Origin of the sequence: Bradyrhizobium manausense, from assembly GCF_018129685.1 — a bacterium.
Classification (GTDB): Bacteria; Pseudomonadota; Alphaproteobacteria; order Rhizobiales; family Xanthobacteraceae; genus Bradyrhizobium; species Bradyrhizobium manausense_D.
This window is the reverse complement of record NZ_JAFCLG010000002.1, coordinates 219,306-331,631: the sequence shown is the minus strand read 5'-3', so window position 1 is coordinate 331,631 and position 112,326 is coordinate 219,306. Positions and strand designations below refer to the sequence as shown.

General features: G+C 61.9%; 111 protein-coding genes, 1 tRNA gene and 5 pseudogenes (2 of these 117 running past the window's edge). 64 read left to right on the top strand and 53 right to left on the bottom strand.

Annotated features, from left to right (window positions below):
• The 3 genes in view from JQ621_RS09235 to JQ621_RS09225 are tightly spaced (at most 27 nt apart) and all read right to left on the bottom strand, a layout consistent with a single transcriptional unit that may run on beyond the window.
• Positions 1–496: the 5' end (the start) of an acetyl-CoA hydrolase/transferase family protein gene (locus tag JQ621_RS09235; RefSeq protein ID WP_312015399.1), read on the bottom strand. The gene continues 758 nt to the left of window position 1, outside the view; only the first 496 of its 1,254 coding nucleotides appear in the window; its start codon is at positions 494–496; its stop codon lies off the left edge, out of view.
• A gap of 11 nt (positions 497–507) precedes the next feature.
• Positions 508–2,025 (bottom strand): aldehyde dehydrogenase family protein, encoded by a 1,518-nt coding sequence (locus JQ621_RS09230; RefSeq protein ID WP_212234124.1) that lies wholly within the window; start codon positions 2,023–2,025, stop codon positions 508–510.
• 27 nt (positions 2,026–2,052) lie between these two features.
• Entirely contained in the window at positions 2,053–3,129 is a 1,077-nt protein-coding gene (locus tag JQ621_RS09225) for an SDR family NAD(P)-dependent oxidoreductase (protein ID WP_212234123.1), read from the bottom strand.
• A gap of 174 nt (positions 3,130–3,303) precedes the next feature.
• On the opposite strand from JQ621_RS09225, the gene JQ621_RS09220 reads away from it, so the two are divergent.
• Genes JQ621_RS09220 through meaB (JQ621_RS09185) form a run of 8 tightly spaced genes read left to right on the top strand, consistent with a single transcriptional unit; the run spans position 3,304 to position 10,570 of the window.
• The gene (locus JQ621_RS09220; protein ID WP_212234122.1) at positions 3,304–4,176 is read left to right on the top strand and encodes a branched-chain amino acid ABC transporter permease; all 873 of its coding nucleotides are present in this window, start codon (positions 3,304–3,306) and stop codon (positions 4,174–4,176) included.
• 3 nt (positions 4,177–4,179) lie between these two features.
• A complete protein-coding gene (locus JQ621_RS09215) occupies positions 4,180–5,256 on the top strand; it encodes a branched-chain amino acid ABC transporter permease (RefSeq protein ID WP_212234121.1) in 1,077 nt (358 codons plus the stop codon).
• On the top strand, positions 5,253–6,011 hold the full coding sequence (locus JQ621_RS09210; protein WP_212234120.1) for an ABC transporter ATP-binding protein: 759 nt from the start codon (positions 5,253–5,255) through the stop codon (positions 6,009–6,011). The genes JQ621_RS09215 and JQ621_RS09210 overlap by 4 nt, the downstream gene beginning before the upstream one ends.
• 5 nt (positions 6,012–6,016) lie before the next feature.
• Positions 6,017–6,787 (top strand): ABC transporter ATP-binding protein, encoded by a 771-nt coding sequence (locus JQ621_RS09205; protein WP_409334207.1) that lies wholly within the window; start codon positions 6,017–6,019, stop codon positions 6,785–6,787.
• A gap of 40 nt (positions 6,788–6,827) precedes the next feature.
• Complete coding sequence (locus JQ621_RS09200) at positions 6,828–7,601, top strand: enoyl-CoA hydratase/isomerase family protein (protein ID WP_212234118.1); 774 nt, start codon at positions 6,828–6,830, stop codon at positions 7,599–7,601.
• A gap of 12 nt (positions 7,602–7,613) precedes the next feature.
• Positions 7,614–9,242, top strand: coding sequence for an acyl-CoA mutase large subunit family protein (locus JQ621_RS09195; RefSeq protein WP_212234117.1), 1,629 nt, complete (start codon positions 7,614–7,616; stop codon positions 9,240–9,242).
• A complete protein-coding gene (locus JQ621_RS09190; RefSeq protein WP_212234116.1) occupies positions 9,239–9,652 on the top strand; it encodes a cobalamin B12-binding domain-containing protein in 414 nt (137 codons plus the stop codon). Before JQ621_RS09195 ends, JQ621_RS09190 begins: the two co-directional genes overlap by 4 nt.
• Before the next feature lie 6 nt (positions 9,653–9,658).
• Positions 9,659–10,570: a methylmalonyl Co-A mutase-associated GTPase MeaB gene (meaB, locus tag JQ621_RS09185; RefSeq protein WP_212234115.1), complete on the top strand. Its 912-nt coding sequence runs from the start codon at positions 9,659–9,661 to the stop codon at positions 10,568–10,570.
• A 5-nt stretch (positions 10,571–10,575) separates the two neighbouring features.
• Here the strand turns inward: meaB (JQ621_RS09185) and JQ621_RS09180 are convergent, their stop codons facing one another.
• The 4 genes from JQ621_RS09180 to JQ621_RS09165 form a co-directional block, all read right to left on the bottom strand.
• Positions 10,576–11,655: an IS630 family transposase gene (locus JQ621_RS09180; RefSeq protein WP_212234114.1), complete on the bottom strand. Its 1,080-nt coding sequence runs from the start codon at positions 11,653–11,655 to the stop codon at positions 10,576–10,578.
• Entirely contained in the window at positions 11,612–12,994 is a 1,383-nt protein-coding gene (locus tag JQ621_RS09175) for an anthranilate synthase component I family protein (protein WP_212234113.1), read from the bottom strand. The genes JQ621_RS09180 and JQ621_RS09175 overlap by 44 nt, the downstream gene beginning before the upstream one ends.
• Before the next feature lie 128 nt (positions 12,995–13,122).
• Positions 13,123–13,416 (bottom strand): Dabb family protein, encoded by a 294-nt coding sequence (locus tag JQ621_RS09170; protein ID WP_212234112.1) that lies wholly within the window; start codon positions 13,414–13,416, stop codon positions 13,123–13,125.
• Between the two features lie 120 nt (positions 13,417–13,536).
• Positions 13,537–14,175: a GntR family transcriptional regulator gene (locus JQ621_RS09165; protein WP_212234111.1), complete on the bottom strand. Its 639-nt coding sequence runs from the start codon at positions 14,173–14,175 to the stop codon at positions 13,537–13,539.
• Between the two features lie 117 nt (positions 14,176–14,292).
• Between JQ621_RS09165 and bioB the strand changes: the two genes are divergently transcribed.
• The 6 genes from bioB (at position 14,293) to panB (ending at position 19,835) form a co-directional block, all read left to right on the top strand.
• Positions 14,293–15,354 carry a biotin synthase BioB gene (bioB, locus tag JQ621_RS09160; RefSeq protein WP_212234110.1) on the top strand — a complete coding sequence of 354 codons (1,062 nt, stop codon included), beginning with the start codon at positions 14,293–14,295 and terminating at the stop codon, positions 15,352–15,354.
• A complete protein-coding gene (panD, locus tag JQ621_RS09155; RefSeq protein WP_212234109.1) occupies positions 15,339–15,692 on the top strand; it encodes an aspartate 1-decarboxylase in 354 nt (117 codons plus the stop codon). Before bioB ends, panD begins: the two co-directional genes overlap by 16 nt.
• An 84-nt stretch (positions 15,693–15,776) precedes the next feature.
• A complete protein-coding gene (locus JQ621_RS09150) occupies positions 15,777–16,931 on the top strand; it encodes an 8-amino-7-oxononanoate synthase (protein WP_212234108.1) in 1,155 nt (384 codons plus the stop codon).
• Positions 16,928–17,560 carry a dethiobiotin synthase gene (bioD, locus tag JQ621_RS09145; protein ID WP_212234107.1) on the top strand — a complete coding sequence of 211 codons (633 nt, stop codon included), beginning with the start codon at positions 16,928–16,930 and terminating at the stop codon, positions 17,558–17,560. The genes JQ621_RS09150 and bioD overlap by 4 nt, the downstream gene beginning before the upstream one ends.
• Entirely contained in the window at positions 17,557–18,822 is a 1,266-nt protein-coding gene (locus JQ621_RS09140) for an adenosylmethionine--8-amino-7-oxononanoate transaminase (RefSeq protein WP_212234106.1), read from the top strand. The genes bioD and JQ621_RS09140 overlap by 4 nt, the downstream gene beginning before the upstream one ends.
• Before the next feature lie 209 nt (positions 18,823–19,031).
• The gene (gene panB / locus JQ621_RS09135; protein ID WP_212234307.1) at positions 19,032–19,835 is read left to right on the top strand and encodes a 3-methyl-2-oxobutanoate hydroxymethyltransferase; all 804 of its coding nucleotides are present in this window, start codon (positions 19,032–19,034) and stop codon (positions 19,833–19,835) included.
• A gap of 927 nt (positions 19,836–20,762) precedes the next feature.
• Here the strand turns inward: panB and JQ621_RS09130 are convergent.
• Entirely contained in the window at positions 20,763–20,915 is a 153-nt protein-coding gene (locus tag JQ621_RS09130) for a hypothetical protein (RefSeq protein WP_212234105.1), read from the bottom strand.
• 215 nt (positions 20,916–21,130) lie between these two features.
• Between JQ621_RS09130 and JQ621_RS09125 the strand changes: the two genes are divergently transcribed.
• Positions 21,131–21,346 carry a hypothetical protein gene (locus JQ621_RS09125; RefSeq protein ID WP_212234104.1) on the top strand — a complete coding sequence of 72 codons (216 nt, stop codon included), beginning with the start codon at positions 21,131–21,133 and terminating at the stop codon, positions 21,344–21,346.
• A gap of 69 nt (positions 21,347–21,415) precedes the next feature.
• Here JQ621_RS09125 and JQ621_RS09120 read toward each other — a convergent pair.
• From JQ621_RS09120 to JQ621_RS09100, 5 genes and pseudogenes are all read right to left on the bottom strand, one after another.
• Positions 21,416–22,027, bottom strand: a pseudogene (locus JQ621_RS09120) (tyrosine-type recombinase/integrase); the annotation flags it as partial.
• Between the two features lie 345 nt (positions 22,028–22,372).
• The gene (locus JQ621_RS09115; RefSeq protein WP_212234102.1) at positions 22,373–23,140 is read right to left on the bottom strand and encodes a TetR/AcrR family transcriptional regulator; all 768 of its coding nucleotides are present in this window, start codon (positions 23,138–23,140) and stop codon (positions 22,373–22,375) included.
• Positions 23,088–23,579, bottom strand: a complete 492-nt coding sequence (locus JQ621_RS09110; RefSeq protein ID WP_212234101.1) for a MaoC/PaaZ C-terminal domain-containing protein — start codon at positions 23,577–23,579, stop codon at positions 23,088–23,090. Before JQ621_RS09110 ends, JQ621_RS09115 begins: the two co-directional genes overlap by 53 nt.
• Complete coding sequence (locus JQ621_RS09105) at positions 23,579–24,388, bottom strand: enoyl-CoA hydratase/isomerase family protein (protein ID WP_212234100.1); 810 nt, start codon at positions 24,386–24,388, stop codon at positions 23,579–23,581. Before JQ621_RS09105 ends, JQ621_RS09110 begins: the two co-directional genes overlap by 1 nt.
• Positions 24,385–26,013, bottom strand: coding sequence for an acyl-CoA synthetase (locus tag JQ621_RS09100; protein WP_212234099.1), 1,629 nt, complete (start codon positions 26,011–26,013; stop codon positions 24,385–24,387). The genes JQ621_RS09105 and JQ621_RS09100 overlap by 4 nt, the downstream gene beginning before the upstream one ends.
• Before the next feature lie 96 nt (positions 26,014–26,109).
• On the opposite strand from JQ621_RS09100, the gene JQ621_RS09095 reads away from it, so the two are divergent.
• The 7 genes from JQ621_RS09095 to JQ621_RS09065 all read left to right on the top strand — a co-directional run bounded on the left by JQ621_RS09095 (position 26,110) and on the right by JQ621_RS09065 (position 34,600).
• Positions 26,110–27,315 (top strand): ABC transporter substrate-binding protein, encoded by a 1,206-nt coding sequence (locus JQ621_RS09095; RefSeq protein ID WP_212234098.1) that lies wholly within the window; start codon positions 26,110–26,112, stop codon positions 27,313–27,315.
• Between the two features lie 34 nt (positions 27,316–27,349).
• The gene (locus tag JQ621_RS09090; RefSeq protein WP_312015397.1) at positions 27,350–28,945 is read left to right on the top strand and encodes an acyl-CoA carboxylase subunit beta; all 1,596 of its coding nucleotides are present in this window, start codon (positions 27,350–27,352) and stop codon (positions 28,943–28,945) included.
• A complete protein-coding gene (locus JQ621_RS09085; protein ID WP_312015409.1) occupies positions 28,836–30,935 on the top strand; it encodes an ATP-binding protein in 2,100 nt (699 codons plus the stop codon). The genes JQ621_RS09090 and JQ621_RS09085 overlap by 110 nt, the downstream gene beginning before the upstream one ends.
• 12 nt (positions 30,936–30,947) lie before the next feature.
• The gene (locus JQ621_RS09080) at positions 30,948–31,700 is read left to right on the top strand and encodes an SDR family NAD(P)-dependent oxidoreductase (protein ID WP_212234096.1); all 753 of its coding nucleotides are present in this window, start codon (positions 30,948–30,950) and stop codon (positions 31,698–31,700) included.
• A 15-nt stretch (positions 31,701–31,715) separates the two neighbouring features.
• Positions 31,716–32,168 carry a MaoC family dehydratase gene (locus JQ621_RS09075; protein ID WP_212234095.1) on the top strand — a complete coding sequence of 151 codons (453 nt, stop codon included), beginning with the start codon at positions 31,716–31,718 and terminating at the stop codon, positions 32,166–32,168.
• The gene (locus JQ621_RS09070) at positions 32,168–33,019 is read left to right on the top strand and encodes an HpcH/HpaI aldolase/citrate lyase family protein (protein WP_212234094.1); all 852 of its coding nucleotides are present in this window, start codon (positions 32,168–32,170) and stop codon (positions 33,017–33,019) included. The genes JQ621_RS09075 and JQ621_RS09070 overlap by 1 nt, the downstream gene beginning before the upstream one ends.
• Positions 33,020–33,214: 195 nt before the next feature.
• Positions 33,215–34,600 carry a transposase gene (locus tag JQ621_RS09065; protein WP_212234093.1) on the top strand — a complete coding sequence of 462 codons (1,386 nt, stop codon included), beginning with the start codon at positions 33,215–33,217 and terminating at the stop codon, positions 34,598–34,600.
• Between the two features lie 148 nt (positions 34,601–34,748).
• On the opposite strand, the pseudogene JQ621_RS09060 reads toward JQ621_RS09065, so the two are convergent.
• The 3 genes and pseudogenes from JQ621_RS09060 to JQ621_RS09050 all read right to left on the bottom strand — a co-directional run.
• Positions 34,749–35,300, bottom strand: a pseudogene (locus JQ621_RS09060) (class I SAM-dependent methyltransferase); the annotation flags it as partial.
• Between the two features lie 206 nt (positions 35,301–35,506).
• Positions 35,507–35,920, bottom strand: coding sequence for a YbhB/YbcL family Raf kinase inhibitor-like protein (locus JQ621_RS09055; RefSeq protein WP_249124988.1), 414 nt, complete (start codon positions 35,918–35,920; stop codon positions 35,507–35,509).
• Between the two features lie 198 nt (positions 35,921–36,118).
• Positions 36,119–37,222, bottom strand: a pseudogene (locus JQ621_RS09050) (MFS transporter); the annotation flags it as partial.
• 158 nt (positions 37,223–37,380) lie between these two features.
• On the opposite strand from JQ621_RS09050, the gene JQ621_RS09045 reads away from it, so the two are divergent.
• The 11 genes and pseudogenes from JQ621_RS09045 to JQ621_RS35980 all read left to right on the top strand — a co-directional run bounded on the left by JQ621_RS09045 (position 37,381) and on the right by JQ621_RS35980 (position 48,160).
• A complete protein-coding gene (locus JQ621_RS09045) occupies positions 37,381–38,274 on the top strand; it encodes an IclR family transcriptional regulator (protein ID WP_212234092.1) in 894 nt (297 codons plus the stop codon).
• A complete protein-coding gene (locus JQ621_RS09040) occupies positions 38,271–39,038 on the top strand; it encodes an enoyl-CoA hydratase/isomerase family protein (protein ID WP_212234091.1) in 768 nt (255 codons plus the stop codon). The genes JQ621_RS09045 and JQ621_RS09040 overlap by 4 nt, the downstream gene beginning before the upstream one ends.
• 18 nt (positions 39,039–39,056) lie before the next feature.
• A complete protein-coding gene (locus tag JQ621_RS09035; protein WP_212234090.1) occupies positions 39,057–40,676 on the top strand; it encodes an acyl-CoA mutase large subunit family protein in 1,620 nt (539 codons plus the stop codon).
• The gene (locus tag JQ621_RS09030; protein WP_212234089.1) at positions 40,673–41,089 is read left to right on the top strand and encodes a cobalamin B12-binding domain-containing protein; all 417 of its coding nucleotides are present in this window, start codon (positions 40,673–40,675) and stop codon (positions 41,087–41,089) included. Before JQ621_RS09035 ends, JQ621_RS09030 begins: the two co-directional genes overlap by 4 nt.
• The gene (locus JQ621_RS09025; protein ID WP_212234088.1) at positions 41,086–42,210 is read left to right on the top strand and encodes a CaiB/BaiF CoA transferase family protein; all 1,125 of its coding nucleotides are present in this window, start codon (positions 41,086–41,088) and stop codon (positions 42,208–42,210) included. The genes JQ621_RS09030 and JQ621_RS09025 overlap by 4 nt, the downstream gene beginning before the upstream one ends.
• Entirely contained in the window at positions 42,207–43,142 is a 936-nt protein-coding gene (gene meaB / locus JQ621_RS09020) for a methylmalonyl Co-A mutase-associated GTPase MeaB (RefSeq protein WP_212234087.1), read from the top strand. Before JQ621_RS09025 ends, meaB (JQ621_RS09020) begins: the two co-directional genes overlap by 4 nt.
• An 86-nt stretch (positions 43,143–43,228) precedes the next feature.
• Positions 43,229–44,251, top strand: coding sequence for a TRAP transporter substrate-binding protein DctP (gene dctP, locus JQ621_RS09015; protein ID WP_212234086.1), 1,023 nt, complete (start codon positions 43,229–43,231; stop codon positions 44,249–44,251).
• The gene (locus JQ621_RS09010) at positions 44,185–44,790 is read left to right on the top strand and encodes a TRAP transporter small permease (RefSeq protein ID WP_212234085.1); all 606 of its coding nucleotides are present in this window, start codon (positions 44,185–44,187) and stop codon (positions 44,788–44,790) included. The genes dctP and JQ621_RS09010 overlap by 67 nt, the downstream gene beginning before the upstream one ends.
• Positions 44,787–46,118 (top strand): TRAP transporter large permease, encoded by a 1,332-nt coding sequence (locus JQ621_RS09005; protein WP_212234084.1) that lies wholly within the window; start codon positions 44,787–44,789, stop codon positions 46,116–46,118. Before JQ621_RS09010 ends, JQ621_RS09005 begins: the two co-directional genes overlap by 4 nt.
• Positions 46,119–46,158: 40 nt before the next feature.
• Complete coding sequence (locus JQ621_RS09000) at positions 46,159–47,352, top strand: CaiB/BaiF CoA transferase family protein (protein WP_249125081.1); 1,194 nt, start codon at positions 46,159–46,161, stop codon at positions 47,350–47,352.
• An 11-nt stretch (positions 47,353–47,363) separates the two neighbouring features.
• Positions 47,364–48,160: pseudogene (locus JQ621_RS35980) on the top strand (enoyl-CoA hydratase/isomerase family protein).
• A 181-nt stretch (positions 48,161–48,341) separates the two neighbouring features.
• On the opposite strand, the pseudogene JQ621_RS35360 reads toward JQ621_RS35980, so the two are convergent.
• From JQ621_RS35360 to JQ621_RS08970, 3 genes and pseudogenes are all read right to left on the bottom strand, one after another.
• Positions 48,342–48,813, bottom strand: a pseudogene (locus JQ621_RS35360) (IS3 family transposase); the annotation flags it as partial.
• 230 nt (positions 48,814–49,043) lie between these two features.
• The gene (ltrA, locus tag JQ621_RS08975) at positions 49,044–50,390 is read right to left on the bottom strand and encodes a group II intron reverse transcriptase/maturase (protein WP_249124986.1); all 1,347 of its coding nucleotides are present in this window, start codon (positions 50,388–50,390) and stop codon (positions 49,044–49,046) included.
• A gap of 697 nt (positions 50,391–51,087) precedes the next feature.
• Positions 51,088–52,335, bottom strand: a complete 1,248-nt coding sequence (locus tag JQ621_RS08970; RefSeq protein ID WP_212234079.1) for a tyrosine-type recombinase/integrase — start codon at positions 52,333–52,335, stop codon at positions 51,088–51,090.
• Positions 52,336–52,768: 433 nt separating this feature from the next.
• Between JQ621_RS08970 and JQ621_RS08965 the strand changes: the two genes are divergently transcribed.
• From JQ621_RS08965 to JQ621_RS08955, 3 genes are all read left to right on the top strand, one after another.
• A complete protein-coding gene (locus tag JQ621_RS08965) occupies positions 52,769–53,080 on the top strand; it encodes a nucleotidyltransferase family protein (RefSeq protein WP_212234078.1) in 312 nt (103 codons plus the stop codon).
• 81 nt (positions 53,081–53,161) lie between these two features.
• A complete protein-coding gene (locus JQ621_RS35975) occupies positions 53,162–53,398 on the top strand; it encodes a HepT-like ribonuclease domain-containing protein (protein WP_409334213.1) in 237 nt (78 codons plus the stop codon).
• A 152-nt stretch (positions 53,399–53,550) separates the two neighbouring features.
• A tRNA-Met gene (locus JQ621_RS08955) sits at positions 53,551–53,627 on the top strand.
• A 184-nt stretch (positions 53,628–53,811) separates the two neighbouring features.
• On the opposite strand, the gene JQ621_RS08950 is transcribed toward JQ621_RS08955, so the two are convergent.
• Positions 53,812–54,759, bottom strand: coding sequence for a thioesterase domain-containing protein (locus tag JQ621_RS08950; protein ID WP_212234076.1), 948 nt, complete (start codon positions 54,757–54,759; stop codon positions 53,812–53,814).
• 423 nt (positions 54,760–55,182) lie between these two features.
• Between JQ621_RS08950 and JQ621_RS08945 the strand changes: the two genes are divergently transcribed.
• Positions 55,183–55,959 carry a cyclase family protein gene (locus JQ621_RS08945; RefSeq protein WP_212234075.1) on the top strand — a complete coding sequence of 259 codons (777 nt, stop codon included), beginning with the start codon at positions 55,183–55,185 and terminating at the stop codon, positions 55,957–55,959.
• Between the two features lie 163 nt (positions 55,960–56,122).
• Positions 56,123–56,665 carry a DUF6985 domain-containing protein gene (locus JQ621_RS08940; protein WP_212234074.1) on the top strand — a complete coding sequence of 181 codons (543 nt, stop codon included), beginning with the start codon at positions 56,123–56,125 and terminating at the stop codon, positions 56,663–56,665.
• A gap of 206 nt (positions 56,666–56,871) precedes the next feature.
• Here the strand turns inward: JQ621_RS08940 and JQ621_RS08935 are convergent, their stop codons facing one another.
• Positions 56,872–57,183 carry an ArsR/SmtB family transcription factor gene (locus JQ621_RS08935; RefSeq protein ID WP_212234073.1) on the bottom strand — a complete coding sequence of 104 codons (312 nt, stop codon included), beginning with the start codon at positions 57,181–57,183 and terminating at the stop codon, positions 56,872–56,874.
• A gap of 96 nt (positions 57,184–57,279) precedes the next feature.
• Between JQ621_RS08935 and JQ621_RS08930 the strand changes: the two genes are divergently transcribed.
• The 3 genes from JQ621_RS08930 (at position 57,280) to JQ621_RS08920 (ending at position 60,249) form a co-directional block, all read left to right on the top strand.
• Complete coding sequence (locus tag JQ621_RS08930) at positions 57,280–58,032, top strand: SDR family NAD(P)-dependent oxidoreductase (protein ID WP_212234072.1); 753 nt, start codon at positions 57,280–57,282, stop codon at positions 58,030–58,032.
• Between the two features lie 469 nt (positions 58,033–58,501).
• Positions 58,502–59,716 carry an OpgC domain-containing protein gene (locus JQ621_RS08925; RefSeq protein WP_212234071.1) on the top strand — a complete coding sequence of 405 codons (1,215 nt, stop codon included), beginning with the start codon at positions 58,502–58,504 and terminating at the stop codon, positions 59,714–59,716.
• A gap of 41 nt (positions 59,717–59,757) precedes the next feature.
• Positions 59,758–60,249, top strand: a complete 492-nt coding sequence (locus JQ621_RS08920) for a DUF2059 domain-containing protein (RefSeq protein WP_212234070.1) — start codon at positions 59,758–59,760, stop codon at positions 60,247–60,249.
• Positions 60,250–60,359: 110 nt separating this feature from the next.
• Here the strand turns inward: JQ621_RS08920 and JQ621_RS08915 are convergent, their stop codons facing one another.
• The 6 genes from JQ621_RS08915 to JQ621_RS08890 all read right to left on the bottom strand — a co-directional run bounded on the left by JQ621_RS08915 (position 60,360) and on the right by JQ621_RS08890 (position 67,948).
• A complete protein-coding gene (locus tag JQ621_RS08915) occupies positions 60,360–61,856 on the bottom strand; it encodes a sugar ABC transporter ATP-binding protein (RefSeq protein ID WP_212234069.1) in 1,497 nt (498 codons plus the stop codon).
• Positions 61,853–62,950: an SMP-30/gluconolactonase/LRE family protein gene (locus tag JQ621_RS08910; RefSeq protein ID WP_212234068.1), complete on the bottom strand. Its 1,098-nt coding sequence runs from the start codon at positions 62,948–62,950 to the stop codon at positions 61,853–61,855. Before JQ621_RS08910 ends, JQ621_RS08915 begins: the two co-directional genes overlap by 4 nt.
• On the bottom strand, positions 62,947–65,070 hold the full coding sequence (locus JQ621_RS08905; protein ID WP_212234067.1) for an ABC transporter permease: 2,124 nt from the start codon (positions 65,068–65,070) through the stop codon (positions 62,947–62,949). The genes JQ621_RS08910 and JQ621_RS08905 overlap by 4 nt, the downstream gene beginning before the upstream one ends.
• 76 nt (positions 65,071–65,146) lie before the next feature.
• Positions 65,147–66,163, bottom strand: coding sequence for a sugar ABC transporter substrate-binding protein (locus JQ621_RS08900; RefSeq protein ID WP_212234066.1), 1,017 nt, complete (start codon positions 66,161–66,163; stop codon positions 65,147–65,149).
• A gap of 40 nt (positions 66,164–66,203) precedes the next feature.
• Positions 66,204–67,175 carry an ABC transporter permease gene (locus JQ621_RS08895; protein WP_212234065.1) on the bottom strand — a complete coding sequence of 324 codons (972 nt, stop codon included), beginning with the start codon at positions 67,173–67,175 and terminating at the stop codon, positions 66,204–66,206.
• A 20-nt stretch (positions 67,176–67,195) separates the two neighbouring features.
• Positions 67,196–67,948 carry a TetR/AcrR family transcriptional regulator gene (locus JQ621_RS08890; protein WP_212234064.1) on the bottom strand — a complete coding sequence of 251 codons (753 nt, stop codon included), beginning with the start codon at positions 67,946–67,948 and terminating at the stop codon, positions 67,196–67,198.
• Between the two features lie 297 nt (positions 67,949–68,245).
• Between JQ621_RS08890 and JQ621_RS08885 the strand changes: the two genes are divergently transcribed.
• The 8 genes from JQ621_RS08885 (at position 68,246) to JQ621_RS08850 (ending at position 78,022) form a co-directional block, all read left to right on the top strand.
• Complete coding sequence (locus JQ621_RS08885; RefSeq protein WP_212234063.1) at positions 68,246–69,859, top strand: acyl-CoA synthetase; 1,614 nt, start codon at positions 68,246–68,248, stop codon at positions 69,857–69,859.
• Positions 69,860–69,874: 15 nt separating this feature from the next.
• Positions 69,875–70,882, top strand: coding sequence for a zinc-dependent alcohol dehydrogenase family protein (locus JQ621_RS08880; RefSeq protein WP_212234062.1), 1,008 nt, complete (start codon positions 69,875–69,877; stop codon positions 70,880–70,882).
• Between the two features lie 89 nt (positions 70,883–70,971).
• Positions 70,972–71,775, top strand: coding sequence for an MBL fold metallo-hydrolase (locus JQ621_RS08875; protein ID WP_212234061.1), 804 nt, complete (start codon positions 70,972–70,974; stop codon positions 71,773–71,775).
• A 135-nt stretch (positions 71,776–71,910) separates the two neighbouring features.
• Entirely contained in the window at positions 71,911–72,930 is a 1,020-nt protein-coding gene (locus JQ621_RS08870; RefSeq protein WP_212234060.1) for an alpha/beta fold hydrolase, read from the top strand.
• Positions 72,931–72,945: 15 nt separating this feature from the next.
• Positions 72,946–73,893, top strand: coding sequence for a fatty acid desaturase (locus JQ621_RS08865; RefSeq protein ID WP_212234059.1), 948 nt, complete (start codon positions 72,946–72,948; stop codon positions 73,891–73,893).
• Between the two features lie 321 nt (positions 73,894–74,214).
• Positions 74,215–76,374 (top strand): hybrid sensor histidine kinase/response regulator, encoded by a 2,160-nt coding sequence (locus JQ621_RS08860; protein WP_212234058.1) that lies wholly within the window; start codon positions 74,215–74,217, stop codon positions 76,372–76,374.
• A complete protein-coding gene (locus JQ621_RS08855) occupies positions 76,371–76,733 on the top strand; it encodes an Hpt domain-containing protein (RefSeq protein ID WP_212234057.1) in 363 nt (120 codons plus the stop codon). Before JQ621_RS08860 ends, JQ621_RS08855 begins: the two co-directional genes overlap by 4 nt.
• Positions 76,733–78,022 (top strand): EAL domain-containing response regulator, encoded by a 1,290-nt coding sequence (locus JQ621_RS08850; RefSeq protein ID WP_212234056.1) that lies wholly within the window; start codon positions 76,733–76,735, stop codon positions 78,020–78,022. Before JQ621_RS08855 ends, JQ621_RS08850 begins: the two co-directional genes overlap by 1 nt.
• Before the next feature lie 275 nt (positions 78,023–78,297).
• Here the strand turns inward: JQ621_RS08850 and JQ621_RS08845 are convergent, their stop codons facing one another.
• Both JQ621_RS08845 and JQ621_RS08840 read right to left on the bottom strand, forming a co-directional pair.
• Positions 78,298–78,531, bottom strand: coding sequence for a hypothetical protein (locus JQ621_RS08845; RefSeq protein WP_212234055.1), 234 nt, complete (start codon positions 78,529–78,531; stop codon positions 78,298–78,300).
• Positions 78,532–78,665: 134 nt separating this feature from the next.
• Positions 78,666–79,649, bottom strand: a complete 984-nt coding sequence (locus tag JQ621_RS08840) for a helix-turn-helix transcriptional regulator (protein WP_212234054.1) — start codon at positions 79,647–79,649, stop codon at positions 78,666–78,668.
• 87 nt (positions 79,650–79,736) lie between these two features.
• Here JQ621_RS08840 and JQ621_RS08835 point away from each other — a divergent pair, with 87 nt between their 5' ends.
• Positions 79,737–80,381 (top strand): glutathione S-transferase family protein, encoded by a 645-nt coding sequence (locus JQ621_RS08835; protein ID WP_212234053.1) that lies wholly within the window; start codon positions 79,737–79,739, stop codon positions 80,379–80,381.
• A 41-nt stretch (positions 80,382–80,422) separates the two neighbouring features.
• Here the strand turns inward: JQ621_RS08835 and JQ621_RS08830 are convergent, their stop codons facing one another.
• The 4 genes from JQ621_RS08830 to JQ621_RS08815 all read right to left on the bottom strand — a co-directional run bounded on the left by JQ621_RS08830 (position 80,423) and on the right by JQ621_RS08815 (position 84,246).
• Positions 80,423–81,208 carry an enoyl-CoA hydratase/isomerase family protein gene (locus tag JQ621_RS08830; protein ID WP_212234052.1) on the bottom strand — a complete coding sequence of 262 codons (786 nt, stop codon included), beginning with the start codon at positions 81,206–81,208 and terminating at the stop codon, positions 80,423–80,425.
• 12 nt (positions 81,209–81,220) lie between these two features.
• Positions 81,221–82,330 carry a cyclic nucleotide-gated ion channel gene (locus JQ621_RS08825; protein WP_212234051.1) on the bottom strand — a complete coding sequence of 370 codons (1,110 nt, stop codon included), beginning with the start codon at positions 82,328–82,330 and terminating at the stop codon, positions 81,221–81,223.
• Between the two features lie 159 nt (positions 82,331–82,489).
• The gene (locus tag JQ621_RS08820) at positions 82,490–82,687 is read right to left on the bottom strand and encodes a hypothetical protein (protein WP_249124977.1); all 198 of its coding nucleotides are present in this window, start codon (positions 82,685–82,687) and stop codon (positions 82,490–82,492) included.
• A 122-nt stretch (positions 82,688–82,809) separates the two neighbouring features.
• Entirely contained in the window at positions 82,810–84,246 is a 1,437-nt protein-coding gene (locus tag JQ621_RS08815; protein WP_212234050.1) for a TAXI family TRAP transporter solute-binding subunit, read from the bottom strand.
• 405 nt (positions 84,247–84,651) lie between these two features.
• Here JQ621_RS08815 and JQ621_RS08810 point away from each other — a divergent pair, with 405 nt between their 5' ends.
• Positions 84,652–84,999 (top strand): DUF3307 domain-containing protein, encoded by a 348-nt coding sequence (locus JQ621_RS08810; RefSeq protein WP_212234303.1) that lies wholly within the window; start codon positions 84,652–84,654, stop codon positions 84,997–84,999.
• 268 nt (positions 85,000–85,267) lie between these two features.
• A complete protein-coding gene (locus JQ621_RS08805; protein WP_212234049.1) occupies positions 85,268–85,666 on the top strand; it encodes a hypothetical protein in 399 nt (132 codons plus the stop codon).
• Between the two features lie 97 nt (positions 85,667–85,763).
• On the opposite strand, the gene JQ621_RS08800 is transcribed toward JQ621_RS08805, so the two are convergent.
• Together JQ621_RS08800 and JQ621_RS08795 are read right to left on the bottom strand one after the other, a co-directional pair.
• Entirely contained in the window at positions 85,764–86,078 is a 315-nt protein-coding gene (locus tag JQ621_RS08800; protein WP_212234048.1) for a YkgJ family cysteine cluster protein, read from the bottom strand.
• 16 nt (positions 86,079–86,094) lie between these two features.
• Positions 86,095–86,793: a helix-turn-helix transcriptional regulator gene (locus JQ621_RS08795; protein ID WP_212234047.1), complete on the bottom strand. Its 699-nt coding sequence runs from the start codon at positions 86,791–86,793 to the stop codon at positions 86,095–86,097.
• Positions 86,794–86,905: 112 nt separating this feature from the next.
• On the opposite strand from JQ621_RS08795, the gene JQ621_RS08790 reads away from it, so the two are divergent.
• Positions 86,906–87,169, top strand: coding sequence for a hypothetical protein (locus JQ621_RS08790; RefSeq protein ID WP_212234046.1), 264 nt, complete (start codon positions 86,906–86,908; stop codon positions 87,167–87,169).
• A 38-nt stretch (positions 87,170–87,207) separates the two neighbouring features.
• On the top strand, positions 87,208–87,936 hold the full coding sequence (locus JQ621_RS08785; RefSeq protein WP_212234045.1) for a glutathione S-transferase family protein: 729 nt from the start codon (positions 87,208–87,210) through the stop codon (positions 87,934–87,936).
• Between the two features lie 69 nt (positions 87,937–88,005).
• Here JQ621_RS08785 and JQ621_RS08780 read toward each other — a convergent pair whose 3' ends face one another.
• The 11 genes from JQ621_RS08780 to JQ621_RS08730 all read right to left on the bottom strand — a co-directional run bounded on the left by JQ621_RS08780 (position 88,006) and on the right by JQ621_RS08730 (position 97,496).
• On the bottom strand, positions 88,006–89,157 hold the full coding sequence (locus JQ621_RS08780; protein WP_212234044.1) for an ABC transporter substrate-binding protein: 1,152 nt from the start codon (positions 89,155–89,157) through the stop codon (positions 88,006–88,008).
• 94 nt (positions 89,158–89,251) lie between these two features.
• On the bottom strand, positions 89,252–89,683 hold the full coding sequence (locus tag JQ621_RS08775; protein ID WP_212234043.1) for an acyl-CoA thioesterase: 432 nt from the start codon (positions 89,681–89,683) through the stop codon (positions 89,252–89,254).
• Positions 89,684–89,721: 38 nt separating this feature from the next.
• Positions 89,722–90,483 carry an SDR family NAD(P)-dependent oxidoreductase gene (locus tag JQ621_RS08770; protein WP_212234042.1) on the bottom strand — a complete coding sequence of 254 codons (762 nt, stop codon included), beginning with the start codon at positions 90,481–90,483 and terminating at the stop codon, positions 89,722–89,724.
• A gap of 19 nt (positions 90,484–90,502) precedes the next feature.
• Entirely contained in the window at positions 90,503–92,386 is a 1,884-nt protein-coding gene (locus tag JQ621_RS08765; RefSeq protein WP_212234041.1) for a feruloyl-CoA synthase, read from the bottom strand.
• Positions 92,383–93,192, bottom strand: coding sequence for a crotonase/enoyl-CoA hydratase family protein (locus JQ621_RS08760; RefSeq protein WP_212234040.1), 810 nt, complete (start codon positions 93,190–93,192; stop codon positions 92,383–92,385). Before JQ621_RS08760 ends, JQ621_RS08765 begins: the two co-directional genes overlap by 4 nt.
• Positions 93,193–93,315: 123 nt before the next feature.
• Positions 93,316–93,714, bottom strand: a complete 399-nt coding sequence (locus JQ621_RS08755) for a type II toxin-antitoxin system HicB family antitoxin (RefSeq protein WP_212234039.1) — start codon at positions 93,712–93,714, stop codon at positions 93,316–93,318.
• 6 nt (positions 93,715–93,720) lie between these two features.
• Complete coding sequence (locus JQ621_RS08750; protein WP_312015396.1) at positions 93,721–93,858, bottom strand: type II toxin-antitoxin system HicA family toxin; 138 nt, start codon at positions 93,856–93,858, stop codon at positions 93,721–93,723.
• Between the two features lie 95 nt (positions 93,859–93,953).
• Positions 93,954–94,415 (bottom strand): DUF3237 domain-containing protein, encoded by a 462-nt coding sequence (locus JQ621_RS08745; RefSeq protein WP_212234038.1) that lies wholly within the window; start codon positions 94,413–94,415, stop codon positions 93,954–93,956.
• 12 nt (positions 94,416–94,427) lie between these two features.
• The gene (locus JQ621_RS08740; protein WP_212234037.1) at positions 94,428–95,747 is read right to left on the bottom strand and encodes a TRAP transporter large permease; all 1,320 of its coding nucleotides are present in this window, start codon (positions 95,745–95,747) and stop codon (positions 94,428–94,430) included.
• 2 nt (positions 95,748–95,749) lie between these two features.
• Entirely contained in the window at positions 95,750–96,259 is a 510-nt protein-coding gene (locus tag JQ621_RS08735; protein WP_212234036.1) for a TRAP transporter small permease, read from the bottom strand.
• A 220-nt stretch (positions 96,260–96,479) separates the two neighbouring features.
• The gene (locus JQ621_RS08730) at positions 96,480–97,496 is read right to left on the bottom strand and encodes a TRAP transporter substrate-binding protein (RefSeq protein ID WP_212234035.1); all 1,017 of its coding nucleotides are present in this window, start codon (positions 97,494–97,496) and stop codon (positions 96,480–96,482) included.
• Between the two features lie 252 nt (positions 97,497–97,748).
• On the opposite strand from JQ621_RS08730, the gene pobA reads away from it, so the two are divergent.
• Both pobA and JQ621_RS08720 read left to right on the top strand, forming a co-directional pair.
• Positions 97,749–98,918: a 4-hydroxybenzoate 3-monooxygenase gene (pobA, locus tag JQ621_RS08725; protein WP_212234034.1), complete on the top strand. Its 1,170-nt coding sequence runs from the start codon at positions 97,749–97,751 to the stop codon at positions 98,916–98,918.
• Positions 98,919–99,153: 235 nt separating this feature from the next.
• Positions 99,154–99,573: a PaaI family thioesterase gene (locus tag JQ621_RS08720; protein ID WP_212234033.1), complete on the top strand. Its 420-nt coding sequence runs from the start codon at positions 99,154–99,156 to the stop codon at positions 99,571–99,573.
• 65 nt (positions 99,574–99,638) lie between these two features.
• Here the strand turns inward: JQ621_RS08720 and JQ621_RS08715 are convergent, their stop codons facing one another.
• On the bottom strand, positions 99,639–100,523 hold the full coding sequence (locus JQ621_RS08715) for a LysR family transcriptional regulator (RefSeq protein ID WP_212234032.1): 885 nt from the start codon (positions 100,521–100,523) through the stop codon (positions 99,639–99,641).
• A 123-nt stretch (positions 100,524–100,646) separates the two neighbouring features.
• Here JQ621_RS08715 and JQ621_RS08710 point away from each other — a divergent pair, with 123 nt between their 5' ends.
• On the top strand, positions 100,647–101,276 hold the full coding sequence (locus JQ621_RS08710) for a pyridoxamine 5'-phosphate oxidase family protein (protein WP_212234031.1): 630 nt from the start codon (positions 100,647–100,649) through the stop codon (positions 101,274–101,276).
• Positions 101,277–101,380: 104 nt separating this feature from the next.
• Here JQ621_RS08710 and JQ621_RS08705 read toward each other — a convergent pair whose 3' ends face one another.
• On the bottom strand, positions 101,381–102,466 hold the full coding sequence (locus JQ621_RS08705; protein WP_212234030.1) for an AbrB family transcriptional regulator: 1,086 nt from the start codon (positions 102,464–102,466) through the stop codon (positions 101,381–101,383).
• Positions 102,467–102,566: 100 nt separating this feature from the next.
• Positions 102,567–102,845, bottom strand: coding sequence for a PsiF family protein (locus tag JQ621_RS08700; RefSeq protein ID WP_212234029.1), 279 nt, complete (start codon positions 102,843–102,845; stop codon positions 102,567–102,569).
• A 188-nt stretch (positions 102,846–103,033) separates the two neighbouring features.
• Between JQ621_RS08700 and JQ621_RS08695 the strand changes: the two genes are divergently transcribed.
• Positions 103,034–103,534: a hypothetical protein gene (locus JQ621_RS08695; RefSeq protein ID WP_212234028.1), complete on the top strand. Its 501-nt coding sequence runs from the start codon at positions 103,034–103,036 to the stop codon at positions 103,532–103,534.
• A 47-nt stretch (positions 103,535–103,581) separates the two neighbouring features.
• Here the strand turns inward: JQ621_RS08695 and JQ621_RS08690 are convergent, their stop codons facing one another.
• A complete protein-coding gene (locus JQ621_RS08690) occupies positions 103,582–104,130 on the bottom strand; it encodes a TetR/AcrR family transcriptional regulator (RefSeq protein WP_212234027.1) in 549 nt (182 codons plus the stop codon).
• A 109-nt stretch (positions 104,131–104,239) separates the two neighbouring features.
• Between JQ621_RS08690 and JQ621_RS08685 the strand changes: the two genes are divergently transcribed.
• The 3 genes from JQ621_RS08685 to JQ621_RS08675 all read left to right on the top strand — a co-directional run bounded on the left by JQ621_RS08685 (position 104,240) and on the right by JQ621_RS08675 (position 105,998).
• Complete coding sequence (locus tag JQ621_RS08685; protein ID WP_212234026.1) at positions 104,240–104,668, top strand: acyl-CoA thioesterase; 429 nt, start codon at positions 104,240–104,242, stop codon at positions 104,666–104,668.
• Positions 104,669–104,671: 3 nt separating this feature from the next.
• Positions 104,672–105,148 carry a PaaI family thioesterase gene (locus tag JQ621_RS08680; protein WP_212234025.1) on the top strand — a complete coding sequence of 159 codons (477 nt, stop codon included), beginning with the start codon at positions 104,672–104,674 and terminating at the stop codon, positions 105,146–105,148.
• Between the two features lie 190 nt (positions 105,149–105,338).
• Positions 105,339–105,998, top strand: a complete 660-nt coding sequence (locus JQ621_RS08675; protein ID WP_212234024.1) for a DsbA family protein — start codon at positions 105,339–105,341, stop codon at positions 105,996–105,998.
• A gap of 85 nt (positions 105,999–106,083) precedes the next feature.
• On the opposite strand, the gene JQ621_RS08670 is transcribed toward JQ621_RS08675, so the two are convergent.
• The 3 genes from JQ621_RS08670 to JQ621_RS08660 form a co-directional block, all read right to left on the bottom strand.
• Positions 106,084–106,290 carry a hypothetical protein gene (locus JQ621_RS08670; RefSeq protein ID WP_212234023.1) on the bottom strand — a complete coding sequence of 69 codons (207 nt, stop codon included), beginning with the start codon at positions 106,288–106,290 and terminating at the stop codon, positions 106,084–106,086.
• An 84-nt stretch (positions 106,291–106,374) separates the two neighbouring features.
• Entirely contained in the window at positions 106,375–107,445 is a 1,071-nt protein-coding gene (locus tag JQ621_RS08665; RefSeq protein WP_212234022.1) for a carboxylesterase family protein, read from the bottom strand.
• Between the two features lie 20 nt (positions 107,446–107,465).
• Positions 107,466–108,455: a S1C family serine protease gene (locus JQ621_RS08660; protein WP_212234021.1), complete on the bottom strand. Its 990-nt coding sequence runs from the start codon at positions 108,453–108,455 to the stop codon at positions 107,466–107,468.
• A 285-nt stretch (positions 108,456–108,740) separates the two neighbouring features.
• Here JQ621_RS08660 and JQ621_RS08655 point away from each other — a divergent pair, with 285 nt between their 5' ends.
• From JQ621_RS08655 to JQ621_RS08645, 3 genes are all read left to right on the top strand, one after another.
• A complete protein-coding gene (locus JQ621_RS08655) occupies positions 108,741–110,159 on the top strand; it encodes a M20 family metallopeptidase (protein ID WP_212234020.1) in 1,419 nt (472 codons plus the stop codon).
• A 261-nt stretch (positions 110,160–110,420) separates the two neighbouring features.
• A complete protein-coding gene (locus tag JQ621_RS08650; RefSeq protein WP_212234019.1) occupies positions 110,421–112,211 on the top strand; it encodes a peptide ABC transporter substrate-binding protein in 1,791 nt (596 codons plus the stop codon).
• Between the two features lie 29 nt (positions 112,212–112,240).
• Positions 112,241–112,326: the beginning of an ABC transporter permease gene (locus tag JQ621_RS08645; RefSeq protein WP_212234018.1), read on the top strand. The gene runs 874 nt beyond the window's last position; the window shows 86 of its 960 coding nt (coding positions 1–86); its start codon is at positions 112,241–112,243; the stop codon falls past the right edge of the window.

Genomic DNA, 112,326 nt, shown 5'->3' with positions numbered 1-112,326 from the left:
CAAGGTTGGACGGCAGCTCAGCGCCGTGCGTCCAGGGAGCATCTGGATTGACCTCCGCGATGATGACACGCGCATGAACAGCAGCCTGGGCCGCGATATCGTTCGCGAGGGAAAGGCTGTAGCCGCTCCCGCTTTTTGGTTGGGGCGCAAGCTGGAGCAGCGCGACATCGGCTCGTCGTTCGCCCCGAGAGAAGGCCTGCGACAGCGATCCATAGTGCGAGGGTATGACATTGAGCCGGCCTGCCTTGGCCAGGGCTGCGGCCTTCCCAATGGCGCCATAACTTGAAAAGCTTATTCCGGCGGTGCGCTCGGGATGGAAGGTTTCCGAGAACTGTACGCCGAGAAAGATCTCAAACGGCGGCAAGGCATCCTTCTGCGCAACCAGACGCTCGGTCAAGGTGCGCGGCTCGCCGGTGCCTTGACTAAAGATCACGCGGTCTCCCGGGCGAATGACGCCCGCGAGATCGAGTTCGTCGATGGTCAGAAGGCGCTGCACGCCGCCTCCGATCAGACTGCCATGCACACGGACTTGTTCTCCGTGTAGAGGTCCAGCACGGAGCGGCCCATCTCCCGGCCCACGCCGGACTGCTTGTAACCGCCAAACGGAAGCGCCGGATCGATCAAGTTGTGGCAGTTGACCCAGACCGTGCCGGCCTTGATCTTCGGGATCAGGCGATGAACCTTGCTGAGGTCGCGTGACCAGATACTGGCGCCGAGGCCGAACGGGGTATCGTTCGCCTTGCGGGCGATCTCATCGAGATCGTCAAAAGGCATGGCGACCAGCACAGGTCCGAAAATCTCCTCCTGGACGATGCTCATGCTGTTGTCCGCGTCGACGAATACGGTCGGCCTGACGAAGTAACCGGGCTGTTCGGGACGAGTAGCGCCGGCCACCGCGCGGGCACCCTGCGCCTTGCCGGCCTCGATGTAGCCCCAAACGCGATCGCGATGCCGCGCGGACACCAGCGGCGCAATCTGCGTCGTCGGATCAAGACCGGAGCCGAGCTTCATCTTCTCGGCACTGCCAGCGATGCCGTCCACCACCTGGTCGAACAGCTTCTTCTGCACGTAGAGGCGCGAGCCGGCGGTGCAGACCTGGCCCTGGTTGAAGAAGATGGCGCTGGCCGCGCCGCCGATCACGGCAGCGGGATCGGCGTCGTCGAGCACGATGACGGGGGACTTGCCGCCGAGTTCGAGCGAGGCGCGCGTCATGTTTTCCATCGCGGCCTTGCCAATGAGCTTGCCGACCTCGGTCGACCCCGTGAATGCGACCTTATCGATCCCCGGATGAGAGGCCAGCGCGGCGCCGGCGTCGGGACCTTCACCAGTAATGATGTTCACGACGCCCTTCGGGCAGCCAACCTTCAACAGCAATTCGCCGAGGCGCAGCGCGGTGAGTGACGTCTCCTCGGCGGGTTTGAGTACGACGGTGCAGCCGGTCGCCAGTGCGGGACCGATCTTCCATGCCGCCATCATCAGCGGAAAATTCCATGGGATGATCGCGCCTACAACGCCAACCGGTTCCTTGCGCGTGTAGGCGAAGTAATCACCGTCGCGCGGACGCGGAAACGAGACGTCGACTGTTGATCCCTCAATCTTGGTCGCCCAACCCGCGATATAGCGCAGGAATTCGATGGTGTTCTTCAGGTCGACGCGGCGCGCGAGGGCGAGGCTCTTGCCGTTGTCAAGGCATTCGAGTTCGGCCAGTTCGTCGCCGTGGGCCTCTACCTCATCGGCCAGGCGCAGCAACAGCCGTTCGCGATCGACGGGCCGGAACTTCCGCCATTCGCCGCCCTCGAAGGCGCGACGCGCGGCGGCCACCGCGTCGTCCACGTCCGGAGAGGAACCCGCGGGCACCGACGTCAGCCATTGGCCATTCGATGGATCCATCACGGGCAGCGTGCGTCCCGATCGGGCCTGCCTCCATTCGCCATCGATCAGCATCGTGCGAGGTGAGGCGATAAAGTCCCGCGTGGCTTGCGAAATGGTTGCGAGCTTCGGTTCGGTGGCGGCGGTTGTCGACATGGCTGTTTCTCCAAAAGGACCGTTTGCTCAGTTCATCACCGTGCCGCCATCGACCGAGATCGTCTGCCCGGTGACGAATGCCGAGGTGTCGGCCACCAGCCAGAGAATCGTTCCAGACAGGTCGCTCGGCTGAAGGTTTCGCTGGATCGCCTGTCCGGACTTCACCACGTCGAGCGCCTTGTCGAGCTTGTTGGCGAAGAACTCGCGGGTGCCTTCGGTAATCACGGCGCTCGGGGCGACGGCGTTGACGCGAATATTGTCGCGTCCGAGTTCACGGGCGAGTCCCCGCGTCATGCCGATCACGGCAGCCTTCGAGGTCGTGTAGTGCAGAACGAACGGCGTCCCGAACGTTGCGGCCAATGATGCGATGTTGATGATGCTGCCTCCGCCGGCCGCGCGCAACGCCGGCACCGCGGACTTGCAGCAGTTCCAGATACCCTTGACGTTGATGGTCATGGCGGCGTCCCAGTCCGCCTCGGTGATTGTTTCAAAACGACCGCCCCGGAGGCCGCCGTAGAGAGCTGCGTTGTTGATCAGTGCGTCAACGCGGCCAAAGGCCTTCAGTGCCGCGGCCACCATAGCGTCGGTCGACGATGCATCCGCGACGTCGCATTTGACGCCCAAGGCTTTGCCACCGGCGGATTTCGCGAGATCGATCGTCTCGGAGCAATCACTCACGTCGGCCGCCACCGGCCGGGCGCCTGCGGCGGCAAGCGCGCGAACGTATTCCTGCCCGATGCCGCGTGCGGCTCCGGTGACGATGACAACCTTTCCTTCGACGCTCATTGCTTCTCTCCCTGTCCTGGCTTTTGGCGAACGATACCAGCGGTCGACAAAAGAATCTACAAAAATGACTGAAGGATCATTTTTCGCGGAAGCGTGATGAAGATGTGTTGTAATCCTGGATGGTCTCCACCGAAACTGTCGTCGATGGAAATGGCTGCGATAGAATAGCGTTTTCATGGGGCTAGATGAGATCTTGCGGCGCAGCAACGCGCGCTCGATGACGCCGGCATGGCTGGCGATGGCGCGCGAAATGTCGCGCGTCGCGCGGTGGAGCGCCTGTCGTTTGCAATAAAAATTGACTTGGCAGTCATAATTCAACTAGCATCATTGTACGTACCGTCCTTCTCCAGAAGGGGCGCGCAAGCGCGGCCTGAAAAAAATAGGCGGACGTTGGGAGGCTCATGGGCGGAATTTATCTCCTGAGCATTGGGTTGCGGGCGAATGCGGTCGTCCAGCCGTGCGCAAGTTCCGACTTTGCGCGGGGGCGGGGCGATGGCTGAGTTCTTGCAGCTCTTTGTCAACGGGTTGGCGGTCGGCTGCATTTACGGCCTGGTCGCGTTGGGATTCGTCCTCATTTACAAGGCCGGAGAGGTCGTGAACTTCGCGCAGGGCGAGTTGGTCATGCTTGGCGCCTTTGTCGCGTTCACGTTTGTGGTTCAGTTTGGTCTGAACTACTGGGTTGGGCTCGCCCTTGCGATGGTGACGATGGCCATCTTTGGCGGACTTCTCGACATGATCGTGGTGCGCCGGATCATTGGGCAGCCGCAATTCTCGACCGTGATGCTGACGATCGGAATCGGCGTCGTGATGCGGAGCGCGGCTGCGATGGTCTGGGGGCCGGAGACGCGCAGCCTGCCTACGCCGTTCGACGCTGCGACGTTTCGCTTCGGAGGCGTCGTGTTGTCGGCCGTCTATCTCTCGATCCTGGCGACGACAGCACTTCTTGGCCTGATCCTGTTCGGCTTTTTCCGCTTCAGCCGTGTCGGCACGGCGATGCAGGCGGCTTCGCAGAACCAGCTTGCTGCCTATTGCATGGGTATCCCCGTCAAGCGGATGCTCTCCGGCGTCTGGGCGCTATCGGCGGCGGTTGCGACAATCGCCGGCGTCTTGCTGGCCCCGATCAACCTGATCGACACCAATCTCGGTGCGGTCGGCCTGAAAGCGTTCGCGGCCGCGGTAATCGGGGGTTTTGGCTCCATACCTGGGGCGGTGCTCGGTGGAATCCTGATCGGTCTGATCGATCTGTTCTCGGGTGTCTACCTGCCGCAGGGGTTCAAGGACATCGCGAGCTACATCGTACTGCTCGTCGTGCTTGTCGTGTGCCCGCAGGGACTGTTCGGCGCCGTCGGACGCAAGAAGGTGTAAGAAATGCGCTTCATATTCAAAACGCGGTACGACCAGGACATCGGCCTGTTCCCTCATCGCGGGACAGTGTTCTGGTATTCGCTGCTGTCCGTCGCGCTGGTTGCCGCGCCGTTCCTGATCGCCCCGTATTATCTCGGCGAACTCAGTTTCCTGTTTATCTGGTCGCTGGCGGGCCTCTCGCTGATGGTGCTTGCGGGCTATGCCGGACTGATTTCGATTGGGCACGCCGCCTTCCTCGGGATCGGCGCCTATGTGCATGTCTACCTGATCCACCGAGGCGTGCCGTTACTGCCATCGATGCTCTCGGCGGGTGCCGCCGCCGCCGCCGCCGGGGTCGTCATCGGAGTTCCGGCGATCCGGATGCGCGGCATCTATCTCGCTATCGCGACGCTTGCCTTCAGCGCCATCGCGCAGGAGGTGTTCGTACGATGGGAAGCGCTTACCGGAGGGTCTCGCGGCGTTGCCGTGCCCAAGGCGCAGTTCTTCGGATGGAGCCTCGAGGGTGAAGTCGGCTTCTACTATCTCTGCCTGTCGGTCCTGGTGGTGTGCATTCTGGCGATCCTGAATTTGTTGCGCGCGCCGACGGGGCGTGCCTGGATTGCCATTCGCGACAGCGAGATTGCGGCGCAGAGCATGGGCGTCAACCTCGCCGGATACAAGACGCTGGCCTTTGCGGTCAGCGCCTTTCTGGCCGGACTGGCCGGCGCGCTATTCGCCCACAAGGTCGGATATCTTACGCCCGACATCTTTACGCCGGTTCTGTCTATCCAGCTCCTGATGCTCGTGATGGTCGGGGGGGTGGGGTCGATCCACGGCGCGATCTTCGGCGCAATCTTTCTCGTTCTGCTTCCGACGGTCATCGCGCTGCTGCGGGACTACCTGCCGGCAGGGATTGCCCAGCAGCCTGCGCTGGAGCCCGGCATCTATGGCGTGATCCTCGTGCTGGTGGTGCTGCTCGAACCGCTCGGCCTCAACGGCCTGTGGCGCAAGATCAAGTTCTTCTTCTGGCAATTTCCGATGTACAAGAGTGAGACCTTCAAGCGCCAGAAAACCTATATGCGGACGGAGCGCTTGCAGTGAGCATCCTCCAGGCGCGCGATCTCGCGATCAGGTTTGGCGGCATCAAGGCGGTCGACGGCATTACGTTCGATGTGGCGCAGGGAGAGATCTTCACGATCATCGGGCCCAACGGCGCCGGCAAGACGACCATCTTCAACCTGATCAGCCGAATCTACAATGCGTCCGGCGGCCGGCTGCTGTTCGAGGGCAGCGACATCACGCGCGTTCCGCCGCACGAGATAGCGGGTCGGGGCATTGCCCGGACCTTTCAGAATGTCGAGCTGTTCGAGCAGGCGACGTTGCTGCAGAACCTGCTGTTGGGCCAGCATGCGCACCGGCAGACCCGGTTTTGGGAGGAACTGCTGTTCCTGCCAAAAGTCCGCGCTTCCGAGCGGAAGATTCGCCGCCGTGTCGAGGAAGTGATCGATTTTCTCGATCTGCAGCGCTACCGCGACGCGACGGTGCATGACTTGCCCTATGGCGTACGCAAGATCATCGAACTCGCGCGCGCCCTCTGCGCCCGGCCCAAGCTGATCCTTCTCGACGAGCCGTCATCCGGCTTGAACGTCGAGGAGACCGAGGATCTGTCGTTCTGGATTCGCGACATCCGCGACGATCTCGGCATTACGGTCGTGATGGTCGAGCATGACCTTTCGTTGGTGAACGACGTGTCGGACCGCGTGATGGCGGTCAACGCCGGACGCTTGCTGACGATCGGATCGCCGGCCGCGGTACAGAGCCATCCCGATGTCGTCAAAGCATATCTCGGAGGATGACGTCCATGGGGAATTTGATGGAGGTGCGCAATATCGAGACCTACTACGGTCCGACGATGGCGATTCGAGGCGCCAGCTTCGACGTGCCCCAGGGGGAGATCGTGACGATCCTGGGAGCCAATGGCGCCGGAAAGACCACGATCCTGAAGACGATCAGCGGGATCATGGACCCGCAGAAGGGCTCGGTGTCGTACCAAGGCCGGGAAATCCAGAAGATGGATCCCGACCGCGTCGTCGGGCTTGGCATCAGCCTCGTGCCGGAGGGCCGCGAGTTGTTTCCCTTCCTCAGCGTAAGGGACAACCTGAAGGTCGGCGCTTACACGCGACGCGACCATGCGGCGGTCGCCTCCGACATCGAACGCATTTTCGAGTATTTCCCTTCGCTGAGGGAGCGGGCGGGGCGTCCGGCCGGCATGCTTTCCGGCGGAGAGCAGCAGATGGTGGCGATCGGGCGCGCGCTCATGGCGCGGCCGAAGATGATCCTGCTCGATGAGCCTTCGCTCGGACTGTCGCCAAAGCTCGTGAAGGAGATTTTCGAGATCATCGTCCGGATCAACCGTGAGAACGGGACCACGATTGTGCTGGTCGAGCAGAATGCCAACGTGGCGCTGCAGGTTGCGCACCGTGGATACATCCTGGAACTCGGACGCATCGTGATGGCCGATACGGGAGCGGCCTTGCTGCAGAAGGACGATGTCAGGGAATTCTACCTGGGCATCAAGGACCAGGGCGTGCGTGGGGTGCGCCGATGGAAGAAGCGGAAGACCTGGCGATGACGAGGGCGACTGCATTGACCAGAGCATCCGGGAGGCGTGCGTGACTAGTGGCGAGGTTCTGGTCCAGCTGGATGACGACGTGCTGCGCGTCACGATCAACCGTCCGGAGAAGCGTAATCCACTTAGCCGGCCCGTCCTGGCGGCGATCGGGGAAGCATTTCGCGTCCACCGAGACCGCCGGGAACTGCGGCTTGGTCTTGTTACGGCCGTCGGAACCAAGAGCTTTGCCGCGGGCGGCGACCTGCGGGAAGTCGAATCGATTCGCGAGATCGAGGCGTCCAGGCAATTCTCCAATGAAGCCTACGCTGCGCTCGACGAGATTCGCCGTTTCCCGCTACCCGTGATCGCGGCGCTGAACGGCGATGCGCTCGGCGGAGGAGCGGAGCTCGCCGTCGCTTGTGACATTCGCCTGATGGCCGCGCATGCGCGGATTGGCTTTATCCAGGGGCGCATCAACATTTCGACATCCTGGGGCGGCGGTGTGGACCTGATGCGACTTGTAGGCCATGCACGCGCGCTGTCGCTGCTGAGCCGGTCAGCCGTCATCGGCGGTACCGAAGCGGTCTCGATTGGACTTGCGGACGCCGTCGCCGATACGGATCAGGATTTCACGGCATTCGTCGATGAGTTCGCGGCCCCGCTGCGCCGGCAGACGCCGCGTGTGCTCCGTGGGTTCAAGGCGGTGACGCTCGCGCAACGGCTTGGTCTGCCCCACGCGGAGTGCCGGGCAGCGGAGCTCGAACACTTCGTCACCAGCTGGGTGCATGACGATCACTGGGTCGCCGCGGCAAAAGTGCTCGCACCTGCACGATAGGAAGGAAACAGCATGACAACGGTGGCCAAATCAGCAGCCCTCGACGAACTCGCGATTCCGCCTCCCGCGCCCCGAACGCCCTCGGGCATCGATGTACCGTTGTTGGCGACGCCTGACATGGTGCGCGAGCCGGACCCCGGCCTGCCGGCGCAGTTTCCATTCACGCGCGGGATCTTTCCTGATGGTTTCCGCGGACGTTTGTGGACGATCCGGCAATACTCCGGCTTCGGTACTGCCGAGGACTCCAACGCCCGCTACCGGTTTCTGCTCGATCAGGGACAGACGGGACTTTCGGTCGCTTTGGATCTGCCCACGCAGTGCGGTTACGATCCCAATGATCCTATGGCGAGGGCCGAGGTCGGCAAGGTCGGCGTATCGATCTCAAATCTCTCAGAGATGGAGATCCTTTTCGACGGCATCGATCTTTCGAAAATTTCAACGTCTTTCACCATCAACGGTACCGCTGCAATCATCTATGCGATGTACTGCGCCTGCGCCGACAAGAAGGGGGTGCCGCGCGCCAAGCTAACCGGCACCATCCAGAACGATATCCTGAAGGAATATGTCGCGCGCGGGACCTGGATCTTCCCGGTGCGCCCCTCGATGCGCCTGATCGCCGACACCATCCTGTTCTCCAACGATGCCACGCCCCGCTTCAATCCGATATCGATCGCAGGTGCGCATGTGCGCGATGCGGGATCGACCGCGGTCGAGGAGATGGCCTACACTCTCGCGAACGGTCTTGCCTATGTGGACGAACTGCTGCGCCGCGGAGGCGATGCCACGAAGTTCGCCAAGCGGCTGAGCTTCTTCTTCTACGTGCATATGGATTTCTTCGAGGAAGTTGCAAAGTTCCGCGCCGGGCGGCGCGTCTGGGCAAAGCTCCTGCGGGCCCGCTACGGCATCGTTGACGACAAGGCATTGCATTTCCGCTTCGGCGTCGTTTGCGGTGGCTCCTCGCTGAGCGCAGCGCAGCCCTACAACAACATCGTTCGCGTCGGAATTGAAACCATGGCCGCCGTACTCGGCGGCGCGCAATCGATCTTCACCTGCGCCTATGACGAAGCGTTCCAGATCCCCACCGAGTTCTCGGCTGAAATCGCGTTGAGAACGCAGCAGATCGTTGCGTATGAGAGCGGTATTTCGAAAACCGTCGACCCGCTCGGCGGAGGTTTCTATGTCGAGCACCTGACGGATCGCATGGAAGAGGAGATTCTGAAAGTGATGGATGACATCGACGCTTATGGCGGTGTCGTCAAGGCAATCGAGGACGGCTGGCTGCAGATGCGGCTGGCGGAGAGGGCGACGGAACGGCGTCGCAAGATCGACTCGCTCGATACCATTATTGTCGGCCAGAACGCATTTCGGCGCGAAAACCAGACCGACGACTTTGGCGAGGTGTTCAAGCTCGATCCGAAGGGGGCGGCGCGCGTGCTTGAGAAGTTCGAGGCGATCCGCGCCCGTCGCGACAATGCCGCGGTCCAGAAGAGTCTCGACGATCTGGCGGCGGCAGCCGCGAACGACGGTGAGAATCTTATGCCGTATCTGATCGATTGCTGCCACGCCTACGCCACCGTGGGAGAGATTGTCACGTGCCTGAAGGCGGGTTGGGGCGAATTCCAGGAGCCTGTCCGACTATGAGCAATCTCAAGGGAAAGAGAATTTTGATCGCAAAGCCCGGTCTTGACGGTCACGACATCGGAGCGAAGATCATCGCGCTGGCGCTGCGCGACGCCGGCGCCGAGGTCATCTATACGGGTCTGCGTAAGACACCGGGCTTTATCGCGCGTGTCGCAGTCGACGAAGACGTAGATGCGGTTGGCCTGTCCCTTCTGTCCGGGAGCCACAAGGAACTGGTGGCCGAAACGATGCAGGAGCTTCGGAAACTCGATGCTGGCGACATTCCCGTGTTTGTCGGCGGCACCATTCCGGCGGTTGATCGGGCAGAGTTGATGGACGCGGGCGTGATGGCAATCTTCACCGCCGAAATGCGGCTTGACGACGTGGTTGCCGAGGTCGCGCGTGCCTTGACGCCTGTGCAGGCTGCGTAGGTCGGCGTGGCGGCCGCTTCGAGTAAACAGGCTGAACGGCTCGATCGGCGAGCGCTCGGGCGGGCGCTTTCGCGTATCGCCAACGCGTCCGTTGCCGACGCGCTTGCCGGCATGCGCGATAGTCCGAACGGCGCTCGACGGATCGGGATAACCGGACCGCCCGGCGCAGGGAAGAGCACCCTGATCGGCCGTCTGGCGCGACAGCGTCTCGACAATGGCGCGGCGGTGGCCGTTGTGGCGATCGATCCGTCGAGCCCCCATACGCACGGCGCAATCCTTGGCGATCGCATCCGGATGGACGCCATCGCGGACGACCCCCGGCTCTTTATTCGATCTCTGGCAAGCCGCGGCGCAAACGATGGCCTTGCCGACAATATCGCCGACGTGCTGGCGACGCTGGACGGCCATCCGTTCGACGAGGTGATCCTGGAAACGGTCGGCGTAGGTCAAGCCGAATATGCCGTACGATCACTGACCGACACGCTGGTCCTGGTGCTCGTCCCGGAATCCGGTGATCAGATCCAGGCAATGAAGGCCGGGATGCTCGAGATGGCCGACATCTACGTCGTCAACAAGGCGGATCTCCCCGGAGCGCAGAAGGTTGCGAGCGAACTTAAGGCGGTCGTCAAATTGCGCCAGCGGCTCGCCGCGGATTGGGAGCCGCCGGTGATCATGACGGGCTCGCCGGGGACCAATGATGTCGCGACCCTGAACGAGGCGATCTCTCGCCATCTTGCCTTTGTGCAGAGGACGAGGAACGAAGACGACGTTCGCCGCGTGCGCAGGGAGTATCACCTCAAGAGTCTTCTCACGCGGAGCGTCGCCGATATCCTGGCGAAAGATCCGAAGGGAATGGATTGCTCGCTGCGCGAGGCCTTTGCTCGTGTTGTGGAGAGCTTGAAGGCGCGCCAACTTTAAGGCATCTAGTGGATCGAATCTAACACTTGGTGCCCCCGTTTGACAGCGGCGATGATTTTGTTTGGGTCCTTGGTCCAGGTAAAGGGTTTTGGGTTTGCATTGGTGTCGTCGAGGAAGCGGTGGATGGCATCTTTGAGTTCCCGCAAGGATCGGAAAACGCCGCGCTTGAGACGCTTATTTGTGAGCCTGGCAAAGAAGCCCTCAATGGCGTTGAGCCAGGAAGCGGATGTCGGAGTGAAGTGGAAGACAAACCGCCGATGTTTTTCGAGCCACAGCATGACGTCGGGATGCTTGTGGGTGGCATAGTTGTCGACGATGATGTGGATCGTCTTTTTCTTCGGTGCTCTTGCCTCGATGACGTTCAGAAACCGGATGAACTCCTGATGGCGATGGCGCTTCATGCACTGGCCGATAACCTTGCCCTCAAGGACATCGAGCGCCGCGAACAAGGTAGTGACACCATGGCGCTCGTAGTCATGTGTCATGGTTCCAGCGCGCCCCTTCTTCATCGGCAGCCCCGGCTGGGTGCGATCGAGGGCCTGAATTTGGCTCTTCTCATCGACCGACAAGACAATGGCATGGTCGGGCGGATCGATGTAGAGGCCGACAATCTCGTGCAGTTTAGCGGCAAACTGCGGATCGTTGGACAGCTTGAACTGGCGGACCCTGTGCGGTTGGAGGCCATGAGCACGCCATATCCGCTGCACCGAGCTGACGCTGATCCCGACTGCCTTCGCCATCGCCGAACCGGTCCAGTGACTGGCCGCCGGCGGCGGGCCTGCCAACGTCAGGGCGACCACACGTTTAGCCACCTCGGGGTTCAGCGGCGGAATGCGCGACCGCCGCGTCTTGTCCCGCCAAAGGCCCGCGGCTCCTTCGTCGCGGAAACGTTCCTGCCAGCGCCAGATCACCGTCTTGGCCTTACCGGTGGCTTGCATGATCTCAGCCGTGCCGCGACCATCGGCCGTCAGAAGGACGATCTTGGCCCGCCAAACGTGCTTCTGCGGGCTATTGCGGTTGGCGACCACGGCTTTAAGCTTGCTACGGTCGGCTCGGCTCAACTGGATATTCGTTCGCTTGTGCATACCCCAGACTCGCACACGCGAGTTCTTCAGGGAATCCCCAAGCGAATCGAAGTGTCAGATTTGGACCACTAGCTGCACGACGCCTGCGTTCCCGTCGGCAGATGTCTTCGGAGTCCATGCACCCGTTAAATCCCATGAAGCCGATCGCCCCGCAATAGGCCTCTCGCGCGATGCGTTCAATTTCGGCGATGATTTCCATCGATCGTACCTTCGGCGCGCCGGTCACGGAGCCGCCGGGAAAGCAAGCTCGTAGCAGGGTAACGGCGTCGTGTTCTCCCACGAGTTTCCCTGTAATGACTGACACGAGGTGATGCACCGAGGCATAGGATTCGAGGTCACACAGCGCGGGGACCTCGACCGAATGCGCAGTGCAAACGCGCGACAGATCATTACGGAGGAGGTCGACGATCATAATGTTCTCAGCACGGTCTTTCTCGGACGCAAATAGGAATTCAGTGCGGCGCTGTTCTTCCTTCGGGTCGGCAGAGCGTGCAATCGTGCCCTTGATTGGTCGCGTCTCAACCCGACGCCCATCGAGCTTCAGGAATCGCTCAGGCGAGCTAGATGCAATGGTCAGCTTGCCATTGAGCAGGAGGGCTGCAAAGGGTGCGGGGTTCACCGATCGCAGCTGACAGTAGAAGGCGAGTGGGTCGAACGAGGTCGACAGCCTGGCGGTGAAGCGCTGCGCGATGTTGGTCTGGAAGACGTCTCCCGCCAGAATCAAGTCGATGACGCTCTGTACTGCTGCGATGTAATGCTCGCGGCTGAAGTTCGAACGCCATGCGCTTTCTGTGTTGCAGGAGTCATTCTGCAGCGGCTTGGGGCAGGCCAGCAGCGCCGCAAACTCGTCGGCTCGACGGTGCGCGCGCTCGCTGCGACGTGCGGGATCTTGCTCTGGCCATCCGGTAGAAACAATCCAGCATCTCTCGTCACGATGGTCGTAGGCGATTACCACGTCATAGAAATGCAGGATCGATTGGGGCAATCCCTGACCGGCAATTGCTGGGGCCGGCAATCGCTCCAATGTCCTGTTCAGATCGTAAGCAAAAAACCCGGCCGCGCCCCCCTGAAACGGGGGAAGATCGGGGCGATGCTCTTGTGGATACGCAGCGAGAAGAGTGCGAAGAGCTTTCCATGGATCGCCTTCGAGCGCTTCTCCGCCGCAACTCGCCTGTCCGTTGGCAACCGTGTAGATGCTGAACGGGTCGCAGGCCATGTATGAATACCGCCCGAGCGCCTCGTGCCTGGCTGCGCTATCCAAAAACGTGAGGTTCGGCCGATGTGCGAGACGCTGCATCGCCGTGACAGGATCAATCCAATGTACCTCACGAACGCGCATCGAGCTTACGTCACCAACGATGGCGGCTGTGCGGAGGGAGATTCCTCGAGTTGTGCTTGCCCTTCCAACGAAGGCAGCTCTCCGCTGGGACCAGTGCACTCGTGACTTCGACCGTCAGAATTTACCTCCTACTCAGCCGACGCATTGTAGCCGGCTGCGAATCGCAATTCCCGAAGTGGTCGCACCCGCTTGATCGATTCTTGATATAGATCGTGCGCCTTATACGCTGCGAGTTCCGTCTCGTTCTCGAACTCACCATAAACGACGACGTCGATGTCGTTGCCGAGCTGGTCGGTTTTTCTGTTGCGAGCGACCTCAAGCCGGCGCGCATTTGGGATCGTGGTGAGAACCGATAGGCCGTCCATCATTTGATCGATGTCGGCCTTGTCTTTAGCGGTGAATAAGACGATATGACGAATCATGGCTAGCCGTAGAGTAGGGTGTGATCCAGGTCGCATGCCTATATTGCGATCAAGTCTGACGCAACGCCAACGTCACTGACGCCTTCGTGCCGGCAGCAAGACAGATCAGCCCTTCCCGCATCACGACGCGGGAATGGCGAGGCGCTCAATGGTTTGAATGTGACGCGCGAGCAGGCTGCAGGCTTGATCGACGTTGCGCATTCGTAATGCTTGTAGAATCAAGCGGTGATCCTGATTGGACCGCGGTCGCCAGCCGACATTGCGCGCCATCGCGAACACTAATCGAGAATTTGCAAGCTGCAATTCATCCAGGCTGGCCAGCAGTCGCGGCATCGCGCAGGGCGCCACCAGCGCGTGGTGAAAGGCGCGGTTGGCTGCCTCAAATTCCTGAATCGTCTCGGCACTGTCTGCTTCAATCAGAGCCAGCTCGATCCGTGCCAAATGGGATGACGTCAGCTTCGGTGCGGCATTCCTCAACGCGACCACTTCCAGCGCTGCTCGCATCTCGGCGATGTCCTTCACCGAATTGGTATCGAGCGGCGCAACCCGTACGCCGCGACGGGGCACGCCGACAACAAGATGTTGAGCTTCTAGCTGCCGAAATGCCTCACGCACCGGGACGTGGCTTGAACTGAATTCCCGCGCGATATGGTCCTGCCGCAGCGGCGCATCGGGGTGCAGGGTGCCGCTGATAATGCGCTCGCCGATTATCTGCGCAATGCGGCCCGCTGTGGTCGCATTCTCATCGCCGGCTATCATAGATTATCTACCATAAAAAGGAGTGCGTTCGTGTATTGCCTAGGATAGCATCGATTCGGATCAAGAATTATAGATAATATGTTATATTATCTATAAAAATCTAGAAAGGCAAATCTCATGATTCATGCCGGGGGAGCTAGGCAGAACGGCAGCAACGAGCCAGAACTTGTCCGCCACGACTGGACGCGCTCCCAGGCCGAGGCGCTCTATGGATTACCGTTCGCCGACCTGATCTTTGAAGCCCAAAGCATTCATCGCTGTAATTTCGATCCGAACCACGTCGAGACTGCAAGCCTGCTCAGCATCAAGACCGGCGGGTGTCCGGAGGATTGCGGTTACTGCTCGCAGAGCGCGCATTACGACACCGGCCTGAAGGCGACGCGGCTGATGGATCGGGCCGATGTGGTCGCCACCGCGCAGCGCGCCAAGGATGCCGGCGCCAGCCGCTTCTGCATGGCAGCCGCCTGGCGCAATCCAAAAGACCGCGACCTCGACCATGTCTGCGAGATGGTGCGCGCGGTCAAAGGTCTCGGCATGGAAACCTGCGTCACGCTCGGCATGCTGACGACTGCTCAGGCCGCGCGGCTCTCCGACGCCGGCCTCGATTTCTACAACCACAACGTCGATACATCGCCCGAGTTCTACGACAAGATCATCACCACGCGCACCTTGCAGGACCGCATCGATACGCTCGCGCATGTGCGCGACGCCGGCATCAAGGTTTGCTGCGGCGGCATCGTCGGCATGGGTGAGCGCGTCGAGGACCGGCTAGGCATGCTCGTGCTGCTCGCCAATCTCCCCAGCCATCCGGAGAGCGTGCCGATCAACCTGTGGAACGAGGTCAAGGGCGTGCCGGTCAACGACATCGCGGAGCGTCCCGATCCGATCGCGCTGGTGCGCCTGGTGGCGATCGCCCGCATCATGATGCCGCAGAGCGTCGTGCGGTTGTCCGCCGGCCGGCAATACATGACGGATGAACTGCAGGCGCTGTGCTTCCTGGCCGGCGCGAATTCGATCTTCATCGGCGATGTGCTCCTGACCACCAAGAACCCGCAGCGCGATCGTGATGCGGATTTGCTGGATCGGCTCGGGATCAAATCCTGTCTCAACCAAGTGAAACAGGTCAACGCGCAGCCAGCGCACAACTTCAGTGTAGGTAACAAATGCAAATTACTTTGATGAAAGGCAAAATCCATCGCGCCTCGGTGACCCAAGCCGATCTGCATTATGAGGGCTCGATATCGATTGATCGTACGCTATTGGACGCTGCGGGATTTCTGATCAATGAGCGCGTCGAAATCTACAACATCGACACTGGCGCGCGCTTTGCCACCTACGTGATAGAGGCGCCTAGAGGATCAGGCATGATAGGCCTCAATGGTGCGGCTGCGAGACTAGCGATGATTGGAGATAAGGTGATTATCGTTGCATATGCCTCATGTGAGGAGGTCGAAGCGAGAGCATTCAGGCCGCGCGTCGTGCTGGTCGACGAACAAAATCGCATCCTACCAAGTTGAAATCGACGAGGCCGATGCTGAGAACTTTTGCATTTTGCGGCCGTCATGCTTTTGCGCAACTGAGCGCGTGTCTGGAGCTGTACAATGAACCCAGTCCATGCGGACAAGATTGCCACATACGTCACGGCCCTCCATGCCCTGAAAGCCGAGGACCGGCTGCGCGGCCTCAAGCCACGAGCGGGTATCGATTTCGCATCGAACGATTATCTCGCGCTGGCGCGCGCGCCGCGTATGAAAAAGGCTGTCTCGGCTGCGCTCGAGGCCGGCACGCCGATCGGAGCCAGCGGGTCGCGGCTTCTGCGCGGAAACTGCGAGGAGCACGAAAGCCTTGAAGCAGAAGCCGCTAGGTTCTTCGGAGCAGAGACGGCGCTTTTTTTCGGCTCTGGATATGTCGCAAACTTTGCCGTCCTGACAACGCTGCCGCAGCGGGGTGACCTGCTCGTTCTCGATTCTCTCCTGCACGCGAGTATTCATGAAGGCGCACGGGCCGGCCGCGCCGAATTTCGCGAAAGCGCACACAACGACTCCCAGTTGGTCGAAAACACAATTCGCGACTGGCGAGCGGAAGGCGGAAAGGGGCGCGTCTGGATCGTGGTGGAAAGTCTCTACAGCATGGATGGAGATTTCGCGCCGCTAGAAGAACTCGTCGGAATCGCGGACCGGTATGATGCGTTCCTGATGGTGGATGAGGCTCATGCCACGGGTGTCTATGGTGAGCGTGGACGAGGGCTGACTGCCCCTTATGAGGGGCGCGAAAATCTGGTGGTCGTCCATACCTGCGGCAAGGCGCTAGGCGCCGCCGGTGCGCTCATCACCGCGACCCGCGTGCTGCGCGACTTCATGGTCAATCGCTGCCGCCCGTTTATTTTCGCTACCGCGCCGTCACCCTTGACAGCCGTCGCAGTGCGTGAGGCGCTAGCAATCCTGCAGCAGGAACCCGACCGGCAGCAGCGTCTGGCCAATCTCGTTGCGTTCACGCATCGGGAGATCGGCCTGCGCGGTGGCCGGAGCCGTTCGGATTCGCAGATTGTGCCGTATATCGTTGGCGACAATGCGCGTGCGATGGCGCTGGCGTCTGCCCTGCAGGCTCGCGGGTTCGACATCCGTGGAATCCGGCCCCCGACCGTGCCGGCGGGCACGGCACGGTTGCGAATTTCCCTGACACTGAACGTCGACGAGAACGACGTGCGGGCAATGCTCGATGCCCTGATGGAAGAGACGAGAGGCGACGCCAGATGAGCCGCCGGATCGTGGTGACTGGCACCGACACCGGGGTCGGGAAGACGGTCTTCTCTGCAGGGCTCGCCGATTTCCTCGGCGCGAATTATTGGAAACCGATTCAAGCCGGCCTCGAAGGAGAGACCGATTCCCAGTTCGTCGTGCGGCTGGGCGGTCTCTCGGACGATCGCATTGTGCCCGAGCGTTACCGCCTGGAAACGCCCGCTTCTCCCTATCATGCCGCGGAAATTGACGGAGTTCGCATCGACGCGGAGTCGCTCGATGTGCCGGATACCGGCGATCGCCCGCTTGTGATTGAGGGTGCGGGTGGGCTGATGGTGCCGCTCAGTCGTAGCACACTTTATATTGACATCTTTGCGCGCTGGCATCTTCCGGTTGTGCTTTGCGCGCGCACTGCGCTGGGCACCATCAATCATTCGCTCTTGTCGATCGAAGCGCTGCGCAATCGTAAGATCGAAATTCTCGGAATTGCCTTCATCGGCGAAAGAAATTCCGACAGTGAGTGCGCTATTTGCGAGATTGGGCGGGTCTGGAGGCTGGGACGGTTGCCGCGGGTCTCTCCTCTCACGACAAGCACGCTGCAGGCCGCATTCACAACCGCATTCAACCGCGATGATTTCAGCCGATGAGGCCAAAGAAGAAGTCGTCGATCTGGCATCCGTTCACGCAGCACGCGCTTCAAGACGAGATGACCGAGATTGTGCGCGGAGAAGGTGCGTATCTCCATACCAGGGATGGCCGCCGCCTCATTGATGCGATCTCATCCTGGTGGGTCGTGACCCATGGCCATTGCCATCCATATATCGTGAGCGCGATTCAGAAACAGGCAGAAAAGCTCAACCAGACTATCTTTGCCGGCTATACTCACGAACCGGCCGAAGAGGTTGCCGCGCTTCTTCTGAAAATTGCACCCCCTGGTCTCGACCACGTCTTCTTTTCCGACAGCGGCTCGACCAGCGTGGAAGTAGCGCTGAAAATGGCGCTCGGCTACTGGCACAACATCGGCAAGCAGCGAACACGCATTGTTGTGATGCAGCACTCCTACCACGGCGAAACGGTGGGGACGATGTCGGTCGGCGCGCGAGGCATCTTCAACGCGGCGTACGGGCCGCTGCTGTTTGACGTTACCTCAGTCCCATTTCCGGCGAGCGGTCATGAACAGGCGACCCTCCATGCGCTCGAAGTTGCGTGCCGGAAAGACAATCCAGCAGCCTTTATCGTGGAGCCGCTGATCTTGGGTGCGGGCGGGATGCTGATGTATCCCGCCTGGGTGCTGAAAGCGATGAAGCGGATCTGCGAGATGTCGAACGTTCTGTTCATTGCCGACGAGGTCATGACCGGCTGGGGCCGCACGGGGACCTTGTTCGCTTGCGAGCAGGCGCATGTGTCGCCAGATATCGCCTGCTATTCCAAAGGTCTCACGGGCGGATCGCTTCCGCTCGCGGTGACGCTCTGCCGCGCCGACATTTTTGACGCACATTATTCGAAAGACCGTACGCGCACGTTTTTCCATTCGAGTTCATACACGGCAAACCCAGTGGCCTGCGCTGCCGCAAAGGCGAACCTGGATCTTTGGCAAAATCGGGAAGTTCGACAGCGCATCGCTTCCGTCGCTGCGATGCAGGAGCAGGGAATTGAGCCATTCCGCGCCGACGCACGCTTTAAGAACGTCCGCCGGACCGGTACCATCACGGCACTCGAGCTGAAAGCACGCGATGGCGGTTATCTCGCTGGCATCGGTCAGAACCTTCAGGCTTTCTTTAACAGTCGTAATCTTTTGCTGCGCCCGCTCGGCAACACGATCTATGTCATGCCGCCTTATTGCGTCACAGCGGCAGATCTCGATGAAATCTACGCCGCCATCAGCGATGCAGCCGATGCGCTGGTTTGAAAGAGAATTAGGGGAGCTTAACTTATCGCAACGCAGCTGCCACGTTTTTGCGGCGAACTCAGTCGTCGTCGATGGACGCAGAACAACCTGATTTATAGTGAGAGTATTGCTGCGATGAGTTCAAGTTCGCGCAATCGTCTCACAAACGGATATGAAACCGAGGACATGGAGGAGAGAACGTGAGTTCAGAGTTTCCAAAAAAAGCGCTGATGCCGCCGGATATCTTGGCGAGAAAGGGCGAGCTGCCGATCGTCTGCTTAACCGCCTATACCACACCAATCGCTTCGTTAGTTGATCGGCATTGTGACGTGGTTCTGGTGGGCGATAGCGTGGGAATGGCTCTTCACGGCCTTCCATCGACGCTCGGCGTTACTCTCGACATGATGATCTTGCATGGGCAGGCGGTCCGCCGCGGAATTAATCGAGCTCTCATGGTCGTTGATTTGCCCTTTGGAGCATATGAGGAAAGCAGAGAACAAGCATTCCGGAGTGCCGCGCGAGTGATGGCTGAAACCGGGTGTGCGGCTGTTAAGCTTGAGGGCGGTGAAAACATGGCGGGAACGGTTCGTTTCCTAACGGCACGTGGCATTCCGGTGATGGCTCATATTGGCCTTACTCCGCAGAGCGTGAATGCATTCGGTGGTTACAAGGTGCAAGGTCGAGGCCGCGACGGCGAGAGAATCATGCGAGATGCGGTCGCTATCTCGGAGGCCGGCGCGTTTGCCGTCGTTCTTGAAAAGGTTGCCGAATCATTGGCTCGCCAGATTACGGGAAAGATCCCCATTCCGACTATTGGGATTGGCGCATCTGGTGCGTGCGACGGTCAGATTCTGGTCACGGACGACCTGCTTGGGATTTTCACGGATTTCCGCCCGAAGTTCGTTAAGCGTTACTCCGAACTCGGGCGTGATGCCGACCACGCGATCGCCACGTACGCGGCTGAGGTGCGCACCAAGCAATTTCCGACATCAGAGCATGTCTTCGGTGATGCGCCTCATAAATCCGCGAAATAGCCGATACCGCAGCTCTGGAGCCTTTCCGCCGGTCCTTTCCGGCAGACGATCGGAGAAAATATCGTAGGTTCGGCCGATGCGGGCAAAAGCGGTAGCGCTTCCGCGCTTTCAACCTACCGTTCGACAAGTTTCTGAGTTTAGGCGGACGATCGGAGAAAATATCTTAGATTTGACTGATGTGGGGGAAAGGCGGTAGCGCTCTCCCGACTTGAACACCTGACGGCGTTCATTAGGAAGATGGCGGCCGACAAATAAGCTTCCGCTCGTAACCTGCGACGCCGCCCACAAAGGCCTTCCTAACCTTCTGCCTGTCGCCGGTTGAAACCGATTCGGGCGGGGGGCAATCCCGCGCCCGACGTCGGCAGTCCCTGAGTCGTAAACGAGCTCTAATTTGGGGCGAAATAAGCTTGAGGCGGCGGGGTTGCGACTCGGATTATAGCTCAGAGTGTTCTTTGACGGGATCAGGGGCGGAGAGGGGCGATGCCGAATTCATTCGAGATCATCGTTGACAGCAACGCGGTTGCGAAGCGTTGTTTCGTGCTGTTCGTTGTCGGAGCCTCGGCGTTTTTGGGAACTTTGGTTCTATTGACCCAGGCCTGCTGCGGTTGGCTATCCCTGAGCAACGCTGCGCCAGGGAGATGGTCGCTTCCTGGTTCGCGTTACCTCTACGCATTCTCATGGTCTTCGCTGGGCAAAAGCGCGGAAGGCAACTGGACATCGACTTGAGGGTCTGCTGACCGGTTCGGACTATGGGGCAAGTTCAAACAAAAACCGGACCTTCGAGCAGCAGTCGCCTGCGCAAAGGTCCGGCTTTGCTATCTGTTGCCGCGACACTTGGATGGCCGCAACCCGGATTTCAGATCCTTTGAAGAGGTCTCGCTTGCCTCGGGGGACCCGGGGGCGGCAATCTGTTCGTCGTGGACGAGATTACTTCTTTTTCTTGGAAGTCTTCTTTGCCACCTTCTTGGTGGCTGCCTTCGCGGTTTTCTTTGCCTTCTTTGCTTTCTTGGCCATGTCGTCCTCTGTCGAAAAAATTCGCTCGATGAGCATGCGCACGCCGTGAATCGACATGCACAGCATTGAGACCATACCTTAATTGCAAGATTGATACCAGTCCGTCGGGAAGCCACTGCCATTGACGATGATCGCCCGCCGTTCGTGTCCAAGTGAGCGCGGTGATCGCGTGTCTGCGCGCGAGCACAACAGCGAAGCGGCTGTCGAAGTGACGCGCCACGTTCCTCGCGTTCGCGAGCGACGCGCGAGGTTGAGAGGTCATCACTAGCGTCGAGCGTGCATTGGATTTGCTTGCCGCTTCCACGCCGGCGTTCCTATGGATATCCATCGGTCTTGTCGTCGAATTAGCGCAATACCTGATTAGCCGGGGATACAATCTTCATACCATCTACGACGAGATTGGTATTCTGGAGGGCGATGACAGACGTCCAGAGTACGTTGTCGATCGGCGCGGTCTCGACTGGGTGGACCTGATTAAGTCTTATGTTCCCGAGTGAAAGGCACACGTCGAGGAAAATCGAAAAAACACATCGCGCTGGGTTTCATTCAGGAGCGCCCCGAAAGCCTCACGTCACGAGCGGAAGCCACTTCCAATTTGCGTATTTATCGCCGGTCTGGCGAAGGTGCGTGTAGCGCTTGAGGCTGGTCCACGAGCGATGACCGGACACTGACGCCACGCGCGGTATGTTGAGACCGATTTCAAACAGGCGAGAAACGCCATCATGGCGCAGGTCATGAAAATGAAGATCGTCGATTTCCAGGAGTTGTACTGCTCGGGTAAAGGCCGCTCCGATCGCGTCAGTGCTATATGGAAATATCTCGTCAGAGGCTCTTGGCATCGACAGGATAATTTGAAGCGCCTCCGGTGGCAGATCGCACCAAGTGTCGTTTCCAATCTTTTCACCCGGATTCTTCATGTCACGGACCAGCACCCGACTTCCTTCCGTGTCGAGATTGACCCAGCCGATGCGCGTCATTTCCTCCTGCCGTCGCGTTGGGAAAATCGCGAACGCGATAATCTTCTGCATGGGAAGGGACGAGGGGCGCCGCTTTAACCGGGCCCCGAAATGCTCCATGAGTTTGTCGAGTTCGTCGAGGGTCGGCCTTCGGTCGCGCTCGCGGCTCTTCGACGAAACGCCGAGGCGATTGGTGACGACGAAGGCATCCTTCATCGCGCTCTGAAAATAGGCGAAAATGAAGGAAAATAGCGCATAATCGGGACAGCGTAAAACACGCAAAACAGGCTAAAATGACCTCAAATGTAAGCAATATCAAAGGATTACGCTTTTCTGTCGCGCCGAATGATGGATTGGACCTGCTGGCATTGCCGTGCCTCTTACCGCCCTGGCGAAGTGCCGCACCGGAACGACTCTCCACCTCAGATGACCACCATCAACGAATGTCGGTATCGGTGGTTGCGCGCAACGTGTGGGGAGTGACCTTGCCCGCCGGTTCGGCCAGCCCCACGGCGCTTTTGAAGCCTTCTTCACCGATGCAACCGATAGAGTGGATAGCCGTTGCCGCTACGCGCGATGGTTCCGCCTGGTGGATACCGTTCGCTGAGAAGCAGGCTGACCTTTGGGCGCCGGGCCCTTGGCCGGCCTCGGTTCATATCCGCGATCGGGACCGAAGGTCAGCCTGGCAAAGCTGGCCGAAATCTGGTCGATGGGTACGCGATTTGGGCGATACCATTCGCCGGCCCAGTTGACGGCGCCGAGCAACATCAATCGTGCCGCGTCAAGATTGACATCCTCAGGGATATAACCGGCTTTCGCTGCGTCGACGACGATATCCCGCCAGATATCTTCATAGCGCCGGCGTTCCAGGCGGCATGTCTTTCGAAGTTCAGCAGGCAGGAACGCAAATGCGCGAATGCACGCGGACGTATAGTCGCTGTGTTCGAGCGATGATCGCAGGTGCGCCGTGATCGCCGCCTGGAGTCGACTGCGCGGATCGGCCCTGGCGGGCAGCGCGTTGAGCGCGGCCGTGACGGATTCGTGAACGACGCGAACGCCCTCGTTGACGACTTGCTCGACAATCGTATCTTTGGACGAAAAATGATGATAGATACTTCCTGCCTTTATCCCGACCCTCTCGGCGATGGCCCGGGTCGTCGTAGCTTCATAGCCCCGATGCCGCAGGAGCCATGCGGCGGCATCCAAAATCTGCCGTGCGCCTCCGGGCTGCTCGATGTTTTTTGGCGCGCCCGCGGGCTTCGCGCGGCGTCCGGCCGGGTGGCTAACGATCTGGGCTGTCTGTGCTTTCAACGGGGCCCCATCTGGCTTTTTCATGCTGTTTTCGGCGCATCAAAAGGCGCGCCGAACCCTCCTGCAAGGTCTTACCGGTTTCGTCGACGATTATGAAGGTTAATCCAACCAGGCCGTGATCCGGCTGTTTCACGTCGCGCGTTTCCACCACCTCGATCAGCGCCCGAATCGTATCTCCAGGCCGCATGGGAACCCTAAAGTCCCAAGTGACCCCTAGCAGGGCGACCACTGTTCCATCGATGAGGTCGAGGCGCGATGCCAACCCAAAGGCGATACCGATCCCCATCGGGCCGTGTGCGATGCGGCTGCCGAATCCGGTTGCCCTGGCAAACGTCTCGTCGGTATGAACCGGATTGTAGTCGCCGGTGATGCCGGCGAAACCCGCGATGTCGGCCTCGGTAATGGTCCGGCCCGGCGTCTCGAAGCGTTGGCCCAGTTTGAACTCACCGAACACGCGTCCCATCAAGACTTCCTTTCATGCGGCCCAAACGCCGGCGCGCGCTTCTCGACGAAGGCACTCATGCCTTCCAGCCAGTCGGCGCTGCCGACGAGGGCCGAAAGCGCCTCGACGCCGAAACGCCTGGCGCTGCGAAGATCCACATCTCCGCTGAGATGGATCGACGTCTTGCACTGTGCGAGCGCCTGCGGGCTGAGGCTCATTAATTCGCGCGCGAGCTCGAGGGTAGCGGCCTCGAGTGTCTCCGGCGCGACAACCCTGGTGGCAAGACCCGCGGCATTGGCTTCGGCGGCATCGACATGGCGCGCCAGCATGATCCACTCGAGCGCCTTGCCGCGACCGATATGGCGGGCGAGCTTCTGGACGCCGCCGGCGCCGGGGGTGGCGCCGAGCTTCGCTTCGGGCAGGCCAACCTTCGCGGTGGTCGCAAGGATGCGGAAGTCGCACGCCAGGGCAAGCTCGAAGCCGCCGCCCATCGCGTAACCGTTGACAGCTGCGATCACGGGGATGCCGATCGCCTCGACCTTGTCGAACAGACGGGCGATGCGTTCGAAATAGCGGTCGCGCGTATCGAAACGCTCGGTGAAGATCCGGTCCTTGCCGGCGAAATATTTCAGATGCGCGCCGGCGCAAAATGCACGGTCGGTCCCGGTCACGACGAGGACGCGCGTTCGCGCCGCAACTGCGGCATCGATCGCGCGGTCGAATTCGTCGAGGAATTCCAGGCTGAGCGTGTTCATTTCGTCCGGTCGGCTCATGCGCAAGCGCGTGACGCCAAGCGCGGGTGTATCGGCGATGAGAGTGGTGTAAGTCACGATGTTTTCCCGGTGATTTCGTCGCGGAGATCCTTGCGCCGGATCTTTCCGGTGATGGTCATTGGCAACGTGTCGCGAAACTCGATCTGGCGCGGATATTCGTGGGCGGACAATCGCGCCTTGACGAAATTCTGCACGTCGGCCTGCAGCGCGGTATCGACTGCCGTTCCGTCGCGAGGGACGATGAAGGCTTTCACGACTTCGCCGCGGACGCTGTCGGGCACGCCGATGACCGCCACCATGGCAACCGCCGGATGCTGCATCAGGCAGTCCTCGATCTCGGTAGGGCCAATTCGGTAACCGCCGGAAATGATAACGTCGTCGTTACGGCCGTGGAACCAGAAATATCCTTCCTGGTCCCGGTGCCCGGTGTCGCCGGTCAGCAGCCAGCCGTTGCAGAATTTTTCTTCCGTCGCATCCGGCTTGTTCCAGTAGCGCAGAAAGAACACCGGGTCCGGCGCCTTCACGGCAATCGTGCCGGTTTCGCCGGACCTGACCGGATGGCCTTCGTCGTCGACGACCTCGAGGCAGTGGCCGGGAATAGCCTTGCCCATGGACCCTTCCTTGAGCGGCATGATGGAGGCGCAGTTGCCGACGGTGAGGTTGGCTTCGGTCTGGCCATAAAACTCGTTCATCGTCAGGCCGAACACGTCGCGTCCCCAGTCCAGCATCTCTTCGCCGAGCCTTTCCCCGCCGCTCGCGATCGAGCGCATGGAATAGCTGAACCGCGTCTGCGGCTTTGCGACCTGACGCATCATCTTCAGCGCGGTCGGCGGCATGAAGGCGTTGCGAATACCGTGTCGCCCGATCAGCGCGAACGCTTCCTCGGGATCGAATTTCCTCAGGCGTTTTGCCAGCACCGGGATGCCGTGGAACAGAGAGGGCAGCAGCACGTCCATCAGGCCGCCGGCCCAGGCCCAGTCGGCGGGCGTCCACATGCGATCGCCCGGCTGCGGGAAGAAGTCGTGGGGGAATTCAACGCCCGGCAAATGGCCGAGCAAGGTGCGGTGCGCATACAACACGCCTTTGGGGTTGCCCGTGGTGCCCGACGTGTAAACGATGATGGCGGGGTCTTCGGCCGACGTCTCGACAGGGACATGATCGGGCGCCGCGGCCTCGAGCAGCGAGGAAAATCCCAGCACGGAGCCGTCGAGACGATCCTCTATGCCGATCAGCAGCGGCCGCGCCACGAGACGGTCGCGCAGCAACAGCAGCTTTTCGATGCCCTCCGCATTCGAGACGACGGCCTTCGCGCCGCTGTCATTGAGGCGGTATTCGATCGCGTCAGGCCCAAAGAGCGTGAACAGCGGCAAGGCGACTGCGCCGAGCCGATACGCGGCGAGATGGACGATCAGTGCCTCCGGACACTGCGGCAGCAGAATGCCGATGCGGTCGCCGCGCGCAATACCCTGCGCAGTCAGAGCATTGGCAAGTCGCCGCGAACGCTCCTGAAGGTGCTCGAAAGTGAATTCGGTGGAGCGTCCTTCCGCTGTTTCATAGATCAAGGCCGTTCGACCCGCGCCGACATGGCGGTCGCATATCGCGTGGGCGATGTTGAAGGTGGCTGGTATGGACCAGGAAAAGTTGTCGCAAACTTCCCTGTACGACCGTCCGGCTAGCGCCATGCAATAAATCCTTGTGTCTCTCCCTAACGGTTGGTAGGTATAGCGGATCGCAAAGGTGGCAGCAAGCCGAGAACCGCCGAGAAGGAGAAAACGACAATGAGGTGCCCGAAAATTCTAGCCGTGGTTGGCGCAATGTTTCTGGCGACACCGCTTGCCGCCCAATCGAACGGCACGCCGGTCCGTATTGGCGTACTGAACGACCAGTCGGGAATCTACGCCGATCTTTCGGGGCAGGGCTCCGTCATCGCGGCCCGCATGGCGGTCGAGGATTTCGGTGGCACCGTGCTGGGCCGGCCGATCGATGTCATCTTCGCCGACCACCAGAACAAACCGGATATCGGTTCCGCCATTGCTGCAAGATGGTACGATACCGAAGGCGTCGATGCGATCGTCGACGTGCCGGTGTCGTCCGTGGCGCTCGCCGTTCAGGAGATCGCCCGCGAACGCAAACGCATTGTGCTGTTCTCGGCGGCTGGAAGCTCGGATCTGACCGGCAAGGCCTGTTCGCCGATGGGAACGCAATGGACCTTTGACAGCATTGCGCTCGCGAAGGGCACGGCCAGCGCGGTGACGAAATCCGGCGGGACTACCTGGTTCTTCCTCACTGCCAATTATGCGTTTGGCACCGCGATGGAAGCGGATGCCCGGCGCTATATCGCTGAAGCCGGAGGCCAGGTCCTCGGCAGCGTTCGCCATCCGCAGGGAACAACGGATTTCTCGTCCTTCTTGCTGCAGGCGCAGGCCTCGAAGGCGAAGGTGATCGGTCTTGCGAACGCCGGCAGCGATACCATCAACGCGCTGAAGGGCGCATCCGAGTTCGGGATCGTGGCGGGCGGCCAGAAGCTCGCGGCCATGCTGACCTTTCTGTCCGACGTGCACTCACTGGGTCTCCAGGCTGCGCAAGGCCTTCAACTGACCGAAAGCTTCTACTGGGACCTGAACGACGCAACCCGGGCGTGGTCGAAGCGTTTCGGTGAGCGCATGGGTGGTCGCATGCCGACAATGGTCCATGCCGGCGTCTATAGCGCGGTGACGCATTACCTGAAGGCGATCAAGCTGGCGGGGACGGATGATTCGGAGAAAGTGGCGGCCGCGATGCATGAGATGAAAATCTCAGATGCGATCCTTCCTTCGGCGACCCTTCGGGAGGATGGCCGGGTACTGCGGCCCTTCTATCTCTTCGAGGTCAAGAAGCCCGCGGAATCGAAGGGCCCCTATGACTATTACAAGCTGGTGAGGGAGATTCCCGCGGAGGAAGCCGTCCGTCCGCTGAAGGAAGGCAATTGTCCGCTCGTTCACTGACAAAGCGCTTCGCGGGCGGCCTGAAGAGGAAAAAGTGCCACTCATTGAAAATACCATACGGGCTGGGTCGGAGTTCGATCGAAAGGCCTCCGACTTTTCGGTGTTGCTCGAAATGCTGCGGGATCGCCATGGCCGGGTACTTGCCGGCGGCGGCGAAAAGCTGCGTGCGCGACATATTGAACGCGGCAAGATTCCGGTCCGCGAACGCATCGACCACCTCGTCGATCCACTCTCGCCCTTCCTGGAACTGTCGGCGCTGGCCGCCTGGGACCAATATGGAAATGAGGTTCCGTCGGCCGGCATTGTCACGGGGATCGGTATCGTCACCGGCCTGCCATGCATGATCATCGCCAACGACGCCACCGTGAAAGGCGGCTCGTTCTTTCATGAGACCGTCAAGAAGCATCTTCGGGCACAGGAAATAGCCGAAGCAAACAAGCTGCCGTGCATCTACCTTGTCGACTGTGGTGGTGCCTTCCTGCCCGAGCAGGATCGGGTCTTTCCTGATCGCGATCATTTCGGCGGGACGTTCTTTCAGCAGTGCCGGATGTCCGCTGCGGGCCTGCCGCAGATTTCAGCCGTCTTCGGCGGATGCACGGCCGGCGGCGCCTACATCCCGGCGCTCTCCGACGAAGTCGTGATGGTGCGGGGCACGGGTCGCATCCATCTCGGCGGGCCGCCGATCGTCAAGGCTGCGATCAAGGAAGTCGTCGATGGTGAAACGCTCGGCGGCGCGGAAATGCACACGACCGTTTCGGGCGTTTCCGACTATCTGGCCGAGAGCGAGCTTGAAGCGATCGCGAAAGTGCGTGACATCGTCGGTGCCCTGAAATGGCCGCGTGAGGTTCGTTCGCCGCGCCCGGTTGGCGCCCCGGTCCACGACCCCGCCGAGATACCGGGTATTGTCGGGACGGATCTCAAACAGCCCTATGATGTTCGGCAGGTCATTGCGCGTATCGTCGACGGCAGCCAATTCCAGGAGTTCAAGCCGGCTTACGGTTCATCACTCGTGTGCGGCTTTGCGGCCATTCACGGCGAGCCGGTCGGCATCCTGGCCAACAACGGCGTGCTTTTCTCGGAGTCGGCGGTGAAAGGTGCACACTTCATCGAACTTTGCGACCAGCGCCGGACACCCATTGTATTCCTGCAGAACATCACCGGCTTCATGGTGGGAACGGAAGCAGAGCGGGGCGGGATCGCCAAGCACTCGGCGAAACTCGTCTATGCCGTCTCAAATGCGCGCGTACCGCGTTACACCGTGATCATTGGGGGATCCTACGGAGCCGGCAATTACGGCATGTGCGGCCGGGGCTTTCAGCCGCGGTTTCTGTTCGCGTGGCCGAACGCGCGCATAGCCACCATGAGCGCCGAGGTGGCCGCAAACGTCGTCACGGATCTGCGCCGCGGCAGCCTCACCCGCGGTACGGCGGATGAGGAGGAAATCGGCAGGGTCGATCGCGAAACACGCGCGCAGTTCGAGGCGCAATCGACACCCTACTACGCCACCTCGCGACTATGGGATGATGGCATCATCGAGCCCGATCAAACCCGTGATGTGCTGGGCTTCTGTCTCAGCCTTGCATCGCAGGAAATCGAGCTTCCGGGCAACCGCCCCGTCTACCGGATGTGAAATAGTGATCCGTTCCCTTTTGATTGCAAATCGCGGCGAGATCGCCGTTCGAATCGCTCGCACATGCAGGCGGCTCGGCATCCGCTCGATCGCCGTGTTCTCGGATGCAGACCGCGACGCCCCGCATGTGAAAGCCGCCGACGAAGCGTTCCGGATCGGGCCGTCGCCCGCCCGCGATAGCTATCTGCGAGCGGACGCGATTATGGAGGCCTGCCGGCGGGCGGGCGCGGACGCCGTGCATCCGGGATACGGCTTCTTGTCCGAAAAGCCGGAGCTGCCGACGTTGTGCGCGACCGAAGGTATTGTATTCGTCGGACCGTCCGCGGACCGGATCGCCGCGATGGGCCCGAAGATCGGGTCCAAGATGATTGCCGCGCGCGCCGGCGTTCCCAGCGTGCCGGGTTATGTCGGCGACGACCAGTCCGATGCACGGTTGCTCGAAGAAGCGAAGCGGACCGGGTTTCCCTTGATGGTCAAGGCGTCGGCCGGAGGAGGCGGGCGCGGCATGCGCCGCGTGTTCTCCGAGGCCGAGCTGGCTCCGGCGCTGGAGATCGCAAGACGCGAGGCCGAAGCGGCTTTCGGCGATTCATCCTTGCTGATCGAAAAGCTCGTGCTCCGGCCGCGCCATCTGGAGGTGCAAATCGCCGGAGACAAGCACGGCAACGTCGTGCATCTGTTCGAGCGCGACTGCTCGGTGCAGCGCAAGAACCAGAAGCTGCTCGAGGAGGCGCCGGCGCCGAACCTTCCGGCCTCGATCCGCGCCAAGCTGCTGGAGCGCGCGGTCGCCCTCGGCCGCGCCATCGCCTACGACAATCTTGGGACGGTCGAGTTCATTCTGGAGGAAGGCCGGGACGAACCCTGGTTCCTGGAAATGAACACGCGCTTGCAGGTCGAGCATCCCGTCACCGAAGCCATCACCGGATTCGATCTCGTCGAGTGGCAGATCAGAATCGCTTCTGGCGAGCCGCTGCCGGTGCGGCAGGATCAGATCCGCGAGCGCGGTCACGCCATCGAGGCCCGGATCACCGCCGAGCGCGCCGATCAGGATTTTCGCCCCGATATCGGCCGGGTGAGTGCCTATCGCGAGCCACGAGTCATTCGGGTCGACAGCGGGGTCGGAGAGGGGAGTGACGTCACGCTGTTCTACGATTCGCTGCTGGCGAAGGCGATCGCTTTCGGCGAAACGCGCAGCGATAGTTGTGCAGGCCTGGCGGCGGGCCTGCGGGATTTCATCATTTTCGGTCCGGCCACCACCACTCCATTCCTGATCGCCGCGGTCGAACATCCTATCTTTGCCGAAGGGCGCGCGACCACCCGGTTCATCGAAGATGCCTTTCCCGACGGCTGGACGCCGCAGCGGAAAGAATCGGCGCTGGCCCGTGCCGCCGCTGCCATCGTATTTGTCACCGCGCCATCTCCAGAAGGCACGCAGTCCGTATGGCAACGGCTCGCTGGATTTCGCGTCCTTGGTCCGGCCGGAGGCCTCGCGGCGAGCCGGGTCGTCGTGCGGGAAGAGCAGGCCGACCACCCGCTGACGATCGAGGCGCTTCACCACGGCCGATATAGCGCGACCGAGAACGGAAAGGCGCTCGAACTCGACCTCAAGCGAGAGGGAAGCCTGCTTGAAATCGCGGTGGATGGACGCGTCATCCAGGCGACGTTCCAGATGCATGGGGCGAACCTGGCGATTGCGATTGGTGAAGAACGCTATTCGTTCACCGTGTCAACCGAAGCCGAAAAGACCGCCGCAAAGGGTGGAGGCTCGAAATCCGGGGCGATCCTGAGCCCGATGCCCGGCATCGTTGCCGAGGTCAAGGTCGCGGTCGGTGATATCGTCGAGGCCCGGCAAGTCGTTGCGGTCCTCGAATCGATGAAGCTGTTCATCTCCCTGGAAGCCGACGTCGGGGGAACCGTGAAAGACGTCGCGTGCGCGGCCGGCGAGACAGTGCAGGCCGGGACGCGACTGATCCTGGTCGAGCCGAACACATAAGAGCTGATCTTGATGAAGCGGGTTCTCATTACAGGCGGCACGTCGGGGATCGGGCTTGCCACCGCGCATCGCCTCGCCGAAAGTCAAAGCGCCATCGTCATCAATGGCCGCAACAGCGAACGCGGAGGGCAAGCCCGCGCGGCGATCCTGGCGAGAAAGCCGGACGCCAACGTTCGCTTCATTGCAGCGGACGTCTCCACCCAGGACGGTGTCTCCGGTCTTCTCGCCGCTGCGATGGATGGGTTTGGCGGGCCAATCGACGTCCTGGTAAATTCGGCCGGCGGCGAGTTCATCCCGACGCTTTTTCACGAAAACACCCCGGAGATCGTCGATCGCGTGATCCGGCACTGGCTGATCTCGACGATTTATTGCTGTCTGCTTGCCCTGCCGCATCTGGACGATGGAGCAGCGATCGTGAATGTCGCCTCGGATGCAGGGAAGGTCCCGACCCCCGGCGAGTCCGTGATCGGCGCCGCGATGGCGGGCATCTCGATGTTCTCGCGTACGCTGGCGATGGAAGCCAAACGCCGCAAGATCCGGGTCAACGTCGTTACCCCTTCTCTTGTCCGGGAAACGCTGACGCATGACCGCATCATGTCGAACCCGTTCAGTTCCAAGCTTTTCGGCAAGGCATTGCAGGCAGCCCACCTTGGCGTGGTCGATGCAGACGACGTCGCTGCGGCTATTCAGTTTCTCGTCGGAAAGGATGCAGCCAAAGTCACCGGACAAGTCATCAGCATCAATGGCGGCATATCGGCTGGATAGTAGAGGAGGATCAACATGGCAGGACTATATTTCGAGGACTTCAAGGTCGGGCAGGAGTTCAAGCACCCGCTTACCCGAACCGTCACCGAGATGGACAATACGATGTTCAGCCTGCTGACGCTGAATCCGCAGCCGCTGCACATCGATGCCCATTTTGCCGCATCGACGGAATTCGGGCAGCGCATCTTCAACAGTCTTTATACGTTGGGCATCATGATCGGCATGACCGTTTATGACACCACGCTCGGCACGACCGTGGCCAATCTCGGGATGACAGACGTTGTTTTCCCGAAGCCCGTTTTTCATGGCGATACGCTGCGCGCCACGACGAAGGTGATTTCGGTTCGCGACTCCAAATCGCGGCCAAAGGCCGGGATCGTCGAGTTCGAGCATCACGCCCTCAATCAGAACGACGAAATCGTAGGAAAATGCCGCCGGATGGCGTTGATGCACCGGAAGCCCGTCTGATGCGGTCCATGTTGTTTGTTCCGGGCGACAGCCCGCGAAAGTTCGACAAGGCCTCGCGTAGCAAGGCTAGCGCCTTGATCCTAGATCTCGAGGACTCCGTTGTTCTCGACAAGAAAGAAGAGGCGCGTGGCTTGACCCGAGCTATGCTGAGCGGCGGCCGCAATGGTCCGCAGCTTTATGTAAGGGTCAATGCACTCGACACCGATATGACGCTTCGCGACCTGGCGGCGGTCCTGCCGGCCGCGCCGGATGGCATTGTGTTGCCGAAGACGGGATCGGGGGACGATGTCCGTCGGCTGGCGTTTTGGCTGGACGCGTTTGAAGCGGCGGCCGGCTCGGAGCCGGGCTCGACACGGATCGTCGTTGTCGCGACTGAAACGGCGGCGTCGATCTTCGGTCTTGGAACTTACAAGGACAGTTCTCCTCGCCTCGAAGGTCTGATGTGGGGCGCCGAGGACCTGGCTGCATCACTGGGGGCTACCGAAAACGGCCAAGCCGGAGTATTCCACAGCCCTTACCGGCTTGCGCGCGACCTGTGTCTGATGGGAGCGGCGGCTGCCGATGTGACTGCGATCGATACGGTCTACACGGACATTGAAAATCTGGCCGGGCTGGAACTGGAGACACGAATTGCCAAGCGTGACGGCTTTTCGGCGAAGGCTCTCATTCATCCGAAACACGTCGACGTCGTCAATGCCGCCTTCGAGGCGAGCGCGGAGGAACGTGTATGGGCGGGGAAAGTGATCGCAGCCTTCGCCGCCAATCCGAATCTTGGCACGTTGCGTCTAGACGGAAAAATGATCGACAAGCCGCACCTTCGCGCGGCGAGAAAGATCCTTTTCGGCGGTTAGTCGCCGCGCGGGGGGCCTATCTCGGCGCTGCAGACAGACGGTTCGCCCTGGCCCACCGGTGCAACTTTGACTGGGGAATAGTGTTTCAGCAGCCGCAATGACCGATTCTTGCGGATATTGTTGATTAAGTCTGTCGTTGATCGGCATTGGCTGGCGTGATTCCATCCTCGTATTGATTTGCGGAGGAGCGGGACGATGATGGGGATGCAGACGGCGCCTGCGCAGCTATTTTACGATTTCTGCCTCGACGACCATGTCCCCGAAGATCACCTGCTCCGACGCATTGACCGGTTCCTCGACCTCGAGAAGGTGCGCACGGAGCTGAAGCCGTTCTACAGCAACATCGGCCGCCCCTCGATTGATCCCGAACTGATGATGCGGATGCTGATTGTCGGCTACTGCATGGGCATCCGGTCCGAACGGCGGCTGTGCGAGGAGATCCATCTCAACCTGGCCTATCGCTGGTTTTGTGACCTCGGGCTCGACGGCAGGGTTCCGGACCACTCCACATTCTCGCGCAACCGGCATGGTCGGTTCCGGCAGAGCGATATGCTGCGGCACTTGTTCGAGACGGTGGTGGAGCGGTGCCTTCGCGAGGGTCTTGTCGGCGGGGAAGGGTTTGCGGTGGACGCGAGCCTGATCGCTGCCGACGCCAACAAGCAGCGGTCCGTCCCCGGCGACCAGTGGCCGATCGCAAGTCTGGGCGCCGATGCCGGCAGGGCCGTTCGCGAGTATCTGGCAACGCTGGACGATGCTGCCTTCGGTGCAGCCAGCGAGGTGAAGCCGAAGTTCGTCTCACCGTCGGATCCGGCGGCGCAATGGACCGGCGCCCACAAGGGGCACGCCTTCTTCGCCTACGCCACCAACTATCTGATCGATACTGAGAATGCTGTCATTCTCGATGTCGAAGCCAGCCGAGCCATCCGCCAGGCGGAGGTCGGCGCCTCACGTACCATGATCGATCGAACCGCCAGACGCTTTGGCATAATGCCCCGGCACCTTGCCGCTGACAGCGCCTATGGCTCGGCCGCAAACCTGGCCTGGCTGGTCAAGGAGAGGCAGATCGAGCCGCATATTCCGGTGTTCGACAAGTCCAACCGGACCGACGGGACCTTCTCGCGATCCGACTTCGTGTTCGATGCTGAACGCAACCATTACACCTGCCCGCAGGGCAAGCTGCTGGTGCAGTTCCGGCGGACATTCGCGACGCCGCGCTCGGGCATCACCAAGGAAGGAACGCGGTTATACCGCTCAAGCAAGTCTGATTGCCAAGGCTGCGCCTTCAAGCCAAAGTGCTGTCCCAACATGCCACAACGTAAAGTGCCGCGTGATCTCGACGAAGATGCGCGGGATGTTGCCCGAAGCTTGGCAAACACGCCGGCCTATGAGCGTTCGCGACATCGCCGGAAGAAGATCGAGATGTTGTTCGCCCATCTCAAGCGCATCCTCAGACTCGGTCGCCTTAGACTGCGCGGTTCGAGCGGTGCGCGAGACGAGTTCCTACTCGCGGCCACGGCGCAGAATCTGAGGAAGCTCGCAAAGCTTCGAGCGATGCCAGCCGCTTGCCCCGTGCCGGCATGACGGCTCCAAGAAATCGGCGCCGATGCCCGGCCCGATCCTGAGACAACACCCCAAAAAATAGACCCTGAAAACGGAGGAGTCCGAAACGAAGCGGCGACTAAATCAACAAAATCTGCGCAAGGCGGTCATTCGGATGCGCGCATATGGTTTAACAAATTCTGTTCCAGATATCGGCCTTAAAGGGCTGCTCGAACACGTATGATCCGTTCTCAGTCCTGGTCGAGTAGGCCTCAAATGCTTGCCTGATCGCCTCTCGTTTGCATTCAACTATGGCAAGACGAGACTTATTCGCGGCAGTCGTCCGCGAGATAAACGCGTCAAAGCCGGCGAAAGCTTCGATACGCGAGAATTCGATACGTTTCTCGTGGCGAAGGTCGGGTCTCGCAAAACGGCGGATCGCCGACTGTCCCTCCGGGCGGACGGTGGTTTCGTCTTCGATCGATTTGAACGCCTCGAAGAACGAACCTTCGGGCAGGGGTTCGACAACAATCAGATGGCCCCCGGGCTTGAGGACGCGTCCTGCCTGGAAGAGCGCCTGCTCCATTGATAAGACCTCGACGTGATGCAGCGAAATGACCAAGATCGCGGCATCGAAAGCCTGGTCGGCGGACGGGAACTGGCTGGCCGAACCTGTGCGGAATTCCGCAAGCGGCGCATTGCGCCTTACCGGCTCGATCACGGTCTCCTCGACGTCGATGCCAACGACCTCAAATCTGAAGGGCGTTTATCGGGCTGTCAGCGGGACTTAAGGTGTCCCGCATGATGACGGGCATTTTATCGCATATGGACGGAGCCATCTGCGCACCTCCAGCGTTCCGCTCACACAATAATTGACCGATGATCTGAACTAAGTCGGGAATCGTCTCGAAGCTCGCCAACTAACTCTTAGCCTGTGTCTAATGAGGTTCACCGCTTGAACAAACCCATCAATGCAGCCTTCGCGAGTGTGTTGAAGTTGAGATTGAACCCCACTACCGCAGCCGACGTATCCGACGTAACCGGAAGCGTCTCTTGCGAAACCGCAAATATTGTAAAGGTGTAACAGTGCGGATGATCGTTCGGCGGTGGACACGGACCGCCGTAACCCGGCTTTCCGAAGTCCGTCGGCGTCTGAAGAGCTCCCGCGGGGAGTTTGCCAGCCTGCGGGTTACCGGCATCGAGCGGCAATTCGGTCGCAGTGACTGGGATGTTCACGACCAGCCAGTGCCAAAAGCCGCTGCCGGTCGGAGCATCGGGATCATAGCAGGTTACGGCGAAGCTTTTCGTTCCGCTTGGCGCGCCCGACCACGTCAGATGCGGAGACTGATTGTCGCCCTTCAACCGGCGCCGAAATCTTTCGAGAGTATATGAGCTTCGGAAAGGTAGTCGTCGTCGCGAAAGCTTTGGCTACTGAGTCTAAAGGACATTGCGTCAGTCCCCTTATGGTTCGTGCCTCTGGTGTAAAGCTGTTTTCGCACAATCTGGTGGCGGAAGACAATCTCCGCCATTTGGTCCCTTCGCGCGCCGGGTTCAAAGAAATCAACCAAGCGAATCGGACGGTCGGGCTCGCGCATTGCCTGACGGACCTGCACGCCTGAACGCTCCGAGGATGCCGCCTAGCAGCACGGCCGCGCCCATGACGATATATGCTTTCGGGAAACCGACAGCGCTCGCCAGCGCGCCGAACAGTGACGGTCCAAGCACGATGCCAAGATAGGTGAACATCAGGCTTCCCGATGTCGCGAGGCCGACTTCCGCTGGCCTGACATCGCGCACGATTTCCGCCAGGAACACGCCGTTCCATCCGCTTGCCGTGGCGCCAAGCAAAATGACGACGGCCGCGATCGCGGCCACCGGCCATGCCTCCGTAAACAGGCTCATCAACCCTGCGGCTACTGCCATCAGTAGCGCGATGCCAAGCAGCAGCAGGCGAGGTGACGGCACCCGATCAGCAACGAAGCCCCAGCCGAGGCGGCCCACCACGCCGGCCAGCTGGCTGGCGCTCAGCAGCGCTCCGGCGAGCAGGAGATTCATGCCCGCGGCACTCGTCAGATAGACGACGAGAAAGGAGCTCAGGACCAGTTGCATCGCCGCGTAGACGACCGAACTCGTCGCCAGCGAGGCGAGGCCGGGGCGACGGAAAATAAAACGGACCGGCTCGAACAGGCTGGCGCTGTGTCCGTGCGGCTTGTCCGGCGGCTCGTTGCGAACGATCGACACCGCGACCCAGACGGCTGCCCCGAGCGCGGCGGTTACCCCGCCGATGGCCACGCAGGCGGCGTTCCAGCCCAACCCGAGGACGAGCGGCGGTGCGACGAGGCCGGCGAGTACGCCACCCATCGGCACGCTGGTCTGGCGCACCGAAACCAGGAAGGCCATGCCCGCGCCGCTGCGGTAGCGCGCCAGGACGTGCGAGCTCGCCGGCGTCAGCGGGCCGTAGCTCAGTCCGATGATGGCGGTCGCGAGCAAGGACGCGGCGAGATGCGGCACCGCGAGGAGCGCTAATCCGGCGCCGCCGGTCACCACGCAGGCAAAACTGGTGCGCAGTGGGCCCAGCCGCGTGATCAGCGAGGCCGAGAAGGAACTGCTGAGGATCGCGCCAGCGTAGACAAGCCCGACATAGACACCGGCGATCTGCGGCGAAAGGCCGAGAGAGAGAGGGCGATCTGGCTAGCCATGACGGGCGGGGTCATGCTCAGCATGGAGACGACGCATTGCGGAAAAAACGTCACCAGCAGAATCAGCGCTTTGCCTTCCGCTCCCACCCGCGCCATCGCGCCTAACCCTTAGCCGCGTCGCGCATGTGGACGCGCAATCGCAGTTGCCGGCGATCGGCGACCCAAAGTTCAGCAGCCGCCCCGCACCTCCGAAATCCCGTCAAATTTGCCTCCGCTACGGATTCAAGGCCCATCCAGCTTAGCGGATTGACTCGATTTACACAATATGGTGAAATATATTTCATGGATGTGAAATCAGCCAGCCGCACCTTGGATGTCTTCGAGCTGTTTGCGCGGGAGCAGCGGCCGCTCACTCTGTCCGAGGTCGCGGCAGCGCTCGATGCGCCCTTGTCGAGCTGTTTCAATCTTGTGCGGGCGCTGAAGGGGCGGGGGTTTCTGTTCGGCGTCGGGCCGCGCCGACAGATCTACCCAACCCGCAAGATGTACGACGTCGCCTCGGCGATCGCCGCGAGCGAGCCCTGGCTGCGGCGGATCATGCCGCGGATGGAGGCGTTGCGTGACGAGACGCAGGAGACCGCCATCCTCGGCAAGGAGCAGGGCGGGCGCGTGATCTACCTCGCCGTGCTCGAAGGTCCGCAGAACATCCGCTATACCGCGCGGCCCGGCGATCTGAAGCCTCTGCATTCCAGCTCGATCGGCAAGACGCTGCTGGCCACGATGAAGCCGCGTGCACGGGCCGACGCGCTGGCCAAACTGTCGCTCGACGCGATGACGGATGCGACCATCACCGATCGCGCCCGACTGGCCGAGGAAATCGAACGTAGCGCCGCCCGCGGCTATTCGATCACGCGCGGCGAGAACGTGGCCGACGTCATGGCGGTCGCCATGCCGCTGAAATTCGCCGGCGACACCTACGGAATTGCGGTTGCCGGCCCCATGCATCGCATGGCCGAACAAGTAGCTGATCATCAACGGAGGCTGGCGGACATCTGCAAACAGATCCAGGGGGACTTGTGAGCGAGCTGGTCGCCACTGCGTTCGAGGATGGCGTGCTGCACGTCACGCTGTCGCGTCCCGAGAAGCGCAATGCGCTCAGCAATGCCTTGATTGCGGCGATCGGGGCGGCCTTCTCGAAATGGTCCGAACGCGACGACGTGTCCGTCGCGGTTCTCACCGGCGCGGGCGACAAGGCCTTCGCATCGGGAGGCGACCTGAAGGAACTGGAATCCCTGCGCGGCGAGGCCGACGCGGTCGCTTTCGCGGCGCGCACGCGCGCGGCGCTCGATACGATCCGTCGCTTTCCCGTTCCCGTCGTCGCCGTGGTGAACGGCGATGCGCTCGGCGGCGGCGCCGAGCTCGCCATGGCCTGCGACCTGCGCGTCGCGATGGCGCATGCGCGCATCGGCTTCCTGCAGGCGAAGCTCAATATCGCGACGGCGTGGGGCGGCGGTACGGATCTGTTCAACATCGTGGGTCCGAGCCGCGCGCTGAGGCTGCTGGCCACGGCGGAAGTGCTCGGTGCGGCGGACGCGCAGCGGCAGGGGCTGGTCGACGCCGTGGCGCCCGAGGAGCCGGCGGCGAACGATTTCGTCAAGTCCTATGTGGCGCAGATGGCGCAGCGGCCCCAAGTGATGCGCGCCTTCAAGTCGCTCGCCGTCATGCATCGTTTCGGCGCCTCGGCGGAAGAGCGGGCGGTGCGCGAAGGCGCATTTTTCGCCCGTGCATGGGTGCACGATGATCATTGGACCGCAGTGGCGAAGATGGCCGGTTCAAAAAAATAGAAATCACGGGAGGCGTCGGTGGCCGTTTCAACTACTCAGCAGTCGCCGCGGGATGAGACGGTCGTGGCGCCGATGACGCCATCAGGCATCGAGCTGCCGCTGGTCGCGACCGCGCGCGATCATGCCGCCGACGACAGCCTGCCCGGCGAATATCCGTTTACGCGGGGTATCTTTCCGGACGGATTCCGCGGGCGCATGTGGACCATGCGCCAATATGCCGGGTTCGGCAGCGCCGAGGATTCCAACCAGCGTTACAAATTCCTGCTCGACCAGGGACAGACCGGCCTTTCCGTGGCGCTCGATCTGCCGACGCAATGCGGTTACGACCCGACCGACCCGATCGCGCGTCCCGAGGTCGGCAAGGTCGGTGTGTCGCTCTCCAATCTTTCGGAGATGGAGATCCTGTTCGATGGCATCGACCTTTCGAAAATATCGACGTCCTTCACCATCAACGGTACGGCCGCGATCATCTACGCAATGTACGTCGCCTGTGCCGACAAGCAGGGCGTGCCGCGCTCCAAGCTCACCGGTACGATCCAGAACGACATTCTGAAGGAATATGTGGCGCGTGGCACATGGATTTTTCCGGTGCGCCCGTCGATGCGGCTGATCGCCGATTCGATCCTTTACGCCAATGATGAGACGCCGCGGTTCAATCCGATCTCGATCGCCGGCGCGCATGTGCGCGACGCCGGCTCTACGGCGGTCGAGGAAATGGCCTATACGCTCGCCAACGGGCTCGCCTATGTCGACGAACTGATCGGACGCGGCGGCGACGTCGCGAAATTCGCCAAGCGCCTGAGCTTCTTCTTCTACGTGCATATGGATTTCTTCGAAGAGATCTGCAAGTTCCGCGCCGGGCGGCGCCTGTGGGCGCGGCTGCTCAGGGAGCGCTATGGCGTGACCGACGACAAGGCACTGATGTTCCGCTTCGGTGTCGTGTGCGGCGGCTCCTCGCTCACGGCGGCGCAGCCCTACAACAACGTGATGCGGGTCGCGATCGAGACCATGGCCGCCGTGCTCGGCGGCGCGCAGTCGATCTTCACGGCCGCCTATGACGAGGCGTTCCAGATTCCGACCGAGTTCGCCGCCGAACTCGCGCTGCGTACGCAGCAGGTGGTCGCCTATGAAAGCGGTATCGCCAAGACCGTCGACCCGCTGGGTGGCAGCCACCTGGTCGAATGTCTCACCGACCGGATGGAACAGGAAATGATACGCGTGATGGACGAGATCGACGCCTATGGCGGCGTCGTGAAAGCCATCGAGGATGGCTGGATGCAGTCGAAGATCGCCGAGCGCGCGCTCGAGCGAAAGAAGAACGTCGATAGCCGCAAGACGATCATCGTCGGCGTCAACGCGTTTGCCCGTTCGGGCGAGGGCGCGCCGACTGGCGAGGTATTTCGGCTCGATCCGGCCGCGGCCCGGCGCGTGACCGAGAAATTCGAGGCGCTGCGCGCGCGACGCGACAATGGCGCGGTCGAGCGCGAACTCGCGCGACTGTCGAAGGCTGCGGAGAACGACCGCGAAAACCTCATGCCCTATCTTGTCGATTGTGCGCACGCCTACGCGACGGTCGGCGAAATCGTCGAGCGGCTGAAGGGCCGCTGGGGCAATTTCCAGGAGCCAGTCGGGCTATGACGACAATATCAGCCGCCGCGCCGCTCAAGGGAAAGCGCATACTGATCGCCAAGCCCGGCCTCGACGGCCACGACGTCGGAGCGAAGGTGATCGCGCTGGCGCTGCGCGACGCCGGCGCGGAGGTGATCTACACCGGCCTACGCAAGACGCCGGACTATGTCGCCCGGGTCGCGGTCGACGAGGATGTCGACGCGGTGGGCCTCAGCGTGCTGTCGGGCAGCCATCGCGATCTGGTCCAGCAGACGCGCGCCAGTCTCGAGGCGATCGGGGCCGGCGACATTCCGTTGTTTCTCGGCGGCACGATTCCGGCCGAGGACTGGCCGGATCTTTACGCGCTGGGGGTGAAGCAGATCTACACCAGCGAGATGCCGCTGGCCGACGTCGTAGCGTCGATAGCAAAGACGCTCAAATGAGCGGTCCGTTGCGCGGCATACGGATTCTCGAGATCGGCCATATGCTGGCGGGTCCCTATTGCGGGCTGTTGCTCGCGGATCTCGGCGCCGACGTGATCAAGATCGAGCCGCCGGACGGCGATATTGCGCGCAAGGTGAGTCCGAATTTCATCGGGCCACACAATGAATATTTCGCCTGCCTCAACCGCAATAAGCGCAGCGTGGTGATCGATCTCGGCTCGCCGCGGGGACAGTCCCAGCTGCACGCGCTCGCACGTGACGCCCATGCACTGGTCACCAATCTGCGCCCGTCGGCGATCCGCAAGCTTGGCCTGACCTATGATGCCCTGCGTGAGGTCAATCCGGCGCTGGTTTGCGTCGCCCTGACCGGCTTCGGCATTGACAGTCCCTACGCCGACCGCCCTGCCTACGACTATGTCATCCAGGCCATGACCGGCGTGATGGAATTGACAGGCGAGCCGGACAGTCCGCCGACCAAGACCGGCTATTCGGCGGTGGACAATTCCGCGGGCATGATGGGTGCGCTCGGGTTGGTCGCCAAGCTGGTGCAACGGCAGGGTGGCCAGGTCGACGTTGCAATGTACGATGTGATGCTTTCGCAGCTGAACTACATCGCCGCCGCCTGGCTCAATTCGGGCGTCAAGCCGCGCCGCTACGCGCATTCAGCACATCCCTATATGGTGCCCGCACAGGTGTTTCCGACGCTCGATGGCTGGCTGACCCTGTTCATCACGCACGACGACTTCTGGCGCAAGTTCAGTCTTGAAGCCGGCCAGCCGCAATGGCTGACGGACGAAAGATTCGCTTCAATGGAGGCGCGGCGCGCCAATCGCGACGTGGTGATCGAGGCGATTGCCGCCGTGCTGCAGGGTTTTAGTGCGCAGGACTGGATGAGCCGCCTAGTGCCGCTTGGTGTGGTGGCCGCCGAAGTCAGTACGCTCGAGCACGCTTTGAGGAGCGAACAGACGCAAGCCCGTAACATGGTCGTCGAAATCGCGACGCTGGGCGGAACAATCCGTTCTATTGGTAATCCCGTGAAGACGGGTGCTGCCGAAGCGTTCCGGCCGCCGCCGCTGCTTGGCGAACACAACGACCTCCTTTCACCGGACGTGACGTCATGAACGCGCGTACCAGCGAACAGCGGCGCACCATGTCGAAAGCGCTGACCCGCGCGGCGAATGCCTCGGTCGCGGACGTGCTGCTGACGGCGCAGGGCAGCGCAGGCCTGTGCAGTCGCATCGGCGTCACAGGCCCGCCCGGCGCCGGCAAGAGCACCCTGATCGCAGCGCTCGCCCGCCGCCGCCTTCAGAGGGAGGGCGATATCGCGATCCTGGCGGTCGACCCGACCAGTCCAGTCAGCGGCGGCGCCATCCTCGGCGACCGGATACGCATGGAGGACCTCGCGCAGAACCCGCGCGTCTACATTCGCTCGCTCGCCAGCCGGCGAAGTCACGACGGCCTCGCCGACAATCTGCCGGATATGCTGGAGATCGTGGAACGCGCCGGCTTCGCCGAAGCCATCCTCGAAACCGTCGGCGTCGGCCAGGTCGAATACGCCGTGCGGCATGTCGTCGATACGATTCTGCTGGTGCTGATGCCCGGCGCGGGTGACCAGATCCAGGCGATGAAGGGCGGCATTCTCGAGACCGCCGACATCGTCGTGGTCAACAAGTCCGACCAGCCCGGCGCGCGGCAACTGGCCGCCGAACTTGCGGCAGTGGTGAAAAAGCGCGGCGAGGATGACGAGGGCTGGACGCCGCCGATCGTGCCGACATCGCTCAATGACCCCGCCAGCATCGAGGCGCTCGCCGCCGAAATCGACCGGCACCAGGCGTGGCTGGCGAACAGGCCGGGTACCAGCGGCCGGCTCGAACGTCGCCGCGCACAGCATGTCGGCAGCCTGGTGGCGCGGCGCGTCAGCGAAGTGCTGGACGAACTGCCGGCCGAGGTTCTCCGCGCGCCGCTCGCCTCGCTCTACGAGGCAGTGGTGCGTCGCCTCGCAGAGCATAACGACGGCGCAGCCGACGTGAACAGGAGAAGACGAAGAACGTAAGCAACGAACGTCAACGCAGGAACCCGACCGTGCAAGACAGGTGAAAGACCTGCCGGCGGAAAGGCAACATAGGGAGGATCTTAAATATGACAAATGGCATTACTCGACGTGTGGCGCTTGGCGCCATGGTGGCTCCGGCGATCATTGGCCTGACGTGCAGCGCGCGCGCTGACACGCGGACGCTGAAGATATCGCATCAGTTTCCTGGTTCGGGCGCCGACGGGGGTGATTTTCGCGACCGTGTCTGCCGCAAGTTTGCGGAGGAAGTCGAGAAGCGCAGCAAGGGTGCGCTGAAGTTCGAGATCTATCCGAATTCGTCGCTGATGAAGACCTTCGCCCAGTTCGACGCGCTGAAAAAGGGGGCGCTCGACCTCAGCCTGTATCCCACGACGTACGCCGGCGGCGAGATTCCCGAACTCAATATCACGTTCATGCCGGCGGTCGTGACGAGTTATGAGCAGGGATATCGCTGGAAGAAGGCGCCGATTGGCCGGGAGATGACGGCCATTCTGGAGGCCAAGGGCGTGAAATTGCTGACCTGGATGTGGCAGTCGGGCGGCATAGCCTCGCGCGGCGCGCCCATCGTCAAGCCCGATGACGCGAAGGGGCTGAAGATCAGGGGCGGCAGCCGCGAGATGGATATGATGTTCAAGGCCGCGGGCGCGGCGACGAGCAACATGCCGTCCAACGAAATCTACATTTCCATGCAGACCGGGGCGATCGACGCCGCTGCGACCAGCTCGACGAGCCTGATCTCGTTCAAGCTGGAGGAACTCAGCAAGGGCCTCACGGCGGCCGGCGGCCGCAACTTCTTTTTCGTGCTCGAGCCGCTGCTGATGTCGAAGTCGATCTTCGACTCGCTGCCGCCGGACCAGCAGAAGCTGCTCACCGAGGTGGGCGAGGAGCTCGAGCCGTTCGGCCTCGAAGGCTCCAAGGCCGACGACAAGCGGCTCGCGGACGTCTACGCCAAGGCTGGCGCGACCGTGAAGGAGATGGATCAGGCCTCGCTCGACCAGTGGCGTGCCGTGGCGCGCGAGAGCGCATGGAAGGATTTCGCTGCGCGCTCCGCGAATACGGCGCGGTTCCTGAAGATGGCGGAGGAGGTTTGACGGGGTTTCCGGAGCGGATGGACGTGCGCGGCTCAAATCTTCTGAGTGGAGTCGTCCGCATTCTCGACGCGCTCGACCGCGTGCTGATTTCGGCCTGCGCGTTGGCGACGATCGCGGCCGGGCTGGTACTGACCCATTCGATCGCGGTTCGCTACGTGCTGCACTCCTCGACCGACTGGCAGGATGAAATGGCGGTATTCCTGCTGGTCGGCGCGACCTTTCTGTCGGCGCCCTACGTGCAATCGATGCGCGGGCATATCGCGATCGAGGCGATCGAGGGATTTCTGCCGGAACGGATCGAGCGGGTGCGCGAGATTCTTTCGGACATTATTTGCCTGTTGTTCTGCGCGTTCTTCGCGTGGCAGTCGTGGCTGCTGCTGCTCGAAGCGATTGACGACGGCCGGGTAACGGATTCCGCCTGGGCGCCGCCGCTCTGGATTCCGTATTCGATCATGACGGCGGGCATGAGCATTCTGACGCTGCGTCTTGTGCTGCAGGTCGTCCAGGCGTTCGGTGGCAGAAGAGGAATCGGCGCATGAGCCCGCTTGCGATCGGCGCGCTTTATGGCGGCGTCACGCTTGTGACCTTGTTTGCCGGGGTACCGATCGCGTTTGCGCTCGGCGCGGTGGCGGTCGCTTTCATGATCGGCTTCATGCCGGTGGCCTCGCTCGGCACGGTGGCGCAGAACGTCTATCAGGAGATCGCCAACATTACGCTGCTGACGATCCCGCTGTTCATCCTCAAGGGCGCGGCGATCGGCCGGTCCCGCGCCGGCGCCGATCTCTACAATGCGCTCTACGTATGGCTCAATCGGGTGCCCGGCGGTCTCGGCGTCGCCAATGTCGTTGCCTGCACGCTGTTCGCGGCGATGGCGGGATCAAGCGCAGCCACCTGTTCGGCGATCGGCAGCGCCGGCATTCCGGAAATGCGGCGGCGCGGTTATTCTCCGGGTCTGGCCGCCGGCATCATCGCCGCCGGAGGCACGCTGGGCATCCTGCTGCCGCCTTCGATCACCATGATACTTTATGCCGTGGCGTCGGAACAATCGCTCGGCCGGCTGTTTCTCGCGGGCCTTGGTCCCGGCATGCTGCTGAGCGGGATGTTTGCCGTCTACGCCGTCGCGCGCTTTCGCAAGGAATATCGCGATGCCGCCCGTGCCGACACTGAGCATCCGATCCTGCGCAGGGATGTTTATACGATGTCCCAGCGCATTTCGGCCCTGCCGCGTATTCTGCCGTTCCTGATCCTTCTGCTCGGCGTGATGGGCGCTCTGTACGGCGGCTTTGCAAGCCCGGGCGAGACGGCGGGGCTTGGCGCCGTTCTGGCGCTCGCGTTGATCGCCATCATCTACGGCGCCTGGCGCTTTTCGGACCTGCGTCCGCTGCTCGTTGCCTCTGTGCGCGAATCGACAATGCTGCTGATGATTGTCGGCATGTCGCTGCTCTATTCGATGGTGATGAGTTATCTCCACATCTCCCAGAGCGCCGCCGAATGGATTGTCGCCAACCATCTGTCGCCATGGTCGTTGCTGATGGCCATTCTCATGATGGTTGTCGTGCTTGGCTTCTTCCTGCCGCCGGTGAGCATCATCCTGATGACGGCGCCGATCATCCTTCCGCCGTTACGCAGCGCTGGCTTCGACCTAATCTGGTTTGGCGTCGTCATGACCATCGTGATGGAGATGGGACTGATCCATCCGCCTGTCGGTCTCAATTTATTCGTGATCAAGAATATCGCCCCGGACATTCCGTTCCGTGATGTGCTGTGGGGCACGCTGCCCTTTGTCGCCATCATGATCGTCGCCGTGGTTTTGATCTGTCTTTTTCCAGGTATTGCCATGTGGCTGCCGAAGATTCTGATGGGATAGGCGCAGTCATGCCGACGACGAAAGGAACCAATTCGTGACGATGCCGCTTGCGGGCCTGCGCGTGATCGACCTGACGCGCGCATTGTCAGGGCCGTTCTGCTCCATGATCCTGGCCGACCTCGGCGCCGATATCGTCAAGATCGAACCCTTGCCGGACGGCGAGATGAGTCGCGCATGGGGTCCGTTCGACCACGGCGTGAGCACCTACTTTCTCAGTACCAACCGCAACAAGCGAGGCATCGCGGTAGACTTTCGAAAGCCGGAGGGGCTCGCCCTCATTCGCGAGCTGATGCGCAGCGCGGACGTGCTGGTTGAGAATTTCAAGCCGGGCACGATGGAAGCGATGGGAATTGGCTACGGGTCGCTGCGCGCGGAGAACCCGCGCCTGATCATGGCAAGCGTCACGGGTTTCGGCAGTTCGGGACCCGCCGGCCAATGGCCGGGATTCGATCAGATCGCACAGGGATATTCGGGGCTGATGAGCCTGACCGGCACCATTGAATCCGGCCCGATGCGGGTCGGCGTGGCGATCGGCGATTCCACGGCGGGCATGTGGGCCGCGCTCGGCGTGCTCGGCGCGGTGATCGCGCGCCACGCCAGCGGCGTCGGCCAGCATGTCGAAACCTCGCTGCTGGCGGGTCTCATCGGTCTCCTCAACGTGCAGGCGCAGCGCCATCTTTCCCTGGGCGAGATTCCCGCGCCGAACGGCAACGCCCATCCGGTGATCGCGCCCTACGGCACCTATCAAACGCGCGATGGCCCGCTCAATATCGCGACGGCGACGCAGGAAATGTGGCGCAAGCTGACCGAATGCCTCGGGCTCGAGGCGTTGATCAATGACCCGCGCTTCATCGACAATACCGCGCGGTTTGCCAATCGCGATCAGCTAAAGGCGCTGATGGAGGACAAGCTCAGGCAGCGCTCCAAGATCGAATGGACGCAGGAGCTGATCGCGCTCGGCGTTCCGGCCGGGCCTATCTACAATCTGGCGGAAGTGTTCGCCGATCCGCAAGTCCGGCATTGCGGCATGGTCGAGGAGATCGACCATCCGGAGATCGGCGCCCTGCGCCAGGTTGCTTCGCCGATCCGGATGGATGCACTCGGGCCGCGCACCTGCTATCGCGCCCCGCCGTTGCTGGGTGAACATACGCGGGAAGTGCTGATCGAATACGGGATCGCTCCCGAACGTATCGAGGCGCTGGCGGCCGCCGGCGTCGTGCGGCAACATCCCTGAACGAGGCGCCCATGGCCGGACAAATCAGCGTTTCACTCGAAGGCAAGATTGCGACCGTCACGATCAGCCAGCCGGGTAAGCGCAACGCGCTGACGGTTGAGATGTGGGGTGAATTGAAGTCGGCCTTCGAGAAAGCTGGCGCCGATGCGACCCTTCGCTGCATTGTGCTGCGCGGAGACGGCGACGAAGCCTTTTCGGCGGGCGCCGACATGTCGGAATTCGAGCGGGTGCGCTCGACCCGGGAGCAGGTGATCGAATTTCACGAAAGCTGCGTGCGCGGGGCGTTGACCGCGATTTTGGAATGCCCGATCCCGGTGGTGGCGGCGATCGGCGGCGTCTGCATGGGCGGCGGCTGGAAATCGCCGCCGTCTGCGACCTGCGAATCGGCGGTGAATCCTCCCGGTTCGGCGCGCCGGTGGGGCGACACCGGTTCCCGCTGGCGTTTGCAGAGACGCAGGCGCTGTTCCGCATCGTCGGGCCGGCGACGATGGCCGAACTTCTGCTGGAAGGTCGCATCCTCGATGCGCGCGAAGCCTTTGCGGAGGGCCTTATCACCCGCGTCGTACCCGATGCTGAACTCGCATCGGAAGCGCACGCTACCACGCGGCGCGTTTGCGAGAACAGCCCGCTCGCCTCGCGATCTCACGAGCAGCAGATCAGGCGGCTGACGCTGGACAGCAGTCTGGTGCCCCCGGAGGAATGGATGCGCGTCTACGCGTTTGCCGACAGCGAAGACTATCAGATTGGTTACCGTGCGTTCCTGAGCAAGATAAGGCGCGTTTTGTCGGCCGCTAAGCGAGAGGCTTAGAGATGCCTACGTTGATCTCCGCAAGACCTCAGCGCGTCATTCGCCCTGATCATCCCGTGCCGCGACGGGTCCGCAACTCACGGATGGCGATGGATAGCGGGCGACGACGGTGGACGGGCCGCCTATCATTGGTCAGACGCGATACAAGAACCTTGATCTTCCCCCGAAAAAATGGACAGGGTTAAGCTGCCTTTAGCTCCATCTCGATCGGGCTGATATAGCCGATGGCGGAATGGCGACGCGTGCGATCGTAGAAGCCTTCAATGTAAGCAAAGATATCACCTTTGGCTTCCTCCCGTGTTGCATAATTCTGGTGGTGGACCAGTTCGGTCTTGAGGGTGTGAAAGAAGCTCTCCATGGGAGCGTTGTCGTAGCAATCGGCCTGCTCATCGAGGCCCAGAAGCCGGCGGACTGCATCACCTTGCGATACTCCGCCGAGACATATTGGGCGGATTCAGGCCTTGAACGCCCCGATCTGAATGGTGGATCAGGCCGGCACCGGGCCGCTGCGCCGAGATGGCCATGCGCAAGGCTGCCAACGGCAGGTCGGCGCGCAAATGATCCGCCATCGCCCAGCCCACGATCCTGCGGCTGTACAAGTCCATGATGGCGGCCAGATAGAGCCAGCCCTGACCGGTCTCGAATGGAGTAAGAAGCGCATAAGCGCTTCTCCTCCCCGAACCGTACGGGCACCTTTCAGCGCATACGGCTCTCCGTTCAAGTCTGGCCCATGGCCATTGCGACATCCCGATATCGCGAGGTGATGGTCTTCCTGGGCGCCTCCCTGAAGATGTAGGGATTTGCTTCCGGATTTCTCCATCGGAACTGCCCCTTTGGACTGGATACCAATCGATGCAGTGCTTTCCCGACACGATGACCTCGTTCACTGACCCCGTGGACAAACCAGGTCTTGGCCTGCCCAGCGACTGGTGCTCGATACCAGCTCCGCATCAGTGGTTTGATGCGGCTCCGATACTTTCTCGCCAGCCAGTGCGCCATTTTCCAGAACACGACATGATCGACGTGCCGGAACGTGGTCGCAGTGAAGTCCGTGTAACTTGTAGAAGGCCGCCCAGCCCCGCAGTTGGCGGTTCAGGCGGTCCACCATATCGACCTTAGCAAGATCATGATCACCAGAGAGGACCTTTGATAGTCTGTGCGCGAACGCCTTGGCCTTCTCTTTGGGTATGGTTGTGACGACCGCCATCCGTCCGCTTGATCCCCGCTTGCGAATGATCCGATGCCCCAGAAAGACGAAGCCTTCATTGACTTGGGTGATATGGGTTTTCTCCATATTCAACGTCAACTTCAGCTGGCCTTCCAGACAGGCACGGCACTCCTCGCGGACGGCCTCAGCAGGGGCCTTCGTCCCTTTGACGATGACGACGAAGTCATCGGCATAGCGACAATAGGCTACAGCAGGTTTCCACTCGCGGTTCTCTCGAACCGTGATCGGACGACCCTGTTGAATGCCGAAGTTCCATGCCCAGCGATCCTTCCTCGCCTTCTTGTTCAGGTATTTCGCCTCCAGCCAGCAATCAAACTCATGGAGCATGATGTTGGACAGGAGTGGCGACAGAACGCCGCCTTGCGGAACGCCTTCACTGGCTGCGAAGAACAAGCCACGGTCAACGTGACCGGCCTTGAGGAATCGCCAGAGCAGATCAATGAAGCGCAGGTCCCTGATGCGACGACGTACGCATTTCAGGAGCAGTCGATCATGGACAGTGTCGAAGTAGCTCGCCAGATCACCTTCGATGATCCAGCGTCCCTTCGAGTCAGAGCCATCCTGCAACTGCATCCTCACTGTGCGAACCGCATGGTGAACACTGCGTTCGGGACGGAAGCCATAGGAGCCGGAGTGGAAGTCGCTCTCCCAGATCGGCTCCATGGCCATCAGCATCGCCCGCTGGACAATACGGTCCAGCAGGATCGGTATACCCAGTGGTCTCAACTTGCCGTTGGCCTTCGGGATATGGATTCGCTTGACCGGTGTTGGACGGTAAGTGCCGTCCAACAGGGCCACTCGCAACCGCTCCAGATGACGGTCCAGATCGGCAGCAAGTCGTCGCTTGTCCATTCCGTCAAGACCCGGTGTGCTGGCGCCTTTCGACGCCAGTACGATCCGGGCCGCCTCAGCAAGCCAATTCCTGTCGGTGACAAGCCTGAGCAATCGATCAAACCGGCGGGTCTGATCGGCCGCGGCCCATGTCGCGAGCTTGTGTTGCATTTCACTGATTATCAAAGGTCTTCACCTCATTAGGTCAGATCACGTGCACTCGAAGCAACTCAAACTGCTCCCCTTCGCCATGCGGCCGGCTTTCCCGGCCTCGGACTACCACGGAAGCTCTGCCAGCATGATGGACATCAGGGTCACTCCCTTGCCATTCCGCTCATGCCGTCCCTCGTTCATATGTTGGACTAACAGCGTATCGGTGAGGTTGCCGGTCGCAGTCTTTATTCCTTGCTTGCTACAAGTCGATGCCGTTGCCTCGGTCTGGCTGTGTTCTCCCCTCGGCCCCCGCAAGACGCCATACATCTGCGCTCGCGTTCGGGTGTCTCCGACTACATATCCATCGACACCATTCAGCATTCCGCCTGTTAAACCGTGTAGGTGGAGGCGACATTTCAGCCCACAGACGCGGGTGAACCGGTTCGTGTTCCTCAACCTTCCGATACTCAGCCTCGGGAATTATCTCGGCGTAACGGTTTCGCCTCAATCCCCTTTACCTGCGGGCTACGTCACCCTGCCAGTTGACAGCAGGTTACCGCCGCTTGGGCTCATGCTTCCCCACAGCAGGAAGCAGGCTCGTCAAATTCCTCCTTTCTCAATGCATTCCAAACATATGCCTCCCCGATTTCTCGGGGCGAGGCGCACCGCAGGGGACGTCAATGACCCAATCGCCGCCCGAGCTCCCGCGAAAAAATTAGGCTGCCGCTTCTTGATTGTCTTCCGCTTCCAATTGTTGGATGGATTGCTGGGCCTTCCCAGCGTTCGGCTTATCAAGCGTACCTAACAGGGCCAAAGCTAGGCGGTCCGAAATCTTTGTCGCAGCCTGCTTCACCGGATCGGCCGCGAGATGCGCATATCTCGCAGTCGTCTGAACCTGCGTGTGCCCGAGCAGTTTTCCGATCATCGCCAACCCTTCGCCGACGAGCAATCCGCCGGACGCAAATGTGTGGCGGAGATCGTGAATGCGTACATCGTCCAATCCGGCGGCCTTACGAATGCGGCGCCATGGATGTTGCAGGTCTGTCAGATGCGTCTTCTCCTTCTTTCCCACGATCACGAACGGATTGTCCTTCACACGAGGCAACGCCTCCAATAGCGCCACGGCGGCATCGCCGAGATGCACGGTCTTCGCGCCCGTCTTACTATCTGGCAGTCGTAATTCTTTCTGCTGTAGATCGACATAGAGCCATTCCAGACGCTGAATTTCGGACAGACGGCATCCTGTCAAAAGCAGGATCCGGAAGGCCGCAATCGCATATGTGGTCTCGGACCCGCTAAACTCTGCTGTTGTTAATGCCTGTCCGAGACGTTGCAGTTCTGTCGGCGACAGGAACCTTTCGCGCCTACGTTCGGGATAGCGTTCGACGTCCTCGCAAGGATTCGTGTGCTTGTCCCTTATCCCCCATGTCTCGGCGAGATTCATCATCTTCGACAGGACGCCGAGGGTGCGGTTTGCCTGATAGGGGATATGCGACAAGGAGCCGTGCAACTCAGCAACGTCGGCCGTGGTTACGGAACGAGCGCGCTGCTTGGCAAAGAAAGGGTCGAGAAACAATTCGACCGACCGCCGATACTCGGCTTGCGTTGAGGGCTTGCAGCGAACAGGGACATACTGGTCAAGAAAACGTCGTCCGAGTTCTTTCATCGTCGTTGACTGTCGGTCCGCATCGCGCAACGCCGCCGGATCGCCATCGGCGCCCCGTACGCTGCCGAGTTTGATCGTTGCTTCGCGTCGCGCCAACTCCGCAGTGACGATCCCAAATTGCCCGATCATCACCCGTCGCGTCCGCCCGTGACGCCGGTATTGCACCAGGAAGAATCGCTTGCCGCTCGGCATCACGCGAACGCCGAAGCCGGGAAGGTCGGTATCGAAGGCGATGTAGTCTTTGGCCGCGACCTTGAGCGCCTCGACCGTCCTCTTGGTGATCTTGATCTTCGCCATGCCACACCCGTTCGCGTAACGTTCCGACCCTCAGGTTTCTGGCCGGCTTATGTTTCGTGGAAGCGTCGTGGAAGCGGCGCGACGAAAGTCGTGGCGTAACGCTTCGCAGATAAGGTAGGAGCGACCGCGATAATAAATCAAGCCTGCTCAATGAGTTGTCGTGGAGTGGCGTGGACAGTGCGGTGCACTCGTAGAGTGGCGAAAACCGCTTTTATAAAACTCATAACCTGAAGGTCATAGGTTCAAATCCTATCCCCGCAACCAAATAAGCCTCTGACTATACGAGGTCTTAGAAAGCCGCCCTCCAGGGCGGCTTTCTTGTTTTGGGCTCTGTCTCCTCCCACCTCAGTCCTGATCCTTGCGGACGGAGAGCATCCAAATTTGGTCGGATGATTTGTAACATGTATCCTGACGGAGCCGGCAGGAGACGGATATGCACGCGGAGATCGAAAGGCATCGGGACGCACTGAGAGCGTTGTGTGATCACTATGGCGTGGTACGGCTCGAACTGTTCGGCTCGGGAGCGCGCAGCGACGATTTCGATTCGTCGAGAAGCGACGCGGATTTTCTCGTCGAATTCAACAAGGATAGCGGCCTGCCACCGCTCGACCAGTTTCTCGGCCTCGCCGAAGCGCTTGAACGGCTTCTCGGACGTTCCGTCGATCTGGTCGAGGCTTCGGCCGTCAAGAACCCCTATGTGCGCGCAACGATCAATCGGTCGAAAGAATTGATCTATGCCGCGTGATCCGCGTGCGTTTCTATGGGACGTGCAGCAGGCTGGCGAAGCGATTGCCGAGTTCACCGCGGGCCTTGATGTAAAGGTTATCTGGCGAGCCCGCTGATTCGATCGGCGGTGGAGCGACAGTTCGAGATCATCGGCGAGGCGCTGAACCGGCTGTCGAAGGACGCGCCGGATATCGCCGGTCGGGTACCCGACCTCAGGAAGATCGTGAGTTTTCGCAACCTCCTGATCCACGGCTATGCGTTATCGACGACGGACGAGTCTGGCAGATCGTCACATCCATGCTGCCCTCTTTGTGCGCCGCCGTCACAGCTCTCCTGAGTGAATTGGGGCCGCCGGACGCATGAGCGTTGGCCAGTTGCAGCGTCATCGCAAGTTACCACCGCGCTACCTCGCCGCGATCTGCCACGCGAACAGCGTCGGCCCTCAATCGACCGTCCCCGGCATTTTCACGAAGGCGCGCAACGGTTTAACGCGGGGTGGCGCAGCCCGGTAGCTCGTCAGGCTCATAACCTGAAGGTCATAAGTTCAAATCCTATCCCCGCAACCAAATAAGTCTCTGACTATACGAGGTCTTAGAAAAGCCGCCCTCCAGGGCGGCTTTCTTGTTTGGGGCGCGTCGCCACCGACGGGTCGAGCATGCGCCCGGGACTGACGACGTCGAGGCCCCCTATCGGACCCAGGCGACGATCGCTCGCGTGCCGAAGCAATTCGGAGCGAGGGAATCGGAAACGCTAATGAGATACAGACCCCAGTTCCGCGATACGCCCGAGGAGATGTTTCGCCACTGCGTATCCATCCGGTGGCCGCATCATGGTGACATGAGTGCATCTGATCTCAACAATTTCCGACACCGGCGCAATCTTGCGCCATGCCGCTGTGAGGTGGCGCAGGCGTGCTGGGTCTTGTATTTTCGCCGCATAAACCAGGACGCGGCCGGAATACTCAGTGGGGACGTAGTCGAACTGTGTATGAAAGAGCGAATGGATGTAGTTCGCGTGTTCGAGCGAACAATGGTTGAAATTGATACTGACGAAGTTTTCCGCAGTGAGTTTCCGCCGAACGACTTCGCCGCGCAGCTTCGTCATGATCGCTCTGTGCGCCGCACTCACCTTGTTGACGGCCTTTCGGCGTAGCAACTGGAAGGAGTAACGCTCCTTTACGACACGTGTCGTCCAGCGCGGCAGACTCCATATCGGCTCGAACCAATAGAATGGATGGCGCGATCCGATCGCGGCACCGGTGTTGAAGAGCTCGCCATCGAAGACGACCAGGAGGCTGACTTCGCGGCCTCGGGCACGAAGCTGCTGCGCCATTTCAAGTGCGATAACCGCTCCCGTTGAATAGCCTCCGAGCAGAAAACTTCCCTCGGGTTGAAATTCGACGAGTTCGTCGACGTAATGTTGGCTGATGGACCGGATGGATGAGACGAATTCCGGGTTGCGATGTTTGGTTGGTGTTTGGATGCCGTAAAATCTCTGTCGCAGTCCGAGCATCTTCGCAAAGAAGCGAAAGCTCGTGGCCACACCCGTCACGTCGTGAACGCAGTAAAAGGCCGGTCCCGTGCCGTCATCGTTGAGCGGCAGAATGACGTCGGTGACCCTGCGCAGGGCTTCTCTTGCAAACCCTGCCTCCGCCAGTCTCTTCATGCGGACAAATTCGTGCTCGGTCGCCACGGTCATCAATACCAATTTCGGCTGAAATCTATCGCTCTCACCAGCAACGACCCTGGAAACATTCATCGGGCCGCTCGCAAAAAAAAACTTACCGCCAAGCAGGCCGGAATCCGGCCGAGATCCACCACCGTCGTCCCCCGGCCGAGGCCGATATGGAAAAATACTCAATTCGCCATCGGTTCACACGGTGCTTACAACGAACGATCAGGCTCTGTTGGAAGCCGAAGAGAACGCCAGCCAAAATCTGACTGGCTTGTCGACGGGGATCGAATAACGATATCTCTATAAAGATAGCATAACACTAGTGTAAATATAGCATCACAGAGACGATTGCATCTGGATGAGCCATGCCAACTCGGCCAATGTCCAGCGTCGAGAGCATTGGAAAATCCCATCGGCTGAGCGGGTGTTACGGTGAGGGGGCATCGCATGACGACCAAGCTGATCGACATCTCGGTCCCGCTGCAGAACGATGTGCCGGCCGATCCGCCCGGCAATCATCCGACGATCCAGTACATCAATCACCAGCAGGGCCTGCCGCGCATGCTGCAGTTCTTCGACGGACTGAAGGCCGAGGATCTGCCGGATGGGCAGGGCTGGGCGGTCGAGCAGGTCAGCCTCTCGACCCACAACGGCACGCATCTCGACGCGCCCTGGCATTTTCACCCGACCATGAATCGCGGCGAGCGTTCCTGGACCATTGACGAGGTCCCGCTGGAATGGTGCTTCCAGCCCGGTGTGAAGCTCGACTTCCGGCACTTGGCTGATGGCTATGTCGCAACGGCCCGGGATGTCGAGGCCGAGCTCAAGCGCATCGGCCATGAGCTGAAGCCGCTCGAGATCGTCGTGGTCAACACCAGCGCCGGCGCCAAATATGGCCGGCAGGACTATGTCACGTCGGGCTGCGGCATGGGTTATGAAGCCACCATGTACCTGCTCGAGCGCGGTGTGCGCCTGACCGGCATCGACGGTTGGAGCTGGGACGCACCGTTCGTTCACACCGCGAAGAAATACGCCGAGACGAAAGACGCCAGCCTGATCTGGGAGGGTCACAAGGCCGGCCGCCATATCGGCTATTGCCATCTTGAGAAGCTGCACAATCTCGAACTGCTTCCGCCGACCGGCTTCAAGGTGTCATGCTTCCCCGTGAAGATAGAGCGGGCCTCGGCGGGGTGGACGCGCGCAGTTGCGATTTTGGAGGGGTAGCTGCAACCAAGCATGGTGCTGCGATCCAGCAAATCGAGGGCCGCTCCCATGGCCTTTGATTTTTGTGGCATGGCGACCGGGTCGCGGTCGGCCAAATCAGCTACCTGAAGTCGTAGCGATGCTGTATGAGCCTGAAATGCCCGCGGTCGGGGTAGGATAAAATATGCTCGATTTTCAGCAGGACGGACCTTTCTGGACGACAGAAGCGCAACTCCCCAGTTGGGCGGGCTATCAAACGCGCAATGGCCCCTATGGCTCGATCAGTTCGGACATTCCGTCCAACGGCGTGGTGACAATCTACGCGCCGGACCGCAACGAATCCCCGCCGACCGAGCAAGACCGTGCCAGCGTACAGTGGTTGCTCGATCATGAGGCCGCGGTGGCGTCGGCCATTCTGGAAGGTCTTCTGGCCGAGTATCCCAGGCTTCAACGACTTTATGATTATGAGCGCCCGGACCGCGAAGCGTTGATGCCCGACGTATCGTCGAGCAAGGACTTCCGCCAATTGATCGGGCTTCAAAATGTGCATGTCCTCCAATTGCTGAAGGACGGCATTCCATACGTCGGGTATGAATTTGGCTGCACGTGGGATGAGGAGCACGGTCTCGGCGTCCTCTTGCACGGAACGCGCGTTGTCGAAGTTGGCGACGCGCAGACGTCCTTTACGCTGTGGATCGCCGAGCAAGACGGTGGGGTGGAGACATAAAGGCCAGTCGCTGGAGCAGCCGGTAGCGTGTCAGGATCAAGAGCTGAGAGTCATGGGTCCAAATCCTTGTCCGCAACTCAATTCGGATTGACTGGTCCCAATACGAAAATGGCCCCCAGTAAAGCGGGCCATCTTGTTTTAGGATACGCTGGCGGCAATGTCAGCCGATGCCTGCGCGCTAATCTATTTTTCGCGCCCGAATGCGCTCACTCCGGAAAACTCAAAATCATCTTCAGCAGCTTCGGAAATCGCGCGTTGATGTCCTCCTCGCGCAAAACGTTGCGGTGCTGGACGCCTTGCTTTGAGGTCCGGATCAGGCCGGCCTCCCGCAGAATCCGAAAATGGTTCGACAGGGTCGACTTCGCCATATCAGGGCAGGGCGCCGCCTCGGTGCACGACATGCAGTCGTTCTGCGCGGCCAGACTCTTGACGATGCGCAGCCGCATGGGATCGGCGAGGGCGCCGAGCACCCCGGCCAGTGTAATCTCCTCCCGCGCCGGGTGAACGAACTGCGCCATGCACAAAATATAGCACGTCCCTTGAATTGGTTCAATAGTTCACTAGTATTGAATTATTGAAATATCGGCGTCCCGCCGAACAACGGAAGACATGCAATGACCAAGAGACTCGAAGGCAAAGTTGCGCTCGTGACGGGCGCATCCAAAGGCATTGGTGCGGAAATCGCCGCCCGGCTCGCGGCCGAGGGCGCGGCGGTTGCCGTCAATTACAGCTCCAGCAAACAGGCCGCCGACCGCGTGGTCGCCGCCATCGTCGCCAAGGGCGGCAAAGCCGTCGCCGTCCGCGGCAATTTGGCCGATGCCAAGGACGTGAAAAGCGTGGTCGCGGACACCGTGAAGGCGTTCGGTGCGATCGATATCCTGGTCAACAACGCGGGCGTCTACGAATTCGCCCCGCTCGAGGCCATCACGCCCGAGCATTTCCACAAGCATTTCGATCTCAATGTGCTCGGACTGCTGCTGGTTTCGGGTGAAGCGTCGAAGCACTTCAACGCCAATGGCGGCAGCATCATCAACATCAGCTCCGGCGTCTCGACCATCGCGCCGCCGAACACCGCCGTTTACACCGCGACCAAAGCCTCCGTGGATGCGATCTCGTCGGTGCTGGCCAAGGAGCTGGCGCCGCGCAAGATCCGCGTCAACGCCGTCAATCCGGGCATGATCGCCACCGAAGGCGTCGTGTCGGCCGGTCTGCACGAGGGCGACATGCGCAACTGGATCGAATCCGCCACCCCGCTTGCCCGCATCGGCAAGGTTGAGGAGATCGCGTCCGCGGTGGCCTTCTTCGCGTCTGACGACGCGTCCTACATCACGGGCGAAACGCTGCACGTCACCGGCGGCCTTCGCTGATCAGGCGAGCGCTCTGGCGGCCCGACGATCAGAAGGCCGTGGTCCGAGCAGGGTTCGGTGGCAACGTCCTTCGCAACCAGGTTCGGACTTTGCCGGCTCCGACAGGAAAATGGCCCGCATGGCGCGAGCCATTTTTGTTTCCGGGCCGGCGTTGCTGCAGCAAGCCGAGGCATGCTCGCCGCGGTCGGCCCGCTCGCGACGAGGTGGAAACGCACCCGCTGACGGCCTGCCCGACGGGCGGAGCGAGTTTTCCAAGTGATACAACGGCTTAGCTACTGTGCATGGGGTTGTTTTCGCGACCTTTTTGCGGGCTGCCCCGCTGAAACGACAAAGTCCCTTGCGCGGACGCGAGGGTCGGCTACCGTTGGCGCTCTAACCGCAGGGTTAGGTGATCTTTTGATTGATATTTTCTAGCATCCGATTGCATCCGCGCCGCGAAGGCGCGACGTCCACCGGGCGAGGCGGGGCCATGATCATACGAGACCAGGCAGCACTCTTGGCGCCGGTCGAGCGCGACCTGCGCCTCGATCTGTTCCGCGGCATCGGCCTGTGGATGATCTTCCTCGATCACATCCCGCACGACGTCGTGGCCTGGCTGACGCTGCGCAATTACGGCTTCAGCGACGCGGCCGAGTTCTTCGTCTTCATCTCCGGCTATCTGGTCGGCTGGATCTACGGGCCGATCGTTGCCGGCGGCTGGTTCGTCGCCGCGCTGAAGCGGCTGTGGACCCGCGCCGCCGAGATGTACGTCGCGCACATCATGCTGTTCCTGCTGTTCACGGCGCAGATCGCCCGAACCATCAGGAGATTCGACAACCCGATGTATGCGGACGAGTTCAACGTTCACAACTTTCTCGATCATCCGGACATCCTGATCGGGCAGGCGCTCACGCTGCGCTACAAGCCGGTCAATCTCGACGTGCTGCCGCTCTACATCACGCTGGTGCTGGCTGCGCCCTTCATCGTGTGGTGTCTGGTCCGCCGGCCGAACCTGACGCTCGCGGCGTCCGCGGTGCTCTATGTGTTGTCGCGCTGGTTCGACTGGAACATCGCCTCCTATCCGCCCGGCACGACCTGGTATTTCAATCCGTTCTGCTGGCAGCTCATGTTTGTATCCGCGGCCTGGTGCGGCGTCGGCGAGATTGGGAAGATCGCCAAATGGATCTGGTCGAAGCCGGTGATGGGCCTGGCGGCGGCATGGATCGCGTTCGCCCTCCTGATCGTGATGACCTGGCACGTCCAAGCGCTCGAGGCGCTGATCCCGAAATGGATGATCAAGGCGATCTATCCGATCGACAAGACCGACCTCGACATGCTCCGCTTCACGCACTTCCTGGCGCTGGCGATCTGGACGACCTATTTCATCCCGCGCCACTGGAAGGCGCTGCATTCGAAATGGCTGCGCCCGGTCATCCTGTGCGGCCAACACTCCCTGCCGATCTTCTGCCTCAGCGTGTTCCTGTCGTTCTCGGCTCATTGGATATTGATGCAATACACGCGTGGCGTTTGGGAGCAGCTGGCGGTCTCCTTTGCCGGCTTCGCCATCATGGTCGGCGCCGCGTGGCTGCTCGACCGCGCCGGGCGGGTTCCCAGCCTCTTCGTCAAGGTGACCGATGTCGACGAGCAGCCTGCCGTCGAAGGCGCAGCGGTAAAGGTCATCGGAGCAGCTCCGGCGAGCCGATGATAACCCATCGCGTCGCGCGGACGATTTTTCGGGAGAGAAGCATGTCGAGATTCTTGTTGACGATTGCCGGCGCCCTTCTGCTTCTCGTCTGCAACGCGGCGCAGGCGCAGGCGCCGTCGCCCGAGGCGATGGATGCCGCGCGCAAACTCGTCGCCACGCTGAAGATCGCGGATCAGTATCGCGCGGCTCTGCCGCAGCTCATGCTCAAACTGAGACCCGTGGTTGCGCAGGACAGGCCGGAGATCGAGCAAGATTATGACGCGTTGACTGCGCCGGGAGCCGCGATCTACGCACCTTTCGCCGCCGCCATGATCGACCAGATCGCCGCGCTCTATGCCGCCAGCTTCACCGTGGACGAGTTGCGCCAGATCGAGGCGTTCTATACCCAGCCTGCGGGCCGGAAGCTTTTGGAGAAATCGGATGCGCTGGCGCAAGCGAGTGCGCAGATCGGCCAGGACGCGAACCAGAAAGCTGTCGACGAACTGAAACAGCGCCTCACCGAAGCGCTGCGTCAGAAGGGGCACAAGCCGTAGGTGCGGCCTCTAAAGCATGATCCGGAAAAGTGTGCGGCGATTTTCCGAAAAGATCATGCTCAAGCAAGAACTCAAAGCGCGATGACGATTCAACCCAATCTCATCGCGCTTTAGTGGATCGCCGCGTACATGATCTTCTCCTCCGTCGCCTCCAGCGCGGAAAACTCTTCAACGACCTTGCCCTGGCGCGAGACCAGGATTCGGTCGGACAGCGCCATGATTTCCGGCAGATAGGACGAGATCACCACGACCGCCTTGCCCTCGTCGGCGAGCCGATTGATCAGTTCGTGGATTTCGACGATGGCGCCGACGTCGACGCCGCGGGTCGGCTCGTCGAAGATGATCAGGTCGGGTTCCTGCACCAGCGACTTGGCGATGACGACTTTCTGCTGATTGCCGCCCGACAGCTCGACCACCTTGCCCTCGTTGCTGATGGCGCGAACCTTCAGCCGCTCGACCCAGGTCCTGCCGACAGCCTCCGTTTCCCGCCGCGACAACAGCATCCGGCCCCGCGGGAACTTCGATAGCAGGCCGAGATAGATGTTGCGCGCGATCGAGGATGTCTCGAAGAAGCCCTCGACCTTGCGATCCTCCGTGACATAGGCGATGCCGGCCTTAACCGCCGGTGCTGGCACCCGATAACGCACCGGCTGGTCGCGCAGCAGGATTTCGCCGCCGTGGAAGAAGTCGCGCTTGAGCACGCCGGCAACGATCTTGAACGTCTCGGTGCGGCCAGCGCCGACGAGGCCGAACACGCCGGTGATTTGGCCCGCGAATACCGACAACGAATTGTTCTTCACCATCGGCGCCATCTTCAGATTCTGCACCGTGAGCACCCGCTCGCCGGCCGGCCGCACGCTGCTCTTGCGCGCGCCATAGAGCGTGTTGGAGAGGTCGCGCCCAACCATCGCCTGCACGATCGCGGCACGGTCAAACCTGCCGACATCGTCGGTGACGACATGCTTGCCGTCGCGCAGCACCGTAATGCGGTCGGCGAGGAACAGCGCTTCTTCGAGCGCGTGCGAGATGAAGACGATCGAGACGCCGCGCTTCTTGAGGTCGCGAACGAGGTCGAAGAAGTATTTCTTTTCCTCGGGCGTGAGCGATGCGGTCGGCTCGTCGAAGATGATGACCTTGGCGCGGTGCAGCACCGCACGTGCGATCTCGACCATCTGCTTCTTGGCAGCTCCCAGGCCGCTGACGGTGGCTGTCGGTGTGACGTCGAAATTGAGCGATTGCAGAAACTGCTGCGCAGCGATGTAGATGCCGCGCAGGCGGTTGTAGAACTTCTCCTGCCCGAGAAACAAATTCTGCGCGACGGTCATGGTCGGCACCAGGCTGTTCTCCTGAAACACCATGGCGATGCCGAGATTACGTGCCTCAAGCGGCGTCTTCGGCGCGACTTCAGCGCCATCCACCGTCATGGTTCCCGAGGTCAATGTCACCACGCCCGCCATCACTTTGGTCAGGGTGGACTTGCCGGCACCGTTCTCGCCGACCAGTGCGTGGATCTCGCCACGGCGAAGGTCGAAGTCCACTCCGTCGATGGCGGGTACGCCGGCATAGAGCTTTGTCGCCTTGCGCAGCGAGAGTGCGATGTCGCTCATGTCCGAAACTCCTCGGCAAGGCCGGCAAGCGGCAGTCGCAGGACGCGGCCCGGTCCCTTGGCAATCAGGACGAGATCGCCGCCCAGCTCGACAGCCGCGACGACGCCGTGATTGATTCCGTCGACCCGGCTGTGCAGCGAATATAGCGGCTGGCCGTCGGCATCGAGACGGATGACGAGGCCATAGGAACGCGGCGGCGCCCACGGCTTGATGACGCCCATGGTCTTGATGTGCGCGCCCTGCATCGGCTCCTTGAACGAGCGCCCGGATCGCAGCCGAGGCGCAACCCAATAGGCTGGATCGATCTCGGCCATCATGCGGCGGCGGTAGCCGGGCTCGCGCAGCACGAACTCGACGAGCTGGGTTCGCGCGGTGAAGGCCGTGAGCCAATAGCCACCGCCCGAAGCCTTCGACAGCCGTGACGGATAGACGGGAAGATGAGCAAGCACGATCTTGGGCGATGCGCCGGGCGTGACGAGAACGAGGCGATGGCGCCAGCTCTCGCTGACCAGCATGGCGCTGCCATGGGCGCAGGCGCCGAAGGCATGCCCGAGCCCCGCGGCCAGGCGCGTCACGGTCTTGGCGCCGGGATCGAGCTTGAACACGCGGCCGCTGCGATTCAGCTCGAGCAAGTCGCGCGCCCAATCGTCGACGCCTGACGTCGCCGAGCCGTCCGTTGCAATAAGCGTATTGTCGTCCGCCAGCGCGAGCGCGTTGATGGCGTTGAACGCTGCATCGGTGAATGTCGCGCTCGGCTGCTCCGCCGAAGGGCTTGTGTATAGCCGAACCTCGCGCCCTCGAAGCGTGACGGCAAGGCCGCCGCCGGGAAGCGCACATAACGCAGATATCGGCTGCTCGAAGCTGCGTACCTGCGATGCCGTGGCGCCGTTCAGGCGCATCAGCCGCGGGCCATCGGCGATGAAAAGGTTGCTTCCATCGGTCGCGAGGTCTTCCGGCGCCTCGCATGTCAACAAGGTTTCAGCCGCTTCCAGCTTCTGGTTGGGCTTCAGCGCGCCGTCGAAGGACGGCACGGTGATGGTGGCGTCGCCCCGCCCGAGGAAACGATTGGTAAAGTCCCTGACGGCTGCAATCACGAGGCCTTCCCCCATCGCTTGTCATACTGGACGAAGTTCGGATCGGCCTTGTCGAGCTTGTAGCGGCCGATCCGGTTGTTGAGGATGCCGCCGAGATAGAGATAGCCGCGATGCTCGCGCATCGAAGTGATCATCGGGTGGTTCTCACCGTGCAGATCCCAGAGCGATTCGACGATCTTGCCCTGCTCGTTGAACTTGACCACGCAGCCGGTGTTGATGTTGGGGAAGAGCCATTCGTCGACCGGCACGCGCTTGGCCATGCGGCGGCGAAAGCCCGGCATCTTCCAGGCGAGGTCGAGCGCCGGGCTGCGCATGCCGACCAGGGCCAGCCAGTAATTGCCGTCGGAAGCGAGGTTGATGTTGTCGGGGTAACCCGGCAGATTATCCATGACGACCTCGACCGCGCCCTTCTTCGGGCCCGCAAACCAATAGCGCTTGATCGAGCAGCCAAAGGTTTCGGCGAACAGGATCGACTGGCCGTCACTGGCCACGCAGATGCCGTTGGGGAATTTCAGGCCGCGCAGCTCGGTGCGAGTCGTGCCGGTCTTTGTGTCGTAGGAGATGATGCGGCCGTTGCCGCGTGCCTCGAGGCCGTCGATCGGCCATTCGTCCATCTCGTAGCGGACTGTCGCCTCGGAGAAGAAGATCAGGCCGTCATCGGTGATGTCGAGGTCATCGGCGAGCCGCAGACGGCTGTCGTCGTTGACCGAGCGCATGCTGCGGTTAGTCTCGTCAGTTGCCTTCTCGACCGTGCCATCAGGCTTGATGCGATAGAGCCCCATGCCGCCGATACAGACATAGAGGTTGTCCTCGCGGTCGAAGGCCATGCCGAGCGGCTGGCCGCCGATATGAGCGAATACTTCCATCTTTTGATAGTCGGGCGCCAGGAAGCGCATGATGTCGCCGTGACGAGAGCCGGCGTAGAGATTGTCGTGGCGATCGAGGATGACGTCCTCCGGCGCCTCGATGCGGCCAAGGCCGATCGCCTCGACGTCGCGCAGCTTGTCGTTCTGCTCGAACGGCCCGCCCTGTCCGATCTCCGTCGGTGGCGGAGGCGGCAATTCGTGGTAGGTCGGCGCGACATAGACCTTGCTGATGATGCGGGTCCGGTTCTTCTGCCAGCGGATGTCCACCATGGCGGCGACGAGCAGGATACCGGCCAGCGCCATGCGATTGACGCCGCCGCGTGCGTTCATGGTGGTGAGGCCGTTGGTGATCAGGAGCACGATCAGCACGCCCACCGCCGATTTGGCGACTGAGCCCTTGCCGCCGCCGAGCGTGATGCCGCCGAGCACGGTCGCGGTCAGCACGATCACTTCCAATCCGACGCCGATATCGCCTCCGACGGTGCCGAGCCGCGAGGCGAAGAACAACGCGCCGACGCTGGTCAGTGCGCCGCTTGCGACATAGCACAACGCGATGGTGCGGCGAACCGGGATGCCCGAATTATACGCCGAACGCCGCGAACCGCCGATCGCGGTGATATGCCATCCCGGCCGCAGCCGGGTCATGAAGATGTGGCCGAAGATGGCGATGACGATATAGGCGAGCGCTACGGTCGGGATGCCCAGGACAGAGCCGGCGCCGATGAAATCCCATGACGGGATATCGGGGAAGGCGGAGGCGATCGCGTTGGAGTAACGCTGGATCAACAGATCGTAGGCCGAGCGGTAGATGATCAGCGTGATCAGCGTGGTGATGAAGGCGCGCAGCCGCAGATAACCGACAAGAATGCCGTTGATGGCCCCGAGCATCGCTCCACAAAGCAGCGTGGCGATCACGACCGCCGGAACCGGCCAGCCCGCGACGTCGAGGAGATAGAGGGCGCAAAAATCCGTCAGCGCGAAGATCGAGCCGACCGAAAGATCGATGCCGCCGACGATGACGACCAGCGCGAGCCCGAGCGCAATGAAGCCGATCTCTCCGGCCTGGCGTGCGGTGTCGGCGAGGCTCGCCGGCGACAGGAAATTGTCGATGGAGCGGCTGAACGCGAAGCCGACGATCAGGAGAAGGATGACCGGGATGGCTGTCTCGGTCCATCGCTTGGAGAGGATTTCACCGAGCAGATGATCAGGCCAGTAGCGGTAACGCAGGCTTGTGATTGTGTCGCGCATCAGCATTCCAACTCGGCAATAAAACGATTGAGAGCGAGGCCCCCGGGACGTTGATCCCGGGGACCACGAGCATCAGCGCGGACTATTTCTTCAGGTCGCTGAGATTCCAGCACGCCGTCTGGCTGTCGGCGTTTTCCTTGGTGATCGGAATCAGCGTCGTGTATTCCGAACCCTTGATCGAGCCTGGCTTGGCACCCGACGACAGCAGCCATTTGATCGTGCCCGCCATCTGTGCCGCCTGGGTCGGCACGTCGTAGCTCATGTTGAGATCGAATGCGCCGGACTTGACCAGCTCGCACGCGCCCTTGCGTTCGCCGCCACCCGATGTCGCCAGGAACACCTTGCCGGTGAGGCCAGCTTCCTTCACCGCGGCTGCGGTGCCGATGTCCATGCCATCCCAGAAGCCGACGATGCCGCACAGATCGGGATTCTGCTTCAGCACCGTTTGCGTGATCGCCTTGGCCTTGGCAGCATCCCAATCGGCAGCCTGGCTCGACACCACCTTGATCTCGGGATGCTTGGCGAGCACATTCTCGACGCCCTTGAGCGTATAGGCGCTTGCGGCGGCCGAGAGCGCCCCCTGGATGATTGCGATCTTGTTCGACTTGCCTTCACACGCTTTGACCACGCCTTCGGTCTGGCGTTCTCCGATCTCGACCCAGTTGGCCCCGACGAAGGCGGAACTGCGGTAGGCCGAACCCATATTGATCTGGATAACGAAGATTCCCTCGTTTTCGGCGCGCTGCAGCAGCTTGGCGTAGGTCTGCACGTCTGGATTATGCACGACCATCACCGCAGGCTTCTCCGAGATCAGCGAGGTCACGGCCTGGGCGCCGGCATTGGTGTTCCAGTTGGCGTCGCGGATCACGAATTTGACGCCGTATGGCTCGAGTTCCTTCTTGAGGCCGGCGTACCAGCCCTCGGTGAGGTCGAAATTCATCGCCACCGGAACATAAGCCACGGTCTTGCCGGCCAGTGCGTCCTTGAATGGCTTCTGGAACGGCTCGTCGAGGCCCTGCTGCGCGAGAGCCGGTCCGGTCAGTGCCGCGAGTGCCAGTGCGGCGAGGGTCGCTCTGGTCGGGTGGCCGAGTGTCTTCATAGCTTCCTCCTTGGTTGTCGTTGTCGTTCTTGTCGGTCGTTTAGATGTCGCCTTGCTGTGCCGTTTCCTCGTTGCGCGGATTCAGGAAGGAGTCCGTGATGACGGCGAGCAGCAGGACTACGCCTTTGATGAGGTTCTGCCCGGCGTAAGAAATGTCCATGATCGTCATGCCGTTGAGCATGGTGCCGATCAACAGCGTGCCGATGATGACGTTCAGCACGCCGCCACGGCCACCGGACAAACCGATACCGCCGAGGACGACTACCAGGATCACGTCGTAGATCAGAGTCGAGTTGAAAACTCGGGTCGGCATCGAATTGACCGATGCGGCCATCACGAGACCGGCGAAGCAGCCGATCAGCGCGGCGATCACATATTGCAGCACGATGATCGGGCGGGAAGGAATGCCGGTGACACGCGCAGCGTAGGGATTGTCGCCGATTGCATAGATATAGGCGCCCCAGCGGGTTTGGCGCAGCAGGAAGGCGACCACGATGCAGGCGATCGCAAACATCACGATCGAGGTGGGAATGCCGAAGATGGTGCCCTGTCCGAGCCGCTCGAAGCCGTCCATGCCTCGGCTCCATTGCACCACGTCGAGTTGGAACAGCACGGCTTGCCCGAGTCCGGCCAGCAACAGGCCTGTTGCGAGCGTCGCAAACAGCGAAGGCACCTCGGCATAGGCGATCAGCCAGCCGTTGACGAGGCCGAAGGCAATCGTGAGCAGCAGGGCGATTAGCAGCGAGAACGGCAGCGAGTGGCCGTTCTGCACCATCTGAAGCACCAGCCCGGGCGGCACCGCGAGGGCCGCGATCAGAGAGATGTCGATGCCGCGGCCGATCACGACGATCGCCATGGCGAGGCCGAGGATGCCGAGCACTGCCACGTTCTGAAGCAGCGTCAGCATGTTCTCCGTCGTCAGGAAACCGTTCAGGAAGATCGAGAACACAAGAAATAGCAGAGCGAAGACGGCGAAGACGATCTCTTGCTGATTAAACCGGAAACGCTTCATCGTCTGGTCTTTCCTGCGATCTACGGCTGCGCCATCTGCTTTGGTCTTGCCCGGGCTCCGGCGGGCGCACGTCCGCTGTTGCGGTTTCCGCGCGATATGGCGGCACTCACGAAACTGCCGACGCCATCAATGTATCCGTCGATCGATGTGCCGCGTTTGCGATACTTGGCGCGTTTGACGTACCAGTCCTGCAGAAGCGGCTTGATCAGCGACGCTGTGAGCCCGACATGATCGATCGTGAAGGCGCCGCTGGCGACGCCCTGACGGAGCACGTCGGCAATGATCCTCTCCGTGGTGGCTTCCATGTCGATGGCGCGCTGCCGTTCCGCCGGCGGGAAGGACTTGGCCTCCATGAAAGCGAACACGAACCAGGGCTGCATCGCCTCGCTCATGCGGATGTGGGTCGCGATGATCCATTCGAGGTGCCTGTGGGCGTCATTCCTGACTTCGTCGGGAGGCGCGGTCAGTACCTCGGTCGCCGTTGCCGCGACCTCACTGAGGATCATCGAGAGCAGCCTGGGCTTGCTGTCGATATAGGTGTAGAGGCCGCCCATGCTGAGGCCCGAGGCTTCCGCAAGCTGGCGCAGTGTGGTGGCGTGAAAACCCTGCTTGTTCGCGAGTGCGAGAGTGGCGCCGATGATGCGTGTCAGATTTGCGACGGCAATGCGCGGCTTCTGCACGCGGATAGAGGCGCGATGACGTTCCAGAATGCGCGTGCACAGCGCTTCCGTCGCGAACGCATTCGTCCAAGGTCGTCGGCGCGCGAGAGTCACGCTGCCTCCCCATATTTCTTCCCGGATGTTTTAGCGTTGTTGTTGATCCAGGCGTGGGCTTTGCGCCCTTGTCGTTATTCCTAGCGCAGAGAGTGGCAGTTCGGAAAGGGGGCGGATCAGAATTTTCCGAGAGAGCGCTCGCTCGTTTTTCCGTACGATGCAATGCACCTTGGCTGATTTGACCTGGCCAGTTGCGCCGAATACTCTTCTTGCAAACGCGAAAAGCGCGTAAACGCAAGAGCATGGCGGCGATCAAGGCTGGCATGTACGCGGATGAAAGATTGCCGGGGAGCGAACATGTCGGGCGATATCGGAGCCACCATCTCGAAAGCGCGCGAGCATTCCATCGGCGATCTCTTGCGCCGATCTGCGGGCCGCGAGCCGAACAAGCTGGCGGTGAGCTGCGGCAGCGTGAGCTGGACCTTCGCCGAGATGGACGCGATCTGTAACCGTCTCGGCCGCGGCCTGCTCGGCCTTGGCGCCAAGAAGGGCGATCGCCTCGCGGTGATGTCGCGGAATTCCCACGCCTTCGCCGCACTGCGCTTCGCGGTCGCGCGGATCGGCGCCGTGCTGGTGCCGATCAATTTCATGCTCAATCCGGATGAGATCAATTTCATCCTGAAAAGCTCCGGCGCCAAGCTGCTCGCGGCTGGCCCGGAATTCGTCGAGCCCGCCCGCGCCGCATCGGCCAAGGACTGCGCGGTCGAAAAGATGATCTGGCTGCCGGGCGAAGATCCCGCCACGGCGCCCGCGGGCCTTACGACGTTTGATGATCTCCTGCATGCGGACGGCTCGTTCCTGGAGGCCTCCGTCGACAGCCGCGATCTCGTGCAGATCGTCTACACCAGCGGCACGGAATCCCTGCCAAAGGGCGCGATGCTGACCCATGAAGCCGTGATGTGGCAATATGTCAGCTGTATCATCGACGGCGGCATGAGCGTCCACGACAAGTTCCTGCATGCGTTGCCGCTCTATCATTGCGCGCAGCTCGACGTGTTCCTGGGGCCGCAAGTGTATCTCGGCGCCTCCGGTGTCATTACCGGCAAGCCGACCGCCGACAACATTCTGGCGCTGATCGAGGCGCACGAGATCACCTCGTTCTTCGCACCTCCGACGATCTGGATCGCGATGCTGCGCTCGCCGAACTTTGACAAGACCAATCTGTCGACGTTGCAGAAGGGTTATTACGGCGCCTCGATCATGCCGGTGGAGGTGTTGCTCGAACTGCAGCGCCGCCTGCCCAATGTGAAATTCTGGAATTTCTACGGCCAGACCGAGATCGCGCCGCTTGCGACCGTGCTGCGGCCGGAAGATCAGTTGCGCAAGGCGGGATCGGCCGGCAAGCCCGTGCTCAATGTCGAGACGCGCGTGGTCAATGCCTCGATGGAGGATGTGAAGGTCGGCGAAGTCGGCGAAATCGTGCATCGCTCGCCGCATCTGCTGTCTGGCTATTACAACGATCCCGTGAAGACCGCGGCCGCGTTCACCGGCGGCTGGTTTCATTCCGGCGACCTTGCGACCGTCGATGACGAAGGCCACATCACCGTTGTCGATCGCGTCAAGGATATGATCAAGACCGGCGGCGAGAATGTCGCCAGCCGCGAGGTCGAGGAGATGGTCTACCGCATTCCCGCGGTCTCTGAGGTCGCCGTCGTCGGCCTGCCAGATCCGCGCTGGATCGAGGCCGTGACCGCGATCGTCGTGGTCAAGACTGGCGAGAAGCTGGACGAGGATACCGTTATCAAGCACTGCGCCGGTCAGATGGCGCATTTCAAGGTCCCCAAGCGCGTGATCTTCGTAGATAGCCTGCCGAAGAATCCGAGCGGCAAGCTGCTCAAGCGCGAGCTGCGCCAGCGCTTCGTCGGCGGCGAGACGCTCGACAAGGCGATCCAGAAGAATTTTGGCACCTGAGGCGGAGGGATCGCCATGAAAGCCTGGCAGGTCGCGCGCGACTGGTCGATCGAGGGGATGGAGCAGGTGGATGTGCCGGAGCCTGTACCCGGCCCCGGCCAGGTCGCGGTGCGGATCAAGGCAGCGTCGTTGAACTATCGCGATCTGCTGACGATCCAGGGCAAGGGCGGGGTCACCGGATTGCCGCTGATCCCGTTCTCGGATGGGGCGGGCGAAGTGGTCGGCGTAGGCGAGGGTGTTACCCGCGTCGCGTTGGGCGATCGCGTCTGTCCAATGTTCTTCCAGTCCTGGATCGACGGAAAAGTATCCGCGGCGGCTCGCCGCTATGCGCTCGGCGGTACGCGGCCGGGCGTGTTGCAGGAGGTGATGGTGCTCGATGCCGAAGGCGTCAGCCGGATTCCTTCGCAACTGTCATTTCCGGAAGCGGCGACGTTGCCCTGCGCCGGCCTCACGGCTTGGCGAGCGCTGTTCGAAGAAGCGAATGTGCAGCCTGGCGATACTGTGCTGGTACAGGGCACAGGCGGCGTTTCGATCTTCGCGCTGCAATTCGCAAAGCTCGCCGGCGCGAGCGTGATCGTGACGTCGTCGAGCGACGAGAAGCTCGAACGCGCCCGAGCGCTCGGCGCTGATCACACCATCAACTATCGCTCGGTGCAGGAGTGGGGCAAGGCCGCGGCGGAGTGGAGCGGTGGCGGCGTCGACCATATCGTCGAGGTCGGCGGCAAGGACACGTTCTCGCAATCGCTCGAGGCAGCGCGCGTCGGCGGCACTATACTGGTGATTGGCGTGCTCTCCGGCTTCTCGCAGCAGATCGCGATGCCGACCTTGTTCTCCAAGAATTTGCATGTCATCGGCCTCTCCGTCGGGAGCCGTCGGATGTTCGAGAGCATGACTGCCGCGATCGGGCGCAACGCCATGAAGCCGGTTATCGATCGGGTGTTCGGCTTCGACGCGGTGCCCGACGCGCTGCGGCTGATGCAGCGGGGCGGTCATTTCGGCAAGATCGTGGTGGAGTTTCCCTAAGGCGTCGGCCGCATCGCAGGGTTGCGTCGTGGCACTCGCAACGACGCGCTTGAGGCAATAGGGTGCCGTATCCCGCTACGGAGTCTCCCATGCCCCTCTGGACCTGCGAAACCTGCGGCGCGCAATTTCCGCATAGCGAGAAGCCGCCCCATTCGTGTCCGATCTGCGAGGACGAACGGCAATATGTGGGGTGGAACGGGCAAACCTTTCTCACCCGCGAGGCGTTAGCGGGCAAGCACCGTCTGAGCTGGCGTGACGATCTTGGTTTGACCGGCATCGCGCTCGAGCCGGGCTTTGCCATCGGTCAACGCGCGCTGCTGGTGCCGCTCGGCGATGGCTATTTGATGTGGGACTGCATTCCGCTCGCAACGCCGGAGGCGGTCGCACATGTCGGCTCGCTTGGAGGGCTGAAAGCGATCGCGATCTCGCATCCCCACTACTATGGTGCGCTCGCGGATTGGAGCGAAGCGTTCGGCGGCATTCCGGTATATCTGCACGCGGACGATCGCCAATGGGTGACGCGCCCGCACGCTTCGATCGTGCACTGGACAGGAGATAGCCATCGTTTCTCGGATGATGTGCGGCTGCTCCGCACTGGCGGCCATTTCGCCGGGGCCACCATGTTGCACGATGCGCATGGTGCCGATGGCAAGGGCGCGTTGCTCACCGGCGATATCGCGCAGGTGACGATGGACCGCCGCTTTGTCAGCTTCATGTACTCCTACCCGAACTACATGCCGCTCAATGCCGCGGCGGTACGGCGGATTGCTGCGGCGGTTGAGCCGCTCGCCTTCGACCGAATCTATGGTGCCTGGTGGGGCCGCAATGTTGCCTCGGGCGCCAAGGCCGCGTTCGCAGCATCGGTGGAGCGATACATCGCCGCGATCGCCTGAGCCGCGCGACCGCCAAAATCGCCGTTGTTTCTTCCTAATAAGTGTACTAGTAGTCCAGTTATTGATCGCGGCACGATCGATGCATCGTTGTCGCCGCGGGCGTTTTCTGCGGCCGCCTAAGCGGGAGTTGGACGCATGACCGGGCAGCGCGACTATGAGGTCTTCGAGGCTGGCGAGGTCACGCTTCAATCCGGCGCAGCGTTCCCTGCGATGAAGCTGGCCTACCAGACTTACGGCACGCTGAGTCCGGCGAAGGACAACGTCATCCTCTATCCGACCTCGTTCAGCGCACAGCATTTCGACACTGAATGGCTGATCGGGCCCGAAGGCGTGCTCGATCCCACGCGTTATTTCATCATCATCCCGAACCTGTTCGGCAATGGCCTGTCCTCCTCGCCATCGAACTCTGGCGATGCGCCATTCCCGGAGCTTAGCTATCACGACGCGATCGCCATCCAGCACCGGCTGCTCGTCGAGCGCTTCGGCATCACAAAGCTCGCGTTGGTCTACGGCTGGTCGATGGGCGGCATGCAGGCCTATCACTGGGCGGCACTGCACCCTGATATGGTCGAGCGTGTGGCGGTCGTTTGCGGCAGCGCGCGTTGCGCGCCATACAATTACGTGTTCCTCGAAAGTGTAAAGGCCGCACTGTCAGGCGACCCCGCCTTCCGCGACGGCCGCTTCGTTGAAAGACCGACCGCCGGCTATCGCGCCATGGGACGCGTCTATGCCGGCTGGGCGATGTCGCACGGTTTCTATCGTGACGAGCTCTGGCGCGAAGCCGGCTTTACCTCGCTGGAGGACTATCTCGCCCGCGCCTGGGACGGGGCTTTCGCCCGGCGCGACGCCAATGATCTGCTGGCGCAGGTCGGCATCTGGCAGCGCGGCGATATTAGCCGCTGCAAAGCGTTCGGCGACGATCTCGATCGCGCGCTGGCGGCGATCAAGGCGCATATCCTGCTGATGCCGGGCGCGACCGATCGCTATTTCGACGTCCGCGACAACGAGGACGAGCTCGGCAAGCTGACCAACGCGAAATCGGCGGCGCTGCATCCGATCCCGTCGCTGCACGGCCATCGCGCCGGCAACCCCGTCAACAATCCGCCCGACCACGCCTTCCTCAAGGCCGAGGTCGCGGCGCTTCTCGGCAAATAGTGCAGGTTCCCAGTCATGACTGACGCGACCGTTTCCGAGCATGGCCATCGCCTCAAGCCGCTGAGCCCGGCCTTGCTGCGCGAATTGTCCGCGCGCTCCAATCTCAGGGGCGCGGCGCAGAGCCTCGGTCACTACGGCCTGATCCTGCTGATGGGCGCGCTGATCTGGATGGTATCCTCACGCTACGGTGTGCTTTGGGCGGTGCCGCTGATGGTGATGCAGGGCTATCTCGTCGCCTTCCTCTTCATGGCGGTGCATGAGACCGCGCACAAGACGGCGTTCAGGAGCCGTGGCCTCAATCTCGCCGTCGGCTATCTCTCGGCCTTCATCATCGGATTGCCTTACGAATATTACTGCCTGTTTCACTGGGACCACCACCGCTATACCCAGGATCCGGCGAAAGACCCGGAGCTGATCGTCGGCGTGAAGCCCAAATCCGACACGCAGCTCGCCATCGCCTATAGCGGCCTGCTCCAGGTCGCCGGCCGTCTGCGGCTGATGCTAGGCCACGCCGTCACCGGCAAGGTCGTGGTGCCCTGGATCCCCGAGAACAAGCGCTCCGTGATCGTCGCAGAAGCGCGGGCCTATGTTGCGCTCTACGCGCCGATGTTCGCGCTTTCGCTGTGGTTTTCCTCGGCTCTTTTGCTGTGGGTCTGGATCGTGCCGCTGATGATCGGGCAGTTCTTCCTGCGGCCCTATCTCTATGCCGAGCACACCGGCTGCGATCGCACGCGCAGCGCTTTCCAGAACACCCGCACCACCTATACCGGCGCGATCGTCAAATGGATTGCGTGGAACATGCCCTACCACGTCGAGCATCACGCCTATCCTTCGATCCCGTTCCACGCATTGCCGAAGCTGAACGAGATCGTCGACGGCGAGATCGTCTATCGCGGTCGTGGCTACATCAGAACGACGCGCGAGACCTGGGCCTGGTTTCGCCGGGATCTGGAGGCGCGTTAACGGGCCATGCCCCCCTTTGCAATGGTCCGTCTGCGGTCCCCGTATCGGCGCGGGTCATTGCGCGCGTGGGCTGCACATTTTCGATAGGCAGCTTTACATTACGCTAAGCGCGAAATGCTGTCGCGGCGCGCATTCGGATACCCTGACAAGCCAGGGCCGCAAAATCGGGGAAAATAAACTCAGCAACGTCAATGAGTTGGAGGTTGACCCCGGCACGCATGGCCGCTGGTTAGCGAGCTCTTAAAAAATCTCGCTCTTTTTGCAGAAGCTTTTCACGACAAGTCTAGGCATCCTTCCTAACGTCTCCAGCAAGGAGACGGCATGCCCAGCCCCGACACAGCGGTACAACGGTTGCGCCTCAAGATGCTCGAGCAATTCGCGCGTCAGGTCGGCCGCTATGGCAGCGCACTCTTCGGCGGCGCGGCGATCGCGCTGGTCTGGATGGGCATTCTCTACAACGCGGATGCAGACCGGTCGCGCACGGAGCGGGCGGCCCTGCAAAATGGGTCGAATCTGGCTCGCGCTTTCGAGGAGCAAATCATCCGCTCGATCCGCGCGGCCGACCAGACGCTGCTCTACGTGAGGGACTCTTACGTACGCGATCCCGCAAATTTCGATTTCTCGCTCTGGACAAAGAACAGCCAGTTTCTGACGGATTTTTCCTTTCAGGTCGTGTTGATCGACAAGAACGGGATCATGCGCACGAGCAACATCGATCCCGCCATCAAGGGCCTCGACCTGCATGATCGGGAGCATTTCCGTGTTCACGCCGACAGCCAGGAAGATTTCCTGTTCATCAGCAAGCCGATCTTTGGGCGCGTTTCGAACAAGTGGTCGATCCAGCTGACGCGCCGGATCACCGCCAGAGACGGCAGCTTCGATGGCGTCGTCGTTGTCTCGCTCGACCCCGACTATTTGTCTCGCTTCTACAACTCGATCGACATAGGACGAGATGGCTCCGCATCCTTGGTTGGGCTCGATGGCATCGTGCGTGCCCGCGGCGCTGGTGGGCCATCCGCCATCGGGTTGTCGATCAGCGGAGGGCCGTTGCTGGGATTTCTCGCCCAGCGTTCGAGCGGCTCGTACGTCGCAACCAGCAAGGCGGACGGCGTCGAGCGTCTGCTATCATTTCGCAAGGTCGATGGATATCCGCTCGCGGTCGTGATCGGCCAGGCGACGGCTGAGATCTACGCGAATTATCGCCGCGATCGCGACAAGGACATCATCGCGGGTGTCTTGCTGAGCATGGTGATATGTCTCGTGACAATCCTGATCATGCGCTACCAAACCGGTCTTGCGAAATCGCGCGATGCTGCCGAGGCCGGTTCGCGCACCCGGTCTGAATTCCTCGCCATGATGAGCCACGAGATCCGGACGCCGATGAATGGCGTCATCGGGATGGCGGATATCCTGCTCTCGACAGATCTGGATCGCGACCAGAAGCAGATCGCGTCGACACTGCGTGACTCGGCGGACTATCTGCTGCAGATTCTCAACGACGTGCTTGACTTCTCCAAGCTCGATGCGGATCAGCTCGAGCTGGAGCACATCGAGTTCGACATCCGCAAGTCTGTATCCACCGTGGTGGATCTGCTTGCGCTGCGCGCCAAGGAAAAGGGCCTGCGCTTGACCTGTACGATCGGTGAATTGGTGCCGCCGATGATTACGGGTGACCCGGCGCGCATTCGTCAGGTCCTGTTCAATCTGATTGGAAACGCCATCAAGTTCACTGAAACAGGAAGTGTGGAGGTGATGGTGCGAGCGCTTCCAGCCGGATCAGGACGGCTGAAATTGGAGTTCGCTGTCCGCGACACCGGCGTCGGAATACCCTCCGATTGCATCGGCATGTTGTTCAGGGAGTTTTCGCAGCTCGACAGCTCGATTTCAAGGCGCTTCGGCGGAACTGGATTGGGGCTGGCAATTTGCAAGCGGCTCGTGACCTGCATGGGCGGGGAAATCTCGGTCGAAAGCGCCGTTGGGATCGGCAGCACGTTTTCATTCACCGTCGAGGTAGCCGTGCGGAGCAGAGCGGATGTTGGTCGGACCAGCGGCTGTGAATCGGCCGTCGCTGTGCTCGGTCCGCGGGTCGCATCGATGCGCGTACTCGTCGCCGAGGATAACATCACGAACCAGTTCGTGATCAGCAAGCTCCTCGAGAAGCTGGGTTCGAAGCCAGATATCGTCGATACCGGCTCAAAAGCGGTGGCAGCGGTCGAAGGCGGGGGGTACGACTTGGTCTTCATGGACATGATGATGCCGGAAATGGACGGACTCGCTGCAGCTCGCGCGATCCGACGGCTATCCTCGCCGGCGCGAGACATTCACATCATTGCGCTCACCGCCAATGCGACGAGGCAGGACGAACTCGCCTGTCTCGCCGCTGGCATGAACGATTTCGTCACCAAGCCGGTGACACGTGATCAGCTCGCCGCGGCTCTGCGGCGAAGACCCGTTACGGACGAAAGGAAGCTCATCGCATGACCGCAGACTTGGCATTTGAGAAGGACACGCTCCGCCTGCTGGTCTCCGAGCTCGGAGCGGAGGATGCAGCAGAGGTGCTGAAGGCGTTCCTGGAAGATACGGAAGGCAAAATTTGCACGCTCGGTGCTTTGCCCCCGAATCCCGCGCTGGTCCGGCAGGAGGCTCATTCCATTAAGAGTTCCGCCGGGACATTTGGCTTCCGTGAATTGTCGGAGTTGGCGTTTAGTATCGAGCAGAACGCGTTACGCATGACACCAGAGCAGCTCGGGAGTGCGAGCGTGACGCTCAGGATGGTATTTGATGAAACCGCCGAGTTTGCCAGATCAGTCCTGCTGGCCAGGAACATGGAGATTGCGTGATGCGTGGATTTTCCCGCCAGACGGACGAATCGCTCGGACGGTTGCTGGTCGTGGACGACGATCTGGTGCAGCGGACTGTCATCGGCAAGATCGCTGCCAGGAATGGTTACGATTGCCTGGTCGTGCAGTCGCTGGAGCTCGCCGAATCGATGCTCTCGCGAGAGGTATTCGACGTGATGACCGTTGACCTCTCGCTCGGCGGGCGCGACGGCATCGAGCTGCTTCGGTTCGTTGCCGAACGCGGGCTTCATGACATGTCGATTGTTATCATTAGCGGCTGTGATGGCCGCGTTCTGAAATCCACAAGGCGCGTCGCGGAGGGGTTAGGGCTTTCTGTTGTCGGCGCGCTCGGCAAGCCGCTGAACCTGGATGAATTGAAGGACATTTTGGTGTTGCCGCGGCGGCAGCGCGTAGCGGCGGACGTTCCTTCCGCAGCGATCGATGTCTCGCCGGAGCGGATTGCCGCTGGCATCCGGCAGGGCGAGTTCGCCGCCGAATTCCAGCCGAAGGTCGAACTGGGAAGCGGTAGGGCGGTTGGAGCGGAGGCGCTCGCGCGCTGGCGTACGCGTGAATTCGGTATCATCTCTCCGACCGCGTTCATTCCTGTCGCCGAGCAAAGCGGACTGATGCCTGAATTGACCGAGGTCGTCCTGGCATCTGCGATCTCGCAGGGACGTACGCTGATTGATCGCTATCCCGGTTTCACGATCGCGGTGAACGTCTCCGGACTACTATTAACCGACCTGACGGTGCCTGAACGGATCGAGGAGGTTCTTCGCCGGGAGCAGGTGCCGGCGCATGCGCTCATCGTCGAGATTACCGAAACCGCCGCCATGGCGGATGTGGACCTGGCCACTGATATCCTGGTGCGACTGCGTCTCAAGAACATCGGCGCCGCCCTCGACGATTTCGGAACCGGTTACTCCTCGCTTGCTGCCTTGGCCAAGCTGCCATTCAGCGAGCTGAAGATCGACCGCTCATTCGTCCACGGCTGCGAAGCGGACGAAGACATGATGAAGATCATCGAGGCTTCGGTCGGATTGGGACGTGCCTTCAACATGAAGGTCGTCGCTGAAGGTGTCGAGACAGCCGATACACTTGCGGCAATCCGCCGTGCCGGATGCGACACTGGTCAGGGATATTTCTTCAGTCCGTCGTTGAGACTTGCGCGCGCCGAGAGCTGGGTGTCGCAACGCAATGAGTGTGTGTCTGCGCGAACAACCTGGATGGACCAGCGGTCGCAAATGAGACCGGCGCTTGCAGCAAATCTGCCGACGCTGCTCGCGTGAGATGTGGCCGCTGTGTTGGAGGATATTATTGAGATCGAACGTGCGAAACGCTTGAATTGGGACGCGGTGGTAAACGCCCCTGTTCGCGGGGGTCAATGGCCGCAAGCGCGGACCATGAGAAGGAACAGCACAATCGGTGCGACCAGCGCGCTGGTAGCGAGACTGTTGGTTGTCGCACGGGGGCGGCTTGCAGCCTTCGCGCGACGCGACTGCTCAATTCGAAACGACAGGCCCCGGTCGCGGAGCGGCCGGGGCTCGTCGGTTCAGGCGAGCTCTCAGTAGATGCCGTAGGCGCAGACATTCACGACGCGGACGCGCATGCCGTGGCGGGTCTGGATGAGGCGTTCCTGGTAGCAATTGTTGATGCCGGTGTTGACGTAGATGCCACCAAAGCCCCAGCCGGGACCCCAATAGTGGTGGAAGCCGTGGGCCGATGCGGCGGTGGGCGCGAGAGCGGCAACGCCGAGCGAACCGGCGGCGATCAGACCAAGTGCAAGCTTACGAAACATTCTCATTCTCCAGTGTGGCGCGTAGCCGTTGTTTTGTCCCTGCTTCTCGGTCGAGCCAAAGCGTGATTGCGTTCACACGGCGAGCCGAGAATCGTGTTTCAGGATTGTTTCGCGGGTTGCGGTGGGACGCGCCGCTATCGCGCTTTACGCGCCGCGCGATAGCGCGCTGCCATCGCTTGCGTCATCTGCGCCATCTTCTCGCGGAGATCGGCAGGCTCGAGCACTTCGGCTTCGGCGCCTAACCTGAGCAGCTCGGACGCCGCGTGCCACGAGGTCTTGCCGGTCGGCACTCTGGCAATGCGCCAACCGTCCCCATCGGCGACGTCTTCGATCTGCGTGCGCGCCCTGACGTAAGGCTGGCTCAGCGCATCGAGCAGTTTTACGCCGAGCGGCGATAGCCGCACGATCGCGACATTGGGGTGCATCTCGGCTTCGAGGCGCAGCGTCGCGTCTTGCCAATAGGTGGCGAGATCGAAATCCGCGGGACGATCGAAGCCTTCGTCGAGCGCTGTGCAGTCGAGCACACGCGCGATGCGATAGGTGCGTACGCTGCCGTCGACCTGACCGGCGAGATACCAGCTGCCGCCCTTCAGTACCAGGCCCAGCGGCGCGACACGACGCTGCTTCTCGGCACGCCAGCTCCGGTAGCGGATCTTGATCAGCGTGCCGCGGAGAGCTGCGCCGGCAATCATACGCAAATGCTTTGGTTCTTCCGGCTCGCCGAACCAGCCCGGCGCGTCGAGATGAAACCGCTCCTGCATCCTGCCGGCGTCTTCGCGCAGGTTTGCTGGAAGCGCCGCCATCAGCTTGTTCTGCGCGGCGATCATCGCGGCGTCCAGCCCCAGTGCTGCCGCCGGACCTGGCAATCCGGCCAGGAACAGCGCCCCCGCTTCGCTCTGCGACAAGCCGTTCAGCCGCACGCGATAGCCATCGAGCAGGCGGTAACCGCCCTCCGCGCCACGATCGGCATAGACGGGGACGCCGGACGCCGCCAGCGCATCAATGTCGCGATAGATCGTGCGCACCGAGACCTCGCAGGCTTCGGCAAGCTGGGGTGCAGTGACCTGCCCCTTGGCCTGGAGGGTGGTGAGGATCGATAACATCCGGCTCGCGCGCATGGCCTCTTAGACCATACCTGACACAGGATGTCAGGTATGGTCCGTTACAAGACGGGCCATCGCCAGCTGGCCAGATGGAGACCCACGATGACCGATCCCAACCGCATCACGCTGTATTATTCGCCGCAGAGCCGGGCCATGGGCACGCGGCTGCTGCTGGATGAGCTCGGGGCGCCCTATGATCTTCACGTCCTCAACATGAAGGCCGGGGAACAGCGGCAGCCGGCCTATCTCGCCATCAATCCGCTCGGCAAGGTGCCGGCCGTCAGGCATCGCGAGGCTCTCGTGACCGAGCAGGTCGCAATTTTCATCTATCTTGCCGATCTGTTCCCGCAGGCGGGGCTCACGCCGGCACTCAATGATCCGCTGCGCGGTCCTTATCTGCGCTGGATTGCCTATTACGGATCCTCCTTTGAGCCCGCGCTGATCGACAAGTTCATGAAGCGCGAGCCTGCGCCGATCACGCAGTCGCCGTATGCCGACTACGACACCATGCTGGGCGCGCTCGAAGCGCAGCTGTCGAAAGGGCCGTATCTGCTCGGCGAACGGATGACGGCTGCGGACATTCTTTGGGGTGTCGCGTTCGCCTGGACGATGATGTTCGGTATCGTGCCCAAGAAGGACGTGTTCGTCCGCTATTCCGAGCGCATCACCTCGCGACCGGGGTTCCAGCGCATCAGTGCGGCTGATGACGAAATGGCTGCGCAGCATGCTGCAGTCGCGGGCAGGTAGGGAGGCCGCGTCGCGCATGAGCAAACCGCTGCACACGATCTTCAAAACCTCGGCGGCCTTTTCTCCGCAAAAGCCTTGATGCCTTCCTTGATCTCGTCGCCGCGCATGCTGTCGCGGTGGCGCTGATCGGCAGCTCGCTCGTCTAGTTCACCGCGGGCGAATTCGTTGATCGCGCGCTTCATGCCGCGCATGGCGATCGGCGCGTTGCCGGCGAGGATGTCCGCGAGCCTGTCGATTTCCTCGTCGAGAAATTCCACCGCGACCATGGCAGTGAGATAGCCGATCCGCAGCATCTCCGGCGCGGTGATCTTCTGCGCCGTCAAGAACAGCTTCTTGGCGTTGTCCACGCCGAGCCGCGTCACGTAGCGTTTGATGCCGCTGCTGTAATAGTGGAGCCCGAGCCGTGCCGCTGGCATGAACATCTCGGCGGTATCGACGCCAATCCGGAAATCGCAGGCGAGCGCGAGATCGGTCGACCCGCCATAAACGCCGCCATTGAGCCGGCAGATCGTCGGCAAGCCGAGATCCTCGAGGCGGTTGACGACGACTTCGAATGCCGAGCCTGCGCTCTGCTGCTCGTTGGCGCTGACCGCCCGCTCGGCGACCGAATTGAGATCGTAGCCGGCGGAGAACGCTCGTCCCGTGCCTGTCAGCACCAGCACGCGGATGGCAGGATCGGCCTCGACCTGGTCAAACAGTTTTAGCAACTCGCCGAGATCCTCAGCCTGGAGCCGGTTGAGATGCTTTGGCCGGTTGAGACGGATGGTGGCGCGTGCACCACTGATGTCGAGCACGGGGCTGCTTGCGGTGTCGGCTGTGTCCGACATTCTCGTCTCCACCTATTTGTTTTCGAGCGTGCGTCGTTTCGCTTCGGCATCGATGGTCTCGGCGAGATCGGGATGCCGCGCCATCAGCACGCGGAAGTCGACGAGGTCGAGCACCAGCAGGCGCGAGACTTTCGTCGTCGAGACATTGGCGCCGCGCATGTTGTTGCCGAGCAGCGCCATCTCGCCGAAGAAAGCGCCCTCGCCGAGCTGCACCTTCTTGCCGGGCAGGTCGACCTCGACTCCCCCGGCCGCGATGAAATACATGCAGTCGCCCTGCATACCCTTGCGGATGACCATGGTGCGTGCCGGCAGCTCCATGGTGCGCAGCATGTGGGTAACGTCGGCGATGGCCGCAGGGCCCAGCGCTGCGAAGAACGGCACCTTGCTGACGGATTCCCAGGTCTTGAGGAAATTGTCGCGCCGGGTTTCGGCGGCGAATCCGGTCGCCAAAATACCGGTCCACAGGCCGAACACGCCGAGGCCGGAGATCATCACCAGTGCTGCCACCATGCGGCCGAGCGGCGTGACCGGCACGACGTCGCCATAGCCTGTCGTGGTCAGCGTGACGACCGCCCACCACAGCGCGGCAGGCACGCTGCCAAATGTTTGCGGCTGAACATCCCGCTCCAGGAAATATTCGGCGACGGAGGCGAGGAAGACCACCATCAGGAAAATCACGAGCACGCTGAGCAGCGGCCCCGATTCCAGCACGAGAACGCGGCGGAGCTGGCGCAGGCCGGGAATGCCCGGCACGACCTTCAGCACCCAGAGCACACTCAGCAGCCAGGCCGTCTTGGGCTCGGCGCCGAGGATCAATGCGACCGGCACGGCCAGCGCTCCGACGGTGTCGACCAGCCCGGCGGAAGAGGACATATAGAGCCCCAGCCGTCCCTGCCGCGCCATATGGCGCAGCCGGACCAGCCATTCGAACACGAAATAGACGAGGCTCGCCCACAGGAGGAAATCGACCCAGCGGTGCGCCGTCTCATAGGCCGGGTCGAGCGTCAAAAGCGCCATGCTGAACACGCCGAGGGTCACGGCCACATAGGCCGCCTTGGTCATGTTGCGGCCGGCTGTAGCGGCCACGAACTGGGCCAGAGCGGGAAACATCGGCTTGGGCATGCGGGATGACGGTTCAGTCTAGGCTCTTGCGGTCCCGGGCTGGGACTTGCGCGCCAAAGTGCATGCCCGCACCGGGGCCGTCAACGATGGGCGTTGGCCTTCGTTTCAGGTGGATAATTTCGGGGCAGGCCAAGCCGTCACTTGAAATTTGGCGGCTCGTCATAGGCGCGGCGGCTGTGCAAAAACAGCAGCATCATCAAGCCGATGCCAACAACTACGGAGAAACCTCGCTCCCGACGCCAGTGCCACGTAACGTCCGGTCGGGATCGGGTCATCCCCGATCGCCATGGCCGAGTAGGCGAAGTAACCAACCGCAGCCAGCATTCCCAGCAGGACGATGAAAGAGAGCATACGCATGGGTGCGTTCTCCCATTGTGGCTGAGAGCCCAACGGTTGCGTGGCCGAAGCGGGTTCCGTAGCCGGGGCGGCGATCGCCTAAAAAGCCGCGTGGGCCCAATTCTGAGGGGCGGATCGATAGATCAGGCACTCTGAGCTGTCTTAACCACCACGACCTTGCTGTCTTCTGGCGGCGGAAGCGCGAGCTTCTCGATTTCGCCGGCATGGCGCTTCAGGTAGTCACGACGCATCCCGATGTCGTCACGGACAAATTCGTAGCCGAGCTTGAACGTGTCGAGTCCGTCGGTACTGATCGTGCCGTCACGCAAGCCGATCACCGCGCCCCGCAAGATGCTCTCGAGCTCGTCCTGGAGAGATTCGAGCTGGTCCAGAGAAGTAGCATGCTCGATCCTTTCGCCGATGCAGAGGATGGCGGTGGAGAGTTCGCTGGCCTTTTCCGGCGCGATGCGGGTGATTTTGGCGTAGATCGCGGCAAAGATCGAGCCGATGACGCTGAGCGCGGCGGCGCCCAGATACATCATGTCGCTGTATTTATCCATGAACGACTTGGTGTCGTCGTTGATATAGTCGGCCGCGCCCTGATGCGCCATCACGAAGGCATCCTTCTCGACGGAGGCCGGCTCGATGTGGGTCGCAAAACCGTTGTCGAGCCCGAGCGCGGATTTGTTCTCGTAGACGATGCGCGCAATATCGCCGGCAGTGGTTCCCGACATCTTGGATTGCGCGACCAGCAGCCATTCGAGGCCGATTGTGTCGAGATCGTCGTCGGGAATCTCGGGCGAGGCGGACAGTGTGCCCGCCGTCAACGTCTCATCGGAAATGCCCGGGAATTTGCGCGCCAGCGCCTTGGCCTCGTCGATCGCATTCAGCGTGAAGCCGCCGCGCTTGGCGACCTGCTCATAGGCCTTGTCGCGTACGGCCTTGGAGGTGTGGACGATGGCGATCACCGCACTGAAGCTGCTGGCCGGTGCGAGCAGCTTGTCCAGCGTCGTGCCCTGCGGCGCCATTTGAATCTTCGCGGCGTCAGGGCTGTCAGGTGCGATATCGAGGAGGTTGCGGACGAAGACGAGCGAGGCATCGCTGTCGGCGAGAACCGCGACCTTCTTCTTCTTCAGCTCGGCCAGCGACTTGATCTTCTTGTTGCCGGGGCCGAGCAGGAGCACGAGATCATGCTCCAGCAGCGCCAGCGCGCGCGCTCGCCCAGGCACCTTGGCGTCGGTGCGCAGGATGGCAAGGTCGGCCTGCTTGCGATCGAATTGCGCGATCGCCTTGGCGCTGTCAGGATTGTTGACGATCTTGATCCGGAAACGCGAGCCGTTGTTCTTCAGCAGCGTGGCGAGCTTGTTCGCGAACAGCGCCTCGTCGCTGTTGGGCGTACCGACGGCAAAGGTCAGCGTCTCCGAATTGTGCAGCCAGGTGCGGCCCGCCCAGACGGTCGCCAGCGACAGCAGCAGGGTCAGCACGACATACAGCAGGACCTGCTGCTGATTCGTCTTGATCACCGTGGGACGCCGTGGCGGCCGGAGTTCGGTCGACGAGGTCGGGCCTTCAGCACTCATGGCAGCACCTGGCCTTATTTCCTTGGAGGGCGGGGGGCACGACCATCGCTGGCGGCCCGCGCTAAAATTTCGTAAGCGTCTGAAAAAAGAACGATAATCCTCTACGTCAGGACGATAGCGCTCCAGTGTCAGAATGCAAATTCCGCGCCGGAGGTAACCTTACTCGGGCGGTCCCGGGTGGCTTGGTCATCCTATCACCGTTTAGCCACACTTGGCGATTTTCCGGTTTCCCCCGCTGCATTCTGGCGCGGGAGATGTCATAAATCGTCGGTCCCGACGATCTGACGGGTCCAAGAAGAAGTTGCGCTGAACGCTCCATTTTTCCTTTTCGAGTCAACGAGGGCGTCAGCTTTGTCGTTTCCACCCATGTCATCGGCGGTTCCGGTCGAAGCGCTCATTGGCTGGATGGTGTTGCTTACGTTCAAGCACATCATCGCCGATTTCGTTCTGCAGACCGCCTGGATGGCGCACGGCAAGGACCAGAAGCATGGCTGGGCTTTGCCGCTCCTTGTGCATTGCCTGATTCACTTTGCGGTTGCGTTGCCGCTGATCCTGATCGTGGCGCCGAAATTCTGGTTCGTGGCGTTGATCGACTTCGTCATCCACATCACGGTCGACCGCGCGAAGGGATTGGTCTCGGCCAATTTCGGCGTCAACCAGGAGCACCCCTGGTTCTGGACCCTGATCGGCGTCGACCAGGCCTTGCATCACCTGACCGGCTTCGGCCTTTCGATTTTCATGGCGGCGAACTGAGGGCGGCCGTCCTGCGGCCTCCGGCTGGCGGCAATCGCTTGCATCACGAAAGGTCGTCATACCCGGGCTTGCCCCGGGCATCCACGTTCTTTGTGCCGATTGGCTCTCCGTGGATGGTCGGGACAGGCCCGGCCATGACGCCATTGCGGCACTGCGCCCGGTCTGATTCGCGGCGAGCGCGCAATCACCCCGGGTGACTACCGGCCGCCGTGGTTAACCTTTCATTAGAGAATTACGCGGCATCTTCCCTACACGAGGGAGAACTGCAATGTTTTCAAGCCGCGACGCCTATGAAAGCGATTTCTGCCCGGTTCGCGACGAGCTCCTTGGCGAGATGTATCGCGCCAGCGAGAGTGGCCTGCCGAGATTGGTTGAGAGTGTTTCCCCTGATGCCCGCGCCAGGCTGGCGCTGTTCTGCTATCGCCGCAGCCATCTTCATTCGTTGGCTGTCGCGATCGCAGCGAGCTGCAGCGAACGCGACCTGATCGAGAACGGGGGCCGTGTCGGCTCGACGCTCTACGCGCTGTCGCGCGAAGGCGCAGCCAAATCGTCACCGTCGCTGTCGGGGGGCCGCAAGCCGATCACGCTGTCGACCAAGCCGCTTTCGGTGCTCGCACCGCTCGACGACGAGCTCGATGACGAGATCAGCGAAGCCATTCCGGCCTGAAGCGCGATGAGATCAGGCTGAATCATCATCGCGCTTCAGGTTGTTGTGTAAGCATGATCTTTTCGGAAAACCGCTGCGCACTTTTCCGGACCATGCTTTAGGCGGTCTCTATCATCGGCAGCCCGAACTTCCGCCGCGCCATCGCGCATTCGGCGTCTCCAGGCATGCAGGTCCGGCACACCTCCGGCCGCACGGCATAGATGCCGCACGCGGTCGCCGTGCCGATCTCTCCTTGCAACGCAGAACAGCGATCGCCCTCACAGCGCATGCCGGATTGGCGCTTGTTGACGAGTGCTTGCGGGATCAACGCAAGCTCATCGTCGCTCTCGATCGAAAAGCGCGGCCAGTTCTGCGAATAGCCGCAGCAGGCGCCGCAGCTCTGACAGCAACTGGACAGATCGATCTCTCTCATTCGCGTCACGTATCCTTCAATTGTCTTTTGGCGGGCCCCAGACCAGGCTTTGCCGCCATTTCGCGCGCAGCACGTCGCGCCTTTCAGGATATCTTTCGTCGAGATAAGTCGCATCGACCACGCGGTCGGTACGGAAGCTGCGGAAGTCGCTGCGTAGCTCGCACCAGGCCGCGAGCAGGCGCACGGCTTCGAGATAGCCGACCGAGATCGGCCAGATCATGCGCTCGCTTGGGCGACCCTGCTCGTCGCGATAGCGCAGCATGATCTTCTTGCCTTCGTGAATCTGCGTGCGCGTACGCGCCATGTCGAGGCGGTCAGGCTCCCTGTTCCAGCTCGGCCGCGCGCGGCTCGCCGGCTCCAGCACGAAGGGCCGCAGCCGCTCGGGTACGGTGTCGGCGATCTTCGCCATCAGATCTTCCGCCGCGCGCGCGAGCGCGGAATCGGCATGGCCTGCGACCCATTGTGCGCCCAGCACGGCGGCCTCAATCTCGTCGGGTGTCAGCATCAAGGGCGGCAGGTCAAAGCCCTTTTCCAGGATGTAGCCCATGCCGGCTTCGCCACGGATCGGTACGCGCTGGCCCATCAGCGTCGCGATATCGCGATAGATGGTGCGTTTCGATGTCTCGAGCTCGGCCGCAATCGCATCCGCCGTCAGCGGCTTACGGGTGCGCCTCAGCACCTGGATGATCTGAAACAGCCGATCGGCGCGTCTCATGACAATTCTCTCGTCGGGGGCGGATCAGAAAACGGCGTGTGGCTGCTGACAGGATGTTGGCAGCAGGGGAGTTCTATACCGGGACAACACATCGACTGAAGAGGATTTGTCCATGATCATTCCAATCCATCTTGGCCTGGCCGGTCCGTTGTTGCGGGCGCCGGCCTCGTTGCATGCCAGAGTCTTCGGCCGTCTCACGTTTTTCGAACTCACCGCCGTCGACCTCCGCCTTGCGCTTGCAACGGTGATGACCCGCTTGCTGATCCAGGCTGCGGACGCGCTGGTCCGCCATGTCATGGGGCGCGCCTGGCGCGGGGCCCGTTTCGCAGAAGATATCACGGCTGCTGCCACCATGGTGGCAGCAGCCCGTCACTAGGTTCCGTCAACTCTTTGGGTAGGTTCAGGAGAGCTCGTATGATCACGCTTTTTGGCTTTGGCGCCGGCTTCGGCCTGCCGGAAATCAGCCCCTTCGTCACCAAGACCGAGGTGCAGCTCAAGATGGCGGGACTGCCCTACCGGAAGGAGCGGGCGATGCCGCCGGCATCGCCCAAGGGGCAGCTGCCTTTCATCGATGATGGCGGCGAGGCGGTGGCCGACTCCACCTTTATCCGCGCCCATATCGAGCGCCGTTACGGTTTCGATTTCGACGCCGGCCTTTCCTTGCAGGAGCGCGCGCAGGCCTGGGCATTCGAGCGGATGATCGAACATCATGTCTACTGGGCGCTGGTCGGTGCGCGCTGGGTCGATGCTGCCAATTTCGCCAAGGGACCGGCGCATTTCTTTGACGGCGCGCCCGAGCACGCCAGGGAGAAGCTGCGCGAGGACGCGCAGTTTCGTGTCGCCGAGAATTATCTGCTCTCCGGTCTCGGCCGCCATGCACCCGATGATGATGTCGACCTGGCGGTACGCTCGCTGTTTGCATTGTCCGTGCAGCTCGGTGACAAGTCCTATCTGATGGGCAACAAGCCCAGTGGGGTCGATGCCACCGCGTTCGGCGCGCTCGCCGGAATTCTCACGCCGTTCTTTGAATCAAGCCTACGCGAGCGCGCCGAGGGATTTCCAAACCTCACCGACTATGTCGACCGGATGATGGACACCTACTATCCGGAATTCGCCTGGACGCCGCTGCGGCAGGCGGCCTGACGCCGCGTGAAGCCCAAAAGAAAAGAGCCGGCCCAGTGAGCCGGCTCTCGTCTTCGAAGCTGCCGCGGTTCACTTGGCGAGCGTGTACTTGCCGTCCTTGACCGTGAGCAGGATGCGCGAGCGGTCGTCGAGGCCGTAGCGATCCTTTTCGGTGAAGTTGTAGACGCCCTGGCTCGCGGCGATTTCGCGCTCCGACAGCAGCGCCTGGCGGATCGCCTCGCGGAATTCCGGCGTGCCGGGCTTGGCGGTCTTCAGCGCGACCGGGATGACGCGCTTGAGAATGTCGAAGGCATCGTAGGAGTGACCGGCGAACTGGCTGCGGCTGTTCGGGCCGTACTTGGCCTCATAGGCGGAGTTCAGCGCCATGCCGGGCTTCTTGGTGAGGGCGCTGTCGGGCTGATCTTCGGGGTCCATGACGGGGCCCGACGCCATCAGCACGCCTTCGGCGGCCTTACCGGCAATGCGGATGAAGTCCATGCTGGCCGCGCCGTGGGTCTGGTAGATCAGGCCCTGATAGCCGCGCTCGCGCAGCTCGGTCTGCGGCAGCGCCGCGGCCGTGCCGGACGCGCCGACCAGGATCGCGTCGGGATTGGCTGCGACGAGCTTTAGCACCTGTCCTGTCACGGACGTGTCGGGACGTGCAAACCGCTCTTCATCCGCGAGAGCAAGGCCCATCGGCACGCCCTGGGCCTTGAAGTCGTTGAACCAGAGGTCGCCATAGGAATCGGAGTAGCCGATATAGCCGACCGTCTTCACGTTGTGCGCCTTCATGTGCTCATAGAGCACCTTGCCCATGATCGGAATCGGCTGCGGCATGGCGACCGACCACTTCATGCGTTCCGGCGTGATCGGGAAGGGCGAGAGGCCGAAATGCGGAATGCCGGCCTCGTTGGCGACGTTCGACACGGCGATCGTCGGCGGTGTCACCGCCGAGCCCATGATGACGTCGGCCTTGGATTCGGTGACGAAGCGGCGAGCGTTGGTGGTCGCGGTTGTCGGGTCGCCGCCATCGTCGAGCACGATCACCTTCAGCGGCACGCCGCCAATCTCCTTCGGCACGAATTCCAGCGCATTTCGCTCCGGGATACCGAGTGCGGCGCCCGGGCCGGTGGTGGTGGTGGTGATGCCGATGGTGATTTCAGCGGTCTGGGCCAGCGCCGGCAAGGCCGGCAGCACCAGCGCTGCCGCCGCGACGGCGGCGGTCAGATAAAAGCGTTTCATTGATTCCTCCCTTGACGTTTTTCTTTGAAAGCAGAAATCGGGGATGAATTCAGCCCCGTCTTTTGGCGATGCGGCGATTTAGCTCCGGACCTGGTTAGCTCCGGACCTGGCTTCCTGTGAATTTGGCTACCATTTCCGGAGGGAATGGTGCCGATTTCAGTCTGTCGGGGTTAACGGGATCGCGGCCGACGAGGACGCGGGTCTCAAAGCCTTCGATCGCCAGCGCCTCGCCCTTGTAGACATTGTGCTTCACTTCGAAGCTCGAGCGCTTGATGCTTTCGATCGTCGTCTCGATGGTGATCCAGTCGCCATAGGTCGAGGGAATGTAGAACTTGGACCGCGTGTCGACCATGGGAATGCCCACGAGCCCGTATTTGCGGACCAGGTCCTGCTTGGAGAAGCCGGCGACCTCGAACAGGGTCGACGTCGAATCGTCGAACATCGCGAAATAACGCGGATAGTAGACGATGTTGGCGGGGTCGCAGTCACCCCACTGGATCTGGACGTCGCGCCGGTTCACGAACATGCGTTGAGCGCCTTGCTCTACAGAGTTACTCTACAAAGTTACTTGGGCGCCATGCGCAGCGAGCCATCGAGGCGAACCACTTCGCCGTTCAAGTACGAATTCTCGACCATGTGCAGCGCGAGCGCCGCGAACTCGTCGGCATGGCCGAGCCGGCGCGGGAAGGGAATAGCGGCGGCGAGCGAGTCCTGCGCTTCCTGCGGCAGGTTGGCGAGCAGGGGCGTGAGGAACAGGCCGGGTGCAATGGTGAGCACGCGGACGCCGAACTGAGCCAGTTCGCGTGCGATCGGCAGCGTCATGCCGACGATGCCGCCCTTCGAAGCCGAATACGCGGACTGGCCGATCTGGCCATCATAGGCAGCAACGGAAGCTGTGTTGATGATGACGCCGCGCTCGCCTGATGCCTGCGGCTCGAGCTTGGACATCTCGGTCGCGGCAAGGCGGAGCATGTTGAAAGTGCCGATCAGGTTGACCTTGATCACCTTGTCGAAATCGGCAAGTGCCATCGGGCCGTCACGGCCGACCACGCGCTTGGCAACGCCGATGCCTGCGCAGTTGACCAGCACGCGCGCCGGGCCGTGGGCTTTGGTCGCCTGCGCGATCGCGGCTTCGGCGGAGGCTGCATCCGACACGTCGCAAGTGACCGCCACACCCTTGATCTCGGCGGCGACGGCTTCCGCAAGCTTGGTATTGAGATCGAACACCGCGACCTTGGCGCCCTGCGCCGCCAGCTTTCGCGCAGTTGCCGCGCCCAGTCCCGATGCGCCGCCGGTGACGATGGCTGCCTGATCCTTCAACAACATGGCGTTCTCCTTTGATTTCTTAGCCGACCGATATCACACGGTCCGATGGATTGGCAGCGTAGAGCTCGTCGATCAAGGCGGTGCGATGCTCAAGCACGGCGCGCTGGTTGATCGAGCCCTTGTCGGTGACCTCGCCCTTGTCGATCGACAGCGGCGTGTCCATCAGGATCGCGCGCGTGACCCGCGTCGACGAGCCGGTGGCCTGGCTGAGGAAGCGCGTCAGGCGCTCGCGAAAAGCCTCTCTCACCAGGCGATCGCGCGCTGTCACGGCGAGATCGTCGGTCGGCAGCGTCGGGTTGATCAGGCGGCAGCCGTCGAGGTCGAGGATGATGAGCGCGGAGACCTCGTCGCGGTTGATGCCGGCGATGACGACATCGCGCACCAGCGGCGCGCAGGCCGCAGTGAGGCGCGCGCGCAGCGGGCCGACGCTGACCCATGTGCCGCTCGCAAGCTTGAAGTCCTCGCCGATTCGGCCATCGAAATCGAAGCCCGCGTTGAAGTCGTCGGGATCGGCGGGCTTGAGCGCGTCGCCGAGCTTGTAGAATCCCTCCTCGTCGAAGGAGTTCGCGCTGATGTCGGGTTGGCGCCAGTAACCGGGCATGACGTTCGGTCCCTTGGCGCGCACCTCGAGCTTGCCGTTGTTCGGCACCAGCTTGGCATCATTGCCCGAAACGGGAAGGCCGACATGACCGGAACGGCTGGTGCGCGGATTGACCGACATGAAGAACGGCGCGGTCTCGGTCGCGCCGAGGCCGGTCAGCATCGGGACGCGATAGCCTTTTTCCTTCACTGCGAGCTCGTCCAGGCTGTTCCAGACGAATGGCGACAGCGCGGCACCCGAGAAGAACATCGCGTGCAGCCGGTCGAAGAATTTGGCGCGCAGGCCCTGGTCGTCGCGCAAATAGGGCAGGAGCGACTCGTAACCCTTCGGAACGTTGAAATACACCGTCGGCGAAATCTCCTGGAGATTGCGCACGGTCTCCTCGATGCCGCCGGGCATCGGCTTGCCGGCGTCCAGATACATCGAGCCGCCGTTGTAGAGCGTCAGCCCGATATTGTGGTTGCCGCCGAAGGTGTGATTCCAGGGCAGCCAGTCGATGATCACCGGCGGCTCGTCCTTGAGGAAGGCGAGTGTCTCGCGCAGCATCACCTGGTTGGCGCAGATCATGCGCTGGGTGTTGATGACGGCCTTGGGATTACCAGTCGAGCCCGACGTCAGCAGGAATTTTGCGATGGTGTCCGGGCCGATCTTGCCATGCAGCGCGTCGAGGTCGCTGCGAACAGGCGTTGCCATCAGGTCGGCGAGCAGGGTGACGTCGCGGCCCGGCACGTGGCCATAGGACGCGGCGATCTCGGTGCCGAGCGAGACATTGGCAGCCAGCGCGTCCGCGAACTTGTCGGCGTCCTCGGCGAAGACGAGGCCGGGCGTCAGCAGCTTCATCAGGTAGGACAGCTTGCCGTAGTCCTTCGACACCAGCGAATAGGCCGGCGACACCGGGCAGAATGGAACGCCGGCATAGAATGCGCCGAAGGCGAGCAGGGCGTGGTCGATCGAATTGCCGGAGAGGATGACGACCGGCCGCTCCGCCGACAGGCCGCGCCGGATCAGCCCGGAGGCGATATGCCGGCTCGCGGTAAGCAGCTCGGCATAGGTGATCCTGCGCCAGCCGCGGCCGCCCTCGCGCTCCGCCATGAACACGCGGTCTGGTGTCGCCGCGGCCCAGTGATGCAGGCGGTCGGTGATGCGGGCGGGATAATCGCCGAGCGGCTGCTTCGGCCGCAGATAGATCGTGCCGTCGGGACGACGTTCGATGTCGACGACGGGATCGCCAAACGAGATCGGCCGCAGCGGAGAATTGCTCGCGCCGCGCTCTGTGCTGGAAGAGGACGGCTGTGCGCTCATGACTTTGGCTTTACCTTGGCGGTCTTGTGCTCGAGGAATTCGCGGATCCTGCGTTTTGCCTCCTTGTCGCTCTGCGCAACGGTCGCCATCAGCGATTCCATCAGAAGACCGGTCTGCGGATTGGCCTCGGCGATCATCGGCAGCGCCTGGAGCACGGCGAAATTGGTCAGCGGCGCGTTGGAGGCGATCTTGGTGGCGAGCTCCAAAGCCTTAGCTAGGCCGTTGCCTGCGTCCGTCACATATTGCGCAAAGCCGTAGGACGCGCCTTCGGTCGCGCTATAGACGCGCCCGGTCAGCATCATGTCCATCATCCGGGCAACGCCGATCAGGCGCGGCAGCCGCACCGAGCCGCCGCCTCCGACGAAGATGCCGCGCTGTCCCTCGGGCAGCGCGAAATAGGCTGTGGGCTCGGCGACCCGAATGTGGGCGGAGCAGGCCAGCTCCAGCCCGCCGCCGATCACCGCGCCTTTGAGCGCTGCGATCACAGGAACGCGGCTGTACTGGATGCGATCGAACACGCGGTGCCACATCTGAGAATGGAGAAGCCCGCCGGTTGCGTCGTGATCCTGGAGTTCGGAAAGGTCGAGACCGCTGGAGAAATGGTCGCCCATGCCGTGGATGACGACCGCGCCGATGTCGTCAGGCAGGGACGCAAAGCATTCGCCGATCTCAAGGATAATACCGTCGTTGAGCGCATTGCGCTTGGCCGGCCGGTTCAGACCCACGGTCAGAACCCGATCCACCCTCTCGATCTGAAGCAGCCCGGAGGCACCCGCGGCAGCGGTTTCGGCGTTTCCCTGTGTCATTTGCGTCCTTGTCAGAATAGTTATGTTCTATAACGAATTCTGCGGGAGTCAAGGTAGGGACTCCCGAGGCCGCACCGAACGCCAGGTCATCTGGTCCGGCTCCTTCGCGACAGGTTGAGCGCGTCACGCGGCGTCGGTGATCAGTTTCCTGGCGGCCTGAGCAAGCAGGCCCGATCGCGTGTAGCCGTGGGCCTCCGCATATTTGTCGATTTGCTCCAGGACGTCGCCGGGCAGGGTGACATTGACGCGCACGATCTTTGGCTGCTGGTTTTTCACCGACACCAGAATGGCGACGCCTGACCGGTTCTGCGGATCGGACATGATTTCTTCAAGCGACGACGGTTCGGGAATAGCTCCTCCGTCTTCAGCCATGCCTTCGAGATGAAGCGCCAGCGCTTCCTCGGCCATGTCGCGCGCTTCGTCGAGCGTGGTTCCTGCGGTCACGACACCCGGCAGATCGGGAAACGATACGCCGAAATCACTATCGGCATCCTTGTGAATCAACGCAATGTAATGGCGCATGGCGCTTTACCTCAGCTTCAGGCCGGATTGCCGCTCGATGCTCTTCAGCGTCCCGAGCGGGATGTCCCGCTTTGGATGAGGGACCGTGACGCGGCCTGGTTTCCTCGGGTGCTTGAATTGGACGTGGCTGCCTTTTTGAGCCACTTGGGCCTAGCCGTCTCCCTGAAGGGCCGAAATGATATCCCGGCTATTCATGATGTGTATTTATACACATTGGCGTGGATTGGTCAATCCGAAGTTCACACCACCTGATGCACGTCGATCACGACCCGGTCGGCATGCCGCGCCGCGGAGCCGACAAAGATGTGCTCCATCAGCCAGCGGTACGTCTCGTGCCCCGTCTCGAATTTCGGCACGGTGCGGAAATAGATCAGCTTGGGGTCAACGGGCTCGCCGCGCTTGAGCTTCTGCAGCAGTTCGACCGGGCCGAAGCGCATGCCCTTGTTCTCGACATAGACGGTCGCGCCGTCGTCGGTCTCGAATGCGTATTTCGCCTCGAGGTCGATCAGCTCATTGGGGCGGATGGTCTGGAAGTCGGCGCCGAACGGCAGCACCTTGCCTGATATCGCACCCTTCACCTCGCCGCCGATGATCGGGATGATGCGGCGGACGCCGATGCCGGTTTCGCCGGCAGTGATGACGTCGCCGATTTTCGCGGTGATGGTGAAGACGTATTTCGTCTCGAGCATCGGTGTGGTCATCGCTTCACCTCTTTAATGCGCCATCATCCGCGTCGGCAGCCAGGTCGCCAGCAACGGGAAGGCGATCAGGATCACGAGGCGCACCAGGTCGGTCGCCACGAACGGGATCACGCCCTTGAAGATCGTGGAGAAGGACACGTCCTTGACCACGCTCTTGATGACAAAGACGTTCATGCCGACCGGCGGATGGATCAGGCCGAGCTCGACGGTCATCACGATGATGACGCCGAACCAGATCGGGTCAAAACCCAGATGCGTGATGACCGGAAAGATGATCGGCACGGTCAGGATGATCATCGCCATCGCGTCCATCAGGCAGCCGAGCACGAGATACATCACCATGATCAGCGCCAGCACGCCGTAGGGGCCGAGGCCGAGCCCGGTGAGGAACTCCGTCACCTTTTGCGGCGTCTGCGTCACCGTCAGGAAGTAGCCAAATATCAGCGCGCCGATCAGCACGGTAAACACCGCCGCCGCAGTGCGCGTCGCCTGCAGCAGCGAGGCCAAAATCTTCTCGCGATCGAGCCTGCCGGTAACGACGCCGATGATGAACGCGCCGGTGGCGCCGACCCCGCCGGCCTCGGTCGGCGTGAAGCGCGGCAGGAACGGCAGGCCGTAAAGGCCGCCGATCACGAACACGAACAGCAGCACCGGAGCCCAGATGTCTTTCAGGCCGGCAAAGCGCTCGCGCCACGGCAGCACCTTGCCCTTGGGCAGGAAGTTGGGCCGGAAATAGCCGATCAGGAAGATCGTGATCATGTACATGGTCATCGCCAGCAGGCCCGGGATGATGCCGGCGATGAAGAGTTTTCCGATGTCCTGCTCGGTGATGATGCCGTAGACCGCAAGCACGGTAGACGGCGGCAGCATCGCCCCCAGCGTGCCGCCGGCCGCGATCACGCCGGTTGCAAAGGACTGCGGATATCCGAAGCGGCGCATCTCGGGATAGGCCACGGCGGAGAAGGTCGCGGCGGTCGCGACCGACGAGCCGCAGATCGCGGCAAAGCCGCCGCAGGCGCCGACGGTGGCAATGCCAAGCCCGCCGCGCAAATGTCCGACAAAGCCGTTGGCGGCGCGGAACAGCTCGCGGCTCATGCCGGAATTGCTGACGAAGGAGCCCATCAGCAGGAACATCGGAATGACGCCGAACGTGTAGTCGGTGACCGTGCGCATCGAGGTCTGACCGACCAGCTTCAGCGCCGGCGTTGCACCGACGAGGTAAGAGAAGCCGGAGACGCCGACGAGGCCCATGGCCATGCCGACCGGCACGCGCAGCAACATCAGGCCGAACAGGGAAAGGAAGCCGATAACGGCGACGGCATCGGTGCTCATGATTACTCCGTCGCCTTCAGCTCGGGGTCGTGCATGTCTTCGGGATGGAAGATCAATCGGTAGGTGCGGATCGCGATCAGCAGCACGGCGGAGACGTCGCCGATCCAGGCGATCGCGAAGAACGGCCAGGTCGGCATGTGCATATCAAAAGTCTGGACGTTGTCGTTGTAAGTGCCGCGCACCTTGTCGAACAGCGTCCAGGTTTGCACGGTGACGACGAACAGCAGCACAAGCGTCGCGAACACGTCGATCCAGCGTTGATATCGCGGCCCGACATTGCCCCAGACCAGGTCGACCGTGATGTGCGTGCCACGATAGGAGGTCGCGGCAATGCCCCAGAATATCAGGATCCCGAGCAGCATGCGACCGATGTCGAATGAGTCGGGGATCGAATAGTTCAGCGTGTTGCGCAGCAACACCGACAGGAAGATGTCGAGCGCGACGATGCCGACGAACGCGGCGGCGATCCATTCGATCGAATCGATGACGCGGTCCATCCAGGAGCGCTTCATGGGTGTGTCCTAAGTGATGTCATTCTCGTTCTCGACCGGGCTGCGGTTCTTGGCCTCTCCCCGCGTGCGGGGAGAGGCCGCATCGCATCGGAGATGCGATGCGGGTGAGGGGGACTCTCCGCGAGTCCATCTGTCACCATTCTTGCGGAAGCAGCCCCTCACCCCAACCCTCTCCCCTAAGGACGGGCAGAGGGGAGGAGAGACCGATCGCGTCGCGCCGTCACTCCGCCAGCGCGTTGTACTTCTTCAGCGACGCCTTCAGCTCGCTGAGCGTTGCGTCCGGATCGACGCCGGCCTTTTTGGCGCCGTCACCCCAGGTCTTGACCAGCGGTTCGGCCGCCTTCTTCCAGGCGGCGGTCTGGTCCGGCGTCAGCTTGTAGACCTCGTGGCCCTCTTCCGCCTTCACCTTGTCGACGCCCGCATCCTCGAACTTGCCCCAGTGCTCGCCGACCACGCCGGACATCTCGGTCGAGCAGTTCTTGTCGATCGCGGCCTTCTGCTTGTCGGACATCGCATTGTACTTGTCCTTGTTCATCACGAACACGAACGTCGTGGTGTAGAGCGGGGCTTCCATATGGTACTTCGTCACCTTGTCGATGCCGAACAGCACCAGCGAGCCCCAGGGGAACGTCACGCCGTCGGCGACGCCGCGCTCGATGATGTCGCGCACTTCGGGCGCGGAGGATTGCACGTTGGTGCCGCCGAGCGCGGTGACGAAGTTGGCCATGGTGGCGTGGGCCGGGCGGATCTTCATGCCCTTCACGTCTTCCGGCATCGCGATCTTCTTGGCCTTTGAATGGAACGAGGAGGGCGAGTGGACGAAGGCGAGGCAATATTTGACGTCCTTCATCTCCTTCTCGGCATATTTGCGGTACCAGGCGTCAAGACCCTCCGAACCGCCCTTGGCGTCCGAGATCAGGAACGGCAATTCGCCGGCGCCGATGATCGGGAAGCGGCCGGGCTGGTAGCCGGGATTGACGTAGGTGACGTCGGCGATGCCGTCGCGCGCCATGTCGTAGTGGTCGAAAGCCTTGCCGAGTTGCTGGGCCGGAAACACCTTGCCCGTGATGGTGCCGCCGGAATCCTTGTTCACCGCGGCCACCCAGTCTTCCAGGGACTTTTGCAGCGGGTGCGATGCCGGTACCCAGTGCGAGACCTTCAGGTCGACGGTCTTGTCCTGCGCGAATGCAGGTGTCACGCTTGCTGCCAGCAGCAAAGCCAGACAGGCTTTCCTCATCACGTGTCTCTCCCTCTTTGTGACGGCGGGCTTCGATGGCCCGGCCTCGTTATTTAACATGTTATCTAATTTGTCGGCGCGTTCAAGCTGGAACAGGTGCGTCGTCTATGCCAGCGATGTTGCATGGATTTGTCGCCGCCCCGGCGACCGGCTCCCCCTTTTGCCCAACCGTTATATGATATAATTATCCTGCGCGGATCAACGCGACAAGCAAGCCGCGACCAAAGCCTATACGATCGGGAGGGGCAAGTATTGCGGACAAAGGTCGCAATCATCGGGGCCGGGCCGGCCGGATTGTTGCTTGGGCAACTTCTGCACAAATACGGCATCGACAATTTCATTCTCGAGCGGCAAAGCCCGGATTACGTGCTCAGCCGCATTCGCGCCGGGCTCCTGGAGGAAGGAACGGTCGGACTGCTCGATCAGATCGGCGCCGGCGCACGGGCCCATGCCGAAGGCCTGATCCATGAAGGCATCGAACTCGCCTTTGACGGCCGGCGTCATCGCATCGACATGAAGGCTGCCACCGGCAAGACGGTCATGATCTATGGCCAGACCGAGGTCACGCTCGACCTGATGAATGCGCGGAAAGCAGCCGGTCTCACCACGGTCTATGAAGCCAGGGATGTGCAGCCGCATGATTTCGATGGTGGTCACCCGCGCGTAACCTGGGTCAAGGACGGTGTCACCCACACGCTCGATTGCGATTTCATTGCCGGCTGCGACGGTTTTCACGGCGTCAGCCGCGCCAGCGTCCCGGCTTCGGCCATCGAAGAGTTCGAGCGGGTCTATCCGTTCGGTTGGCTCGGCATCCTCTCCGAGACGCCGCCGGTAAGCCACGAGCTGATCTATTCCAACCACGCCCGCGGATTTGCGCTGTGCACCATGCGGTCGATGAAGCGCAGCCGGCATTACGTGCAATGTTCTCTCGACGACCATGTCGACCAATGGCCAGACGACCGTTTCTGGGACGAGCTGAAGCGACGGCTCGATCAGCAGGCCGCCGACACCCTCATCGCCGGGCCCTCGATCGAGAAGAGCATTGCGCCGTTGCGCAGCTTCGTCGCCGAGCCGATGCGCTTCGGCAAGCTGTCCCTGTGCGGCGATGCTGCCCACATCGTGCCGCCGACCGGCGCCAAGGGGCTCAATCTCGCTGCGAGCGATGCACATTACCTGTCGAGCGCGCTGCGCGAATTCTACGACGAGAAATCCAGCGCCGGCATCGATGCCTATTCCGCCAAGGCGCTGGCGCGCGTCTGGAAGGCCGTGCGCTTCTCCTGGTGGATGACCTCGATGCTGCACAAATTCCCCGACAATGGCAGCATCGGCGCGCGTATCCAGGTCGCCGAGCTCGACTACGTTACGCAATCGCAGGCGGCGATGACGTCGCTGTCGGAAAATTATGTGGGGTTGCCGTTTTAGAACGGCGGTGACGGTGCCGTAGGGTGGGCAAAGGCGCTGAGCGCCGTGCCCACCATCTCTTCACCATTGAGAGAGTTGGTGGGCACGCTCCGCTTTGCCCACCCTACGGCTCTGTCATTGCGGCCCGCCCGTTTTTAACATCCGCGCAAATCCCGTTTAAAACTTTGTAATTGATGCGCCCGTCACGTCCATCGCGTTCAATGGCGATAACAATTGCAACGGACGCGAGATACGCATGACCGACAGTACCATCCCCGAGGGCTTCGAGCCGTTGTCGCGCAAGAGCCCCATGACCGAACCCTGGGAGCCGCTCTACGCAAAGAAAACCGACCGCGCCGTCATCATCGGTCTGCGGCTGGCAAAGCCGCACACCAACGGCCGTGGCTTGATCCATGGCGGCCTCATTGCCGCGCTCGCCGACAATGCCATGGGCTATAGCTGCGCGCAGGCGACAGGCTGGACCACGTCGTACGTCACGATTTCCTTGTCGATCGATTTCGTCGGCTCGGCCGAGATCGGGCAGTGGTGTTCGATCGAGAGCGATGTGATCAAGACCGGCAAGACGATCTGCTTCGCTCAGAGCCTGATCAAGGCTGACGGTGTCGTGATCGCGCGCGCCAGTGGCACGTTCCGCGTGGTGCCGAAGAAGAGTTAGCTCGCTCTCGTCACCCGGCTCTGCGTCGCGTCATTTCATGCCGCGCCGCGTCCGGGACACGAGAGTTACCCAAACCTCCACTCCGTCGTCTCCACCACGAGATCAATGAACGCGCGCACCTTGGCCGAGAGCAGGCGCGAGGTCGGATAGACGATGTGGATCGGCAGCGCCGGCTGCTCGTATCTTGCCAGCAGAATCTTGAGCCGCCCGCGCTTCAGGCCCTCGGCGGCCTGATAGGCCAGCACGCGCGTGATGCCGCCCCCGGCCTCGGCATATTGCAGCGCCGCGTCGGCACTGTTGCTGGTGAAGCGCGGAGACGGCGTCACCTCGATATCGCGTCCGTCCTGCGTGAAGCGCCACGCTGTCGCGGGACCGAACAGGATCGTCAGATGCTCGGCCAGCGCCTCCGGCGTCTTCGGCTCGCCATGGCGCTTCAAATAGCCTGGCGCTGCCACCGTGATCCGCCGCATCTCCCCGACCTGGCGCGCGACCAATGAGGAATCGGCGAGATGGCCGATCCGCACCGCGGCATCGACAGCGTCCTCCACAAGGCTGACGAGGTTGTCGGACAGCCTGAGTTCACAGGCCACTTCGGGATAGCGCTTGAGATAGTCGGTCATCACAGGGCCGACGTGCAGCCGGCCGAAGCCGACCGGCGCCGATACCACGAGACGCCCGCTCGGCCGGTTGCGCTCCTCCCGCGCCGAGCCATCGGCCTCCTCGACGTCGGCGAGGATCCGCCGGGCGCGCTCCAGATAGCGCGTGCCGACGTCGGTCAATCTCACCTGCCGCGTCGTCCGCTGCAGCAGCCGCGCGCCGAGATGGTCTTCAAGCGCTGCGATCAGCCGCGTCACCGCCGAAGGTGACAGCCGCAGCTTGCGCGCCGCCGGCGCAAAGCCGCGCAAATCGGCGACGGTGACGAAGACATGCATGGCTTCGAGGCGGTCCATTGCATTATTGCATATAGTGCAATGATGAAGTGTCAAGGGGGCTGATTGTTTTGAAGGCTGGAAGGTCCATCTTGTCGGTTGAAAACACGCAGCAATGCGCCGGATTTTTCAGGAGATGTTCCGATGACCGCAGTTCACACCTACGCCAGCGATGTTGCCTTCACCCCCGCGGTGAAAGCGATCCAGGCGCGCAAGGGCTCACGCGAGGCCTATGGCCGCGTCGAGCAGCGCGGCTGGCGTACCGAGGTCGACGAGAACCTCGAAGCCTTCCTCGCCGATGCCAACAGCTTCTATCTTGCGACCGCCTCGGCAGACGGACAGCCTTATATCCAGCACCGCGGTGGCCCGAAGGGCTTTCTGAAGGTGCTGGACAAGCAGACGCTTGCCTTTGCCGACTATGCCGGCAACCAGCAATATCTGACCCAGGGCAATCTCTCCGAGAACCCCAAGGCCTACATCTTTGTGATGGACTACGCCCATCGCCGTCGGGTGAAGATCTGGGGCGAGGGGCGCGTGGTCGAGGACGACGATGCGCTGACGGACGCGCTGATGCCGAAGGGTTACCGGGCGCGGCCCGAGCAGGTCATCCTGTTCAAGATCGCGGCCTGGGACACCAACTGTCCGCAGCACATACCGCAGAAGTTCGACGCTCCGGATGTGGCGGCGGCGCTGGCCGCAAGAGATCAGCGGATCACGGAGCTCGAGGCGCAGCTTGCGGCGCTGAAGGGGCCGCCGACGGCGGAGGGCGGCTAAAGCGCGATGGAGTCAGGTTCGATCGGCGTCGGGATCACCTCTCCCTGCGGGAGAGGTGATCTGAGCTCTCGGTTCGCATCGATTCAACCAAAACACATCATGCTTTAGTCGTCCACGTCGTCCTGTGTGCGGCCAAACAGGTGGACGATGCCGGGCGTCGCGATGGTCACGAACACGAAGCGCGAGAGGTGGTGGGCGCCGACGAAGATCGGGTCGATATGGAGAGTGAGCGCCAGCGCCAGCATCGCGTCCATCGCGCCGGGCGCAAAGGCCACGACGACGTCGGAGATTCTCACTTGCGTGGTGAGCGCGACGATGCCGACGAAGATGGCGGAGACGGCGATCGCCACGGCAAAGGAGCCCAGCGCGGCATTGATGTGGCCGGCCAGCGTCTTGATCCGCATCCGGGCGAAGCGGCTGCCGATCAATGCACCGATACCCACCAGTGCCACGCCGCGCACCCAGTTCGGCAGGCCGCCTTCGACCCAGCCCGCGCCATGCATCACGCTGGAGGCGATCATCGCCCCGAACATCCAGCTCGCCGGAAACTTGATCAGCCGCAGCACAAGCGATGCAGCCAGCGAGGCGGCGGTCAATTCAAGAAGGTCGAGCGGCGAGGCAATCGTCGTCGTCAGCGAAGGTGCAACGGAGGGCGCGACGCCTGCGATTGCCAGAACCATCGGTAGCGCCGCGGTGAGGATGATGACGCGCATCGTCTGCACCACGGCGATGCCCGGCAGGTCGGCGCCGCGCTCGACCGCCAAAATCGAGATCTGCGACAAGGCACCGGGGCTGCCGGCGAGGAAGGCCGAGGTGCGGTCCCAGCCGTGAACGCGCTGGAGGTAATAGCTCGAGCCGAAGGTCGAACAGAAGGTGGCGAGCGCCAGCAGCCCGATTGTCAGCGGATAGGCGCTGACCTGCTCGATCAAATGGCGCGAAATCACGGAGCCCAGCGAGATGCCGAGCAGCACAAGCACGGTTTGTGTCAGGAGCGGTGGGACCGAAAGCTGGCGTCCGGCGATCGCGGCGATCCCAACCGCGATCATCGATCCCGAGATCAACCCGCCCGGCAAGCCCGCAGCCAGGAATGCCAGGCCGCCGGCGGCGCCGATGACGAGCGTCTCCAAGGTGCTCAAAACCTTGGCACGGCTCGGCCATTCAAACGACAGGGAGGCGGTGATTTGCTTCACACCACCTTATTGCAAATCGGCGAGAGGCGCACAATTGCGGGCTCGTCATGCCGCAATGCGTGCACCTCCCGCCAAAGGCGAGCGGCGAATTGTGACGGATTTACTTCTTGTCGGCGGCAGCGGGGGCCGGCGCAGCGCCGCCCTTCGCGGTCTTGATGCAATCGGAGCGGAATTTCTTGCGCTCCTTGCCGTGCAGACCCTTGGCATCCGCCTGCTTCGAGCATTCAAGCGACTCGGCCGAGTGCTCCTTCGGCGCCTTCTTGTCGGCGGTCATGGCAGTATCAGTCTTGGCGGCGGGCGCCGCGGTCTGGGCGAAGGCGTTGCCGGCGGCGAACAGGGAGGCAATGGCGACGACAGCGAGGCGGGAGGCGAGGGTCATGGTGTTCCACTCTTCTTGCGAGAATTGCGAAGGGGCGCAAACCTCGGCCCGCATTGCTGAACGCGACATGAATAACCTGAACGGCGGGGCCACTATATTTTTGCCCCAACCGCCATCGCTTTCTTGTCGTAAGTCGCCGGCACGCTAGGATAGCAATCCTCGTTTTGCTTCCCTGAGGGAGACCAAGGATGACCATTCAAGCCAAATTGTTGTGTGCAATTGCGGTGTCGGGATTTGCCGCGCTGGTGGCGAGCGCACCGGCCCAGGCGTTGACCTCGCAGGAGTGCAGCGCGAAATACCAGGCCGCCAAGAAGGACGGCTCGCTCGGCACCATGAAGTGGAATGACTTCCGCAAGGCCCAGTGCGGCGCCGACGCGACGCCCGCGGCCGCACCGACCGCGGCTGCTCCGGCGGCACCCCCGCCTGCTCCCGCACCGACCGCGACGGCGAAGAAGGAAGCCGCCCCAGCAGCTGCCCCGGCGCCGACCCTGCCGGCCGGCCCCGCGATCTTTCCGAACGCGGTCGATCCGAAATACGCCAAGGAAACTGCTGGCAAGGCACGCATGCACACCTGCGTCGATCAGTACAATGCCAACAAGACCACCAACGGCAATGGCGGCATGAAGTGGATCGAGAAGGGCGGCGGCTATTACAGCGAATGCAACAAGAAGCTGAAGGGCGCCGCCTGAGCTTCGATCTGATGCGACGGCCGGAGCTGTAGCTCCGGCCATTTTGCTCAGTCGAGCAGTTTCTCGGCCGATTTCGCCACGAGCTGTGACCGCTTGCGCGGGCCTCGCTCGACGAACAGCAGGCTCTGGCCGAAGATAAAGCAGTAGAACAGGAAGGCCTGCGCCTCGGCCTCCTCGGCGGCGAAGCCGGTCGCGCGGTAGAGTTCGGCGACGTGCTTGAGTCGCGCCGCATCGACACTTGCTGCAGCCGCCGCAGCGCTCTCGTCGGAGCGGGCCCACTGTCGGATTGCAAGCTCGATCGCCATGCCTTCCGGATTGAGCCGTTCGGAATAGAGCTGGATCACCGCCCTGAGCCGCTCGCGGGGGTCTTGGCCGTCGAGGCTGGTTTGCTCTGCGATTGACGCCGAACGTCCCTCCCGCCAATGCAGCAGCATCGCCTCGAGCAGCGCGCCGCGATCGGCGAAGCGGCGGTAGAAGCCGCCCTTGGTGACGCCCAAATTTTTCGCGAGCACCTCGACCCGCACGCCATCGATGCCCGTGCGGGCCAGCTGCTTGAACCCGGCCTCGATCCAGGCATCGCCCCTGCCGTCATTCATGAAGAAGGTCTCACCAGTTCTTGATACGGTGCCGTATTGCTAACGCGTCCCGCGCCTGATACGCTACCGTATCAGGATAAAAGATCTGACAGACGGGCAGGGAATGGCGATGGAGCAGGAAGTGACCTATCGCGGGACGGTCTATCCGTGGCACTGCGATCACGTCGGCCACATGAACATCATGTGGTATGTCGGCAAGTTCGACGAAGCCAACTGGAATTTTTTCGCCCGGCTCGGGCTGACACCAAGCTATCTGCGCTTGTCCGGCCGCGGCATGGCGGCGGTGCAGCAGAACATCACCTACAACCGCGAGCTTCTCGCAGGCGATATCGTCGAGATCCGCAGCCACTTGCTCGAAATTCGCGACAAATCGATCCGGTTCCGCCATGACATGGCGAATGCCGAGAACGGCGAGACGGCTGCATTTTGCGAAATCACGGGCGTGCATATGGACCGCGGCTTGCGAAAATCCGCGCCGTTCCCGGATGCGATCCGCGTGGCCGCGCTGAAATATCTCATCGAACCGATCGGAGCCTGAGGCATGGCCGCATTCGTGCCTAAAAATCCAGGCTATCGCGCGGCGGCGGTCGCGTTGTTGGACGGACAGCCGGCGATGCGGGCGCTTGGCATCGTCCTCGTTCGCCTGGCGCCGGGCGAGGTCGAACTCGCCATGCTGCATTCGCCGGCGTTGACCCAGCAGAACGGCTTTGTCCATGCCGGCATCGTCACCGCCGGGCTCGACAACGCCTGCGGTGTGGCCGCGTTCACGCTGATGCCCTCCGAGGCCGATATCCTCACCGTCGAATTCAAGACCACGCTGCTCGCACCTGCCCGGGGCGAGCGTTTTGTGTTCAAGGCCGAGGTGGTCAAGCCTGGCCGAACGCTCACGTTCTGCGAAGCCAGGGCCTATGCCGAGCATGGCGGCAAGATCACGCTCATCGCCACCATGACCGGCACGCTGATGGCGATGCTGCCGCGCGTTGCGGTCTCGCACGAGCCGCGCGCGTCCCGCGCCTAGCGGCAATTGACAAGCCTCGCGGCGCTCAGGCATCGCCATGAGCCTGAACGCGATGGTGACCTCGTTTCCGGTGCCGATAGCGGGGACGCTTCTGGCGCGATGACATCGCGCCCGCGACACTCTATATGGTCGGTAACATTTCCCGGTTCCGAGCCGTATTTGCTGCGATGGGACCGAAACGGGACAAGATATGACTAAGTTCAGGACTAACGGCTTTGTGCCGACGCGCCGTGCGGCTCTGACATTGATTGGGGCCAGCGCCCTCGCGGCCGGTGGCATCACTTTGGCGCGCGCAGCCACCGGCGACGACGAGGTGCTGACCGAAGCCAAGGTGCTGCGCGATCCCGATGTCCCCGTTGCCGGCAATCCCAATGGCAACATCAGCATCATCGAGTGGTCGGACTATAACTGCCCCTATTGCCGCAAGCTCGAGCCGGAGCTGCGCCAGGTCATCCAGGACGACGGCAAGGTCAGGCTGGTGTTGAAGGACTGGCCGATCCTCGGGCCGGTCTCGGTGACGGCCGCGCGGATCGCCCTCGCGGCGAAGTACCAGGACAAGTATCACAAGGCCCACGATGCCATGATGGGCGTCAGCTCGCGCCTGACCGAGTCGCGCATCAACGAGCTGCTCGCCGCCGCCGGCGTCGACATGGACCGTCTCAAGAGCGACCTCACCTCGCACGGCAAGGACATCGACGCGATCCTCAAGCGCAACAACGAGCAGGCTGAAGCCTTCGGCTTCAACGGCACGCCATCCTTCATTGTCGGCAAGTACCGCGTGCCGGGCGTGCTCAGCATGGCGCAGTTCGAGCAGGTTATTGCCGACGCCCGCAAGGCCAAGATGAACTGACGCGGGTTCGCAACGGATCATGCTCAAGACGAAGGCGCCGCCGCGGACCCGCGACGGCGCCTTGTTCATGTTTGGTCGATCGAGATTACTTCGACGAGATCCGGACCCAGTCCTTGTGCGCGCGATCCTGCAACGCGATCCAGTCGGCCTTTGCGACATCCCAGTTCACGATGGTGCGATTGGCGGTCGCGACCTCGCCATTGGCGACCGACGAGGTCTGCATGGAGTCATAGACATACACGCCGCAGCCGAGCAGCAGCGCACCCAAAATCATTCCAAAAAAAGTCTGCATGGCAACCCTCCGGTGTGTCGGGCGGATAACGTCGGCCCGGAGTGATGGTTCCGCGACAGTGCGGCGCAGGTAAGGTCGGTTCGTTCACGCCCCGTTCAGCCACTTCAGCAGCTCCGCGTTGATCTCGCGTGGATAGGTGTGACTGAGATCGTCGATTTCGCGGTAGGTGACATCGGCGCCGGCAGCAGCGAGCGCGCCCTGAGTCTGCCGCGCGGTCTGCACCGGAAACATCCAATCGAGCTTGCCGTGGGTGATGAAAACAGGCAGGCGTTGCAGGCGCGTGTGGTCGGCCATCTCCGCCATCAGCGGATGGAAGGTCGCGGAGACCGGTGCGAGGTGTGTAAAGGGCGAGGCACCGTCGAGCCCGCTGACATAGCAGAAGGTGCCACCGTCGCTCATGCCGGTCAGCAGCATGCGCGAGGCGTCAATTGTCCAGCGGCCGCGCACGGCCTCGAGGATGCGCATCAGGTTCGGCGTGTCGGCGTCGTCGCCCATCAGCGCCCAGGTCTGCCCGGTCGCGGTCGGCGCCACCAGGATGGCGCCATTGCTGCGCGCATCCCGCAGCCAGCTCCACAGGAAACCGCGGCCATTGCCGCTGCCGCCATGCAGCGCCATCACCAGCGGCCAGCTTCGATCGGGCGTGTAATATTCGGGGACATACACTGAGAAGCCGCCGCGGCTGCCGGGTTCGTTATGATCGTGGAAGATGCCGGTGTCTTGGCTTGCGCCGATTTCGAGCCGTGCCAGCAACTCCTCATTGTCGCGGTTGTGAGCGTCGAGAAAGAAGCTGCTGACCGGCGGAAACTGCGCCGACAGCGGATAAAGCGCCTCCTGCGCGCGCGGGAAGTGGCGCAGTGCGCGGAACACCGCGACGAGATCGCCATTGCCACGCTCGACCTCGCGGATGCCGGCAAAGGCCGATAGTGTCTCGTTGCAGGCGACATCGAGCCGTTCGCGCAATCCGGCGAACCGCTCCGGCCACGCGCCGGTCGTTGAATGCGCGGAATGGAGTGCATCATCCGGCGCGCCGATCGCCTGCATCACCGAGCCGAAAGCCGGCGGGTGCAAGTGCCGGGCGACATAGCCGAGCGCTTCCAGCGCGTTCAGCAATGGCGGCAGCACGGCCACGATGTCGTCAACGACGGCCTCGGTCATTGCCGCTTCCTTTGGCTCAGTCAGTGCAGCTTTGGCGCCTTCAGAAGCTTGAAACGGTCGGTCGACGTCACCGTGACGTCGAAGGTGACGCCCTCATGATGCGCGCTGCCCTGATGATGCACGGTGAGCGGCACATCGACGCCAGCCGCCCCGAGCCCCCACATCTTCCTGTAGAACGCCGTCTGGCTCGTGACCTTCTCGCCGTCCACCGCGAGGATGACGTCGCCGGTCTTGAGCTCGGCGCGGGCGGCGGGACCGTTGGCGGAGATCCCGATCACCACCACGCGGTTGTCGATCTCGGTCGAATAGAGCCCAAGCCATGGCCGTGCCGGCTTGTTGACGCGGCCGAACCTGCGGAGATCGTCGAGGATCGGCTTCAGCAGATCGATCGGCACGATCATGTTGACATGCTCGGCCTTGCCGTCGCGTTCGCGCTCGAGCTGGAGCGAGCCGATTCCGATCAATTCGCCGCGCTCGTTGATCAGCCCCGTGCCGCCCCAATTCGGATGGGCGGGATAGGTGAACAAGGCTTCGTCGAGCAGATATTCCCAGTAACCTGCGAATTCCTGCTTGGCGACGATCTGGCTCGCGACCGATCGCGTTCGCCCCCCGGCGCCGCCGACCACGACGCGGTCGCCGAGCCTGACGTCCGCCGAGGAGCCGAGCGGCAGCGGCTCGATGTCGAGCCGGCCGAGCGACTGCACCAGGCCGAAACCGGTGACGGCGTCGAAACCGAGCACATGTCCTTCCACCACGCGTCCGTCGCCGAGATGAAGCCAAACCGATTCCGCCTCGGTGATGAGATAGCCGATCGTGAGCACCAGACCGTCATCGATGACGACGCCGTTGCCGGCCCGCTCGGTGCCGAGCGTTTCGGCGCTGAAGGCGTCCGGCGAAATGATGGCGTGAAGGCCAACGACGGAGGCGAGCGCGCGGTCCAGGTCGAAGCTGTAGTCGCTCGCACGCGGCTGATTGGCTGGCGGCACCCTCCATTCGGTCAGAGCGGGCATGGAGTTCTCCTGGCTGACAGCATCGCTCCGCCGTGACTGCGGAACGACGCGCGAAGCAAGCATAATTTAGGCCGGAGCAGGCCGTCTTGAAAGACTTGACCGCAACTATTCCAGATGTCGTGACGCCAAATTCCGAAGATGACAGAAATTGTTCGCCTGCAATCGGCGGCTGCTGCCCCATTCGGCTGCGGTCGCATGGCTGGTGTCCCGCGAGGTGCTAGGCGGGCTTCGATGAAGCTGCTAACCATTGGCGCTTCGTTTGACCAAGAGATCACGGACCGAACCATGGACAATCGCAGCGACATCTGGCGTGGCATCGACGCGATCAAGGGACGTTTCATCGACCTTAGCGACAAGGTGTGGGGCATGCCGGAAGTCTGCTACACCGAGGCGCGTTCCGCCGCCGAGCATCTCGCCGAACTCCGCCACCAGGGTTTCCGTATCACCGAGAAGGTGGCGGGAATTCCGACGGCGGTCATGGGCGAATGGGGCCAGGGCGGTCCGGTCATCGCCTTCATGGGCGAATACGACGCGCTGCCGGGCCTCAGCCAGGAGGCTGGAGTTGCCGAGCACCGTCCGGTCGAGACCGGCGGTCATGGCCATGGCTGTGGTCACAATCTGCTCGGGTCCGCGGCGCTGCTCGCCGCGACGGCGGTCAAGGACTGGCTCGCCGAGAACAAGGTTCCCGGTCGCGTCCGCTACTACGGCTGCCCGGCGGAAGAGGGCGGCGCGGCCAAGGCCTTCATGGTGCGCTCCGGCGCGTTCGAGGATGCCGATATCGCCATCACCTGGCATCCGCACAGCTTCTGGGAAGTCGCGGTGACGCCCTCGCTCGCCAACACCCGTGCCGACTTCATCTTCACCGGCCGCACCTCACATGCGGCGGCCTCGCCCCATCTTGGCCGCTCCGCGCTCGATGCCGTAGAACTGATGAATGTCGGCGTGAACTATATGCGCGAGCACATGCCGAGCGACGCGCGCGTGCACTATGCGCTGCTCGACACCGGCGGGATCGCGCCGAACGTGGTGCAGGCTCATGCCCGCGTGCGCTATTCCATTCGCGCCCGCGACCTTCCCGGCATGAACGAACTGGTCGGCCGTGTCAGCAAGATCGCGGAGGGCGCGGCCTTGATGACCGAGACCAAGGTCGAGATGAAGATTATCTCGGCCGTCTCGAACATCCTGCCGAACACGCCGCTGGAGCAGGCGTTGCATCGGGTCATGGAAGAGCTCGGACCGCCGCATTTCGACGACGCCGACAAGGGGTTCGCGAGCCAGATCCGCGCGACGTTGACCGACAAGGACATCGCGTCTGTCTATTACGCGATCGGCATGGAGCCGACCGATCGGCCGCTGGCCGACTTCCTGGTGCCGCTCGATGCCAAGCGCAACCCGCTGGTCGGTTCGACCGACGTCGGCGATGTGAGCTGGGTGGTGCCGACCGTACAGGTTCACGCACCAACGGTTGCAATCGGAACGCCGTTCCACACCTGGCAGGTCGTGGCGCAGGGCAAGAGCCCGCACGCCCACAAGGCCATGGTGCAGGCGGCCAAGGCCATGGCCGGTCTCGGCATCAAGGCGTTGACCGAACCGGAACTGATCAAGGCAGCGAAGGCGGATCTGACGAAGCGGACGACCAGGACGCCTTACGTCTGCCCGCTGCCGGACCATGTGGAGCCGCCGCTCACTATGTCCGTGGCGTAGAATTCCATCTCGATACTTCGTCTGATCCAGAGAACAAATTTTCCGCACTGCAACTTGGTTTCCGGCGTATTTTGACGACGGAATGCCGAAGCCTTGGGCTGCGGACCGCAGTTTTGCCCAACGGACAGCCACAAGACCGTTTGCATACGCACGGTCGCAGTTGACGGGCGGCCTATTCAGTGTGCCATCTACCGCCAGCATAAACCCGGCGGCCGCCCCGCGGCGGCCTGCATGCATACGAGAACCAGACGGGGGACAACCATGCTGGACAAAGAAATGCGTTCGATGATCGTTGATGTGAAGGACGGGCGGATGGATCGCCGCGCCTTCATCCGGCGTTTGGCAGCGATCGGCCTGACTGCGCCGATGGCGAACCAGCTTCTTGCCATCGGTGGCGTCGCCATGGCCCAGAGCCCGTCGCCCTATCCGCCGACCAAGCGCGGCGGTGGCGGGCCGCTCAAGCTGTTGTGGTGGCAGGGACCGACGCTGCTCAATCCGCATTTCGCGACTGGCACCAAGGATCAGGACGGCTCGCGTCTGTTCTACGAGCCGCTGGCAAGTTGGGACGTCGGTGGCAATCTCAACCCAATTCTCGCTGCCGAAATTCCATCGCTCGCCAATGGCGGCCTCACTGCCGACGGCAAATCCGTCACCTGGAAGATCAAGCCGGGCGTCAAATGGCATGACGGCAAGCCCCTGACGGCCGACGATTTCGTCTTCACCTGGGCCTATGCCAGCGACCCCGCCACGGCGGCCGTGTCCATCAGCGCCTACTCCGACATGACGGTCGAAAAGGTGGATGACCTCACTATCCGCATCCTGTTCAAGAACCCCACGCCGTTCTGGGCCAATGCGTTCGTCGGCGCTTACGGTTGCGTGATTCCAAAACATCTGTTTGCCGACTACAAGGGGGCGAAATCCCGCGAGGCGCCGACCAATCTGGCCCCGGTCGGCACCGGCCCTTACAAGTTCGTCGAGTTCAAGCCAGGCGATCTGGTGCGCGGCGTTCTCAATCCCGACTATCACATGCCGAACCGGCCGCATTTCGACACTATCGATATGAAGGGCGGCGGCGATGCCGTTTCCGCGGCGCGCGCGGTGATCCAGACCGGCGAATTCGATTTCGCCTGGAACATGCAGGTCGAAGACGACGTGCTGCTGCGCCTCGAAAAAGGCGGCAAGGGCAAGACCACCTACGCCACCGGCGGCGACATCGAGTTCATTGCAATCAACTTTACCGACCCGAACGTCGAGATCGACGGCGAACGCTCATCGATCAAGACCAAGCACCCATTCTTCTCAGATCCGAAAGTGCGCAAGGCGATGTCGCTGCTCGTCGATCGCGATTCGGTCAAGAAGGCGATCTACGGCCGCGCCGGCCGCACCACCGCCAATTATCTCAATGGCCCAGAGAAGTTCGTTTCCAAGAACACGTCGTGGGAGTTCGACATCGACAAGGCGTCGAAGCTGCTGGACGAGGCCGGCTGGAAGCTCGGGGCTGACGGCATCCGCGAGAAGGACGGCAAGAAGATGAAGCTGCTGTACCAGACCTCGACCAACGGCCCCCGTCAGAAGACCCAGGCCATCGTCAAGCAGGCCTGCCAGAAGGCCGGCATCGACGTCGAACTGAAATCGGTTGTCGCCTCGGTCTTCTTCTCGTCGGACGTCGCCAACCCCGACACCTACCCCAAGTTCTACGCCGACATCGAGGAATTCCAGATCCCGATGACCCAGCCGGATCCGGCCCTTCACATGAAGCGCTACATTTCGAGCCAGGTTGCCAGCAAGGAAAACAAGTGGCAGGGGCAGAACTTCCCGCGCTATGTCAACAAGGACTATGATGCCGCGATCGAGGCGGCGGAGACGGAGATCGATCCGGTCAAGCGCGCGACGCTGTACATCAAGTGCAACGACATGTTGTGGCAGGACACCGTGTTCATCCCGGTGATGCACCGCCTTGTAGTGGATGCCTGCGCCAACACGCTGCAGCCGGTCATCTCGGGCTGGGCCAACCGCACCGACAACATTCAGGACTGGTACCGAACGGCATGAGGGATGGCCGCTAGAAGGATCCTTCCCGGATGAGTCAGTATGTCCTGCGTCGCTTGCTGATCGCGATTCCGAGCCTGCTCGGCATCTCGGCAGTGCTGTTCTTCGTGCTGGCGCT

Coding starts and splice junctions, on each gene's coding strand:
- JQ621_RS09230 (WP_212234124.1), bottom strand. CDS start 2,025: ATGTCGACAACCGCCGCCACCGAACCGAAGCTCGCAACCATTTCGCAA.
- JQ621_RS09220 (WP_212234122.1), top strand. CDS start 3,304: ATGGCTGAGTTCTTGCAGCTCTTTGTCAACGGGTTGGCGGTCGGCTGC.
- JQ621_RS09215 (WP_212234121.1), top strand. CDS start 4,180: ATGCGCTTCATATTCAAAACGCGGTACGACCAGGACATCGGCCTGTTC.
- JQ621_RS09205 (WP_409334207.1), top strand. CDS start 6,017: ATGGGGAATTTGATGGAGGTGCGCAATATCGAGACCTACTACGGTCCG.
- JQ621_RS09195 (WP_212234117.1), top strand. CDS start 7,614: ATGACAACGGTGGCCAAATCAGCAGCCCTCGACGAACTCGCGATTCCG.
- JQ621_RS09190 (WP_212234116.1), top strand. CDS start 9,239: ATGAGCAATCTCAAGGGAAAGAGAATTTTGATCGCAAAGCCCGGTCTT.
- JQ621_RS09180 (WP_212234114.1), bottom strand. CDS start 11,655: ATGCACAAGCGAACGAATATCCAGTTGAGCCGAGCCGACCGTAGCAAG.
- JQ621_RS09175 (WP_212234113.1), bottom strand. CDS start 12,994: ATGCGCGTTCGTGAGGTACATTGGATTGATCCTGTCACGGCGATGCAG.
- JQ621_RS09170 (WP_212234112.1), bottom strand. CDS start 13,416: ATGATTCGTCATATCGTCTTATTCACCGCTAAAGACAAGGCCGACATC.
- JQ621_RS09165 (WP_212234111.1), bottom strand. CDS start 14,175: ATGATAGCCGGCGATGAGAATGCGACCACAGCGGGCCGCATTGCGCAG.
- bioB (WP_212234110.1), top strand. CDS start 14,293: ATGATTCATGCCGGGGGAGCTAGGCAGAACGGCAGCAACGAGCCAGAA.
- panD (WP_212234109.1), top strand. CDS start 15,339: ATGCAAATTACTTTGATGAAAGGCAAAATCCATCGCGCCTCGGTGACC.
- JQ621_RS09150 (WP_212234108.1), top strand. CDS start 15,777: ATGAACCCAGTCCATGCGGACAAGATTGCCACATACGTCACGGCCCTC.
- bioD (WP_212234107.1), top strand. CDS start 16,928: ATGAGCCGCCGGATCGTGGTGACTGGCACCGACACCGGGGTCGGGAAG.
- JQ621_RS09140 (WP_212234106.1), top strand. CDS start 17,557: ATGAGGCCAAAGAAGAAGTCGTCGATCTGGCATCCGTTCACGCAGCAC.
- panB (WP_212234307.1), top strand. CDS start 19,032: ATGCCGCCGGATATCTTGGCGAGAAAGGGCGAGCTGCCGATCGTCTGC.
- JQ621_RS09130 (WP_212234105.1), bottom strand. CDS start 20,915: ATGCTGTGCATGTCGATTCACGGCGTGCGCATGCTCATCGAGCGAATT.
- JQ621_RS09115 (WP_212234102.1), bottom strand. CDS start 23,140: ATGAAAAAGCCAGATGGGGCCCCGTTGAAAGCACAGACAGCCCAGATC.
- JQ621_RS09110 (WP_212234101.1), bottom strand. CDS start 23,579: ATGGGACGCGTGTTCGGTGAGTTCAAACTGGGCCAACGCTTCGAGACG.
- JQ621_RS09100 (WP_212234099.1), bottom strand. CDS start 26,013: ATGGCGCTAGCCGGACGGTCGTACAGGGAAGTTTGCGACAACTTTTCC.
- JQ621_RS09095 (WP_212234098.1), top strand. CDS start 26,110: ATGAGGTGCCCGAAAATTCTAGCCGTGGTTGGCGCAATGTTTCTGGCG.
- JQ621_RS09085 (WP_312015409.1), top strand. CDS start 28,836: ATGATGGCATCATCGAGCCCGATCAAACCCGTGATGTGCTGGGCTTCT.
- JQ621_RS09080 (WP_212234096.1), top strand. CDS start 30,948: ATGAAGCGGGTTCTCATTACAGGCGGCACGTCGGGGATCGGGCTTGCC.
- JQ621_RS09075 (WP_212234095.1), top strand. CDS start 31,716: ATGGCAGGACTATATTTCGAGGACTTCAAGGTCGGGCAGGAGTTCAAG.
- JQ621_RS09070 (WP_212234094.1), top strand. CDS start 32,168: ATGCGGTCCATGTTGTTTGTTCCGGGCGACAGCCCGCGAAAGTTCGAC.
- JQ621_RS09065 (WP_212234093.1), top strand. CDS start 33,215: ATGATGGGGATGCAGACGGCGCCTGCGCAGCTATTTTACGATTTCTGC.
- JQ621_RS09045 (WP_212234092.1), top strand. CDS start 37,381: ATGTGGACGCGCAATCGCAGTTGCCGGCGATCGGCGACCCAAAGTTCA.
- JQ621_RS09030 (WP_212234089.1), top strand. CDS start 40,673: ATGACGACAATATCAGCCGCCGCGCCGCTCAAGGGAAAGCGCATACTG.
- JQ621_RS09025 (WP_212234088.1), top strand. CDS start 41,086: ATGAGCGGTCCGTTGCGCGGCATACGGATTCTCGAGATCGGCCATATG.
- meaB (WP_212234087.1), top strand. CDS start 42,207: ATGAACGCGCGTACCAGCGAACAGCGGCGCACCATGTCGAAAGCGCTG.
- dctP (WP_212234086.1), top strand. CDS start 43,229: ATGACAAATGGCATTACTCGACGTGTGGCGCTTGGCGCCATGGTGGCT.
- JQ621_RS09010 (WP_212234085.1), top strand. CDS start 44,185: ATGGAAGGATTTCGCTGCGCGCTCCGCGAATACGGCGCGGTTCCTGAA.
- JQ621_RS09005 (WP_212234084.1), top strand. CDS start 44,787: ATGAGCCCGCTTGCGATCGGCGCGCTTTATGGCGGCGTCACGCTTGTG.
- JQ621_RS09000 (WP_249125081.1), top strand. CDS start 46,159: ATGCCGCTTGCGGGCCTGCGCGTGATCGACCTGACGCGCGCATTGTCA.
- ltrA (WP_249124986.1), bottom strand. CDS start 50,390: ATGCAACACAAGCTCGCGACATGGGCCGCGGCCGATCAGACCCGCCGG.
- JQ621_RS08970 (WP_212234079.1), bottom strand. CDS start 52,335: ATGGCGAAGATCAAGATCACCAAGAGGACGGTCGAGGCGCTCAAGGTC.
- JQ621_RS08965 (WP_212234078.1), top strand. CDS start 52,769: ATGCACGCGGAGATCGAAAGGCATCGGGACGCACTGAGAGCGTTGTGT.
- JQ621_RS08950 (WP_212234076.1), bottom strand. CDS start 54,759: ATGACCGTGGCGACCGAGCACGAATTTGTCCGCATGAAGAGACTGGCG.
- JQ621_RS08945 (WP_212234075.1), top strand. CDS start 55,183: ATGACGACCAAGCTGATCGACATCTCGGTCCCGCTGCAGAACGATGTG.
- JQ621_RS08940 (WP_212234074.1), top strand. CDS start 56,123: ATGCTCGATTTTCAGCAGGACGGACCTTTCTGGACGACAGAAGCGCAA.
- JQ621_RS08935 (WP_212234073.1), bottom strand. CDS start 57,183: ATGGCGCAGTTCGTTCACCCGGCGCGGGAGGAGATTACACTGGCCGGG.
- JQ621_RS08930 (WP_212234072.1), top strand. CDS start 57,280: ATGACCAAGAGACTCGAAGGCAAAGTTGCGCTCGTGACGGGCGCATCC.
- JQ621_RS08925 (WP_212234071.1), top strand. CDS start 58,502: ATGATCATACGAGACCAGGCAGCACTCTTGGCGCCGGTCGAGCGCGAC.
- JQ621_RS08920 (WP_212234070.1), top strand. CDS start 59,758: ATGTCGAGATTCTTGTTGACGATTGCCGGCGCCCTTCTGCTTCTCGTC.
- JQ621_RS08915 (WP_212234069.1), bottom strand. CDS start 61,856: ATGAGCGACATCGCACTCTCGCTGCGCAAGGCGACAAAGCTCTATGCC.
- JQ621_RS08905 (WP_212234067.1), bottom strand. CDS start 65,070: ATGCTGATGCGCGACACAATCACAAGCCTGCGTTACCGCTACTGGCCT.
- JQ621_RS08900 (WP_212234066.1), bottom strand. CDS start 66,163: ATGAAGACACTCGGCCACCCGACCAGAGCGACCCTCGCCGCACTGGCA.
- JQ621_RS08895 (WP_212234065.1), bottom strand. CDS start 67,175: ATGAAGCGTTTCCGGTTTAATCAGCAAGAGATCGTCTTCGCCGTCTTC.
- JQ621_RS08885 (WP_212234063.1), top strand. CDS start 68,246: ATGTCGGGCGATATCGGAGCCACCATCTCGAAAGCGCGCGAGCATTCC.
- JQ621_RS08880 (WP_212234062.1), top strand. CDS start 69,875: ATGAAAGCCTGGCAGGTCGCGCGCGACTGGTCGATCGAGGGGATGGAG.
- JQ621_RS08875 (WP_212234061.1), top strand. CDS start 70,972: ATGCCCCTCTGGACCTGCGAAACCTGCGGCGCGCAATTTCCGCATAGC.
- JQ621_RS08870 (WP_212234060.1), top strand. CDS start 71,911: ATGACCGGGCAGCGCGACTATGAGGTCTTCGAGGCTGGCGAGGTCACG.
- JQ621_RS08865 (WP_212234059.1), top strand. CDS start 72,946: ATGACTGACGCGACCGTTTCCGAGCATGGCCATCGCCTCAAGCCGCTG.
- JQ621_RS08860 (WP_212234058.1), top strand. CDS start 74,215: ATGCCCAGCCCCGACACAGCGGTACAACGGTTGCGCCTCAAGATGCTC.
- JQ621_RS08855 (WP_212234057.1), top strand. CDS start 76,371: ATGACCGCAGACTTGGCATTTGAGAAGGACACGCTCCGCCTGCTGGTC.
- JQ621_RS08850 (WP_212234056.1), top strand. CDS start 76,733: ATGCGTGGATTTTCCCGCCAGACGGACGAATCGCTCGGACGGTTGCTG.
- JQ621_RS08845 (WP_212234055.1), bottom strand. CDS start 78,531: ATGTTTCGTAAGCTTGCACTTGGTCTGATCGCCGCCGGTTCGCTCGGC.
- JQ621_RS08840 (WP_212234054.1), bottom strand. CDS start 79,649: ATGCGCGCGAGCCGGATGTTATCGATCCTCACCACCCTCCAGGCCAAG.
- JQ621_RS08835 (WP_212234053.1), top strand. CDS start 79,737: ATGACCGATCCCAACCGCATCACGCTGTATTATTCGCCGCAGAGCCGG.
- JQ621_RS08830 (WP_212234052.1), bottom strand. CDS start 81,208: ATGTCGGACACAGCCGACACCGCAAGCAGCCCCGTGCTCGACATCAGT.
- JQ621_RS08825 (WP_212234051.1), bottom strand. CDS start 82,330: ATGCCCAAGCCGATGTTTCCCGCTCTGGCCCAGTTCGTGGCCGCTACA.
- JQ621_RS08820 (WP_249124977.1), bottom strand. CDS start 82,687: ATGCGTATGCTCTCTTTCATCGTCCTGCTGGGAATGCTGGCTGCGGTT.
- JQ621_RS08815 (WP_212234050.1), bottom strand. CDS start 84,246: ATGAGTGCTGAAGGCCCGACCTCGTCGACCGAACTCCGGCCGCCACGG.
- JQ621_RS08810 (WP_212234303.1), top strand. CDS start 84,652: ATGGTGTTGCTTACGTTCAAGCACATCATCGCCGATTTCGTTCTGCAG.
- JQ621_RS08805 (WP_212234049.1), top strand. CDS start 85,268: ATGTTTTCAAGCCGCGACGCCTATGAAAGCGATTTCTGCCCGGTTCGC.
- JQ621_RS08800 (WP_212234048.1), bottom strand. CDS start 86,078: ATGAGAGAGATCGATCTGTCCAGTTGCTGTCAGAGCTGCGGCGCCTGC.
- JQ621_RS08795 (WP_212234047.1), bottom strand. CDS start 86,793: ATGAGACGCGCCGATCGGCTGTTTCAGATCATCCAGGTGCTGAGGCGC.
- JQ621_RS08790 (WP_212234046.1), top strand. CDS start 86,906: ATGATCATTCCAATCCATCTTGGCCTGGCCGGTCCGTTGTTGCGGGCG.
- JQ621_RS08785 (WP_212234045.1), top strand. CDS start 87,208: ATGATCACGCTTTTTGGCTTTGGCGCCGGCTTCGGCCTGCCGGAAATC.
- JQ621_RS08780 (WP_212234044.1), bottom strand. CDS start 89,157: ATGAAACGCTTTTATCTGACCGCCGCCGTCGCGGCGGCAGCGCTGGTG.
- JQ621_RS08775 (WP_212234043.1), bottom strand. CDS start 89,683: ATGTTCGTGAACCGGCGCGACGTCCAGATCCAGTGGGGTGACTGCGAC.
- JQ621_RS08770 (WP_212234042.1), bottom strand. CDS start 90,483: ATGTTGTTGAAGGATCAGGCAGCCATCGTCACCGGCGGCGCATCGGGA.
- JQ621_RS08765 (WP_212234041.1), bottom strand. CDS start 92,386: ATGAGCGCACAGCCGTCCTCTTCCAGCACAGAGCGCGGCGCGAGCAAT.
- JQ621_RS08760 (WP_212234040.1), bottom strand. CDS start 93,192: ATGACACAGGGAAACGCCGAAACCGCTGCCGCGGGTGCCTCCGGGCTG.
- JQ621_RS08755 (WP_212234039.1), bottom strand. CDS start 93,714: ATGCGCCATTACATTGCGTTGATTCACAAGGATGCCGATAGTGATTTC.
- JQ621_RS08745 (WP_212234038.1), bottom strand. CDS start 94,415: ATGACCACACCGATGCTCGAGACGAAATACGTCTTCACCATCACCGCG.
- JQ621_RS08740 (WP_212234037.1), bottom strand. CDS start 95,747: ATGAGCACCGATGCCGTCGCCGTTATCGGCTTCCTTTCCCTGTTCGGC.
- JQ621_RS08735 (WP_212234036.1), bottom strand. CDS start 96,259: ATGAAGCGCTCCTGGATGGACCGCGTCATCGATTCGATCGAATGGATC.
- JQ621_RS08730 (WP_212234035.1), bottom strand. CDS start 97,496: ATGAGGAAAGCCTGTCTGGCTTTGCTGCTGGCAGCAAGCGTGACACCT.
- JQ621_RS08720 (WP_212234033.1), top strand. CDS start 99,154: ATGACCGACAGTACCATCCCCGAGGGCTTCGAGCCGTTGTCGCGCAAG.
- JQ621_RS08715 (WP_212234032.1), bottom strand. CDS start 100,523: ATGGACCGCCTCGAAGCCATGCATGTCTTCGTCACCGTCGCCGATTTG.
- JQ621_RS08710 (WP_212234031.1), top strand. CDS start 100,647: ATGACCGCAGTTCACACCTACGCCAGCGATGTTGCCTTCACCCCCGCG.
- JQ621_RS08700 (WP_212234029.1), bottom strand. CDS start 102,845: ATGACCCTCGCCTCCCGCCTCGCTGTCGTCGCCATTGCCTCCCTGTTC.
- JQ621_RS08695 (WP_212234028.1), top strand. CDS start 103,034: ATGACCATTCAAGCCAAATTGTTGTGTGCAATTGCGGTGTCGGGATTT.
- JQ621_RS08690 (WP_212234027.1), bottom strand. CDS start 104,130: ATGAATGACGGCAGGGGCGATGCCTGGATCGAGGCCGGGTTCAAGCAG.
- JQ621_RS08685 (WP_212234026.1), top strand. CDS start 104,240: ATGGAGCAGGAAGTGACCTATCGCGGGACGGTCTATCCGTGGCACTGC.
- JQ621_RS08680 (WP_212234025.1), top strand. CDS start 104,672: ATGGCCGCATTCGTGCCTAAAAATCCAGGCTATCGCGCGGCGGCGGTC.
- JQ621_RS08675 (WP_212234024.1), top strand. CDS start 105,339: ATGACTAAGTTCAGGACTAACGGCTTTGTGCCGACGCGCCGTGCGGCT.
- JQ621_RS08670 (WP_212234023.1), bottom strand. CDS start 106,290: ATGCAGACTTTTTTTGGAATGATTTTGGGTGCGCTGCTGCTCGGCTGC.
- JQ621_RS08665 (WP_212234022.1), bottom strand. CDS start 107,445: ATGACCGAGGCCGTCGTTGACGACATCGTGGCCGTGCTGCCGCCATTG.
- JQ621_RS08660 (WP_212234021.1), bottom strand. CDS start 108,455: ATGCCCGCTCTGACCGAATGGAGGGTGCCGCCAGCCAATCAGCCGCGT.
- JQ621_RS08655 (WP_212234020.1), top strand. CDS start 108,741: ATGGACAATCGCAGCGACATCTGGCGTGGCATCGACGCGATCAAGGGA.
- JQ621_RS08650 (WP_212234019.1), top strand. CDS start 110,421: ATGCTGGACAAAGAAATGCGTTCGATGATCGTTGATGTGAAGGACGGG.